This window comes from Lentisalinibacter sediminis (assembly GCF_040706615.1).
GTDB classification, from domain to species: domain Bacteria; phylum Pseudomonadota; class Gammaproteobacteria; order Steroidobacterales; family Woeseiaceae; genus Lentisalinibacter; species Lentisalinibacter sediminis.
In genome coordinates, this window is record NZ_JAPDRF010000003.1 from 113,898 (window position 1) to 226,716 (window position 112,819).

Consider the following 112,819-nt stretch of genomic DNA (forward strand, 5'->3'; position numbering starts at 1 on the left):
CCTGACCAACGTCCAGATCATGGTGCCGTTCGTGCGCACCGTCGATCAGGGCCGCGAGGTGGTGGAACTGCTGGCGAAGAACGGCCTCGCCCGCGGCGAGAACGGCCTGAAGGTCATCATGATGTCGGAGCTGCCCACCAACGCGCTGCTGGCCGACCGCTACCTGGAGCATTTCGACGGCATGTCCATCGGCTCCAACGACATGACCCAGCTTACGCTCGGCCTGGACCGGGACTCCGCCCTCGTCGCCGATGTCTTCGACGAGCGGGACGACGCAGTGAAGGCCCTGCTGGCCATGACCATCGAGGCCTGCCGCCGACAGGACAAGTACGTGGGCATCTGCGGACAGGGTCCGTCGGACCATCCGGATCTCGCCCACTGGCTGCTCGATCAGGGCATCGAGAGCATGTCCCTCAACCCTGACACGGTGATCGAGACCTGGCTCTTCCTGGCCGGCGAGAAGGTCTGACGCCGGCCGCACTCCTCAGAAGCTGTCGCTCCAGCGCGAGCGTTTGCGCCAGCGGATCCTGGGCACGATGATCCCGACGAGCACGCCGGCCAGCAACACGGCGGCACCGGCGATGAACCAGTCCCGGTTGCGCCGGCTGGCGAGTTCCCCGTTCTCCTGCTGCAGGGCGGCGATCTGCACCTCCGCCGTGGAGAGCTGCTCACGGAGCGCGTTGTTCTCCGCATTGATGCCGAGCACGTTGGAGGCCGTCCGCCGGATCTCCGCGAGCTCCGCCTCGAGCTGCTTGTTCTCCGCCTCGAGCGTCCGGATGCGGGCCTCGGCCTCCTGCTTGGCCCGGGTGAGGTCGTCCAGCTGCGCGCCCAGGTCGCCGCTCTGATTGCGGATCGTCTCCAGTCGCTGACGCATGGCGGCGAGCTGATCCCGCGCCGCCGGTTCCGGCATCAGGTAGCGGCTGATCACCCAGCCTTCGGTCCCGCCGAGCGTGCGCACGCGCGTGTAGCCGCTGTCCGGGTCCTGCTCCAGCATCTCGAGCTGGGTGCCGCTCTCCAGCATACGGATGATCTGGTTAGCCGTACTCGGCCCCGTCCTGAGCGTGATCTCGAACTCGTCGGAGACGTAGCGGGTCTGCGCCGCAACGCTCTGCGCCAGCAGCACAAGCAGTAGCGCCGCCAAGAAAGGCATCTTGTTAAGGAGTGTATTCAAGTTCCTGAAACCCAAGTCGAATTGCCCCCGATCGGGAGCGTCAGAGGTGACTATAAAGCAAGCCCGGACGCGGTGCCAGCCGTCACGCAGCCGTTCAGCCGGCCGCGGATCGGCGCCAGACCAGCAGCAGATTATTGGCCGGCATCGCATACTCGGCCTGCCGCTCCAGCCCGTGCCGGGCGGCCTCGGACTCCATGTCGTCGAGGTCGCGGATGCCCATGGCCGGGCTCCGGCTGCGCAACTCGCGGTCGAAGCGCCGGTTGCTATCGCTGGTGTGGCTCCCGCCTCGTGCGAAGGGGCCGTAGATCAGCAGCAGGCCGTCCGGCGCCAGGACGCGCGCGACGCCCGCAAGCATGGCGCAGACCGCCGCCCAGCTCATGATATGGGCCGTATTGGCGGCGTAGACGGCATCGAAGGGGCCGTCCGGCCAGTCGTCACTCAATACGTCCAGGGCCACGGGCGGCGGCAGCCGCGGTGCTTCCGGCGTCTGCAGACCGGCGGCCAGCGACGGCAGGTTGGACGCCATGTCGCTGGCCTGCCATCGGACCTCGGCCAGTTCCGAGGCGAAGTAGCGCGCGTGCTGGCCCGTGCCGGCGCCGATCTCCAGCACCCGCCAGCCGGGTTCGAGGTGGCGACGCAATACCGAGAGGATCGGCCGGCGGTTACGCTCGGCCGCCGGCGAGAATGGGGGTTCCAGAGTCATGCGCCGTCAGCCGGTCTGCATCGCCGCCACGGAGAACAGGTGCTCCCGGTAATGACGCAGCTCGGCGATGGAGTCACGGATATCGTCGAGCGCGCGGTGGCTGGATTCCTTCCGGAAGCCGGCGGCGACCGGTGGCGCCCACAGGCTGGCAAGGATCTTCAGCGTGCTCACGTCCAGGTTGCGGTAATGGAAGAAAGCCTCCAGCCCGGGCATGCAGCGGGCAAGGAAACGCCGGTCCTGGCAGATGCTGTTGCCGCACATCGGCGAGGTACCCGCCTCGACATGCTGACGCAGGAAGGCGAGCGTCGCCTGCTCGGCCTGGGCTTCGGTCACCCGGCTCTCCGCGACGCGCTGCGTGAGCCCGGAGCCGCCGTGCTGGGTGCGGTTCCATTCGTCCATGCGCGCCATCACCTCGTCGGGCTGGTGGATGGCCAGCACCGGACCCTCCGCGATCTCGTTCAGGTCCGCATCCGTGACTATGGTGGCGATCTCGATGATCCGGTCGTTCACCGTATCGAGGCCGGTCATCTCCAGATCGATCCAGATCAGATAACCCCGGCCATTCCCTGCCATTCTCTCGTCCGTCATACGCTCTGCCGTGCCGCAAGACTGCCGGCAGTGTAGCAGAGGGCCGCACGCGGCCGGACCGCACGGCCTATACTTCGGCCATGACGAAGAAGCGAGCGAGCGATACGTCCGGAGAACGCGTCCTCACCGTCACCGCAGCCCGCGGCCACCGGCTGGAACTGGAGTCGGCCGACGGCCGGCGGCTGCCCGCGCGCACCAAGGGCAAACGCTTGCGGGTGGTGTGCGGCGACGGGGTGGAGGCGGCACCGATCGCCGGCGAGGAGGACTGGCTGGTCACCGCCGTCGCGCCCCGGGACAACGTGCTGGCCCGCCTAGACAGCCGCGGGCGGCCGGAGACACTGGCGGCGAATCTCGACCAGCTCGTCGTGACCGCCGCCGTGCTGCCGCAACCCGACTTCTTCATCGTGGACCGCTATCTCTGCGCCGCCGAGCTGATGGGCATCCACGCCGCCGTCGTCTTCAACAAGACCGACCTGGCTCATGGCGAGCCCCCGGAACTGGCCGTCTACGAGGCGCTGGACTACCCCGTGCTGAGGGTCTCCGCCGAGTCCGGCGGCAGCATCGGCGCACTCACCGACTTGCTGGCCGGCCACGTCAGCATGCTGGTCGGCCAGTCCGGCGTCGGCAAGTCCTCCCTCATCAACGCCGTCGTCCCCGGTGCCGGACAGCGCATCGCCGCGGTCTCGGAGGCGCGGCGGGAAGGCCGTCATACGACGGTGGCCGCGGAGATGATCGCCCTGCCCCGCGGGGGACGGCTGATCGACTCCCCCGGCGTGCGGGACTTCGCTCCGCACATCGGGGCAGACGTTGACGTGGGCGCCGGTTTCCGGGAGATCCGGACCGCTTCCGCCGGGTGCCGGTTCAACGATTGCCTGCACCGGGCCGAGCCCGGCTGTGCCGTGCTCGCGGCGGTGGAATCCGGCTCGATCAGCGAGCGGCGCTACACGAGCTATCGGCGGCTGCTGAACCTCACCCGCCAGCTGCGCCGGGACGACTACTGAGCGGCGCTCAGCCCGGCGGCCAGCCGAGCTTCCGCCCCGCCAACAGGTGCAGGTGGATGTGGAAGACGCTTTGGCCGGCGCCCTCGTTGCAGTTCATGACCACCCGGTAGCCGTCGTCGGCATGACCCTCCCCGGCCGCCACGGACTTCGCGGCACCGAAGAGTTCGCCCACCAGCGCATGATGGGCCGGATCGATGTCGTTGATGGTCGGGATGTGCTCCCGGGGAATGAACAGCACGTGGGTCGGCGCCTGGGGATTGATGTCCCGGAAGCCGATGACGGTGTCGGACTCGTACACCGGCTCGGCAGCGATCTCGCCGGCCGCGATCTTGCAGAACAGGCAGTCCGGATCTCTCTTGTCGTTGCTCATCTCGACCTCCTCGTTCTATCGCAGGGTTCCGGCGGCCTCCCGACTCAGGCGCCGATGGCGCGCCGGCCTGCGAAGGCGTGGGAAAGGGTACCTCCGTCCACGTATTCCAGCTCGCCGCCGATGGGCACGCCGTGGGCGATGCGGCTGGCGCCGATGCCGCGGCGCGCCGCGAGCTCGGCCAGATAATGCGCCGTGGCATCGCCCTCCACCGTGGGATTGGTGGCGATGATGACCTCCTCCACGTCGCCCTCCTCGAGCAGGGACTCGAGACGGCCCAGACCCAGTTCCTCCGGGCCGATGCCGTCGAGCGGGGAGAGGTGTCCCAGCAGGACGAAATACCGCCCGCGGTAACCGGTGTGGTCTTCTATGGCCATGACGTCGGCGGGCATCTCGACGATGCAGAGCTGGCTCGTGTCGCGGGAGCCATCACGGCACACCGGACACACCGGTTCCTCCGAGAACATCCGGCAGCGCTCGCACTTGCCGATGCCGGCCACCGCCTCCGCCAGAGCCGTGGACAGCCGGCCGGCCCCGTCCGGGTCGCGCTCCAGCAGATGGAAAGCCATGCGCTGGGCCGACTTCTGCCCCACACCGGGCAGACAGCGGAGCGTCTCTATGAGCTGTACCAGCAGCGGCGAATACACCATGGGCGGATCAACCGAAAGGCAGTTTCATCCCCGGCGGCAGGCCCATGCCCGAGGTGAGGCCGGACATTTTCTCCCGGGTCGTTTCCTCCACCCGCCGGATGGCGTCGTTCATGGCTGCTGCGACGAGGTCCTCCAGCATCTCCCGGTCGTCGCCGATCAGCTCGTCGTCGATCGTCACCCGGCGCACCTCGTGCCGACAATTCATGGTGACTTTCACCATGCCGGCACCGGACTCGCCGGTGACCTCGATGCTCGCCAGCTCCTCCTGAGCCTGCTGCATCTTCTCCTGCATCTGCTGGGCCTGCTTCATCAGCTGGCCGAGTCCACCCTTCATTCGTCGTGCCTCCGCTTCTGTCCGTCGTGTGTCCGTCGTGTGTCCGTCAGTCCTGATCTTTCAGCCGCACCGTATCGGGCTGCAGCTCCGCGCCGAACATGTCCTGGAGTATGCGCACGTTCGGATCCTCCTCCAGCCCCTTCTTCGCAGCTTCCAGGCGCTCGGCCTCCTCGCGCCGCTGCCGCTGCACCGGGGTCTCCTCGGCGCCGCCCACCCGGATGCTCACCTTGAGCGGCTCGCCGAAGTAGTCGGCCATGGCCTTCTCCAGCGTACGTCGCCGGGGTTCGGTGAGCAGCGTCTCGCTGCGTTCGTCCAGCTGCAGCTGCACCCCGTTGCCCTGCCGGCCCACGTAGGCGCAGTTGGCGGCCAGCAGGCGCACGGAACCGGATATCTCGAGCTGGCCGGCCAGGCGGTGCCAGTCCGGTTGCGACCAGAATCCGGCATGGCGGGGACCCTTTTCGGTCTTCTCACCCGCCGGCCTGTCGGCCACCGCCGCGGACGGCTTCGCCGGCTCCCGCCCCGGCGCCGGTCCGGCTGCCGCCGGCTCGCCGGACAGGGTCTTCGCCGGCGAGAGCGAGCGGGCAGCGGGTCGACCGCCGCCTGCCGCCTGCCCGTCCGCACCGGCGGGCCGGAAGGCGAGCATCCGCAATAGTGTCATCTCGAATCCGGCGCGGGGATCCGGCGCCAGCGGCAGGTCCCGTCGGCCCGTGATGGCCACCTGGTAGTAGAGCTGCACGTCGTCCGGCGTGAAGCGTTCGGTATAGGCGGCGACCATCTCCTCGTCGGCCTCCTCGAGGTCCGTCGCGCCCACCAGCTGGTAGACGGCGATGCGTTGCAGGGCCGCCGCGATCTCGTCCAGCAGCCGCGCATAGTCCGGGAATTGCTCGTCGACGGCAGCCACGGTGGCGAGCAGCCCCGCGCCGTCGGCGGTGGCCAGTGAATCCAGCAGGCCCGTCACGTGCTGGCGGTCGACCGTGCCCAGCATCGCCCGGGTCTCGTCCTCGCGCACGGCACCGCCGCCGTAGGCGATGGCCTGGTCGAGCAGGCTCAGGGAGTCGCGCACGCTGCCCTCCGCCGCTCTGGCGATCAGCGCCAGCGCCTCCGGCTCCGCCTCCGCCTGCTCCGCCTCGCAGATCCGCGCCAGATGCTCGCCGATCATCGGCGGCGTCAGCCGCTTCAGGTTGAACTGCAGGCAACGCGACAGCACCGTCACCGGGAGCTTCTGGGGGTCCGTGGTCGCCAGCAGGAACTTCACGTGCGGCGGCGGCTCCTCCAGCGTCTTCAGCAAGGCGTTGAAGGAATGCATGGAGAGCATGTGCACCTCGTCGATGAGATACACCTTGTAGCGCCCCCGTGCCGGCGCGTACTGGACGTTGTCCAGCAGGTCCCGGGTATCGTCCACCTTGGTGCGGGAGGCCGCGTCCACCTCGATCAGATCGACGAAGCGGCCCTCGTCGATCTCGGTGCAGGCGCTGCATTCGCCGCAGGGATCCGGCCCTACGCCCTGCTCGCAGTTCAGCGCCTTGGCGAGGATGCGGGCGATGGTGGTCTTGCCCACTCCCCGGGTGCCGGCGAACAGGTAGGCATGGTGCAGGCGGCCGCTCGCCAGCGCGTTCGTCAGCGCCTGCAGCACGTGCTGCTGACCGACCATGTCCCCGAAGGCACGGGGACGCCATTTGCGCGCCAGGACGAGGTAGCTCATGTCGGGCCTGAAGGCCCTCCTACGGTTAGTGGTCGGGCCTGAAGGCCCTCCTACAGACAGAGAATGAAGAGGCCCGCGCCAGCTCGTCCCCGGCACCCGGTGTCACCGCTGCCGCTGCTCCCTTCCGGGCCTGACGGGGTTCACGGCTGACCGTCGCGGGGCAACCGACGCGGACCAAGCGTCATTATCTCAGTGATCCGGCGAGGATTCATCCCCCGTCGGCGGGCGCGCCCTGGCGGCGGCCGGGTCTCAGCCGGTGGCGGACGCCTTCTCTTTCCACGCCTTGAGCTGGCGCTCCATGGCATCGAAGGCGTCGCGCACGGCCACGTAGACATCCTCGTGGGCGTGCCGGTCGCCCGGCCGGTTGCTCACGGCCAGCTCCGTCCCCGGCACCCGTACCTCGAGGCGCACCTCGTAGACGTTGCCCTGCCGCTGATTGCGCTGCACGGCGTGCACGTACACATGACAACTGGTAATGCGATCGTAGAATTTCTCGAGCTTGGCCGCGCGTTCCCTGACGGCCTGTTCCACCGCTTCCGAGCGGTCCATGTCGTGGAAGTGGATCTCCGGTGGTGTCTGCACTACTGCACTCCTTTCGTCACAGGGCGTCTCTGGTGACAGCGTAACAGAGTCCGTCGCGTGCTATGCCGCCGGTTAATCGGCCCGGCCGACGTCGGCGGCCCAGCTCAGGGCGTCGACCTGCAGCCGCGCCAGCACCACCATATCCAGGCCGTCGCACTGCCCGACCAGGCGCTCCACAACGCCAGGCTCGTCGCGCTCCAGGGCCTCGGTCAACGAGAGCAGAAGCCCGAGGTCGCCACTGCGCCAGAGCAATGCCTCGCGCACGTCCTCCTGCAGCGGCAGCGGCGCCAGGATATCGGCCAGCGGCGCGCCGATCAGGGTATCCAGAAGAGACAGGATGCCCGTCATGAACGCCCGGTCGGCATGGGCAGGATCGGCGGATAGCCGCTCCGACATCAGCTCCATGAGCCGTCCCCGGGCGGCCGCGAGGGTGAGCAGCGGGCTCGGGAAGTCCGCATTGCCGTCCTGCGCGAACAGCATCACCTGGAGCCAGCGCTGCAGCCGGCGCCGGCCAAGGATCACCAGCGCATGGGACAGGCTGTCCACCCTGTGGCGCAAGCCCATGCCCGCGGAGTTCACCAGCCGGATCAGCTTGTAGCCCAGCTCGGGCAGATGCTTGACCGTCTCTTCGATATCGGCGATCTCGTTGTCACCGAGGATCTGCTGCAGGAGGCGGATGAGATTCTGGCGCGAGGGGTCCGCCGCGCGCCCCTCGAGCAGGACCGGCCGGGCAAAGAAAAAGCCCTGAAACAGGTCGAAGCCGAGCCGCTTGCATTGCGCCGCCCGATCGGGCGTGTCCACCTTCTCGGCCAGCAGCTGCATGCCGGGCCGCTGCACGGCCAGGACGATATCGCCCAGCTTCTCGGTCGGGACCTCGTGCACGTCCACCTTGATGACGTCGACCAGCGGCAGGATCTCCTCGTGGGAATCGTCCAGGCGGGTCACGTCGTCCAGCGCGAAGCGGAAACCCTGCCGCCTGAGCTCGGAGCAGCGCTGCACGAGCTCGGGCGTGATCTCCACGCTCTCCAGGATCTCCAGCATGATGCGCCCCGGCGGTAGCGCCTCGGGCAGCTCCGAGTAAAGGCTTTCCGCATCGAAGTTGATATAGCCGCGGCAGGTGCCGAGGACGGCCTCGAGACCGAGCTCGGAGAACGCCTGGGTGACCACGCGGGCCGTGGCCAGCTGGTCGCCGGGGAAAGGCTCGCCGCCCGGGGACCGGAACAGGAGCTCGTAGGCCACGGTGTTGCCGCTGCGGTCCAGGATGGGCTGGCGGCCGAGGACGAAGGGAGTCGCCTGAACGCCTGCGGCGGCGTCTGCTACGGGAATCGCTGACATGGCGTGCAGTCTAGCGGCGCGGCTCACCGCCCTGTCGGACCCGGTTCACAGATTGGTCGCCCTCACCCCCTTCGACTACCATCCTGACGGAAGGTCCACGGCAGATTCACTTAAACCCACGGGGGAGCCAGCGGATGTCACTGAAGACGGCGATCGTCTCGCGCCTGACCAGGTCCTTCCTCGGCGAGGCACGCCTCCGCAAGCTGCGAAGCAAGGCAGAGATGCGCCGGCGCAAGGAAGGGCGGCCCCACGTCGTAGAGTTCTTCCACCAGCCCGACGACCCCCATTCGCGGCTGCTCGCGCAGGCCTTGCCCGCTTTCGCCGAGCGCTACGATGTGGAACTGAAGATCTGGCTCGTCGGCCCGCCGCCCGACTGGGCGGCACCGGAGCGCGAGCGACTGGTCGCGTGGTGCCGCGTCGATGCTGCCCGCCTCGCGGCCCGCGCCGGGCTGGATCCGGAGGCGGAGGATCCGGCGGTGCGGCAACTGATCGCCGGCGCGCGAACCGGCGGCGATGCGCGGCGCGAGCAACTCGGCCACTACCTCGGCGCCACGCTGTATTACGAGGGCGAATGGTACTGGGGCCTGGATCGGCTGCACTATCTCGAGACGCGGCTCGCGGACCTCGGAGCCCGGCGCGCCGGCGCGCCGGGCGAACCCCTGTTCGTGCCGCCGTCCGTGCCCTCCTCCGCGTCAGCCTCGGCCGCCGCCGGACGGACGCCGGACATCCACTGGTTCCTGTCGTTCCGCAGCCCGTATACCTACATCGCCGCCGAACGGGTCAAGGCGCTCGCCGACGCCAGCGGCACCCGGCTGCAACTGCGTTACGTGCTGCCGATGCGCATGCGCGGACTGCCGGTGCCGAAGATGAAGAGCCGCTACATCGTCACCGACGTCGCCCGGGAGGCCCGCCGCCTTGGCGTGCCGTTCGGCCGCATCGCAGACCCCCTGGGCGAGCCGGTGGAGCGCGGTTATTCCCTGCTGGCCTGGGCCATCGGAGAGGGGCGCGGCTACGAGTACTGCCTTGCCTTCATGCGTGGCGTGTGGTCGCAGGGCATCGATGCGGGCAGCGACCGGGGCCTCGCGCGGATCGTCAGCGCTGCCGGCCTGGACTGGGAGGCCGGGCGTCAACACCTCGGCAGCGACGACTGGCGCGCGGTCGCCGAGGCCAACCGGGAAGAGCTGCTCGGGCTGGGGCTGTGGGGCGTGCCCAGCTTCCGCGTCGGCGACGCGGCAATCTGGGGCCAGGATCGCCTGTGGGCCGTCGAGGACGAAGTGCTCCGGCAGTCCGGCGCCGGCACCGCGGGCGACTGACGGTCTCCCTCGTTATGTCACCTCCGCGGAATTTGTCCGTCTCCGCGTCAACCCGCGAGGCGCCGCGGCGTTGAATTGCCTCGTACCACGAACTCGAGGGAGATCCAGGATGAAAGGACGCACGATAACCTCTGGCACCCGGGCCGCGACGCTGACGGCCGCCGCCCTGAGTACTGCGGCGCTGCTTGCGGCGGGGCCTGCGCTGGCCGATCCGGGCGACAAGGTGGACGACCGCCTCGATCGCAAGGGTGACCGCATCGAAGAACGGCTCGACCGCAAGGGCGAGCGCATCGACGAGCGACTCGACAACCGGGGTGACCGGGCGGATCGCAGGCTGGACCGGGCATCCGAACGCGCCGAGGCGAACGGGCGCGAGGAGGCAGCTCGCCACCTCGACCGCAAGGGCGACCGCATCGACCGACGGCTCGATCACAAGGGCGACCGGGTCGACCGGCGCCTGAAGCGTAAAGGGGACCGTATCGACCGGGGCCTGGACCGCAAGGGGGACCGATTGGAGCGACGGGTGGATCGGCGCAGCTAGATCCTGAGTTCCGCCCGGCACGCGGTAACCATCGAGAGGGCCGCTGCGGCCCTCTTTTTCCCTCTCTCCGACGGCTTGCATGCCGTATCCGGAAGGCTCGGCGTTGCTATCCGCGCGTGTCGACCCGTTGCTCGTACAGCTCGATGTAGTTCTGGTAATAGCGGATATAGAGCATGAAGTGCTCCTCGAGCGCGCTGAGCTCGCGCTCGGTCCCGCTGAAGTACTCGAGCAGGTCCTCCCGCTGGTACTCGAGCAGGCGGCCCAGGTTGGGCGCCACGTCCTCCACGTTGTAGAGATCCATGTCGGAGTACTCGAGGATCGGCCGGTTGTCGGTGTGCAACGGCGCGCCGGCAACCAGCCCGTCCACGTCGCTCTCGCCCAGCAGCAACATGCTGGCGAGTTCATAGACGTTGTCCACGTCGAGGCTGGCGAGGTCGCGCTCGACCGCCTGCATCCGCTCCCGCAGCTCCGGCAGGTTGACCAGTGTCGGCTCCGGCGTCCCGACCAGGATGATGAAGTGGGTCGGAAACTGGGTGAAATACCAGGCCGTGGTGTGCGGGAAGACGTCGTCGAAGGTAGCGATCAGGATGCGCAGGTCCTCGAACGACAGACCGCCGACCGGCAGCCAGGCGGCGGCGACGCCCTCGGGAGTCAGGGCGTCGCGCATGATCTCGAAATACTCGCGCGTGTAAAGGTAGGGGTTGCGCTTGTACTTGAGGTTGGTCACGTCGGTTGCGATGGCGGAGAACGCCTGGTCGGTGGCGGCAATGTAGTTGCGGGCGTCGTCCAGGACCAGCTTGAGGTCAGGGTCCGCATACGAATGGTGGTTGACGTTGCCGAAAAGCGGCGCCGCGTCGATGATCTTCTGCTCGATCTCGACGGCGTGGACCTCGACGCCGTGCAGCAGCATGCTGCCCGAGGTGGTCCCGGTGCCATAACCGACGGTCAGCGCCACCGCCGGATCCTCGGCCAGCAGCAGCGGCACGTGGGCCAGCATCTTCGAGTCGGCGAGCAGCACGGCGTCGGTCCCGGAAACGTTCTGGCCGTCCACGAACAGGCCGCGATAGCCGTCCCGCTCGACGGCGGTGACCGTGCCCGACAGGCCCTCCGCGTAGTAGATGACCTCGAAGCCCCCGGCCGCGGTCCGCAGGTCGCGGCCCCTGAGTTCGGCGTGGAACGACTTGCTGTCGGCGAAGACCAGCACGTTCGCGACGGCGGCAACCACCAGCAGGGAGGCCCATTGCATCGGGGCGGAGCGGCCGGTGCGCAGCAGGAAGGCCAGGGCGATCAGCAGGCTGAGATTGACGAGGATGAGCGTGGTGTTCCACATGCCCACGAAGGGGATGAGGACGAAGCCCGTCAGCAGGCTGCCGAGGACGCAACCGAGTGTATTGGAGAAGAGGGTGGCGCCTGCCTTCGCGCCGATCCGGTCCACATCCCGGGCGTAGATGCGAACTCCCAGCGGGAACAGGATGCCCATGAACACGGCCGGTATGAACGAAACCGTGAAGGCCAGGCCCATGCCCAGCGTTAGCTGGCCGACCGGCGTCGTGTCTGCCAGGAGGAGGGTCAGCTGCTCGAACTGCCGGAATACGAGCAGCACGACGGCACCGCTGAAGGCCGTCACGATCGACACGGCGCTGAACCAGGACTCGAGATCGCGCCGCCGATCCACGGTCCGCGCCACCATCCATGCGCCCACCGCGAAGCCGAGCAGGAAGCCGGCGAGGATGAGCGCGAAGGCCTGCGAGGTCGACAGCCCGTAGGTCGAGAGGATGCGCACCCACAGCATCTCGTATCCCAGCGCGATGAAGCCGGTGAGAAACAGGAATACCAGCATGTAGGAGTACGGCGCCTTGTCGCCGCCAGCCGGTTCCAGCTCCTGGGCGCCCCGCTTGCTCAGGGCGACGATCAGGGCGGTCAGCAGGTTGCCGGCGACGGCTATGATCAGCGTGCCCGTCACGCCGAACCATCGCACCAGCAAGAAGCCGGTCAGCAGGACGCCGGCGGCGGCGCCGAGCGTGTTGACGTAGTAGAGCCTGCTGAAGCTGGAGCCGAGCTGATCCGGGTTGCGAAGAAAATACTTTGCCAGCAGCGGCATGGTGCCGCCGATGAGAAACACCGGCGGCAGCAGCACCAGGGTCGAGAGCAGGAGCCGCGCGACCGAGAGGCCATAGAAGCCGAGATTGTTGTAGGCGTATTCGTAGAGATAGCGGTAGACGGGCAGCGTCTCGATCACCAGGAAAGCGATTAGCGAGGTCGCGGCGATCCCCACCTCCACGTAGACGTAGATCCGCAGCGGGTCGCGGGCCCGCTCCGACCACTTGCCGAAGAAATAACTGCCCAGGCCCAGCCCCAGCAGGAACACGGCAACCACGGTGGCAACCGCGAAACTGCTGACCCCGAAGACGAGCCCCAGCAGGCGGACCCAGATCAGCTGGTAGATCAGCGCCGAGGCGCCCGAGATGAAGATCGCTGTGAATAGCAGCCTGTTGCTCAGGGTCCAAACCATCCGTATGAGCCCTCTGGCCAGGTTGGATGTCCCGCGCCGCGCCCGTCGCGACGGGCGCAAAGCCCGCGGCCGTCGCAGCATCTTAGCCGCATGGCGAACATCGCAGGCACTCGGAAGAACCCCTAGTGCACCGCAACGCCCGGGACAGCAAGGCCCGGAGCAGGCCCGCGGTGCCCGTCCTGCCCGCTGGCCGATCAGGCCAACCACGAAGATCTAAGGATTACGAATCATTCTCAATTAGGTTCTGGTTTTCGTTGCGATTCAGTGAGCTAAGCTTCGTATAACCCCTGATTGGATACGCGGGTCATCGCAGTCACCATCTCGCCTGAGCATTCCGTTTTGGGATCTTCGGAGGGAGACATACGGGATGCGCGCTTGATTGGGGTCGCGCCCTGACTTCCTTTGGAGATATCGATGAAAGAAAAATGGAAACTGGTGGCAACCGTAGTGCTTGCTGCCTTTCTTGGATTAGCCGGCTGCGAAGGCGACGACGGTTCGCCGGGCGCCGCCGGCCCAACGGGTCCCGAAGGACCCACGGGACCCGCCGGACCTGAAGGCCCTCCGGGTGACGACGCAGCTATCACTCCCGTCGAATCCTGCGCCGTGTGTCACGATGCTGGTGCTTACGCCGACGCAGCGGAAAACCACATCGTCTTTGGCCTGGGCACGTTCGACAACCTGTTGATTAGCGACGACGGCACCGACGTGACGCTGGACTTCACTCTGGCTGTCGACGGTGCACCGGCGGTTGGTGCCGAGTATTATCGTTCCTATTGCGGGGACGGCACGGACCGAGTCACCTTCAAGGGTCGCAGCGATCCGATCCCGCCCGGCACGTTCAGCTCTGACGGCGCCGGTGGTTACTCGATCATCCTGCTCGATGCCGTTGCACAATGCCTGACGACGAGCCCGAATTCCCGCTTCCTGGCGATCCTCCAGTTCGGCGAGGAAGAGCTCGAGCTCGTGGCCTACGGCGACTATCCGGACGCCATCGGGCTCGCCGGACTGGCCAGCAACCAGTCCTGCGTCGCCTGTCATGGCGAAAGCGGTGAAGTCGGCCGCTTCGCACCCGACAATCGCGGCGGCCATTACTCGGCGCCGATGACCGTCGATGCCTGCGTGGTCTGCCACCGCCGGGATGACCCGGCGACACCGGAAGACGACCGGCCCTCGTACGGCCAGCTCGCCGAGATCATCCACGGCATTCACAACTCGCACAACTTCCCCGATGGCGAGTTCCTGTCGCGGCGCGACACCGTGTATGACGTCACCTACCCGACCTACATGACGAATTGCAGCGTCTGCCACAGCGACAGCGATGTCGTACCGGCAGCGGGCGTCTCCGCCCTCGAAGCTGCGAACGCCATGCCGGTCTCCGGCGCGGCCTGCTTCACCTGCCATGGCGGCATCGACGGCTTCGCCTTCGAAGGTGGCCTCGAGTTTCACTTGACGATCCCGAATCCGGAGACGGCCGACTGCGGTCAGTGCCATAACGGCGGCACTGCGGGCGCCGACGTAGCCTACTACCACAACGGCCTGATAACGGAACGTGACGGCATCATCTTCGATGGCGTCGACACCTCCGTGGCCGAAGGCGCGAAGTTCGACTGGCAGATCACCAGTGTCGTCGATGACGGCGTTGAACTGGCCATCTCCTGGACGGCCAGCTACGACGGCGTTGGCGTCGACCCCTGTAACGCCACGGCAGGCGCCGGCGCCCCGGTGTTCTTCGCCGACGGCAACGGCAACCTGAGCATCCTGCGCAACTACGCACAGGGCGGCGATTACATCCTGGGCGTCAGGCCGGATCGCGCCGGTCAGCCCGGCGGACAAGTCGGCGTCTCCGTCGACAACACGACCTGCTCCGGCGGCGTCGCGACGACCGTGGTTCCGGTGGAGGAGACCGATGCCATGTATGGCCGCGTAGCCATCCAGGGCAAGCCTCGCGTGCCGATCGTACAGCCGGCCAACGATGACCGCGCAGCTGATCTCACGGCTGAATTCGGTGATCTCATGCCGGTGCGCGCCTTCACGCCGACCTTCGACTGGACGGTGGGTGACGGTGCTCCGGCGCCTGCGCGTCGGGCCGTGGTCGACTCGGGCGAGTGCCTGCAGTGCCACGTCGGTTCGATGTACCAGCATGGTGGCAACCGTGTCGACAACGTCGACATGTGCTACCTCTGCCACAACACGGCGGCCAACGACCAGTACGTCCGTGTCGACGAGTTCGGCGTGGATGCCTCTGAGGCGTATGACGGCCGTGCCGGGCAGAACTTCGGCATGAAGGAGATGCTGCATGCGGTCCATTCGGCCGGCGAGACGACTGCACCGATCGTGATCTACCGCGGTCGTGGCATCTACGCCTGGGCGGGCGACGAGTCGCAGCTGTTCAACTGGCCGGGTGCTGGCAGTGATCTGCCGGTCTTCGGTTCGGATGACGGTGCGGGTAACCCGGTGCTCGAGAACCATACGTTCCACAGCCCGACCTATCCGCGCGCGCTGAACCAGTGTGGTGCCTGCCACGTGGACGGCTTTGCCGTCCTGCCGAGCGCACTCGACGCGATGGCTTCGACCGTCGAGACAGGTGAACCGCCGTTTGGTGACCAGGTCAACGACGTGCTCGAGGGTGCCCAGACATCCTCCTGCGTGACCTGCCATCGCAGCGGTGATCCCTCGATCGAGGCCGCTATCAAGGCGCATGCGTACCAGAACAGCTGGACCCCGCAGGAATTCCCTGAGGGTCGCGAAACGATAATCGACGCTGTTCGGTAACCCAGGGTGACCGGGGTGGGCCGCAAGGCCCGCCCCACACCATCAAAAAAGATAGAAGAAAGACATTCCGGCCGGGAGAGCGATCTCCCGGCCTTTTTCTTTGCGGCGGCCCGCAGCCCCCTACTCGTCTCTGGCGGCTTCCGTACCGTACCTGAACGGTTCGCCCTCCGCGTCCTGCAGCTGCTGATCGAATGCCGCCTGAAGGCCGGTTTCCTGCTCCTCGGCTTCCTCGTCCGGCTCGGGCTCGATGTGACCCGGGTAAAACGGCGACAGGATCGCGACGGCTATACCGATTGAAGACAGCAGGGCAAACGCATCGGCATAGCCGATATCGGCCACCAGCGCGCCAACCGCGGGCGAACCGGCCGCCTGTCCGAGCGCAACGGCGATGAACGGCAGCACCGGCCCCATCGCGAGCCGACCCGGCAACAGGCGGATGCCGGTCATCAGGTACAGGCCCGTCAGACTCATGTAGGCCAGACCGAAGACCAGCGCCGAGAACGTCGCGAGCACCACGCTACCGGGACTGGCGGCGAGTAGCGCGAGGCTCGCCGATAGCATCATCAGCATCAATGCATGGGTGATCGGCGGATTGTTGCGATCTGCCAGGTCGGCGACCACCGCGCCACCCAGGCCCGCTATGCCGACCGCGAGCCACAGCCATCCGGCTGCGCCGGGCGGCAGGGCGCCGAGGGTAACCACCAGGTCGGGCGCGAAGATCCAGTACGCCGACGCGATGAATCCCATGACGAATGCAAACAGGGAGAGCTCGAACAGGCGTGACCACTGCAGCTTGCTGATGGGCGGAGGCGGCGCGGCGTTGGACGGCACGATGGGCGATGCCGCGGGGATGAAGCGCCACGCGGCCACGACGCCTGCGGCGGCGAGGACGGCGAAGGAGGCGTAGGCAAAACGCCAGGCTCCGGCCATGAACAGCACCGCCGGCACGGCCACCGCCACGCCGACGCTGGTGCCGGCGTTCATGACCGCGCTGACGCGCCCGTGCTGCGTGCGTCTGACCACCGCCCGCATGGCAGCCGTGAGCGCCGGCATCATCATGCCGGTGCAGATACCGCACGCGAAAACACCGACCCCGAGCGAGACCGGGCCGGACGCAAAACTGATCAACGTCAGCCCACCGACGCCGAACAGGCCTGACAACACCGCAGTATGCCGGGCCCCGAGACGGTTGGCGATGAATGGCGCGACGAGCGTGGCCAGCAGGAAGCTGATCAGCGGCAGCGCGCCGATGATGCCGATCACGTAGGGCGTGAGCGCCAGTTCGGCGCGGATCGGAGGAACGAACAGCCCGAAGGCGAAACGCGCCAGGCCGTAGCTGATCGCCACCAGCGCCGCGCCCAGAAGCGCGAACCCTGTGCTCGAACGCATGCTCATGATGCCGCCGCGTGGTGGGCGCCGGGCACCCCCGTCGGTTCCCGTTTCCGGCGCGGCTCGCTCCGCGTGTACTTTTTCGCCGTTTCCATAGCGACCACGACTCTATCGGTGGGGATCGGCTGCAACAATAACAGGACCCGCGTTCCCGGATTGAAGACCGGGCTCCCGGCTCTATTGGCGTTCGATCAGCCGGATCAACGCATCGGCGGCGACGGCACCTGTGGGCGTAACGATCATCGGGTTGACGTCCAGCTCATGGATCCGGTCCGCGTTGGCGACGGCGTAGGCTGCCAGCTTGTCTGCGGCATCGATCAGCGCGTCGAGATCGCCGGCGATACCGCCACGATAGCCGGCGATGAGCGCAGACACCTTCAGGCGGCCGATCGCCGCGGCGATATCTTCGCGAGTCACCGGCAACAGCAGCGGGACGGTATCGTGCAGCAGTTCCACGTTGACCCCGCCGCTGCCGATCAGCATCGTCAGCCCGAAACCCGGGTCGCGGCTGAAGCCGACGATCAGTTCGGCAATGCCGGGGCCGATCATCTCCTCGACGAGCAGGCACTCGAACTTTTCCGCAAGCCTTTCCGCGGCGCCCAGCAACTCCGCGTCGGTCCGGATGCCGACAACGACGGCAGCGGCCTCGCTCTTGTGCGCCAGCCCCTCGGCAATACCCTTGAGGACCACGGGGTAGCCGATTCCGGCCGCAACTTCGGCGACTTCGAACGGGGCACAGACCCGGCCTATCGGCACGCGGATACCGGCCGCAGCCAGCTCCTGCTTGCTTTGCCACTCGTCCAGCAGGACGGACTCGCCGCTGCGCGGGTGCGTAGCGGCCACGGGTACCACCCGTGCCGGCGCACGTCGTGCCGCGCCAACGTCCGCCGCCGCCCGGATCGCGAACAGGCAGTCCTCGATACCCTGCATCGGCGTCAGGCCGGCATCCTTGAGGCGCTCGCGGACGGTGTCGGACATCGTTTCCGGCAAAGACGAGACGATGACCGCGCGCCCGCCGGTCGCTTCGACCGCCGCCTGCAACGCCCGTTCCGCGACCCGCCAGTTGGCATCGTCGTTATCCTCGCCAGGCGGGTAATCGAGGACCAGCAGTGAGCAGGCATGATCGTTGCCGAGAACATCCGTAAAGCAGCGGGTCAGCTTGTCGGTATCGCCCCAGATATAGAGGTGATAATCCAGCGGATTCGAAACGCTGACGTTCGGCCCGAGCAGCTCCTTCAGGCGTTTCGCGCTCTCACCGGAGAACTGCGGCGTGCTGACGCCGAGCCGTTCGGCGTTGTCGGCAACGACGGTTGCGTCGCCTCCCGAGCAGCTGAGTGATGCGATCGTCGCCCCGGGCAGGGGCCCGCACTGCGAGAGGAGCTTCATCGTCTCGAGAAACTGGGACACCGTGTGGCAGCGGGCGATGCCCAGCCGCGCGAATAACGCCGTGTAGAGCTCGTCGGAACCCGCCAGTGAGCCCGTATGGCTCATCGTTATCTCCGCCCCGCGGGCGGAACGGCCCGCCTTGAAGGCGATGATCGGCACACCCTTCCGGAGCGCGCGTATCGCGGCCCTGGAAAAGGCCGGGATGTCGTTCAGCCCCTCGATGTGCAGACCGATGGCCGTGACGCGCTCGTCCTCGAGCAGGGCATCGATGTAGTCGTGCATGCCGAGCGCGCTGTTGTTGCCTGCCGAGATCACGTAGGAGAAGTCGACTCCGCGGCGCTGCATCGTCAGGTTCAGGGCGATATTGCCGCTTTGCGCGATCAGGGCGACGCCTCGCTCGCAACGGCGGCCACCGTACTGGTCCGGCCACAACGCGACGCCGTCCAGGTAGTTGAGGTAGCCGTGGCAGTTCGGGCCAATGATCGCCATGTCGCCGGCCGCTTCCCTGAGCTCCCGTTGCAGTCCGGCTCCGAGTGCCCCGGCTTCGGCGAATCCCGCCGCGAAACAGACCGCGCCGGGCGCTCCGGCCGCGGCGAGGTCCCGGATGATGGCAAGCGTGGCCTCCGGCGGCGCCGCGACGAAGCTCGCCTCCGGCACACCCGGCAGCTCGGCCACGCAGGTTACGCAGTCGACACCAGCGAGTTCCTGCCGTTGCGGGTTCAGTGCCCACAGCTGCCCCGTGTAACCGATCTTGCGGCATTGTCGAATAACCTCCGCCGCGCTGTCGCCGCCGATGACGGCCACCGACCGGGGACTCAATAGACGCCGCAGCGCCTCAGCTTTACGCACGGGTGCCCGTCCCCTAGCGACCCTTCCAGACCGGGTCGCGCTTCTCGGCGAATGCGCGGGCTCCTTCGAGCTGATCCTCGCTGGAATAGAGGGTCTTCACGGTCGGGAACTGGCTGTTGATCGTCTTGCGCAACGCATCGTGGAACTTCATGTTCTCCGCCTCGCGGACGACTTCCTTGATCGCGGCGTAGACCAGCGGCGGTCCGGACTCGATCACCCGGGCCACCGCCCAGGCGCGTTCCATCAGCTTGTCGGCCGGCACGACCTCGTTGACGAAGCCCCAGCGATGCGCTTCCTCCGCATCCAGCCAGCGTCCGGTCAGCAGCATCTCCATTGCGATGTGATACGGGATTCGCTTCGGCAGCTTGATCGAGGCCGCGTCGGCCACGGTACCCGAGCGGATCTCCGGCAGCGCGAACGTCGCATGGTCGGCCGCAATGATGATATCCGCGCAGAGCATGATCTCCAGGCCACCGCCGCAGCAGATGCCGTTGATCGCCGCGATCACCGGCTTGTTGAAGTCTTCGAGTTCCTGCATACCACCGAATCCGCCGATACCGTACCCGCCGTCGACGGCTTCACCGGAAGCGGCCGCCTTCAGGTCCCAGCCGGCGGAGAAGAATTTCTCTCCGCCGCCCGAGATGATGGCGACCCGGAGGTCCGGGTCGTCGCGGAAATCCGCGAAGATCTCCCCCATCGCGACGCTGGTCGCGCGGTCGATGGCGTTTGCTTTCGGTCGGTCGACGATGACTTCGAGTACCCCGCCGTCGATCCGCGTCCTGACGTCCTCTTTGCTCATGATTCCCCGCCCTTTAGTTCCCGAGTGGCCGCAGCAGCGCGCGGCTGATGATGTGACGCTGTATCTCCGAGGTGCCTTCCCAGATGCGTTCCAGGCGCGCATCGCGCCAGATGCGCTCCAGTGGCAGTTCTTCCATCAGGCCCATGCCGCCGTGGATCTGTATCGCTTCGTCGGCGACGAACGCCAGCATCTCGGTGGCCTTCAGCTTCGCCATGGCCATATCGGCATCGCTCACCGTGCCCTGGTCGGTCTTCCAGCCCGCCTCGAGGATCATCAGCTCGGCCGCCTTCATCTCCGTCGCCATGTCGGCGAGCTTGAACGAGACGCCCTGGAATTTGCCGATCGGCTGTCCGAACTGCTCGCGCTGCGCGGCGTATGCAACCGAGTGAGCGAACGCCCTCGCCGCCCGCCCCAGGCAGGTCGCGCCCACCTGCAGCCGGGTGGCGCCGAGCCAGGTATTGGCGACCTGGAAGCCCTCGTGCACCTCGCCCAGCACGTTTTCGGCCGGGATACGGCAGTTGTCGAACTCCAGAATGGCATTGGTATAACCGCGGTGGGAGACATTCCGATAGCCGTCGCGCACCGTGAAACCGGGCGTACCCTTGTCGACGAAAAAGGCCGTGATCAGCGCGCGCTTGCCGCGCGGGCCGTCTTCCTCGCCCGTCTTCATGAAGACGATGGAGAACGCCGCGATGTCGGCGTGGGAAATAAAGTGCTTGGCCCCGTTCAGCACCCAGTCGTCGCCGTCGCGCTTCGCCGTTGCCTTCATGCCGCGCAGGTCGGAGCCCGCCCCGGGCTCCGTCATGGCAAGGCAATCCCACTGCTCTCCGGCCACGCAGGGCTTCAGGTACTTTTCCCGCTGCTCCGGGGTGCCGGCGCAGAGGATGTTCGACGGCCGCGCCACGGCCGTCCAGTGCAGCGCGTAATTCGCGCGGCCCAGCTCCTTCTCGTAGAGCAGCCAGGTCAGCGTGTCGAGGCCGGCACCGCCGAATTCCTCGGGGATGTTGGCGGCATAGAGCCCCGTCTCGATCGCTTTCTGCTGGACCTCCCGGACGAGATCCATGTCGAGATGACCGCTGCGCTCGATCTGCGCCTCGTGCGGATAGAGTTCTTTCTCGACGAACGCGCGAGTCGTTTCGACGATCAACTGCTGTTCTTCGGTCAGTTCGAAGTTCATCTCATGAAGACCTCTGTTTACGCTCGCCCACGCTGCGGCCTGCCGTTTCGGGGACGGGCAGCGATGCATGCGCTGTTGCAAGTTCCCGCAGCGCGGCCGATGCGGCGCCAGCGGCCCTCTCGACCCTGCCGGTCGTCGTGTTGACGTGCAGGTACATGGCCTCGAGTGTGGCGAGCAGGCGGTCGTCCTCGGCGGCATGGAGGCGGTAGAAGACGTGCAGCCGCTTGCCGTCGCTCGCCAGCACCTGGGCGGTCGTATACATCGGCGCACCTGCGCCCACCTCGTCGAAGTACTGGTTGTGCGTTTCGGCCGTGTACCAGCTGCAGCCTGCGGCGACGTAGTCGTCATGCATGCCGACGCGCCGCAACAGCGCCTCGCAGCTGTCACTGAAGACCTGCACGTAGCGGTACTCCGTCATGTGGCCGTTGTAATCGATCCAGGCCGGCAGCACGGCGAGTTCCAGCAACCTGAGCGGTTGCTCTTCGTCGACCGATCCATCGACCGATCCATCGACCGATCCGTCGGCCTGTCCGTCGGTCTGAGCATCGGCCGGCGGCGCCTGTTGCCTCAGGTGGCGATCGTGGGCATTCAGCGTCCGGCCGGCACCCCAATCGCGCTCCTTGAGAGTGCGCAGGATGCCGATCAGGTTGCGATCCCGGATGGCCTCGAGCTCGCGGATGCTCCAGGCCCCTGACTGCGCGTCGGACTGCGCGGCGATCTTCGAGACCAGCGCCTCGTCCAGCTCCGGCACGTCCATCAGTCTCGTCCAGGGCCACTTTAGCGCCGGGCCGAACTGGCGGATGAAATGCGCCATGCCCTCTTCGCCCCCGGCCAGCCGGTAGGTCTCGAAGAGTCCCATCTGTGCCCAGCGCAGCCCGAAACCCATCCGGATCGCATCGTCCACCTCGGCCGTCGTTGCGATGTCGTCCCGCACGAGCCAGAGTGCCTCGCGCCAGACGGCCTCGAGCAAGCGGTCCGCGATGTGCGCGTCTATCTCGCGCCGGAGCCTGAGCGGCTGCATGCCGATCGACGTGAGCAGCTCCATCGCGCCGGCGACGACGGTATCGTCGCTCTCCGGACTCGCGACCACCTCGACGAGCGGCAGCAGATAAACCGGATTGAACGGATGCGCGACCAGGATGCGCCCGGGATTCGCCGCCCCTTGCCGAAGTTCGCTCGGTTTGAAACCGGAGGTGGACGAACCGAGGACCGTAGCCGGCGGCGCGGCCGCCTGGGCCGCGGCAATGACCTCGTGCTTGAGTGCGAGGTCTTCCGGCACACTCTCCTGGACCCAGTCCGCATCGCGGACCGCGTCGGCTACCCGCGCGCAGAAAGTAAGTTCGCCCTCGGGCGGCAGGGGCGCATCGGTCAGTGCCGGCAGGGAGCGCCGCGCATTGGCGAGCACGTCGGCAAGCCGCTGCCCGGCTTCCGGATGCGGGTCGTAGACATGCACGTCCCAGCCGTGAAGCAGGAATCGGGCTGCCCAGCCGCCGCCGATGACGCCGCCGCCGAGCAGGCCCGCCTTGCGGCGCCGGCCTGTCGCGGTGCTCATCGGGGTGCCCGCTTCGTGAGCTCCAGTTTCCGGCGGACGGCCTCCGGGGTCATCACCTCGGCCCCCAGATCTTCGATGATCCTCACCGCTTTCTCGACGAGCTGCGTGTTGGTCGCCAGCTCGCCCTTGCGAAGATAGAGGTTGTCTTCGAGACCGACACGCACATTACCGCCAGCCAGCACTGCCGCCGCGACGTACGGCATCTCGTTCCTGCCCAGCGAGAAGGCCGAGAAGTGCCAGTCGGAAGGTACGTTGCCGACCATGGCCATGAAAGTGTGCAGGTCGTCCGGCGCACCCCAGGGAATACCCATGCACAACTGCACCAGGTGCGGGGCCTCGATGATGCCCTCGGCGGCGAGCTGCTTCGCGAGCCACAGGTGGCCCGTATCGAAGGCCTCGATCTCGACGCGCACGCCGAGTCCCGTCATCAGCTTGCCCATGCTCCGCAGCATGCCGGGCGTGTTCGTCATGACGTAGTCTGCCTCGGCAAAGTTCATCGTGCCGCAGTCCAGCGTGCAGATTTCGGGGCGGCATTCCGCGACATGCTCGACGCGCTCCTCTGCGGAGGCCATGTCGGTACCGGCCCCGGACAGCGGCAACGGGGCGTGCGGGGAGCCGAGAACCAGGTCGCCGCCCATGCCGGCAGTCAGGTTGATCACGACGTCGGTGTCCGCTTCCCGTATGCGCTCGGTGACCTCGCGGTACAGGTCAACGCGGCGTGAAGGTTTGCCGGATTCCGGCTCGCGCACATGACAGTGCACGATCGCAGCCCCGGCCCTTGCCGCCTCGATGGCACTGTCGGCAATCTCTTCCGGTGAGCGCGGCACGTGCGGTGACTTGTCCTGCGTGCCGCCGGAGCCGGTGACAGCACAGGTAATGAAGACTTCGCGATTGATTTCCATCGGCATTGGAGAACCCCCGGGATCAGTACGACTGTTCTGGACGGACGGCATGCCCCTTGGACATTCCGGGCATTGGGCCGTGACGTTATCGCTGGGCGCACCAGCGGGCCGCGGGCGGCGGCCACCAGTCGAGTACTTTCTTGTAGGGTCCCCGGATGAGCATGAGCTCGCATCTGGCCGATGTACGGACTCACCATAGATGATCCGATTTCGGGTCACAAGCCGGAATCAGACGCCTACCTGCGCTAGAATCGGGATGCAAAAGGAGCATAAATGGCGACCGAATCCGCGGATATCAGACCCCTGCGAAACCCCGAGAAAGTCGGCAAGCCGCTGGCGCCCTGGGCCTACCTGAACCCCGAAGTCCTCGATCTCGAGTACGAGGCGTTTTTCCTGCGCCGCTGGCAGCTGGCGGGCCATCGGAGCGAAGTAGCGGCGCCCGGCGACTACGTGACGGTCGATTTAGGCCGCGATAGCGTGGTCGTGCTGCGCGGCAAGGATGGTGTGCTGCGGGCTTTCCTCAATGTCTGCCGGCACCGGGCCTCGCGGATATTCGAGGGCAAGGGCCATTGCCGTGGCGTGGTCAAGTGTCCCTACCATGGCTGGACCTACGAACTCGACGGTTCCCTGCTCGGTATCCCCCGTGAAGAGAACTTCGCTCCGATCGACCGCGGGCAGTTCGGGCTGCACGAGATCCAGCTGGAAGATTTCCACGGGCTACTGTTCGTCCGCGTCCGGGGCAACGGCCCGAGCGTGGCGGAGCAATTCGCGCACACCGCAGAATACTTCGAGCAGTACGACACCGGTTCCTACGTTGCCTGTGCCGAACCGGTACACCAGATCTGGGAATGCAACTGGAAGGTAGCCTGGGACAATTATCTTGAGAACTACCATATCCCGGTCGGGCACCCTGGCCTCAACCGGCTGGTGGAAAGCACTGACGAGGGAGAAGAGCTGACCAGCGGCCTGAGTTACGGTGTGTTCGCCCTCCGCGACAAGCCGTCGAAGGTCGACGCCGAGCGACGTTACCAGGAGCTTTTCCCCGCCTCGTTCGAGCGAATCCCGGAGGACCTGCACAATCGCTGGGTGCAGTTCGGCCTCGCCGGCAACCTGGGCATCGACCTCTACCCCGAGCTGCTGGACATTTTCCAGATCATGCCGCTGGGGCATGACAGGACCCTCGTCCGCGCGCTATTCTACGGTCCCCCGGACCCGACGCGCGAGGAGCAGAAGCTCCGGCGCCTCAACCTCGAGATCAACGGTTCGATCAACGACGAGGATCGCGACCTGTGCGAACGGGTACAGAAAGGCCTGGCGACGACCGGCTACCGCCCCGGGCCGCTGTCCTCGGAGGAGAGTGGTATCTGGCGCTTCCACGAACTGATTCGCCGGCTCGTGCCGGTGACGACGCTCGACGCGGCGCCCGCCCTCGGGCAGGTTGCCGAGGAGAATCGCAAGCTCATGGAGTGACGCCGGGCCGGCGCCGCGCCTTTTTCGTTATCTATGGAGTAGCGGAAAGGGAGGGATTGATTCGCCTGCTTCGCAGGCTCACCCTGCGGGCGGCTCGAACCCGATTATCTGATATCGAGGGTTCGAACCCCGGTTCAGTGAAAATCAAAAAAAGGGCCGCGAGGGCCCTTTTCTTGTTTTTTGGCGGAGAGGGAGTCCGCCTCTGGGGGTTCCATACACTTCTATAGCAATCCGTTAACCCATTGTTACCAATAACTTTCTAGTCCTATCACGTCTCGTGACTTCCGACAGAGTCCGGATTAGAATGGGGGAGAAAGTGGGGGATAACGGAGGCACATATGGCCAACCTCACGGCTACCGGAGTCAGAAACGCGGGCCAAGGCAAACACTTCGACGGGAAGGGCCTCTACCTCGTCGCTAAGGGCGGATCGAAGCTCTGGGTATACCGCTATCAGATCCAGGGCAAAAGGCGCGATATGGGCTTAGGGGGCTATCCTGAGCTATCTCTCAAGGAAGCCCGAGAGTTACGGGACAAGTACCGGAAGCTCGCCAAGTCTGGCGCAGATCCGATAGCTGCACGGCGGGAAGAGCGAGAGCGAGCTATTCGGGAATCCCGACAGGGAATCACCTTCAAGGAATGCGCCGCTGCCTATATCGAGAGCCACCAATCAGGCTGGCGGAATCCCAAGCACGTCGCTCAGTGGAAGAACACCCTGGAAACGTATGCCTACCCAAAAATAGGGCAGTCTTTAGTGAAGGACATCGACACCGAAGCCATCTTGGCCATCCTTCAGCCGATCTGGACTAAGAAGACCGAGACAGCCTCCAGAGTACGGGGACGCATAGAGAACATCCTCGATTGGGCCAGAGTCCGAGGCTTTCGAGTGGGCGAGAATCCAGCCCGCTGGCGAGGCCACCTGGACAAACTGCTACCGAAACGCAGCAAGGTAGCCCCCGTCACGCACCACCCCGCTCTACCCTATTTCGAGCTACCCGCCTTCATGGCTGAACTACGTCAGAAAGACCCAATCTCAGCCCGAGCGCTCGAATTTCTCATTCTGACGGCAGCCCGCACCGGAGAGGTAATCCGCGCCACATGGGAGGAATTCGACCTAGAAGCCGGAATATGGACTATCCCAGGAGAGCGCATGAAAGGTAGCCGACCGCACCGCGTAGCGTTGAGCAAGCAAGCGAAAGCCATTGTGGAAAAGCTCAAGGAGCGGCGAGAGAGCGAGTTTGTCTTCCCTGGCGCCAGACCGAATCGGCCCATCTCCTCAATGACCATGCTCAAACTGCTGCGAACGCTAGGCCATGACGGGATCACCGTCCACGGCTTCCGCTCTACGTTCCGGGATTGGTGCGCCGAGCAAACTTCGTTTCCCCGGGAAATCGCGGAAGCTGCGTTAGCGCACGTACTCTCCGACAAGACGGAAGCAGCCTATCAGCGGGGAGATATGTTCGAGCGGCGCAAAAAGCTGATGCAATCGTGGGCGAACTTCGGCTACACCAAGGCAAAGAATGCTGATCGCGTTGTGCAACTACTTGGCAAAGGAGCCGCGTAGCTGAAATTCTTGAGTACAAGCCGGGCTAGGTTAGCTACCGAAAAGCCGGACACCTTCACCGGCCTGCCCCGGCTTCCTAAATTGGAGGGCGCTGGAAGGAGCGCAAAGTGGGCGGACGTAAGAAACCGACAACCCCCGACGAAAAGTCACCCGACGATTGGTTCAGGGCCTCCTCTCTCCCAGATCTACTCAGACATGACACCTGGACACCACATACCGCCTTGTCTCTGATCTGCGATATCGACCCAATCAGGTCCGTACTCGCCCCCCCGAATGCCACCCTTGTCGATTACGGCCATATCGTTGTTGATAATTCCGGATCAGGTCCACCCATGTACGAGTGGATATCCCTCTTATCGGATGATCCAGCAAATATCTTTCGCCCAGACAATGAGGGAGAAGATCTCGAAGAAGCACAAAATTCCCGTAAGCATGAGCTGGAGAAGCTCGGCCGCTGGGACGAGGATGATTACGAGCTTTTTACGTTACTAGACAAGCTCGAAGCGCGGTATCGCGCCCAAGAGAACCTCTGCCGCGCATGGGCGATTTACCTAAGCAAACCTGAGCATTCCGATCTCGCGCCTCGCGAGCCGAGTTACTACATAGATTGGGCTCACAAAAAAAGATACGGCATTCCGTGGGAGGCCTGGGCGAAGAAACGGGGACTACTCAACCTGTCTCCCGATTCCCAAGATAGTAACAACCCCAACGCTCCAGTTTCGCCGCGAGCGAAAGCTACCTACGAGAGAATTATTGGGGGACTGCTTGAAATGCTAACTGGAGAGATAAACGGCAAACCAAACAGCGTATTCAGGAACCAGGAGGCTATCGTTAGCCACCTTGTTGATAAGTATGGGGGGCGGGATGGAATTTCCGAGAGGAACCTCGATCAGAAGTTCGCTGACGCTAGAAAGAGGCTGAAGCACGACTGATTGGCTGCAGTTGCAGCGCGAATTGCTGCACTTGCGCTGACTCTCCGTCGTAGACACCCCAAATTAAAGCCATGTCCAACGGCATCTAGGAGGATGCAGACATGGCTGATAAGACAATCTGGCGACTACCGGAGGTAATGGCGCGGACTGGGCTTTCTCGCTCCACCATCTACGCAAAGATCTCGCGGAACGAGTTCCCTCCCCCGATCAACCTCAGTGTACGGGCCGTCGGATGGCTCGCTGACGAGGTTGACGCTTGGATAGCTGGGAAAATCCACACCTCGCGAGGTGATCAGCAATGATCGTCCATATCAGCGAGGAGCGGCGAATCAAAGGGGGCGAGCTAGCCTGGGAACTCCAGAAGCCCCGAAAGCGTAAAGGGAAGACCGGCTGGGAATCCTTCAAGTGGTTCAATTCCTTTGGCAGCGCACTGGAGAGCGCCGTACGGGAGGAGATCAGGCTTCACCCGGCTCAGACCCTCTCCGAGGCCATAGAGGCCGTCTCCGGGATTGTCCGGCGCTATAACGAGCTAATCCCGGCTGAATTTGAGCTTAGGCGTAAGCCCGTAGATCGATGACAGGGAAAGTCGTTGGCTACCACCCTCTGATTCCAGAGGGCGAGTACCTGGTGCGGTTTATGTACTACGAGACGGGCCAATCCTGGAATAGCAACAAGGTAATCCTGCACTTTGCCGTGGCGGAGGGGGAGTATGGCGGTACTCCCCTCATCCGCTACTACAACGCTCTAGACTTGGAGCCACCCTTAGGCCGGGACGGGAAGTTCACCGTGGGGGATCGAAGCCACCTCGTTAAGGAATTTCGCTCCCTCCTCTCGGAGTCCAGCGCGAAAGGCGACATCAACCTGAATCTATACCGAGGGCGGCTTATTCGGGCCCGCGTGGGCAGTACTCGCCAGACGGGCTTAGGGGAGGACTTAGACAAACCGAACCAGTACAGCGTTATCCGTAAACTCTTGGAAACTGCCAAGTGATGGCGCTATCTTTAGGCAAGACCACTTGGAACGCCGAGGTCTCGCGCACGGGCGATGTCTGACTTTTTCTCTTCATTGTCGGCCCGATGGGCGGAGCTTACTGGGCTCACCTCGCTCACCGCAATTCTTATCGCGATCACCGCCTTTATTGCCGCGAGTATTGGGAACTTCTTTCTCCATGATTTCTACCGAAGACTATGGGATGCTTTCACCGCAAAGCGACGCCGCGCCGCTCTGACAAAAGTTGCGTCGGAGCTCGCCAAACAGCAGAACGGAAAGGACTTCGCATTCGGCAGGATTTCCACGTCTGTCTATGTTCTCGATTTTTGTCCGTTGGGTTACGAGCCAGGCTTTTTGGTGTCAGAGCAGGAATCACGCATCGAGGAGATTCCCGAGGAGTTTCGATACGCGTACGAGCGCTCCCTCGCCCGCTTCACGGAAAAGCTGGAACGGAGAGAAATCTACGAAGGCAAAGCCAAAATAGCACCCAAAGCAATATCCGTGGATCGCGCAGACGGTACAGAAGCCAATCGCCTCCGCATCACCTACTGCCTATCGAAGGGTTACATACATCAAAGAGCTGCCACTGAGGTTTTCCAAAGCTTGCCTGAGGCGAAACGCCGCCAACTACTGCGCGAGCCGCCTATGACAATGCATCCCTTCTTTAGCAATAACCTTGGCATCTGCGTTGGAATAATTACAGGTAATGGTGAACTGCTATTCGTCGAACGCGGTGCCACCGCTGTAAATAGCGGCCGGATCGTCTGCGGAGCCGTGGAAGGAATGACTGTTGACGATTTGACGCAAGGAAGGATAGATCCTATCCGCGCAGCCCAACGCGCACTGCTCGAGGAATTCGGATTGAATCTCGATCCAAACGAAACCTCAGCTATTAGAGTTATCGCCTGCATCTTTAACAACGATTTCCATGAGTGGAACCTTGTCGCCTACGTCGATCTACGACGATTCGGGGATAAGTATCTTAGTGCGACGTTTTTCGACTACATCACCACTGGCAAACCGAAAGACAAATGGGAAGGTTGGGCGCTAACCGCGATACCCCTGAAACCAAAGAACATCGCTGGCTTCGTATTGGCATATGAGAAACGAATGACGAATTACGCCATTGTCACCACAATCTACACTCTGCTTGCTGCACACGGTAGTCGTGAGGAAGTTGCGCGTGCCTTCGACCCGCGAACGGATTTGGACTAGTCTGGAACCTCGGTTTCTCTCACAGCTGACCGTCAATAGCTTAAAACCCAGATAAACGGACTTGCGCGAACCGAGCGCGCAGCATAAGACACCTCAAAACGCGGTATCCCAAGGTTGAAAAATGCCTTCAATCGGGATAAACAATCAGGGTTCCATCACGGACCAGTTCGTTCCAGTTGGTCTGATCCATAGCGTCTTTCACGTCCTGCCCCCCTTCACTGAGACGCTCCAGATCAACTGACGTCACTTCCCCATTCTGCCGCCAACCTCGCACCTTAGTTTCATACACACCGGCACGGATTTGCTTTCGCTCTCCCGATGTACCGTGTGTGAACTCTAGATCTTTCTGGATTCCGATCATGGTTTTCGTGGGCACCATCGGCGGCACCGCGTCTACGACGCGCCTGATCTCCTCATCAAGAGTATCGAAGTCAATCCAATCCTGATTGGGAATCTCGCTTTTCAGTAGTTGCTTGAAACGCCCAAGAAGCGGGCCGAACTCCTCGACAGGTAGTGGCGACTCGAGATTGAGCCCATGCTCACCCTCCGCGCCCGTTTGCTGCCAGAAAACCGTCAGTGCTGCGGGCAAACGATAGAAGTCCACCATCACAAATAGACGGTTCCCGGAGTCGTTCTCCGCCTCCAAAGCGAACTCACGCGTAACAGAGACCGTATTCCCGTTTGGCTGCACAACTCTGGTCCGCCAAGCGTCCTGAAAAATTTCGGCCCCTGGATCAACGAACCTGACCCAGCCGTTCTGGAACCGAACTTGATTATCGGAGGTGCTTTGCTCTTCCGGAGGTTGCGCGGGCTTTTCCGTAGTCGTCGTTGACCCCTCATCTTCCGCGTCCTCTTCAACGCTTTCTGCCCCGGAGCCGTTGCCTTGACTCGCGATCTCTCCCTCCGCATTCTTCTCCCCTGACGGAACGCGCTTCCAGCCAATAATCGCGCCAAATAATCCAATGAGCGCGATGGAAAAGTAGAAGCGAACTTGCTCGGGCTCATTTGGCGAAGAAACGGCGAGAAAGAAGCCACCCGCGAAAAGTCCGAAATTTAGCCATTGAAAAAGCTGCGTATGACCCCTGAATACCAAAACTATTACCAGCCAGATCCCGCCAGCGATAACGATAGTCTCCAACAACATGATGCCCCCCCTCCTTGGACTTTGGTCGGAATATCAAATTGCTCGCGACTTTTCCAGAGCTTAGTGCGTGAGAGTTGGCCAAACTAGGGTGGGAGAGGATAGGCACTAGGGTAGGTGTAGGTGTGGGGTAGGATGGGACAGGATAGGAAGGGATAGGCAAGAGGTAGGAGCCTCCTGTATCTGCCCTTTTAATTCAGCAATTCGTCGCTGTCTCAGCTAGTTGGGTCGTCGAGGGGCTCTATTTACTGAACCGCCAACCATCTGACCAATAGATAGAAATAAGAGCCTACTCGTCAGAACGCTACAGTCGTCCGAGTTTCCGCTTTCGGCCAAACCCAGACAAGCTCGCTGCGATGAAAAATGAAACTCGAACGTATCGCTGCGACTTGTTGCAAATTAGGTCTTTCTCTTCATTCCGCCAGCCGCGGGAGCACCGTATTTATCTGCGAATTTCGAGAATACCTCCTCGACAGCATTGAGATCAGCGATCGACTCGAAATTCTCCAAAATGATCGTTAAAAGGTAGTTATTCCCGTAGTGGTACTCCTCATTAAGTGCTCGTAACTGCTCGTACGCTTTCTCGGATAACGCTGCGTTGAACCTTTTCGGCAATGGATACCTCTTTGGCGGCATAACTTTACTCCGATTGTTCATTCAAGCGAGGGAACAAAGGCGCTGTACTGCCCAGGAAATAGTCTACCAACGATAGTCCGCTTTGGGTCGGGAGCGGACCCTTTTGTTTTTCAGCGGCGTGACGCACTGGGTGCTTGCGGTCTGGCAGGGAACACGATTTGCCCCCGGCACTTTGTCACTGAGGCTCATTCGCAAACGAAAATTCTTGCCGTTTAGGGCTATGTGGGGATCCGGCTCGGTATTCACTTGCAGCTTGTAGCGTCTGATCCCCCCCCCGGTCCTTTTCGTGCTGAATTCCGCTGAACCTCGCCTGCATTTAGGTGCGAACCTCTCCGAACCTCGCCATCCCCTTTGGGCGCGAACTTCAGCGAAAACGACCTAGCGGCCTTTTAGGGGCGAACCTCGGCAAATGTCGCACCCCTTTTGCTGTCGAATCTCGACAGCGGGTCCTTCCCAAGATCGAGGGATGCGGGTATCGCTCAGCGCAGGCTCTCCGATCATTGCCAAAAAAATACGGACTTCTAATTAGCTGAAAGAAGCCTATTCGGATTCGAGTACTTTTTTCTTTTCGGCTTCGAATTCTTCGTCAGTGATTATTCCGCGTTCCCGCAGGTCGTTGAGAGTCTCTAATTGCTGATATCGATCAGTCTGGCCATTGGTAACGCCAGCCGCCGATTCAGCAGTTGTTCCCGACACACCCTCAGCGGCAGATTCTTCACGCTTCACGGGAATGACGAAGTTCGCAGGGTATTCTCGATGCTTATCCGTAATCGCATCAGTGATTCCAAAGTCAATAAAGACGGCGCTCGCGACAATCTTCCCTCCCATCCGGCTGGGGATCCCCCCAGTCACAGACCGCCCATTCTCCGTCTCGCAGTCATACTTCAGAACGTCATCCGACTTTCTGATTGAAACGGTGCCCGGAAGATCCGCTGACCAAATTCCCCGCTTGTTCTGAAGCTCGCAGATACCTTCGCTGCCATCGCTGAAAGACAACGCAACTGGTGTCATCGCGTCCTCCGTCAATGTTGCACATCCAGCCGCCAGTGTGGCGATACCAATTACCAGAATTCTCATGATGTTGCCCCATTCCCTAGCTCGCACCTGGGTTGATTCTAATCGCAAGCTTGCTGTATTTGGTATTTTCCAAACAATTTGGACGGATATTGCCCGTAAATACGGGCGGAGGATTACCTTAGGACAAGCCGGGAGAAGCCCTCGGCAACGCCACCTAGCCTTCAGCCTTCAATTACCAAACATCGACCCTCTACCAGCCTCTCCCGGGCTCGTACACGCTGATTTGCCGAATATCTGGCCGATCTGCCGAGATATTGGGAAAGCAATAAGGGACAGGCCGGTACAAGCTGGGTCCATGGACCTAGTGCCGATCATTGAATACTGGTGCTGTCCAGACGAGGATTGTCAGGACCTTCTGGAAGACGCCTTTCTGAGCGATCAAATCGAGGCACTCGCGTACGAGCCAGCTTGCCTCTGGATACAACACCAAAGGCGCCGAGATTGAAGTCACAAGCTCGGCTGCGGATTTACTACGTTGATGGAGCGCGTCATTGAGTAGCGCAACTACCAATTGGGAGGCTTCGCTATCACGCGCCCGGCGACGCCGGTAAAAGGATCGGCAAACTGATTTTCAGCATATCGCTCCTTTCTTATTAGGAACGACTTGCTCGTAATCGAATTCAATTCTTTGTTCTTACGCTTGTATGGGAATGCGAAACAAATAGTCTTGGCGGGAAAGACGTCCGCAGCCATCCGGACGGCCGGAGCAAGATCTGTGTCTCCGGTTACGAGCACTACCGTGTCGCATGCATCAAGATGGAATAGCTCCATTATCTTCAAAGAGAGTGCGACGTCGGTTTCTTTCTCTTCATAGTGAACATTATTTGTCTTGCATCCTCGGCACCACACCGTTTTGTACTTGAATCGGCCAAGCCGAATCTTGACGCCAGTGCTGCGCAAGCAATCAATGTAATCTTCGTGTTTTTTTGTGGTACCAGGCCGTGAAGAGTCGATATGTTTAGCTAGAGCGGAAAAGTAGTAGATTTCCCGAAGAACGGCGTCCCTCCCAAAGATAGAGAGATACGACGTTAAAAGACTTCTTAGGTCTAGCCAAAGGGTCGGAGCGCCCGCGAGGTCGGCGCGAGCGTCCTTGGCAGAGTGGTAGACGTTGAATCCGTCTACAAGAAAAGTGACTCTGTTCATAAGGCAAAAAAAACCCTCCAGGCCGTGACCTGAAGGGGGCCAGAGAACCCGTAGGTCCGTCTGGGGCTGACAAGTAAATTATGGCAATTATTCGCTTGTAGTCAAGGGTTGCGTAGAGCGAAAGTGCCTCAACAGTCGCGAAGAGGCTTCTTTTTTGTCTTATAGCGCCACGACTTGACTGGGTGCTTGGGTATCCACTCAGGAATGAAGTTTGCTCCCCGCACCTGCAAATTTGGGAGCCATCCCGGCTTCCCGGCGGCTAAACGTGTCTCTAGCCCTCATTTGGTCGGCTAAGTAGTGGCCGAAATTCGTGCTGGAAGGATACCGGGGCACACACCCTTGTGGTGCAGTGACAGAAATCAAGTGGGGGATAAATTGGGGGATAAATCGATCAGTTAGTAAGAAAAAACCATATATTTCAATGGCTTTACTATTGAACTTGGCGGAGAGGGAGGGATTCGAACCCTCGATAGGGGGTTACCCTATACATGAATTCCAATCATGCGCCTTCGACCACTCGGCCACCTCTCCGGAATTCTCGTCCCGCGCTGAAGCGGGCGCGCAGATTACTGCAGCGGCCCCGCCAGTTCAATCTTCCTCGTCGTCGTCGCGAGTATCGGCCATTCGCTGCGAGAACGGCGGAGGCTCTTGCAGGCAGCGGCCCTCCCCGGCTCCGGGAGGCGTCGAGGCTACCGGCACTTCCAGGTCGCGACGCTGGTCCAGGCCGCTCAGGCCTTCCGGCACCTTGAGCGGATCCGTGAGCCGGCTCTCCTGGTAGGGCTTGGTCTCGCTGCAGTCATCGCCGCCCAGGCCGAGCCCGAAACAGCCGCTCAGCAGCATTGCGGTCGCCGGCCAGAGGATCAGTCGTTTCATCCGTTCGTCTCCGCGCCCAGCATGATGCCGGCGTCGTTGAGTGCCTCGTCCACCGGTTGCCGAAAGCGCGCGTCCAGCGGCGTGAGCGGCAGCCGGATACCCATTCCCATAAAGCCCATGCGATGCAGGGCCCACTTCACCGGGATAGGGTTCGACTCCAGGAACATGGCCTTGTTCACCGGCTGCAGGCGCGCATCGATCTCGCGCACCGTCGCCTCGTCGCCGTCCGCGGCCGCACGGCACAGCTCCGCCATCAGGGCCGGCGCCACGTTCGCCGTCACCGACACCACGCCGTGACCACCGCCGAGCAGGAAATCCGCGCTGGTGAAGTCGTCGCCGCTGAAGTAGCGGAAATCCGCGGGGCAGACCGCCTGCATGGCCTGCAGGCGGCGAACGTCGCCGGTAGCGTCCTTGATGCCGAAGATGCGCTCATGCGCCGCCAGCCTGGCCACCGTTTCCGGCAGCAGGTCCGAGGACGTCCGGCCGGGTACGTTATAGAGCATCACCGGTTGGCTCACCGCATCCGCCACGGTCGAGAAATGCCGAAACATACCCTCCTGGGTCGGCTTGTTGTAGTACGGGACGACCATCAGGAAGCCGTCTATGCCGGACCCGTCGACTGCCTCCGACAGCGCCAGGGTCTGGCGGGTGGAGTTGGAGCCGGTGCCGGCCAGTATCCGGACGCGCCCGTCCGCGAGCTCCACGGAGCGGCGCACCAGCTTGGCGTGCTCCTCTTTCAGGAGCGTGGCAGACTCGCCCGTCGTGCCGGCGATCACCAGCCCGTCCGTTCCCGCATCGCAATGGAAATCGATCAGGCGTTCGAGCGCCGCATAGTCGACCTCGTCGGCATCGGTGAATGGCGTCGCGAGCGCGACCAGGCTGCCCCGGATCATGAACTACTCCGCGTGAACAAGCCGGCGATGGTACTGGCCGGGCCCGGTCCGCGGCAAGAGTGCGCGGCAAATCAATTGCTTGCACGCCGCTACAATCACAGTACACTGCGGCGACCAGCCAGCCGCACCAGACGCAAAATCTATTCGAGAAAAATGTCGCAACTTATTGTTATTTCAGCTATCGGAAACGACCGAACGGGTGTGGTTCAGGACCTGACGGAGACCATCCTGGAGTGCGGCGGCAACATCATCGAGAGCCGCATGAGCACCCTCGGCCAGGAATTCGCCATGCTGCTGCTGGTCTCCGGCAACTGGCATACCGTGAACCGGCTGGAGACCGAACTCGGCAAGCTCGAGAAGCAACACGGCATCAACGCCACCCTGCGCCAGACCCGGGAGCGGATGGAAAAGCGGGACAGCCTGCCCTACGCCGTCGATGTGGTCTGCCTCGACCAGCAGGGGGTGGTGTTCAATATCGCCCGCTTCTTCTCCAGCCGGGGCATCGACATCGCCGAACTCAGCACCCGCAGTTACGCGGCAGCCCACACCGGCGCGCCGATGTTCTCGGTGCAGATGAACATCAGCGTGCCCGAGCGCATCCACATCGCCCAGCTTCGCGAAGAATTCATGGAGATGTGCGACCAGTACAATCTGGACGCGATACTCGAACCGGTGAAAGCCTGACGCCGGCGCGGTCCGGCACGGATTCCATTGCAGGAGGAGAGACCCCGATGAGCGCACCCGAGATCGGCAAGGTAGTCAAGGACTTCAAGCTGCCCGCGACGGGGGACAAGACGGTCCGCCTGAAGGACCTGCGCGGCAAGAACGTCGTGTTGTACTTCTACCCGAAGGACTCCACACCCGGGTGCACCACCGAGGGCCAGGATTTCCGCGATCTGCACGGCAAATTCAAGCGGGCAAACACGATAATCCTGGGCGTCTCCCGTGACTCGATCGCCTCCCACGAGAAATTCCGGGCCAAGCACGAGTTTCCCTTCGATCTGCTGTCCGATGCCGACGAGAACGTCTGCCGACAGTTCGACGTGATCAAGGAGAAGAACATGTACGGGCGCAAGGTCATGGGCATCGAGCGCAGCACATTCCTGATCGACGACAAGGGCAAGCTGCGGCGGGAATGGCGCAAGGTCAGGGTGAAGGGCCACGCCGAGGAAGTACTCGAGGCGGCGAAAGAGCTGGCCTGACGCCGTGGCCCCGGCCGGACGTTTCGCTGACACTTCCTGACGGTCGGATGCGGACGGCCGGCGTATAATGGGAACGCAATATGCCGGTCATTGTCCTAACCCCCATGTTGGCTGACCTTCGAAGACGGGCCGTTCTGGCTGCCAGGACAGTGCTGCTGATCGCGCCGCTCGCTGCGATACTCGCGAGCGGCGGCCCGCTGCTGGCGGCCGACGATTTGCCCGACATCGGCAGTCCGGCCAATGCCATGCTGCCCAAGTCGGAGGAGGCCCGCATAGGCCGCGCGATCATGCGCGAGCTCAGGCGTCGGGGCACGGTGGTCGACGACCCCCAGATCACCGAATATATCGAGGCGATCGGCCACCGCCTGGTCGCACATGCGAACGATGGCGAGCAGGATTTCAAGTTCTTCGTCGTCGACGACTCGAGCATCAACGCGTTCGCTCTGCCCGGCGGCTTCATCGGCGTGCATACGGGACTGATAGAGGCGACGGAGGACGAGAGCGAGCTGGCCGGTGTGCTGGCCCACGAGATCGCTCACGTGACCCAGCGCCACATCGCGCGCTCCATCTACAACAACTCCCGCGCCAATATCATCACGCTGGCCACCATGCTGGGCGCCATCCTCGTGGGCATGGCCGCGGATGGCGGCGGTGACGCAACCCAGGGTGCCATCATGGGCGCCCAGGGGATGATGGCGCAGAACCGCATCGACTTCACCCGACGCAACGAATACGAGGCGGACCGGGTCGGCGTAGCCACGATGGCCGCCGCCGGCTTCGATCCCCAGGGCATGCCCGACTTCTTCGCCACCATCGGCCGTCGGGCGGGACCGTTCGCGAGCAGCGTCCCGGAGTTCCTCCGCACCCACCCGGTGTCCAGCGCCCGCATCGCCGAGACCCGCGCCCGGGCGGCCGCGCTGAGCGTGGTCGACGTCGAGGAGACGATGGGGTACGGCCTGAGCAAGGCACGGATCATCGCGAAGGGTCGTACCTCACCCGATAATGCCCTTACCTACTTCCGCGAATCCGCGCCGCCGGGCGACGCCGCACTCTACGGCGAGGCGCTGGTGCTGCTGCGTATGGATCGACCGGCTGAGGCCCAGCGCATCTTCGAGCAGCTGATCGACCGCAACGAGGACGTGATCGCCTATCACATCGGCCTGGCCGAGGCGCAGATGGCGAACGACAACGAGATGGCCTCGCTGTCCACGTATGCGAACGCCCGCGAGCTATTCCCGCGCAACGTGCCACTGGTGATCAGCTATGCCGAGACCCTGCTGCAGCTGGGCCGCGGCGGCATGGCCCACGACATGCTGCTGGACCTGCTGAACAACACGCCGCCCACGCCGGAACAGGTGCGGCTGATCGCACGCGCCGCCATTGCGGCCGGAGAGACGGCCGAGGCCCATTACTACCTGTCCGAGTACAACATCATGATCGGCGACCTCGTGCGGGCGGTGAGCTTCCTGTCACGGGCTCTGGAGCTGCCGGAGACGGAGCCGATCCAGCGCGCGCGCTTCGAGGCGCGTATCGATTTCATCAAGGAATACCTGAGCGAGGAGCAGCTCAGGGAGGTGGCACGGAACGATCCCGGCCGGAACCCGGGGATCGGCTGACGATTATTGGCCGGCGCCGGACCGCGGACGGAGATTCAGGGCGGCGCGGCGCCCTCTTCGCCCCCCCGGTCCTCGATGAATCCCACCCAGCGCTCGCCCGCGCTCAGCAGTTCTTCAACATCGCTGGTCTGGGCGATGTTGGTAACCTTCTCCGGTATCCGGCGGAAGTGAATCTCACGCACGCTGTGATTCGCCCAGGTAATCCACTCCAGCAGCAGGGCCAGGCCGGCGCTGTCGGTCTTCGTGACGCCGCCCAGGTCGACTTCCAGCATCGTGTGGTCGGCGAAGTGCTCGATGCTCTCCCGCAGTATCGCGGCCGCCGTCGCGAAGGTCATCTCGCCCTCCAGCGCGAATCGACCCTCGCCCAGGTCACGGAACTCCCAGCGCTGGCTCACGCCTCGCTCGCGCCTTCCGAATCAGCGGAATCGGACTCTCCGTCCGCGCCTCCCGGCAAATCCGCTTCACGCTCCAGGCGCTGAATGACGGCTTCCAGTCCCTTGCTGGCGATCTCCGCGTTGAGCTCGGTGCGGAAATTGCGCACGTAGGAAATGCCCTCGACGGTCACGTCATAGACCTTCCAGCCGTCGTCACGCTTCACCAGGCCGTAGTTCACCGGCACTTCGGTACCGTCGTCCAGCTTGACCTGGGTGCGAACCGTGGTGCGTCGCTCCTCAGCATCGCCGCGGAAGGGCAGCACCTCGATGCGCTCCTCGTCGAACTCCAGCACGCCGTCGGCGTAGCGCTCGAGCAGTGCCCGGTAGAAGGCCCGGATGAACCGCTGCTGCTGTTCCTCGCTGGCCGTGCGCCAGTAACGTCCCAGCACGAGCTGCGAGGCGTAACGGCGGTCGAAGCGCGGCAGCAGGATGCCGTCTATCACCTCGTACAGCTCCTGCCGGTCCTCCGACAGCTCCAGCTTGCGGCCCTCGAGCGCTGCGGAGAGTTCGTCCACCGCGGTCTCGATCACTGCGGTGGGATCTTCGGTCCGGGCGACGCCCGGCAGGCTCAGCAACACCCCCAGCAGCGCCAGGGTCGTCATCCGCATTCTCATTCGTCGCCTCCCGAACCCATATTCACCAGGAATTTCCCGATCAGATTCTCCAACACCACCGCGGACTGGGTGAACAGCACCTCGCTGCCGTCCTCCAGGTACATTTCCGAGCCGCCGGGCTGAAGCCCGATGTACTGACTGCCGAGCAATCCCGCGGTGAGGATGCTGGCGTCGGAATCCTCCGGTATCTGGTCGTAGCGGTTCTCTATCCGCATGGTCACGACGGCGTCCAGGCGCCGGGGGTCGAACTCGATCGAGCTTACACGCCCGATGGTGACGCCGGCCATACTCACCGGCGAACGCACCTTCAGACTGCCCACATTCTGGAACCGGGCCGTCACCTCGTAGCTGTCGTCCTGCACGTAACCGCCGATGGTGGTCGTCTGCGTGATCAGAAAGAACAGCGCGGCGAAGCCCAGGAACACGAACAACCCGGTGCTGATTTCTACGGCTCTCGTCTGTTGCATAAGTGCTGTACCTTCACATCAAGGCGGCGGTGATCATGAAATCGAGCACGAGCACGGCGATGGAGGAAATGACCACCGTGCGCGTCGTCGCCCTGCCGACCCCTTCCGCTGTCGGCAGGGCATTGTAACCCTCGAACACGGCCAGCAGACTGGCCGCCACACCGAAGACGACGCTCTTGACCACGCCCTCCATGATGTCGGCCAGCTCCACACTCTCCCTCATCTGCGCCCAGAAGGCGCCGATATCAACCCCCATCAGCACGACGCCCACCATGTAGGCGCCGAAGATGCCCACCGCACTGAAGATGCCGGCGAGCAGCGGCATGGCGATGACGCCGCCGAGGAAGCGGGGCATCACGACCCGCCGGATGGGGTCCACGGCCATCATCTCCATGGCCGAGAGCTGGTCCGTGGCCCGCATGAGGCCGATCTCCGACGCGAGCGCCGTACCGGCCCGGCCGGAGAACAGCAGCGCGGTCACCACGGGGCCGAGTTCCTTCATGAGCGAGAGCGCAACGAACACGCCGAGCGCGTCCTCGGAGCCGAACCGCGACAGGTTGTCGTAACCCTGCAGGCCCAGGACACCGCCCACGAAGAAGGCGGAGGTAATGATGATGGGCAGCGACAGCGCGCCAGTATTGTGGACCTGCTGCACGACGAGCGGGAAACGGCGCCAGATCGCCCGCGGGGTCGCTGCCACCAGGCGCAGGAAAAACAGCTGCAGCTGACCGAAGGTCCGCAGGAAGCCGGCCAGGGCGTAGAGGAGCTCCCGCAACACAGCGTCAGTCGCCCTCGCGGCCGAGGAGCTGCTCCGCATAGTCCGGTGCCGGGTAATGGAACGGCACCGGGCCGTCCGCCATGCCGTGCATGAACTGCTTGACCAGTTCCGAGGGCGCGCCGCTCAGCTCTTCCGGGCTGCCCGACGCCACCACCTTGCCGTCCGAGATCAGGTAGCTCACGTCGGCCACGGTGCTGATCTCCTGCACGTCGTGACTGACCACGATGCTGGAGATGCCGAGGATGTCGTTCATGCGCCGCACGAGGCGCACGATCACACCCATCGAGATCGGGTCCAGTCCCACGAAGGGCTCGTCGTAGATGAGGATCTCCGGGTCCATGACCATGGCCCGCGCCAGTGCCACCCGCCGCTCCATGCCTCCGGAGAGTTCGGACGGCATGAGGGTGGCTGCGCCGCGCAGCCCGACGGCATGCAGCTTGGTGAGCACGATGTGGCGGATCAGGCGGTCCGGCAGATCGGTGTGCTCGCGCAGCGGGAAGGCCACGTTCTCGAACACCGAGTAATCCGTGAGCAGCGCACCGTTCTGGAACAGCATGCCGATCTTCTTGCGCATCCGGTAGATGCCGCCCCGGTTGAGTTTCGAGACGTCCTCGCCATCGACGATGATCGTGCCCCGGTCGGGCACGAGCTGGCCCGTGATCAGACGCAGCAGCGTGGTCTTGCCGGTACCGCTGGGGCCCATGACGGCGGTGACCTTGCCTCGTTTGATGTCGATATCCAGATGGTCGAATATCTGGCGCTGGCCGCGCGAATAGCAGAGGCCGCGGATCTCGACCATATTTTGTGTCTTCTGGGCCATCTCCGTCCTTGTACCGCCGGTGCGCCGGGCCCGGGCGGGCCCTCGCGCAAGCGGCAGAGCATAGCAAAATACCCTGCCCCGGGCCGTCCGGAATCTGCCTCCGATCTGGCACCGGAAACCAATTAGTACTAAAATGGTCCCCTATAACGTGCAGGAGGGGCTTCGGCCCCGATCTTCTGATCGGTGTCAGCCCGCTCCGTCAATCGAGAGAACCGCGATGCTGAGAATCTCGAAACTCACCGATTACGGGACCGTGGTGCTCGCGCACCTGGCGGACGACGACCAGCGTCTGCAGAGTGCCAGCGAGATCGCCGCGGCGACCGGGCTGGGCGCCCCCACCGTCAGCAAACTGCTGAAACAGCTCGCCCGCGCGGGCCTGGTGGCCTCCGAGCGCGGCGCGAACGGCGGCTACCGCCTGGCGCAGGCGCCGGAAGACATCAGCGCGGCCCAGATCATAGACGCCCTGGAAGGCCCGCTGGCCATCACCGAGTGCAGCGGGCAGGAGTCGAGCTGCGAGCTGGAAGAGAACTGCAGCGTGGGCAGCTCCTGGCAGCAGATCAACCGGCAGATCCGCGCCGCCCTGGCGGGTATCAGCCTGACAGAGTTGCAGAAATCACGCCCCACGATCCCCACATTCACGCTCGTGCCGATGCCCGCGACCATCGCGCCCATCGGCCGGCAAGACAAAACGGACACACACTGAGCGCACTATGGCTACCAAGAGCACCGAAGTAGAGACACTGGTTAAGAGCAAGTACCGCCACGGCTTCTACACGGACATCGCCGCGGACACCGTGCCGCCGGGCCTGTCCGAGGACGTCATCGCCATGATCTCGGCGAAGAAAGACGAGCCCGAGTGGATGCTGGAGTGGCGCCTGCAGGCGTACCGGCACTGGCTGAAGATGCGCGAGCCGAGCTGGGCGCACGTGCAGCATCCGCCCATCGACTTCCAGGCCATCTCCTATTTCTCGGCGCCGAAGTCCGACGCGGACCGGCCGCAGAGCCTGGACGAGGTGGATCCGAAGCTGCTCGAGACCTACGACAAGCTCGGCATCCCGCTGCACGAGCGGGCGCGCCTCGCCGGCGTGGCCGTCGATGCCGTGTTTGACAGCGTCTCGGTCACGACCACGTTCAAGGAGAAGCTCTCGGAGGCCGGCGTCATCTTCTGCTCGTTCTCGGAAGCCATCCGCGAGCATCCGGAACTGGTCCGCAAGTATCTCGGCAGCGTGGTGCCGCGGCGGGACAATTTCTTCGCGGCACTGAACTCCGCGGTCTTCACGGACGGCAGCTTCGTCTACGTGCCGAAGGGCGTGCGCTGCCCCATGGAGCTGTCCACTTATTTCCGCATCAACGCGGCCAATACCGGTCAGTTCGAGCGCACGCTGATCGTCGCCGAAGAAGGCAGCCACGTGAGCTACCTCGAGGGCTGCACGGCCCCCATGCGGGACGAGAACCAGCTGCATGCGGCCGTGGTGGAGCTCGTCGCCATGAAGGACGCCGAGATCAAGTACTCCACAGTGCAGAACTGGTATCCCGGCGACGAGGAAGGCAGAGGCGGCATCTACAACTTCGTCACCAAGCGGGGCGATTGCCGCGGCGATGATTCCAAGATCTCCTGGACCCAGGTGGAGACCGGCTCGGCCATCACCTGGAAGTATCCGAGCTGCATCCTGCGGGGCGACCGTTCGGTGGGCGAGTTCTACTCGGTGGCGGTCACCAACAATCTGCAGCAGGCCGACACCGGCACGAAGATGATCCACATCGGCAAGGACACTTCGAGCACCATCGTCTCCAAGGGCATCTCCGCCGGCCGGGCCCAGCAGGCCTACCGCGGACTGGTGCGGGTGATGCCGGGCGCCCACAGGGCGCGTAACTACACTCAGTGCGACTCGCTGCTGATCGGGAAGGAATGCGGCGCGCACACCTTCCCCTACGTGGAGGTGAAAAACCCCTCGGCGCAGGTGGAACACGAGGCGACCACGTCGAAGATCGGCGAGGACCAGCTGTTCTATTGCCGCCAGCGCGGTATCTCCGAGGAAGATGCCGTCAATCTCATCGTCAACGGCTTCTGCAAGGAAGTCTTCAAGGAACTGCCCATGGAATTCGCCGTCGAGGCACAGGCTCTGCTGAACGTGAGCCTCGAAGGCGCCGTGGGCTGATAAGGACACTACATGGAACCCTTACTCGAAATCAGGAATCTGCACGCCACCGTCGAGGGCACCGAAATCCTCCGCGGTCTGGACCTGACGGTGAACGCCGGCGAGGTGCACGCCATCATGGGTCCGAACGGCTCGGGCAAGAGCACGCTGGCCCACGTGCTGGCTGGCCGGGACGACTACGAGGTCACGGCCGGCGAAGTGCGCTTCCGCGGCCGCGACCTGCTGGAGATGGAACCCGAGGAGCGCGCCCGCGAAGGCGTCTTCCTGGCCTTCCAGTATCCCGTGGAGATCCCTGGCGTGAATAACGCCTACCTGCTCAAGGCTGCACTGAATTCGGTGCGCAAGGCCCGTGGCGAGTCGGAAGTGGACGCCATCGACTTCCTGAAGCTGGTGCGCTCGAAGATGAGCCTCATGCAGATGGACCAGAGCTTTCTGAACCGGGGCGTGAACGAGGGCTTCTCCGGCGGCGAGAAGAAGCGCAACGAGATTCTGCAGATGGCCGTGCTGGAGCCGACGCTGTGTCTGCTCGACGAAACCGACTCGGGCCTCGACATCGACGCGCTGAAGGTCGTGGCGGGAGGCGTGAATTCCCTGCGTACGCCGGATCGGGCGATCGTGATGGTGACCCACTACCAGCGTCTGCTCGACTACATCGAGCCCGACGCGGTGCACGTTCTGTCCCGCGGCCGCATCGTGCGCTCCGGCGACAAGAACCTGGCGCTGGAACTCGAGGAGCGCGGCTACGACTGGCTGCGCGAGGCGGCGAACGCATGAAGGCACCGTCCCTCGACGAGACGCGGCTGCGGCAGGCGGTCGAGGCCCGGCCGGGGCCCGACTGGCTCGCCCGGTTCCGCGAGGCGAGCCTGCAGCGCTTTCTGGACGCGGGCTTCCCCCACGTTCGCCAAGAGGACTGGAAGTACACCAGCCTGGCACCGCTGGCGGATCTCAGCGACGACTGGCTGGCTGGCACCGCCGAGGCCCCGGGCGAGAGCGCGGAGCGCCGGGCGGCGGCGCTGGCGCGGGAGGTACTCGGCGAGTTCGACGCTCACTCCGTGGTGTTCGTCGACGGACGCCTGGACGCCGACTCCCTGCCGGACGCGCTGCCGGAAGGCGTCTCCGTGGAGCCGCTGCTGAAGACGGGGCTGCCGCCGCAGAGTGCCGCCGGCGCCTCCGCAGACGCGATGACCGCGCTGAACGGCGCGCTCCTCACCGACGGCCTGCGGCTGTCCCTGGACGACACTGCCGTGCTGGATCGGCCGCTCTATCTCGTGTTCGTGGTCACCGGTGAGGCGAGCGCCGTGGCCAGCCCGCGCATCGTGGTCGAGGCCGGCGCCCACGCCCGCGCGACGATCGTCGAACACTATGCAGGCGACGCGGACGCCCGGCGCTTCACCAACGTGGTCACCGACATCGTCCAGCACGAAGCCTCGCGCATCGAGCACTTCAGGCTCCAGCAGCAGCCATTGCAGAGCTTCCAGGTGAGCCGCCTGCATGCCAGTCTGGCGGCGCGGGCCAGACTGGACTGCCACAGTCTCGACCTGGGCGGCCGGCTGGTGCGTCACGATACGATGGTGCGCCTGACCGACAGGGAAGCCACCGTCAACCTGAACGGGATCTACGTGACGGGCGGCGATCAGCACGTGGACAACCACACCCGCATCGACCACGAAGCGCCGGACACGGTCAGCACCGAGGATTACCGTGGCGTGCTCAAAGACCGGAGTCGCGCCGTGTTCAACGGCAAGGTGATGGTGCACCCCGGTGCCGACGGCACGGACGCGGCGCAGTCCAACCGCAATCTGCTGCTCTCGGACAAGGCGGAAGTCGACACCAAGCCGGAGCTGGAAATCTACGCCGACGACGTGAAGTGCAGCCACGGCGCCACGGTCGGCCAGCTGGACGAGACCGCGCTGTTCTATCTGCGCTCCCGCGGCATCGACACGGAGAGCGCCCGGCACCTGCTCATCTTCGCCTTCCTGCGCGAGCTGCTCGGCCGCACCGATTCCCCTGCACTGGCGCGGCGGATGGAGCGCATGCTGGTTGGCGGACTGCCTGAATTCGACGAACTGGAGTCGTTACTGTGAGTGCTCAGGAAAATCAGATAGCGGGCGATCTCGCCACTGCAGCCGTCGAAGCCCGCCGGTCGGACTTCCCGATCCTGTTCCAGCAGGTGAACGGTCAGCCGTTGACCTACCTGGACAGTGCCGCCTCCTCCCAGCGCCCGCTGCCTGTGATAGAGGCGGTGGAATACTACGACAAGCACGACCACGCCAACGTGCACCGCGGAGTCCATACGCTGAGCCACCGGGCAACAGAGGCCTACGAGGGCGCGCGGGAGAAGGTGCGGCGCTTCATCAACGCCGCCGCCACCTCGGAGATCGTCTTCACCCGCGGCACCACCGAGGCCATCAACCTGGTGGCGAACAGCTGGGCCGCGGAGAATATCGGCGCCGGCGACGAGATCCTGATCACCTGGCTGGAGCATCACGCCAACATCGTCCCCTGGCAGATGCTCTGCGAGCGCTCCGGCGCGGTGCTGCGAGTCGCCCCCATCGACGACGCCGGCGCAGTGGACATCGAGGCGCTGAAGGCGCTGATCAGCGAGCGCACGAAGCTTATCGCCTTCTCCCATACGTCGAATGCCCTCGGCACTATCACACCGGCGCGGGAGATCATCGCGCTGGCCCGGGAGCGCGGCATCGTGACGCTGGTGGACGGCGCCCAGGCGGTGCCCCACGGGCCCGTGGACGTGCAGGATCTCGGCTGCGACTTCTTCGCCTTCTCCGGACACAAGATGTATGCGCCCACCGGGATCGGTGTGCTGTACGGTCGGGAGGCGCTGCTGGAGGAGATGCCTCCCTGGCAGGGTGGTGGAGACATGATCCTCACCGTCTCCTTCGAAGGCAGCACCTGGAACGAGCTGCCGTATAAATTCGAGGCCGGCACGCCGAACATCTCCGGTGCCATCGGCCTCGGTGCGGCGGTGGATTACCTGGCTGGCGTCGGGCCGGCGGAGATCGCCCGCTACGAGACCGAGCTGCTGGCCTATCTGAACCAGCAGCTGGCCACCGTGGAAGGGCTGCGCATCATCGGCACGGCGCCCCACAAGGTGGGCGTGGTCTCGTTCATGCTGGACGACATCCATCCCCACGACCTCGGCACCATCCTGGACCAGCTCGGCGTCGCCATCCGCACGGGCCATCACTGCGCCATGCCTGTGATGGAGCGCTACGACCTGCCGGGTACGGCACGAGCCTCGCTCGGCCTCTATAACAACCGGGAAGACGTGGACCGGCTGGTGGCGGCGCTGGGACGCGCGAAAGAGATCTTCGGAGGCTGACCGTGGCGGAACCCTCGGCCGGGCAACTGCGTGAGCTGTACCGGGAGCTGATCCTGGACCATGCCCGACGCCCGCGCCACTTCGGGCGACCGGAGCACTATACCCACGAGGCGGAAGGAGTGAATCCGCTGTGCGGGGACAAGTTGCATCTCTACTTCTGCGTCGAGGACGGCGAAGTCCGGGACGCCGCATTCGAGGGCAGTGGCTGCGCCATCTCGATAGCCTCCGCATCGCTACTGACCGAGACGGTATCGGGCCACTCCGAGGCCGAGGCACTGGACGCGGCGGACGGTATCCAGGCGATGCTCCGCGGCGAGGACGCCGGCGCGGGACTCGGCAAGCTGGAGGCGCTGGCCGGGGTGCGGGATTTTCCGTCCCGGGTAAAATGCGCGAGCCTGGCCTGGCATGCGCTGCGCGCGGCATTGACGAGACACGACGGAAAGGTGAGCACTGAATCATGATGTTCGGGCACAACAGCGAACCGGTCACCCTCACCCGCGACGTGCGGGCAGTGATCATTCCCATGGGCGAAGAGGTGACGCTGCGCGAGGGCGCCACGGCCCACATCACGCAGGCACTTGGCGGCAGTTTCACCATCTTCCTGGAAGGCAACCTGTTCCGCATCGCCGGCGCCGATGCGGATGCGTTGGGCAAGGAGCCGGTGCCGCCGCCGGAGGTGCCCGACGATGCCACCGACGAGGAACTGGAAGCCGTGATCTGGTCTCAGCTGAAGACCTGCTACGACCCGGAGATCCCGGTGAACATCGCCGATCTGGGGCTGATCTACCGCTGTGAGATCAGCAGTCTCGGCAAGGGCGAGCGACGGGTGGACATCGATATGACGCTGACTGCGCCCGGCTGCGGTATGGGCGACATCCTCGTCGAGGACGTGCGCGAGAAGGTGTCGGTCATCCCGACGGTGGCAGAAGTGCAGGTGGAGCTGGTGTTCGATCCGCCCTGGAACCAGTCGATGATGAGCGACGAGGCGCGGCTGCAGACGGGCATGATGTGACCGAGCAGCGCGGCCATCCCTCGCAGCCGCCGGGAGACCGGGAGAAGACGCTGACGCTGTTGCGTCACGCGAAGTCGAGCTGGAAGGACGACTCCGTCTCCGACTTCGACCGGCCGCTCAGCAGCCGGGGCCGCGGGGATGCTCCCGACATGGGACGCCGCCTCCAGGCGGCCGGCGTCCGGCCGTCGCTGATCGTCAGCAGTCCCGCCAAACGGGCGTGGGCCACTGCGAAGGCAGTCGCCCGGGTGATCGGCTATCCGCGCGAGTTCCTGCAGAGGGATGCCGACCTGTACCTCGCCAGTGCGGGGACGCTTGTGGAGGTAATCGGGCGCCAAGACGGGAGCTTCAACCACCTGCTGATCTGCGCACACAACCCCGGGCTCACCGACCTGGTGAACAGGCTGCTGCCGGGCCTCACCGACAACCTGGTCACGGCCGGCTTCGTCACCGTGGCCGCCGAAGCAAAGGACTGGCGGGAGTTCTTCACTGCCGGGTTCCGCCTGGTCGCCTACGACTACCCAAAGAGAATCCACGACCGCACCGATTAGCGATTAGGTGCCGGACCGAACTTTTCCAACTTTCTGAACTTATTCAGTTTCGGCCCCTTGCCGAGGCTTCGCCGCGATCCGAAAAGTGAAATAAGTTGGAAAAGTTCGGTCCGGCACCTCCTACTAATCGGTGGTGAGTGAGAGCAGGGTTGCGTTGCCGCCTACCGCTGCGGTGTTGTTGCTGAGGCTGCATTCGGTGGCGAAGCGCAGCAGATAATGCGGTCCGCCGGCCTTCGGGCCGGTCCCCGACAGACCCTGACCGCCGAACGGCTGTGCGCCCACCACGGCACCGATCATATTTCGATTGATGTACAGGTTCCCCACCTGGGCCCAGGCGGCGATGTCCCGCGCCCGCCGGTCGATGCGGCTGTGCACGCCCATGGTCAGTCCGTAACCCGTAGCGTTGATCGCCTCGACCGTCTTGCGCAGATCCCGCGCACGATAGCGATAGATATGCACGACGGGCCCGAAGACCTCGCGACCGAGCTGGTCGATACTCTCGATCTCGATGGCCGTCGGCGCCACGAATGTGCCGTCCGCCGTCCCCTCGCCAAGCTGCGTGCGGTGCACCAGAGACGACTTTGCGCCCAGGTCGGCCACATGGCGCTCCAGCATCTCCTGGGCTCCGGCATCGATGACCGGCCCCACGTCGGTACTCATCAGGCCGGGATCACCCACTCTGAGCTCGTCCATGTGGCCCGTCAGCAGCTCGATCACCCGCGGCGCGATATCCCGCTGCACGCACAGGATGCGCAGCGCAGAGCAGCGCTGACCTGCGCTGTTGTAGCCGGAATACACCGCATCCTTGACCACCTGTTCCGGCAGGGCCGAACTGTCGACCAGCATTGTGTTCTGGCCACCGGTCTCTGCGATGAACGCCGCGATCGGGCCGGGCCGCTCTGCCAGCGTGCGGTTGATCAGCCGCGCCGTCTCCGTGGAGCCGGTGAAGGCCACCCCGGCCACGCGCGGGTCGGCCACGGCCGCGGCACCCACCTCCCCGCCTTCGCCAGGCAGAAAGTTCAACACCTCGCCCGGCACGCCGGCCCGGTGCAGGATGTCGACGGCCCGCGCCGCAATCAAAGAGGTCTGCTCGGCCGGCTTCGCGAGTACCGTATTGCCGGCCGCGAGCGCCGCCGCCACCTGCCCCGTGAAGATCGCCAGCGGGAAGTTCCACGGGCTGATGCAGACGAAGATTCCCCTGCCCTGCAGCCGGAGTTCGTTGCGTTCGCCGGTCGGTCCCGCCATCGGCAGCGGTGCCCCGAACAGTGCCTCCGCACGGGCCGCGTAATAGCGCAGGAAGTCCACTGCCTCGCGGACCTCTCCCAGGGAGTCGCCGATGCTCTTGCCCGCCTCGGCCACGCACAGCGCCATCAGGGCCGGCGCCTCTTCCTCGTAGAGATCCGCAGCACGCCGCAGGATGTTCGCGCGCGTCGCGGCATCGGTCGCGTTCCAGTCGTACCAGGCCTCCGACGCGACTCCGAGGGCCCGGTCCACCACGTCGGCATCCGCATACTCGACGACACCCACCACCTCGCCGGAGCGCGCCGGATTGCGCGACTCCGCTGGCCGCCCGGAAAGCGCGCGGCCGGCAACCCGCGGGCGCGCGTGGTGACTGCCGTCCAGGGCCTTCTGCATCCGCTCCAGCCAGCCGCTCAGGAAGGCCCGGTCCGCGAGGTTCAGCCCGCGGGAATTCCGCCGCTCCTCACCGTAGATGGCGGCCGGCAGCGGGATGCGCGGATGGGGATACGACTCCAGACGCCGCACTGCCTCGACCGGATCCGCCACGATCTCCTCCACCGGCGCCTCCTCGTCGACGATGCGGTTGACGAAGGAGGTATTGGCGCCGTTCTCGAGCAGCCGGCGCACCAGGTACGGCAGCAGGTCCTCGTGGCTGCCCACCGGCGCGTACACGCGGCAGGGCCTGTCGTAGCGTTCCGGGTCGACCACCTGTTCGTAGAGCTCCTCGCCCATGCCGTGCAGCCGCTGGAACTCGTAGTCCCGCCGCTGTCCCGCCAGGTGCAGGATGCTCGCCAGTGTATGCGCGTTATGGGTGGCGAACTGCGGATAAAGCCGCTCGCCGGCATCCAGCAGCTCGCGGGCGCAGGCGAGGAACGAGACGTCGGTGTTGGCCTTGCGGGTGAACACGGGATAGCCCTCGAGCCCCTGTTCCTGGGCGCGCTTGATCTCCGTGTCCCAGTACGCCCCTTTCACCAGACGCACCGGGATGCGACGGCCGGTGCGACCGGCCAGCTCCGCCAGCCAGCGGATCACCGACAGCGCCCGTTTCTGGTACGCCTGCACGGCGAGGCCCAGGCCGTCGTAGCCGGCCGCCGAGGTGCTAGCGGCGACCGCCTCGAAAACCTCCAGCGAGATCTCCAGCCGGTCCGCCTCCTCCGCATCCACCGTAAGCGGTATCCCCGCGTCCCGCGCCATCTCGGTCAGTCGGGCCAGCCGTGGCACCAGTTCGTCCAGCAGCCGCGCCCGATGCGTGAACTCGTAGCGGGGATGCAGGGCCGAGAGTTTCACCGAGATGCCCGGCGCCGCGATGACATCGTCGCCGGCCGCACCGCCGATCGCCTTGATGGCGCCGGCATAGGCCCGGAAGTAGCGCTCGGCATCCTCCGCCGTGAGCGCTGCCTCGCCGAGCATGTCGTAGGAATAGCGGTAGCGCCGGTTGCCGCCCTCGCCGGCCCGCTCCAGGGCCTCGCCGATATCCCAGCCCATCACGAACTGATGACCCATGATCTTCATGGCCTGGCGCATCGCCTGACGCACCACGGGCTCGCCCGCCTTGCCGGTCAGCTTGCCGAGGAACTTTGCCGGGTTGCGGATGGTGGCCTCGTCGAGCCGCATGAGCCGACCGGTCAGCATCAGCCCCCAGGTCGAGGCGTTGACGAACAGTGACTCGCTGCTGCCGAGGTGCTCCTCCCACCGACCCGAGGTCAGCTTGTCGGCGATGAGCCGGTCTGCGGTATCGGCATCCGGGATGCGCAACAACGCCTCAGCGATACACATCAGCACCACGCCTTCCTGGGACGACAGATCGTACTTGTGCAGGAAGGCGTCCAGCCCGCCGAGGCGGCGCTCCGCCTCCCGCACCCGCGCCACGAGCTCGACTGCCGTCTCGCGCACCCGCTCACGCAACCCCTGCCCGGCGTCGGCACGCTCCAGCAGCTCCGCCATCGCCCTCGACTCGTCGACGAGGTAGCGCTCGTTGATGGCCCGATCCAGCGGAGACGGCGCGGCCGACTGGTCCGGAAGACGCCGGCCGGCGCCCGTTGCGGTTTCCCTGTTCATGTCCTGTTGGCGATAACGCCCTTCGCTCGTGCGCGGCCTTCGTCCCGGCGACCGGTTCAGGCTTTGCGATTCAGTCGGCGCAGCTCGCGCCGCGTGTGCTTGTCCGGCCGGCCGTCCGTGCGCGGCATGGCGCGACGATCCTGGCGCAGCGTCTCGATCAGCGCCTCGCGCTCCCGCCGGCTCCCCGCTTCCTCATGGTAGCAGCCTTCGGCTTCACGGGCGGGACCGCGGCGCGGGGGCAGCGTCAGCACGGTCAGCCGCCAGGTCAGCCGGTCCCGGGTGATCTCCAACCGATCGCCGACCCGGACCACGCGCGACGCCTTCACCCGTTCGCCGTTCACGTGCACGTGCCCGCCCGCGACAGCTTTCGCAGCGAGCCCGCGGGTCTTGAAGAATCGGGTGTGCCAGAGCCACTTGTCGATGCGCAACGCGTCTTCACTCATGCCCGCATTGTCGCGCCTCGCCGGCCCATACTCCAGAGGCTGCGATCGCCACGGCTGATATACTTCCGGCCAGCGCAAGCAAGGAGTATTCCCCGTGAAAGAAGCGTTTCTGGCATCGCTGTCCGAAGCGACCGAGGAGCTGAAGGAACAGGGCCTGTACAAGGAGGAACGGGTTATCACCGGGCCCCAGCAGGCCGAGATCGACGTGCGCGAGGACGGCGATACCCGCCACGTCATCAATTTCTGCGCCAATAACTACCTGGGCCTGGCCAATCATCCGCAGATCGTCGCCGCAGCCCGCCGGGCCATCGACGAGCACGGTTACGGCATGGCATCGGTGCGCTTCATCTGCGGGACCCAGACGGTGCACAAGGAGCTGGAAGGCCGCATCAGCGATTTCCTCGGCACCGAGGATACGATCCTCTACCCCTCCTGTTTCGACGCCAACGGCGGCCTGTTCGAGACCCTGCTGGGGCCGGAGGACGCCGTCGTCAGCGACGCGCTGAATCACGCCAGCATCATCGACGGCATCCGCCTGTGCAAGGCGCAGCGCTACCGTTACCGGCACGACGACATGGCGGACCTGGAGGCGCAGCTGCGGGCCGCGCGGGACGCGCGCGCGCGCCTGATCGCCACCGACGGCGTCTTCTCCATGGACGGCACCATCGCCGACCTGCAGCGCATCTGCGATCTGGCCGACGAATACCAGGCGCTGGTGATGATCGACGACTGCCACGCCACCGGCTTTCTCGGCCGGGAGGGCCGCGGCACCCACGAGTACCGCGACGTGATGGGCCGCGTGGACATCATCACGAGCACGCTGGGCAAGGCGCTGGGCGGCGCCTCCGGCGGCTTCACCGCCGGGCGCCGGGAGATCGTCGCCTGGCTGCGCCAGCGCTCCCGCCCCTACCTCTTCTCGAACACGCTGGCACCGGTGATCGCCGCCGCCTCCATCGAGGTCGTGAACCTGCTCGAGTCCGACAGCGGATTGCGCGAGAAGCTCGCCGCGAACGCGGAGTATTTCCGCAACCGCATGGAAGCGCTCGGCTTCGACCTGCTGCCGGGCGAGCACCCCATCATCCCCGTGATGCTGGGCGACGCACGGCTGGCAGGGCAGATGGCCGACCGGCTGCTGGACCACGGTATCTACGTCATCGGTTTCTCCTACCCGGTGGTGCCCCACGGCAAGGCGCGCATCCGCACGCAGATGTCCGCCGGACACGACCGGCAGCACCTCGACCGGGCCATCGACGCATTCGCGGCCGTGGGCCGGGAACTCGGTGTCATCAGCTAGCGCGGAGGCCTCATGAAAGCACTGGTGAAGAAACTGGCCGAACCCGGCATCTGGCTCGAAGACATCCCGGAGCCCGAGGTCGGCCACAACGACGTCCTGATCGAGGTCGCCAAGACGGCCATCTGCGGCACGGATATCCACATCTACCAGTGGGACGACTGGGCGAAGAAGACCATCCCGGTGCCCATGGCCGTTGGCCACGAATTCTGCGGCCGCATCGTCGAGGTTGGCAGCGAGGTACGCGGCCTCGAACCGGGCGACCGGGTCTCGGCCGAAGGCCACATCACCTGCGGCGTGTGCCGCAACTGCCGCGCCGGCCGGCGTCACCTGTGCATCAACACCGTGGGGGTGGGCGTGAACCGCCCGGGCGCCTTTGCCGAGTACATTTCGGTACCCGCCTTCAATGTCTTCAAGCTGCCCGAGGCCATCACGGACGACATGGCGGCCATCCTCGACCCGCTGGGCAACGCCACCCACACCGCCCTCTCCTTCGACCTCGTCGGCGAGGACGTCGTCATCACGGGCGCGGGCCCGATCGGCATCATGGCGGTAGCCATCTGCCGCTACGCGGGCGCCCGTCACGTGGTGATCACCGACGTGAACGACTACCGTCTCGACCTGGCGCGGCAGATGGGAGCCTCCATGACGCTGAACGTCACGCGGGATTCGATCGACGACGCCATGCAGGCGCTGGGCATGACAGAGGGCTTCGACGTCGGCATGGAGATGTCCGGACAGCCGTCCGCGCTGCGGGAGCTGCTCCGCGTCATGCATCACGGCGGCCGGGTGGCGCTGCTGGGCATTCCGCCCGAGGACACCGCCATCGACTGGAACCAGATCATCTTCAAGGGCCTGATGGTGAAGGGCATCTACGGCCGCGAGATGTTCGAGACCTGGTACAAGATGTCGAGCATGCTGCAGAGCGGACTCGACGTGGGCCCGATCATCACCCATCACTTCGCGCTCGCCGACTTCGGCGAGGCCTTCGAGACGATGTCGTCCGGTCAGTCCGGCAAGGTCGTGCTCGACTGGCACGCCTGACGACTGGCACCTGCCGGCTGGCAATGCCGGCGGGTGCCCTCCCGGCCTAGCGCAGCACGTCGCAGAAGCAGTCGGCGTACGTCCCGCGACGGTCGTTGAACCGGGCGATGCCGCGCCACGCGTCCTCCACCGCCGTCACCAGCGGCGCCAGCGGCGAGCCGCGGCCGGTGAAGCCACTCGCGGCCACCCCGGCCACCCCGGCCACCGTCGGGCCGATGCGCGAGTTCAGCAGCTGCAGCAGGAACTCCTGACCCGGCGTCAGCGGCCGCTCGACGTATTTCACGCCGAACTCGCCCTCCGCCAGGCCGGCGCGCTCCGCCGCCGTCTCTATGGCATCGTTCAGGTCGCCGAAACGGTCGATCAGCCCGAACTCCAGTGCGTCCTGGCCGGTCCAGACCCGGCCCTCGGCGATATCGCCGACCTTGTCGCGATCGAGGCCGCGCTGCTCGGCGACGCCGTCGACGAAGTCCCGGTAAGTCGTATCCACCGTTATTTCAATCGTGCGCCGGAGCGTCTCGCCCAGCGGGCGGTCCGGGCGCAGCGCGCCGGCCAGCGCCGTCGTACCCACCCCGTCCGTGTTGATGCCCACCTTCTCGAGCGTGCGCTGGAACGTGGGGAACATGCCCACGACGCCGATGGAGCCCGTGATGGTCGTGGGGTGCGCGAGAATCTCGTCGCCGCCGGTCGAGATCCAGTACCCCGCCGAGGCAGCCACGCTGCTCATGGAGACGATCACCGGCCGCTCCGTCGCCTTGAAGGCCTGGATCTCGTCGAGTATCAGTTCCGAGGCGAACGTGCTGCCGCCGCCACTGTCCACGCGCAGCACCAGAGCCTTCACCGAGTCGTCTTCGATCGCGCGCCGGATCAGGTTGCTGGTGGACTCGCCGCCGATATTGCCGGCGGGCGCATCGCCCTCCACCACCGGGCCGGACGCGACGACCACCGCCACGTTGCTCGCGCCTGCCTCGTCGCCGCGCAGGAGCCGCTGCCCTGCCAGGTAGGCCTCCAGGCCGATCGAGCGGTAGCTCTCTTCCTGCCCGTCGTTGGCGCCGGCGATGCCGATCATGTGTTCGCGGAACTCGGCGCGGGTGGTTACCCGATCGGCCAGGCCCAGCCTGACGGCCATATCCGCGAAACGACCGTTGCTCGCCTGCAATTCCTCGGGCAGGTTGTCGATACCGGCCTGCAACCGGGCGGCGTCGAGGCCCCGGGCCGCGGATACGCCACCGAGCCAGGCCTGCCAGAGCTGGTCGAGCAGGTCCCGGTTGGCCGTCTTCGCGGCCTCCGACATGTCGTCGCGGGTAAAGGGTTCGGCGGCGGATTTGTAGGTGCCCGCCGTGAACACGTTCCAGTCGATGCCGAGCTTGTCGATGGCATCGCGGAAATAGTTACGGTAGATGCCATAGCCCTGCAGGAACACCACGCCCTGGTCCTGCAGCCAGATCTCGTCGGCATGGGCGGCGATATAGTAGCCCGCCTGGGTATAGGCGTTGCCCATGGCAATCACGGGCTTGCCCGAGGCCTTGAAGGTCTCGATGGCATTCGCGACCGCCTGCAGCTTGGTCAGCCCGCCACCGAGGAACGCGTCCAGCTCGAGTACCACCGCCGGGATGCGGTCGTCCTCCGCGGCCCACTCCAGGGCATCCTCCACGTCACGCAGCCGGGTCTGGCCGACGCCGTCGCCCATAGCTTCGGCAACGGCGCGGTCCACCGGGTTGCCCTCGAATTCCTCCACCAGGTAGCCCTCCGGCGCGATCACCAGTGCCGCCTTGCGCGGCAGCTCCGCCACCGGCGGCGACAGCGCCGCGACCACCAGCGCGAACAGGAACAGCAGCACCAGCAGATGCAGGATCTTGCGGATGCCGTCCAGCCCGCGCCACAGGGCGCGCAGGACTCTCATCAGGGCTTTTCCCAGGGCCATGCTCTCACTCCTCGTCCGGCGCGTCCGCGCCAATGTATCTGATCCGGTAAATGACGCCGGCGTGATCATCGCTCAACAGAAAATCGCCGTCGGGAGTCTGCAGCAGATCCACCGGTCTGCCCCATGCCTCGCCGTCGTCCTGCAGCCAGCCTTTTGCGAAAGTCTCGTAGCTCGACGCCCGATCGCCGTCCAGCCGCACGAGCGTGACCCGGTAACCGATCGGCGTATCCCGATTCCAGGACCCGTGCTCGGCGATGAAAACCTGGCCCCGATACTCCGCGGGAAAGCGGTCGCCCGTGTAGAACTTCAGGCCGAGCGGCGCCACGTGGGGCCCGAGTTCCGCTGCCGGCGGCACGAAATCCCCGCAGTCCGCCTGGTCGCCGAACTCCGGATCGGCCACGTCGCTTCCGTGGCAATAGGGGTAGCCGAAGTGCAGTCCCGGCCGCGGTGCATGGTTCAGTTCGCAGGGCGGGACGTCGTTGCCGAGGTGGTCGCGCCCGTTGTCGGTGAACCAGAGTTCCCCCGTCTGCGGGTGCCAGGTGAACCCGACCGTATTGCGCACACCCTCGGCATAGACACGCCGGTCGCTGCCGTCGGGCTCGATACTGGTGATGACCGCATAGCCCGCCTCGTCGCAGATATTGCAGGGCGCGCCGATCGGCACGTACAGGCGGTCGTCAGGCCCGAAGGCGATGTATTTCCAGCCATGGTGCCGGTCTGAGGGGTAACGGGCGATCAGTTCCGGCTCGCCGGGATCGGTCAGCCGCGCCTCTATGCCGTCGTAGCGCAGTATGCGATCCACTTCCGCCACGTACAGGGCTCCGTCCCGGAACGCGACGCCGTTCGGCATATTCATCTCCGTGGCCAGCACATGCACACGGGCGTCGCCATCGTCCCAGCCCGTGACCGCATACAACGCGCCCTCGCCCCGGGTGCCGACGAACAGCGTGCCATCGTCTCCGAACACCATGGAACGCGCATTGGGGATGTCCGCCACCGCCACCTCGATGGAGAAACCGGGCGGCAGCTCGATGGTCTCGAGCGGCAGTTGCCGTGACTCGCCCGCGCCGCATGCCACTGCTGCCAGCAACGGGACCATCGCCAGACAGCGACGCACGAATCTCTTGCGACTCATGTTCTCCTCCGTGGGCGGGCTGCGCTCAAACGCCGGGCAGCAGCCACAGGGACAGCGCCGGCACGTAGGTGATGATGATGACCGAGATCAGCAGAATCAACAGGAAAGGCAGCGTCGCCAGATAGACGCGGACGATGGGCTCCTCGAAGCGGTAACTGGCGATGAACAGGTTCAGACCCACCGGCGGCGTGAGATAGCCCAACTGCATCGCGGCCAGGAAGATGATGCCGAGATGGATCGGGTGGATGTCGTACTGCGCGGCGACCGGCAGAATCAGGGGCACCACCAGCACCAGCGCCGAGAAGATATCCAGTATGGCGCCCAGGATCAGCAGGAACACCAGCAGAAGCAGCAGGAAGGTGAGCGGCCCGCTCACGAACTGCTCGACGACGGCGAGCAACTTCTGGGGCACGCCGGCATCGATCATGATATTGGTCGAGGCCAGAGAGACGCCGAGGATCACCAGGATGCCGCCCACCAGCAGCATGGACTCGCGCATGATCCGGGGCAGCTCGCGCAGCGGGATCTCCCGCAGCATGAAGACCTCGACGAATACCACGTAGAGCGCCGTCACCGCGGCCGCCTCGGAGACGCCGATCAGCCCGGAGTAGATACCGCCGAGCACGACGACCGGCAGCGGTATCTCCCAGGCGGATTCACGCACGGCGCCGGCCACCTCCCGCCACGAGAAGTCCGACAGGGGCTGGCGCTGGTGGCGGTTCACCCACAGGCTCCAGCCCGAGAGCATGATCAGCATCAGCAGGCCCGGCAGCACACCGGCCCGGAACAGCTCGTCGATCGACTGCTGGGCGACGACGCCGTACAGGATCAGCGGCAGCGACGGCGCGAACAGCAGGCCCAGGCTGCCGGCGCTGGTGACCAGGCCCAGGTTAAACCGCTCCGGATAACCGGCCTGAGTCAGCGCCGGATACAGGATGGCGCCGAGCGCGATGATGGTGACGCCCGAGGCGCCCGTGAATGCGGTGAAGAACGCGCAGGCCGCCAGCGAGACGATGGCGAGTCCGCCGGGCATCCAGCCCAGCAGGGCGCGGGTGATTCGCACCAGCCGGCGGGGCGCGCCGCTCTCACTCAGCACGAAACCAGCGAACGTGAACAGCGGTATCGCCAGCAGGAACGGCATCGTGCCGACGCTGAAGAACTCGATGGCCACGGCGGAGAGATCGATTTCTGCCTGGTAATAGCCCCACATCGCGCTCGCGGCGATGACGGCGAACAGGGGCGCGCCGAGCAGCGCCAGCAGGAGCAGCACGATACCGAACAGGATCATCACGGCTCCCGGTGACGCAGGCGATTGCCGATGCGGACGGCGCTCGAGCCCGTGAAGAGCAGATAGCGCCAGGCCATCAGTCCGAACGCGATCGGCATGACGATCTGAAACCACCAGGCGGGCAGCCCGCCGACCAGCTGGTCGCCGAATTCCCATGCCGTGTAGACGAAGCGCCCCGAATGCCAGGCCAGCAGGGCGCAGACCGCGGCGGTGAAGACATTGACCACCAGTTCGGAAATCAGACGCAGGCCGGGCGAGAGGAACCGTGAGACGACGTCGATGCTGATGTGCTTGTCGGCCCGGCTGGCCGCCACCGCGCCGAACAGCGCGACCCAGAGCACCATCAGCTTCAGCACTTCATCGGCCCAGATGAAGCTGAAGTCGAACGCGTTGCGGATGATGATCTGGGTGGTGGCCAGCAGGATCATGGCCGACAGCAGAACGATGAGGACGACATTCTCCAGCAGCCGGCCTGCACGCTCCAGGCGCTCGCTCAGGCGCCCGCCGAGACGCCCGGGCGCCTCCGTCACGGGCTGTCGCCGTCCGCCCGGGCCGTTGCGGCCGCCTGGGTACGGTACTCGGCCAGCAGCGCCTGCACCTCTTCCAGTAACTCCGGCGAGAGGTAACCCTCTTCCGCCAGGCTCCGGTTCGCGGCCATGACCGGCTCACGCCAGCGGTCGATGGCGCCGTCCACCGGCTCGATGAAATCCACGCCGGTATTGGCCAGGGCAGCCAGCGCCTGCTCGTTGTCCGCCTCGTTGATGCGATCGAAATTCTCGTAGACGCGGTTCATGACCTCGTCGACCACGGCCTGATCGGCCGCGGAGAGGCGTGAGAACGCCCGCTTGTCGATGGCGAGATAGCCGAGCGTGTAGAGCAGCGGCAGCTCGGTCAGGTAATCCACCTTCGTGTGCCACTGCAGCACCAGCACCGCCACCGGCGGCGAGGCGACGATGTCGATCAGGCCGGTCTGCAGGCCGGTCAGCACGTCGGTCACCGGCAGGGTCACCGGCGAGAGGTCGAGCGCCTCCATGGCCCGGTAGCTGATCTGGTCGCCCTCCGGCACCCAGACCTTCTTGCCCTTGAGGTCGTCCACGGAGCGCACGGGCGTATTGGAGAGGAAACGGGCGAAGCCGCCTCCCGCGAAACCGAAGCTCACGAAGCCGGCCTCCTCCAGTCCGGCCTCGAGCTTCGGGTCGACGCGCTCGCGCACGTACTGCACCTCGGCATCGTTCTCGAACAGCAGCGGCAGACCGTAGATATTCAGGTCCGGGTAGTACTGCTCCATGCTGTTGGCGGTGAAGACGCCGCCGTGCAGCTGGCCGATGCGGATCTTGCGCAGTACCTTCTTGTCGTCGCCCATGACGCCGCCGCCATAGAGCTTGATGTTCACCCGACCGTCGGTGCGCTCCGCGATCTCCGTGGACGCCCCCCGCATGTCCTTCATCCAGGTCGAGCCCTCGGGGGCGATGGTGGCGATCTTCAGATCGACGGCGGACGCCGGACCGGCGACCAGCAGCAACGCGATGAGGGTGATGATTCTGGCGTTCATGGCTTGCACTCCCTGTGAGTAGCTCGTCGCCCGGAGTCGGGGCTCAGAAGTACGCTTCGGCGCTGTCGAGCAGCACCTCGGCGTCCCGCTGGGCCAGCGTGTTCGTAAGGGTGTAACCCGGCGCCACAGGATCGGCTTCGAGCACCTCGTTCAGCAGGCGGTCGTGCAGATCCCGTTCGTACAGCAGACGCGCGTAGCCCCGGGCGTATTCCACCTTCACGGACAGATCCCTGCCCCCCGTGAGTTCGATGGCACGCTCGAAGTAGTTTCGCGCGAGCTCGGGTTCGCCGCCGAGAGATGGCGGACGCAGTGTCGCGAGGATACCGAGATAAGTATAGAGCTGCGCCTGGTACTGGCCGTCGTCCAGCGCGAGGAGGCGCTCCAGCACCGCCTCCATCCGCGGCAGCTCCGCCAGCGAGTTCCAGTCGTCGCTGTGCGCGCGGATGTAGGCCAGCGACGAAAGGGCATAGCTGTAGAGCGCATCGGCGTCGCCCGGCCTCAGACCGTCCAGGCTCTCCTCGAACGCGTCGTAGTCCTGCTCGTCCCAGGCGCAGGCGGGCCGGTATTCGATGCAAAGGGAGCGCTCGCCGTAGGTACGCGCGCGGTCGGTGAGCCGCCTGGCACGCTCCGGGTCGTCGGCGAACACCGCGCCGTAGGAGGCATAGAGCTCGGCGGCAGCCTGCAGCACCGCCGTGTCGTCGGGGTTGCCCTCCACCAGACTGTCGAGCAGCAACAGATAGGCCGGCGCGCCGTCGCGCACCGTCTCCGGATCCGTCTGGTTCAGGACGGCCGCACTCAGGTTGTCGGCGAATCCGGACGCAGCGGAGGAGACCAGCGAGGCACAGCCGGTCGAGCCCAGGGCCGCCGCCGCGAGAGCGACGAGGCCCGCGCGGGTCTTGTTGCGTGAGCGTTCCGTCATGTCAGCTGTGACCCCGGCCGGCAGGCTTCGTTCCTCCGCCAAACGGGCTCACGGCGTCGCGGTCAGATCTTCTCGCGAATCCTGGCCGCCTTGCCGGTGCGTCCACGCAGGTAGTACAGCTTGGCGCGGCGCACGTCGCCCTTGCGCTTGACGATGATGTCGCCGATCGAGGGGCTGTAGGTCTGGAAAACACGCTCGACGCCCTCGCCATGGGACATCTTGCGCACGGTGAACGACGAGTTCAGGCCACGGTTGCGCTTGGCGATCACCACACCCTCGTAGGACTGGAGACGCTCCCGGTCGCCTTCCTTGACGCGCACCTGCACGGTAACCGTGTCACCCGGGTCGAACTCGGGTATCTCGCGCCGCATCTGTTCCTGCTCCAAAGCGTCTATGACCTTGCTCATGGCTTGTTCCTGCTATCTCAGTCGAGTGTTGAATGTCTTACCGTATTCCGGCCGCGGCATCCCCTGCCTCGGCCTTGTATTCCTCGAGCAGCTCGCGCTCCTCGTCCGTCAGCCGCCTGTCGCGCAGCAGATCCGGCCGCCGCACCCAGGTTCTGCCCAGCGACTGCTTCAGCCGCCAGCGGGCGATGGCCCGGTGGTCGCCCGATGTGAGCACCGACGGTACCCGCCGACCGTCCACGACCTCCGGACGGGTGTAATGCGGGCAGTCGAGCAGTCCCGTCTCGAACGACTCCTGCGCCGCAGACTCTGCGTCACCCAGTGCCCCGGGCAGCAGCCGCACCGTGGCGTCGATGACCGCCATGGCCGCGATCTCGCCGCCGCTGAGGACGAAGTCTCCGACCGAGACCTCCTCGTCGACCGCGGCCTCGATGAGCCGTTCGTCGACGCCCTCGTAGCGTCCTGCCACCAGCACCAGCGCGGGCAGCGTCGCATACTCCCGCGCCAGCCCCTGATCGAAGCGCCTGCCCTGGGGACTGAGGTACACCCTCCGGGCCCCGTCTCCGGTCCGACCGCGCGCCGCGTCGATCGCGGCCGCGAGCGGACCGAACTTCATCACCATGCCCGGGCCGCCACCGTAGGGCCTGTCATCGACCGTGCGGTGTACGTCCTCGGTGAAATCCCGCGGATTCACCGCGCCCAGCGATACCAGCCCGCCGTCCACGGCCCGACCGACGACGCCGAAGCGGCCGACGGTCAGTACCTCGTCCGGGAACAGGCTGACCACTTCGATGTGCACGGGTCAGCTCCACTCCCAGTCGACGACGACGCAGCCCTCTTCCAGGCGCACCGCCTTCACGATCCGGTCGATCACGAAGGGGATCAGCAAATCCTCTCCCTCGTCGCGCTCGACCACCATCACGTCATGCGCGCCGGTCTCCAGCATCTGGCCGACCCGGCCGAGCCGCTCGCCGCCTTCGTCGCGCACTTCCAGGCCGATCAGATCGGCCCAGTAATATTCTCCTTCTCCGGGGTCCGGCAGGCTCGAGCGCTCGACGGCGATCTCGGCCCCGACCCATTGTTCTGCCGCGTCACGGTCCTCGATGGACTCCAGCGCGGCGGTGATCGTCCGGCCACCGGCGCGGCCGTCCCGCACCCTCACCAGACGCCGCTCCCCGCCTCGGATCAGCCACCACTCCGGGTAGGAGAGCACGTTCTCCCTGGGGTCGGTGTAGGAAAACACCTTCACCCATCCCCGTACGCCGTGGACGCCGCTGATCCGGCCCAGTGTGACCAGCTCGCCACTCTCTGCCGGAACGCGTCCTTCCACGGCCCCGGCGGGCGGGATGCCGCTCAGGCGCTGGCGGCGGTCTTGCGGGCCTGCTTCAGCAGTGAAGCCACCCGTTCCGACGGCCGGGCGCCCTGACCGATCCAGTGCTCGACCCGGGCCACGTCGAGGCGCAGGGACTCTTCGTCCTCCTTCGCCTGCGGGTTGAAGAAGCCGAGCCGCTCGATGTAGCGGCCGTCCCGCCGGTTGCGGCTGTCTGTCACGATGACGTGGTAGAAGGGCTTCTTCTTCGCCCCTCCCCTGGTTAACCGGATGCTGACCATGTACTAATGGACCTCGCCCATTCTGAAAATCGTTTTCTGGAAACCACAGACGCGGGCGCAGGCCATCGCCCGGCCCGGCGTCCGAGTAAACCCGCCATTCTACTGCAATACCAGAAAAAGTGAAGGACTAAAGTGAACGACTCCGGGGCGCTCCGGACGCTCCCGGCACTCCCCGTCAGCGGCCCATCGGCGGCATGCCACCGCCGGGCATGCCGCGCATCAGCTTCTTCATGCCGCCCTTGGAGAAGCGCTTCATCATCTTCTCCATCTGGGTGTACTGCTTCAGCAGCCGGTTCACATCCTGCACCTGCACCCCGCTGCCCGCGGCGATACGCCGCTTGCGCGAACCGTTGATGGTCTTCGGGAAACGCCGCTCGCCGGGAGTCATCGAGTTGATGATGGCGATCTGGCGGCGCAGCTGGCTGTCGTCGGCCTGGCCCTTCAGCGCCGCCGGGTTGATCTTGCCCATGCCCGGCAACTTGTCGAGCAGGGATTCGAGGCCGCCCATCTCCAGCATCTGCTGAAACTGTTCCCGCATGTCGGCGAGAGTGAAGCCCTTGCCCTTGGCGATCTTGCCGGCGAGTTTCTCCGCCTTTTTGCGGTCGACCTTCTGCTCGACCTCCTCCACCAGCGACAGCACATCGCCCATGCCGAGGATGCGGGTGGCCATGCGCCCGGGATGGAACACCTCCAGCGCGTCCGTCTTCTCGCCGACGCCCATGAAGCGGATGGGCTTGCCGGTGATCTCGCGCACCGACAGGGCGACGCCGCCGCGGGCATCGCCGTCCGCCTTGGTCAGGATGGCACCGGTAAGCGGCAGCGCCTCGGAGAAAGCCCGGGCCGCATTCACGGCGTCCTGGCCCGCCATCGCGTCGATCACGAACAGGGTCTCGTGGGGCGAGGCCAGCTCGTGCACGGCACGGACCTCGCTCATCATCCCGTCGTCGACGTGCAGGCGCCCGGCGGTATCGACGATGAGCACGTCCGCGAAGCTGCGCCGGGCCGCCTCGAGCGCCCGCTGCACGATGACCGTGGGAGCCTCCGAGGCCTCGGAAGGGATCCATTCGGCGCCCACCTCGCCGGCCAGGCGCTCCAGCTGGAGGATGGCGGCCGGCCGGTGCACGTCGACGCTGACCAGAGCGACCGACTTCTTCTCCTTCTCGATCAGGCGCCGGGCGAGCTTCGCCGCGGTGGTGGTCTTGCCCGCGCCCTGCAGGCCGGCCAGCAGGATGACGACCGGCGGCTGCGCGCGCAGATCCAGGGCCTCGGTTTCCCCGCCCAGAACCCGCTCCAGCTCTGCCTGGATGATCTTGACGAAGGCCTGGCCCGGCGTGAGGCTGCGGGAGACCTCCTCGCCAAGCGCACGCTCCCGCACCCGACCGATGAAGTCCTTCACCACGGGCAGGGCCACATCGGCCTCAAGCAGGGCCATGCGCACCTGCCGCAGGGTGTCCCTGATGTTGTCTTCGGTGATCCGGCCCTTGCCCGTGAGGGATTTCGCCGCACCACTCAGTCGATCGCTGAGATTGTCGAACATGCTGCCGTCGCCCGCGGGCGTGAATGACTGGAGGCCGTGAGAGCCCTTCGCAAGCGCCTTATTCTAGCGGTTCGGCAGCCGGCCGGAAAACCGGATGTCAGATGTCGAGTACGGCGCCCCGGGACAGCATCTCGACCCGGCGCAGCGGCAGCGCCTCCTTGACCTGGTGCAGAATCACCTCTTCCTCGCCCGGCTTCATCGCCGTGAGCCAGATGTCCGGCGTGTGGCGGAGCTGGGCGATGTCCGCGGCCATCGTGCTCGGCGTGTAATGGCCCGATTCCCGTGCCAGATTCTCCTGCGCGTTGGGGAAGGAGACCTCGATGACCAGCGCCCGCAGCTCCGGCAGGGAATTCAGTATGGGCCACAGGGTGCGGTTGGTACCGGTATCGCCGCTCACCGCGAAGCCCTTGCCGGCGTCGTTGATGGTGTAGCCCTGGGCCGGGACACTGTGGGCGACGTCCACGGCGGTGAACTCCCGGGCGCCGATGCGCACCGTGTCACCGGGATTGCAGACGTGATAGCGCAGCACGGGGTCCTCCGCCGTCGGCAGCACGGAGAAATCGGGCCAGATCACCCAGTTGAACAGATGCTTCTGCACCGCCTCCAGGGTCTCGTGCCGGCCGTAGACGGTGATCTGCTCGCCGTCACGGCTGTCGAACACGCTGTCGAGGAACAGCGGCAGCCCGGCGATATGATCCAGGTGGGAATGGGTGAGGAAGACGTGGCGGATGCGGGAGAGTTCGTCGAGCTGCAGATCGCCGACGCCGGTGCCGGCATCGAGGAGCACGTCGTCGTCGATCAGCATCGCGGACGTGCGCGTCCCCGTACCTATCCCTCCGCTGCATCCCATGATCCTGATCCGCATAGGCTTTCGACCCGCTCCGGTCTCTGCTCGAAGCTCACCCGTCCCTGGCCGGCTACGCGCCTGTGCGTCGGGATGACAGGGTTCTAAACAGGGACACCATGTGCGATGATTTCGGTGCTTCTAAACCTATTTGACGCCTCCCAGGGTTTCCGTGTTTCAAATCACAGTTCTCGCCTTGTACGCCGGTGCAGGCTGCCTGCTGGCGGCCGGCCAGATGCCGAAATACGAGCATCGCCACGAGCTCCTGTTCTGGCTCTCCCTGCCGCTGGCGCTGGCGGGGCTGCTGGCCCACGAACAGATGCTGGCTCGCGAGATCCTGGTCGGCGACGCGCTGCGGCTCAGCATCTTCAGCATGACGTCACTCGCCGGCTGGCAGGTCGCCATACTGGCCACGCTCGCCGCGCTCCGTGAGCGGGTGCGCGGGCTTTCGGCGATGCTCTTCCTCGTGGCCGGCGTAGCGGCACTCGGCACCGGTCTCAGCAACGAGGCCAATGTCACCGCCAGTCTCAACTGGCAGCTACGCACTCACGTCATGCTGTCCATGTTCGCCTACAGCCTCCTCGCGGTGGGCGCGGTGCTCGCCTTCGCCGCCCTGCACCAGGACCGGCTGCTGCGCAAGGCGAAGATGGGGCTCTACACGCGGCTCATGCCGCCGCTGGAGACCATGGAGTCGCTGCTCTACGGCGTGGCGACAGCCGGTTTCCTCTGCCTGCTCCTGGCGGTATTCAGCGGCCTGGTCCGTGTCGAGAATCTGTTCGCCCAGCACCTGCTGCACAAGAGCGTGCTCTCGTTCATCGCGCTCGGCCTGTTCGGCGTGCTCCTGATCGGGCGCCAGCTTGCCGGCTGGCGCGGCCGGCGCGCGATCTATCTCTACCTCGGCGGCTTTTTCACGCTGGTGCTGGCCTACTACGGCAGCAAGATCGTCCTCGAGTACATACTCCACCGGCCCTGGGGCTGAGCGTGGCGACGCGCCGCAGCGGCCCTGGGCGCCCTGCGCGGCCCGTGCGCTTGACAGCGACGCTGCCCTGTTGGTCAACTGCCTGATACCAAGTTGAAAGGAGACGGGGTGCCCCCTCTTTGACCGAAGACCAACCTATGGGCCTCCTGTTCGGCCTGCTCGGGCTGTTGCTGATACTGTCGGCGTTCTTCTCGGGCACCGAGACGGCTCTGATGAGCCTGAACCGATACCGCCTGCGACACCGCGCCCGCTCCGGCCACCGGGGTGCACGGCTCGCCGAGTCATTGCTGCGCCGGCCGGATCGCCTGATCGGTCTGATCCTGCTCGGCAATAACCTGGTCAACATCTCGGCCGCCTCGCTCGTGACGCTGATCTCTCTTCGCCTCGGCGGCGAGGCGGCCATCGCCATCGGCACCGGCTTGCTGACACTGGTGATCCTGATCTTCGCGGAGGTGGCGCCGAAGACCCTGGCCGCCCTGCACCCGGAGCGTGTGGCGCTGCCCGCAGCATTCATTTACTACCCGCTGCTGCGCGTGCTGTACCCGTTCGTCTGGCTCACGAACCTGCTGGCCAATGCCGTGTTGCGCCTGTTCGGCGTCCGCCACGACGACGTGCAATCCCACTCGCTCAGCAGCGAAGAGCTGCGCACCGTGGTCAACGAGGCCGGCGCGATGATCTCGCGGCGCTATCGGCGCATGCTCACCAGCATACTGGATCTGGAGAAGGTTACCGTCGACGACATCATGGTGCCTCACAACGAGATCATCGCCATCAACCTGGAGGAACCGATGGTGCTGATCCTCGATCAGATCCAGGCCAGCCAGCACACCCGGCTACCGGCCTATCGGGACAGCATCGACAACGTGGTGGGTATTCTGCACATCCGGCGGCTCGTCACTGCGCTGCGCAAGGCGGAACTCTCGCGAGACGACCTGGTGGCGGCGCTGCAGGAACCCTATTACGTGCCGGAAGGCACGCCGCTCAGCACACAACTGGTCCAGTTCCAGCAGCGCAAGCGCCGCCTCGCGCTGGTGGTCGACGAGTACGGCGACATACAGGGCATGGTGACGCTGGAGGACATCCTGCAGGAGATCGTCGGCGAGTTCCGCACAGTGCCATCTGACCAGCATCCGGATCTCCAGCCGGACGGCGCCGGCGGCTGGATCATCGACGGCAGCGCCAACGTGCGCGAACTGAATCGCCTGCTGGGCTGGCAGCTGCCGACGGACGGGCCGAAGACGCTGAACGGGCTGATCCTGGAGACGCTGGAGACCATCCCGGAGCCCGGCACGCTGCTCGAACTGAACGACCACCCGGTCGAGATCCTGGCGACCAGCGAGAACATGGTGCGCTCGGCGCGCATCCGGGAAAGGGAACCGCCGCGGCTGGCCGCCGGCGCGGACTGAACGGTCAGTCGAAGGCCGCCTCCAGGGCCTCGGAAAGCCGCGACACGGGTATCGCCTCCATGCCCTCCAGGGCCCGGCGCGGGGCGTTCGCTTTCGGCACGATGGCCCGCCTGAACCCCTGCTTCGCCGCCTCGGCGAGGCGTTCCTCGCCGTAGCGCACGGGCCGCACCTCGCCCGCCAGGCCGATCTCGCCGAAGCTGATGGTGCGCCGGTCGAGCACCCGGTCCCTCAGACTCGAGACGACGGCCAGCACGGTCGGCAGGTCGGCCGCGGTCTCGGCGATACGAATGCCGCCGACCACGTTGACGAATACGTCGTCGCCGGCCAGGGACAGCCCGCCGTGGCGCTGCAGCACGGCCAGCAGCAGATTCAGCCGGTTCTGATCCTGGCCCTGGGACAACCGTCGCGGATAGCCGCCCGCACTCTCCGTCACCAGCGCCTGCACCTCCACCAGCACGGGCCGGCTGCCCTCCCAGGCCACGGTCACCACGCCGCCGGCGGTCTCGGCCGTATCCCGGGAGAGGAAGATCGCGGACGGGTTCTTTACCTCGCGGAAGCCCTCGGCACCCATGGCGAACATGCCGATCTCGTTGACCGCCCCGAAGCGGTTCTTCACCGCCCTGACCATGCTGAAGCGGCTCGCGGGATCGCTCTCGAAGTAGAGCACGGTATCCACCATGTGCTCGACCACCCGGGGCCCGGCGATGGCACCCTCCTTCGTCACATGGCCGACGACGAAAACGGCGACGTCGCGCTCCTTGGCCAGGCGCACCAGACGTGCGACGCATTCGCGCAGCTGGCTGACGCTGCCCGCCGCCGAGTCCAGGCTGTCCGTCGTGATGGTCTGCATGGAATCGACGATCAGCACGGAGGCCCGCGAGCGCGTGACCGCATCCAGCATGACGTCGAGGCGGGTCTCGGCCAGCAGGTGCAGATCGCTGTCCGCCACGCCCAGCCGCCGGGCCCGCTGTGCGACCTGGCGCAGGCTCTCCTCCCCGCTCACATAGAGCACCGGCAGCGAACTGCGCAGCCGCGCCGCCACCTGCAGCAGCAGCGTGGACTTGCCGACGCCCGGATCGCCGCCGAGCAGAATGATCGCGCCCGGTACGAGTCCGCCACCCAGCACCCGATCGAACTCGCCGAAACCGGTGCTGGTGCGCTCCCGCTCTTCCGCGCCCGCCTCGGCCAGGGTGGCGAGCGCTGCCAGATCGGCGCCGGCGCCGGACGACGTCCCGCCGCCACCGGGCGCGAGGCGTACCTCGCTCAGGGTGTTCCAGTCGCCGCAGTCCGCACACTGGCCCTGCCACTTGACGCTGTGGGCGCCGCAGGAGGAACAGACGTAGGCGGTCCGTGTCTTCGCCATGACTCGCTGCCGGCCTGCCGCCGGTCCGGGAAAAGCGGGGATGATAGCACCGCGGCGCGCACCCGTTCGCAGGCCAAAGTGGTAACGGTATCTCAATAATCCCGCGGCGCTTCACCTATACTTCCCGCCGGGTGATTCCACGATGAAAACAACAACGACCGACACGATTGCGGCGCCGGCCTCCCCTGCCGTGCCGCCCTCCACGAATGCTGCCGGCCGGTCACGCCGGCCGGGGCCCGGCCATACGGCGGGGCGTTCCGACTTATGTTCAGTTGGTGTTACCCTTACCCGATCGGCACAGGGAGTGCTCCCGATCGAGGCACCCATCATGGCGGACCGGGCACATGCGAACCACCGACGATACGCAGCGCTCAGGCCGGCCGGCCGCACGGCGGGACGACTTCCTGCCCGGGAGAACAACGGACGAGAGGCACTTGCCAGGGAACAGGAACCGGCACGCAGGCACGCCAGCACGGCGCTGACGTCCCGCGGCGAGAACGACAGCACGCATCACCTGGACCGGTAGACAGGCAAGCAGAATGAGCCTCAAGGGGAAGATTCGATTCTCCGAGATCACGGACACCGGCAAGGTGCGCGATCACAACGAGGATGCCATCGCCACCCAGCCCGACATCGGGCTGATGGTGCTCGCCGACGGCATGGGGGGCTACAACGCCGGCGAAGTCGCCAGCGGCATCGCCGTAAAGACGGTCTTCGACCTGGTCAGTGAGGCCACGAACCGCGAGGACCGCGGCGAGGTCGAGCCCACCTCCGGCCTGATGCGCCAGACGATCTCCCTGCGCGATGCCATCGCCCGGGCCAACAAGATCATCTACCAGACCGCCCAGAGCCAGCCCCAGTGCGAAGGCATGGGCACCACGATCGTCGCCTGCCTGTTCTTCGACGACCGGATTTCGGTGGCGCACGTCGGCGACTCCCGTGCCTATCGCCTCAGAGCCGACCAGTTCCAGCAGCTGACGCTGGACCACTCTCTGCTGCAGGAGCTGGTGGACCGCGGTTTTTATTCGCCGGAAGAGGCGCAGAGGTCGACGAACCGGAATTATGTTACAAGGGCTCTCGGCGTGGAGCCGGCGGTCGAGGTGGAGGTCCAGGAGTACGAGGTGGCGAAGGATGACGTCTATCTACTCTGCTCGGACGGGCTGCCGGACATGGTCGAAGATGAAGATATTCATTTAACTATCAGCACGTTTAGTGCTAGCCTTGATGTAGTTGGTCAACAGTTGGTCCAGCTCACGAACGACCACGGCGGCCGGGACAACGTGTCCATCATGCTGGCGAGGGTCCTGGAGTCTTTCCCCGCAAAACGCGGACTGATCGACAGAATTTCCGGTCTTTTCCGGCAATGATCGCGAGGATTTCGCCCCCGGACGTCGGGCGTCTTGCACCATCGGCAGGAGCGAGTGACAGCAAATGGCACGGTTGATTCTGAGTCTGGACGGTCAGGTACTGGCCGAATACAACATGACCAAGGAGCGCTACACGATCGGGCGGCTGCCCGATAACGACGTGCGTATCGACAACCCGGCGGTGAGCGGCCACCACTCGCTGATCATCAATATCCTCAACGACTCGTTCCTCGAGGACCTGAACAGCACCAACGGCACTTACGTCAACGGCAAGCTGATCAAGAAGCACGCGCTCCAGCACGGCGACACCATTACCATCGGCCATCACCAGCTGCGATTCGTGGATCAGCAGGCCAACGAGGCGGATCAGGACGAATTCGAGAAGACGATGGTGATCCCGCCGAGCCAGCACAGGCCCGAGCGCATCGACGAGGCGCAGAAGGCGGTCGAGCAGGCGGCAGGCGTAGCACCGGCATCCGAAGCTGCCCATACGGCCACGGCCGCCTCGGAAGCAGCGCCTGCGCCGGCGGCACTGCCCACCGCGAAGCTGCAGGTGCTCTCGGGCGCGTTCGCCGGACGGGAGCTCGAGCTGACCAAGGCGCTGACCACGCTCGGCCGGCCCGGCGTACAGGTGGCGGCAATCACCCGGCGCGCCGAAGGCTACTACGTGGTGCACGTCGAGAGCGGCAAGGAAGGCGACTATCCGCGGGTCAACGGGGAGTCGATCGGGCCCCAGGCCCGCAAGCTGGCCGACAACGACGTGCTCCAGCTCGCCGGCGTCAAAATGGGCTTCTTCCTGACCTGAGCGCGGCGCGGGTCCCGCTGATCCGGCCCGGCCTATTCGGTGACCTTGATCACCCGCTCCGTGACCCGGCAGACGAGCTCGTAGGGGATCGTGCCGGCGTAGCGAGCCACCTCCTCGACGGGCAGCTCCCTGCCCCACAGCGTCACCTCGTCGCCCACCGCCGCCTCTGGCAGATGGCTGAGATCGACCGTGATCATGTCCATCGAGACGCGCCCGGCGATGGCTGCGCGCCGGCCGGCCACCAGCACCGGCGTGCCGTCGGGCATGCACCAGGGGTAGCCGTCGCCATAGCCGACGGCGGCGATGCCGAGGCGCATGTCGCGCGCCGCCCGATAGCGCCCGCCGTAACCGATCGGCTCCCCGGCGGCCACCGGTTTGACCGCGATCAGCGTGGAGAGGAACTCCATGGCCGGCTCGAGGCCGAGCTCCGCGCCCGTCTCGTCGGGGAACGGCGATATGCCATACAGGCAGATGCCTGGCCGGATCCAGGCGGGACCGAACCCCGGCCAGCCTGCCGCCATCACGTCCAGCTCCGTCTTCCAGCCGAGTATGGCGGCGGAATTGGCCAGGGTGACCGCGCCGTCGAAGCCGTCGGCGGCCGCCCGCAGGGAACCGATCTGCGCCGACGTCATGCCGTCTTGCAGCCGTTCGGCCTGGGCGAAGTGGGTCATGAGCCGGAGTTCAGCCACGGCAGGCGAGGACCGCAGGGCGCGCACCGCCTCCGGCACGTCCGCCGGGTCGATGCCGAGTCGGTGCATCCCGGTATCCACCTTCAGCCACACCGTCAGGGGCAGCTCCGGCGGCGACCCGGTCAGCAGTCGGACCTGTTCGCCACTGTGGACGACCAGCTCGAGCCGCTGCGCCCTCGCGAGCGCCAGATCGTGGCTGTCGAATACCCCCTCGAGCAACACCAGGGGCTTGTCAATGCCGGCCTCACGGAGCCGCAGCGCCTCCTCCATACGCGCCACCGCAAAGGCATCGGCGGCATCCAGCGCCGTCGCGGCCGCCACCAGCCCGTGGCCGTAGCCGTTCGACTTGATGACGGCCATCACCCGGTAGCCTGGCGCGCGTCTCCTCAACTCGGCCAGGTTGTGCCTGAGTGCGCCGGTATGCACCCGCGCGCAGGCCGTCGCCCTCACTGATAGGGCCCGTCGCCCCAGGCGTCAGGCGCCCAGTTCTCGAACTTGGTGAAGCGGCCGAGGAAGGTGAGCGGGAACTCGCCCGTGGGACCGTTGCGCTGTTTGGCGATGGTGATGTCGGCGATGCCCTTGCGCGGGGAGTCGGCATCGTAGACCTCGTCCCGGTAGATGAAGCAGATGATGTCCGCATCCTGCTCGATAGCGCCGGACTCGCGCAGATCCGACATCACCGGCTTCTTGTCCTGACGCTGCTCGACGCTCCGGTTGAGCTGCGAGAGCGCGATTACCGGCACGGAGAGCTCCTTGGCCAGCGCCTTCAGCGAGCGCGAGATCTCCGAGATCTCCGTGGCCCGATTCTCCTTGTTGCCCGGCACCTGCATCAGCTGCAGGTAGTCCACAACGACCAGGCCGAGGCCGTGCTCACGTTTCAGCCGGCGGGCGCGGGCGCGCATCTCGGTGGGCGACAGGGCCGGAGTATCGTCGATGAAAATCGGCGCGTCGGACATCAGCTGCACGGCCGTGTTGATGCGCGACCAGTCTTCGTCGGGGAAGCGGCCCGTGCGCAGGTGGCTTTGATCCACGCGGCCGAGCGAGGAAATCATGCGGAAGGCGAGCTGGTCGGCGCTCATCTCCATGGAGTAGATGGCGGTCGGCACCTTCGCGCCGATGGCGGCGTTCTCCGCGATGTTGATGGCGAGGGTCGTCTTGCCCATGGACGGGCGGCCCGCGATGATGATCAGGTCGCCGTTCTGCAGGCCCGCCGTCAACTTGTCGAACTCGGTGTAGCCGGAGGAGATACCGGTGATATCGCCGTCCGACTGATGCAGCATGTCGATCCGGTCGATGGTCTCCGGCAGGATGGACTTCAGGGTCTTGAAACCGCCCCGTCGGGAGCCTTGTTCGGCGATCTCGAAGACACGGCGCTCGGCGTCGTCCACCAACTCGCCCGCCGTGCGACCTTCCGTCGTGAACGCGCTGCCCGCGATCTCGTTGCCGGCCGAGATCAGCTGGCGCAGCACGGAGCGCTCGCGCAGGATCTCCGCGTACGCGCGCACGTTGGCCGAGCTCGGTGTCTCGTTGGCCAGCGTGGCCAGGTAGTCGAGGCCGCCGACCCTGGCCAGCTCGCCCCGGTTGTCCAGGTGTTCGTGCAGAGTGACCGCATCGGACGGCTGGCCGCTCTCGGACAGACGCCCGATGGCTTCGAAGATCAGCTGGTGGTCCTTACGGTAGAAATCCTGCGCCGTAATGATATCCGCCACCTTGTCCCAGGCGGCGTTGTCCAGCATCAGGCCGCCGAGCAGCGATTGCTCGGCCTCCATGCTGTGAGGCGGCGTGCGCAGGCGCGATTCCGCCGCCTCGCGCGCCTCCTGCTCTTCCAGTGCCCGGACCATTGTGATTGAGTCGCTGACCTCGCTGATGGCTGCTCCCTGGGGCTGTTAGGCGCCCGGGGCGCCGGTGTCCGGCTCCTCCGGGACCACCACCACGGTGATCTCCACGTCCACGTCGGCGTGCAGGTGAACACCGATGCTGTGCTCGCCGGCCTCGCGCAACGGGCCCTCCTCCGGCAGCCGCACCTCGGCGCGCTCGATCTCGACGCCCTTCTCGGTCACCGCGTCGGCGATCTCGATGGTGCCCACCGAGCCGAACAGCTTGCCTTCCGGACCGACCTTGGCCGGGATCTCGACCCGCATGTCGGCGAGCTTCTCCGCCCGCGCCTTCGCGGTACCCAGCTCATCGGCCGCCTGCTTCTCCAGTTCCGCGCGCATGGCCTCGAATTTCGCCACATTCGCCTTCGTGGCCAGCGTCGCCTTTCCCTGGGGCAGCAGGTAGTTGCGGCCGTAGCCGGACTTCACGGTCACCTTGTCGCCGATGGTGCCCAGGTTTTCGATCTTCTCGAGCAGTATCACTTCCATTCCGTTCACCCGTTGTCAGAGTGCTGCGCCAGGCAGCCTACGTTACCAGATTCATTCCTGCCCGGAGACGACCGGCACTCGCCGGCGAATGTCGATCCAGGCGTCCAGGTAGCCGCCCAGGGACAGCATCCCGATGACGGCACCGGAGACCGGCGACGGCAGTATCGCCAGTACGTATATCACGATCAGCAGCGCCGGCGGCCACTGCCGCGCCACGAACAGCCCGTGCACCAGCGCAAGGCCCTGCAGCACGAACGCCACCAGCAGCGCCAGCGCCGAATTCACCAGCCAGGGCGAGCTGCTCAGCGTCGCCGCCACACTGATGACGGCGGTGGCCAGCGCCAGCGTGCGTCCCAGGTTCAGCTCCCGGAAGCGCCCGAATACGGGCTCTCTCTCCGGCAGCAGCGCGTACAGCGCGTAGCCAAGCAGAATCACGAGCATCGTGCCGACCCAGGTCATGCCGAACGCGAGGCCCGTTATCAGTACCTGCGCCGTCGCCACGAATGCCGAGGCGTCCATGGCCATGCCCCCGGCCTCGGCGATATTGCCGGCGAACTGCTCCAGGAACGGCCGCCAGAAGCCACCCACGTCGTCCACCTGCGCGTAGAACACGCCGACGCCCAGCAGCATCAGGACCGCGAGAGCCTGCGCCGTCAGCGTGAGCGAGCGGGTGGAGACCAGCAGCCAGACCGCTGCCAGGCTCCCGCCCTGCACCAGCGCCAGATACCACACGAGGGACATCTGGAAGTCCTGCATCAGCGCGACGGCAGCGACCAGCAGCACGGACGCCAGCAAGGCTGCCGCGACTCCCTCGCGCAGGCCCCGGGCCAACACCGTCAGCACGGTGGTCGCGCCGCTCAGTACCGGCAGCACCGGGAACAGCGCCGCGATCACCAGCACCGCACGATGAAAGCGGGCCGTAATCCAGACAGCGATCTGTCGCATGGGACCCGCCGCCGGCCTTGTGCTCGGAGAGGCCGGCGGCCCGACCGTCAGTGACGGTCGGTGTAGGGCAGCAGCGCCAGGTAGCGGGCGCGCTTCACGGCCGTGGACAGCTGCCGCTGATAGTGCGACTTCGTGCCGGTGATGCGGCTGGGGACGATCTTGCCGGTCTCCGAGATGAAGCTCTTCAGCAGGCCGATGTCCTTGTAGTCGATCTCTTCGATGCCTTCGGCGGTAAAGCGGCAGTACTTGCGCCGGCGGGAATAGCGACTCATGGCAATACTCCTGTTCAGGCGGAGCCGGCTTTCGCCGTCTCGCTGTCTTCTGCGGACGTCTCGGCGGCAGCTTCCTCGCCGCTCTCATCGGCAGAGGCCGCTTCCACGGTCTCTTCCTTCGTCTCGTCCTCTTTCTCGTCCTCTTTATCGTCCTCGTCCTCGGCCTTTTCCTCCTCCTCGGCGGCCCGGGCACGGGCCTCGGCCTCGGCGCGGGCGTCGCGACGACGCTGGGCTTCACGCTCCTTGGCCTTCTCGTCCTCGACAGCCTTGGCCATCGGCGAGGCCTCGGTGACGGCATCGTCGCGCTTGATCACGAGGTGGCGCAGCACCGCGTCGTTGAACTTGAACGCGCCGGTGAGTTCATCGAGCGTCTCTCTGGCGCACTCGATGTTCATCAGGACGTAATGGGCCTTGTGGGCCTTGGCGATGGGATGGGCGAGCTGGCGACGGCCCCAGTCTTCGAGGCGGTGAACGTTGCCGCCGCCGTCGCTGATCATGCTCTCGTACCGTTCCACCATGGCCGGTACCTGTTCGCTCTGGTCAGGGTGGACCAGAAACACGATCTCGTAGTGTCTCATCGTATCCCCTTTCGGATTACAGCCGCCCGCCTTCCGGTGCGGCAAGAGGTTATGTGGAGTCCCGCGCTCGGGCGGGCCGCGAATATTAACCGAGCCCCGGCGAAGACGCAATCAAGCGGCGCTGTCGGCAGGCCTCGTACAGGCATACCCCGGCCGCCACGGACACGTTCAGACTCTCCACACTGCCGGCCATCGGGATGGCGATCACGGCATCGCAGCGCTCCGCGACCGCCGCCGCCATGCCCCGCTCCTCGCCGCCGAGCACGAGTGCGACCGGACCGGTGAGATCCGTCCCGTAGAGTCCGACCTCGGCGCCGTCCGCGGTGCCGATGACGCGCACCCCGTAGTCGTGCAGCCAGTCGATCACCCGCGCCAGGCGTTCCACCCTGGCCAGCGGCACGGACTCGGCCGCGCCCGTCGCGACCTTGCGGACCGCGGGCGTGATGCCGGCGGCGTGGCGGCGCGGGATGACTACCGCGTCGACTCCGGCGGCGTCCGCCGTGCGCAGGCAGGCGCCCAGGTTGTGCGGGTCCTGCACGCCGTCGAGAACCAGCAGCAGCAGGGCCTCCCCGGCGGTCAGTCGCTCCTCCACCAGCGTGCGCAGCAACGCCTCGTCGAGCGCCGAGGCGCCGCGGAGTTCGGCCACCACCCCCTGATGCCGGGTGCCCGCGGCGAGCGCGTCCAGCCGATTCCGCGCCACCCGCTCGACGGCCACGCCGGCGGCCGAAGCACCCTCCAGCAACCCGCGGATGCGTTCGTTGTCCGTCCGGCGATCCACGAGCAGCCGGCGGACCCGGCCCGGATCCTCGTCCAGCAGACGCGCCACGGCATGGATGCCGGCGCTGAAGCGCGCGCTAGTCACCGGCGTCGGCGAGCCGGAAATCGATGCGCCGGGTATCCAGGTCCACCCGGTTGACGGTCACCGGCAGCTCGTCACCGAGTGCATACGCCTTGCCGCTGCGGCTGCCGACCAGGCGCTGGGAGCCCGCGTCGTATTCGTAGTAGTCGTTGCCGAGTGTGGAGACGTGCACCAGACCGTCGATCTGGTACTCGGGGATCTGCACGAACAGGCCGAAGTGGGTCACGCCGGTCACGACGCCCTCGTACCGGTTGCCGATCTTGTCTTCCATGAACTGGCACTTCAGCCAGGCCTCCACCTCCCGGGTGGCGTCCTCGGCGCGACGCTCGTGGGCGGAGGTGAGCTGACCCAGTCGTTCCATGTCGCCCCGGTCGTAGCCGAACGCCTTCGGCTTGCCGCCGTTCACCAGGTGTTTGATGGCGCGGTGCACGAGCAGGTCCGGGTAACGGCGGATCGGCGAGGTGAAATGGGCGTAGGCGTTCAGAGCCAAGCCGAAGTGGCCGATGTTCTCCGGCGTGTACTCGGCGTGGGCCATCGAGCGCAGCAGCGCCATGGAGATGGCCTGGGAGTCCGGTCGGTCCTGCACCTCCTGCATGAGCTTGCCGAAGTCTTTCGCCTCCACGTGCTCGGGATGCGGCACCTTCAGCCCGAGCCCGAGCAGATACTCGCGGAAATCCTGGAACTTCTCCGGATCCGGCTTCGCGTGGACGCGGAACAGCGTCGGCACCTTGTGCTGGCGCAGATACTTCGCGGCCTCGACGTTTGCCGCGATCATGCACTCCTCGATCAGCCGGTGCGCGTCATTGCGCTCGAAGGCCCGGATGGCCTCGATCTCGCCGCCCTCGTCCAGTTCGATCCTGACGGCCGGGATGTCGAGTTCAAGCGCGCCGCGCCGGGCCCTCGCCTTCGCGAAGGCCCGATAGACGTCGTGCAGGTTGCGGATGTGCGGCGCGATCTCCTCGCGCACCCCGGCGTCGCGGGGCTTCGCGCCCTCGATCAGGTTGCCGACCTGCTCGTACGTGAGCCGGGCAGCGGAGCGCATCAGCCCCTCGTAGAACGTCGAACGGCGCACCTTGCCGCCGGGCCCCACGATCATCTCGCAGACCAGGCAGAGCCGGTCCACCTTCGGGTTCAGCGAGCACAGTCCGTTGGATAGCACGGTCGGCAGCATGGGCACCACCCGGTCCGGGAAATAGACCGACGTGCCGCGCTTGGTCGCCTCCCGGTCGATATCCGAGCCGCGCGCGACGTAGTGGCCCACGTCCGCGATGGCCACCAGCAGACGCCAGCCGCTCTCCACGGGCTCGCAGAAGACGGCGTCGTCGAAGTCCCTGGCGTCGGCACCGTCGATGGTGACCAGCGGCAGATCGCGCAGATCGCGCCGTCCCTCCTTGGCCGAAGCGGGCACGTACTTGCCGAAGGCCTTCTCTTCCTGCCGCACGCCATCGGGCCATCGATGGGGAATGCCGTGAGCGTGGATGGCGAGGTCGGTGGCCATGCCCCGCTGCCCGGGCGCGCCGAGCACGCGGGTGACGCGGCCGGTTGGCTGCTCCTGGCGGGACGGGAAATCGACCAGTTCGGCGACCACCATATCGCCGTGCTTCGCGCCGGCTGCTTCTTCCCGGGGAATCAGTACTCTGTGCTGGATACGGGGGTTGTCGGGCAGTACGAGCCCGATGCCGCGTTCGCGAATATACTGCCCGGCCACCTCACGGGTGCGGTGCTCCAGCACCTCGATCACCTTGCCTTCAGGGCGACCCCGATGATCCCGCCGGATCACCTTCACGGCAATGCGGTCCTCGTGCATGACCTCCTGCATCTCCCGCGGCGAGAGGTACACGTCCTCGCCACCCTCGTCCGGGATCAGGAAGCCGAAGCCGTCCGGATGCGCCTGGACCACGCCCGGCACGAGCTGCAGCCGCTCCGTCAGGCAGTACTCCTGACTGCGGTTCAGGATCAGCTGCCCGCCGGTGATCATGCGCTTCAGCCGCTCGCCGAGGGCGCGGCGGTGCTTGCTCTCGGTGAGCCCGAAGGCCCCGGATATCTCGTCGAAGTGCAGCGGCCGGCCCTTCGACTCGAGCGTGTCCAGAATCTGCCGCCGGTCCGGCAACGGATGCTGGTAGGTCTTCTTCTCCTGGCCGTCCTGGCCACTCTTGCGGCGGCGTCCGCCGCCCTGTCTGTTCCTGTTCCGTTTAGCCAAAATGGTTCCTTGTTCTGAGATCGGGCGCAATTGACAAGGGTATCGCCCTTGAGTAGAGTCTCGCGCCTCCGTCGGGGCGCATTCTACGCGCTCCGCACCTGCCCAGGTGGCGGAATTGGTAGACGCGCTAGCTTCAGGTGCTAGTGGGGGCAACCCCGTGGAGGTTCAAGTCCTCTCCTGGGCACCACTCCAGGCGGTCGTACGCGCGGCAGCCGCCCCGAACTCAGCGCGCCGGCCATTCCTTCGGCACCATCACCGGCCGCTCGAGCCAGCGCTCGAACCGGGTCTGTAACTCCGGCAGATGCTCCGCCCACCAGGCCGCATCCGTCTGGAACATCTGTTCCAGATTGTCGGGACCGGTCGGCAGATTCACCTTCACCTCCGGCTCGAGCACGCCCAGCGACGAACGGCGCAGCGGTCCGTAGGGGATATAACGGGCCTGAGCCGCGAGGCTCTGCGTGGAGGTGGCGAACCGCAGGAAACCGAGCGCCGCCTCCAGCTTCTCGGTGTGCTTCGGGATGGCCCAAACGTCGATGTAACGGGCGTGGTGGTCCCAGAGGATGGAGAATGGCTCGCCTCGCTCGGCGGCGCTGTAGATGCGGCCGTTGTAGGCACTGGTCATCACCACCCGGCCGGTCTCGAGCAGCCGCACAGCCTCCTCGCCGAGACGCCACCACTCGATGTGGGGCTTCAGCTTCGTGAGCATCGCGAAGGCCCGGTCGACGCCCTCCTCGGTCTCCAGCACCTGGTACACCCGATCCGGCGGCACACCGTCCGCGATGAGCGCCCATTCCAGATTCGTCTGCGGTGTGCGCCGCAGGCCGCGTCGGCCGGGGAAGGCACCCAGATCGAAGAAGTCCTCGAGGTGCTGCGGCGCTCGCTCCACCCGGCTGTGGTCCCAGGCCACGACGGTCGAACCGGCCAGGTTGCCAACCCCGCAACGCATCAGCGCCCCCGGCAGGAAGTCGTCGACGGCGGGCGTGCCGTCCGGTGCCGGCGGCAGCGTCGCGGGATCGATCTCGACCAGCAGGTCGTCGTCGCAGGCGCGTATGGCGTCGTAGAGTTGCAGGTCCACGATGTCCCATTTCACGTTCCAGGACCGCACCTGGGAGCGTATCTCCTCGATGCCGCCGGCGTAGTCGACCATCTCCACGTCGGTGCCGGTCTCCTGCTCGAAGTCCCGTACGAAACCCAGGATCTGACTGCGGGTATAGGCGCCGCCCCAGGAGACCACCGTGAGTTCGTCGTTCCCGGCTGCTGCTGGCGGCGACGTGGTGAGCATCACTGCCGCGAGTGCTGCCACGACCGGCCGACGAAAGGCCCGGAGCGTGATGCTCCGGTTACCAGTAATAGCCCACATTGATATTGAACCTCGTGTCCCAGCCGGTCTCACCGCCGCCGGCGAGTGATCCGTCACCGAAAAAGATCATGTTCTCGGCCCGGATCAGGTCGAGATACACATACAGGGGCCCCACGCCCACCAGGCAGCCCGTGGTGTTGAGTTGGGAGTCCTCGAACCCGTCCTCGTCCTTCACCACGATGCTGTAGTCGTTGTAACAGGTCACCTGGTCTACGGCGGCCCAGGGCACCGGCAGGTTGTAGGCGACGTTGGCGACCAGCACCGAGGCGCGGGCGGCCACGTCGTAGGAAGAGCCGAAACCGCCAAGACGGATGGCGTCGTCCGGCACGCCCGGCGGATTCTTCGGCGAATAGCCGTAGCGCGTCGCCTGGAATTGCAGGTTCCAGCGTCCGCAGCGGGTATCCACGTGTCCCGCGCCAGCCCAGTGGCTGCCGCTCCTGTCCGTCTCGGCGTTGTAGATCTCTCCGAACTGACCGGATAGGCCCACCTCGTGGCTGCAGGAGGTACCGGCACCGAAGGTATAGGCGGCGCGGAGATTGCCCTGGTTGGCTTCCTCGTTGGCGCTGTCGCCCGCGGATACCACGTCGAGGGAGTAACGGTCGAGCTCGGCCGGATTGCTCAGCTCGCCGTTCTTGAAGAAGGCGGCCTGCCATTCCCAGGCGCCGTCCGTCCGACGGTATTTCACACCCAGGTCGTAGTCGTCGGACAGGCCCAGGTAGTAGGGCGCGCCGAACCAGAAGTTGTGGGCGGCGTAGGGCAGCAGCCCGAACGGTACCCGGGTGATGCCGACCTGCAGGCGACTCTCGTCCTCGAACTCGTAACCGACCCAGCCGTGGTGGATCACCTGCATGAACGGATAGAACCGATACTCGGCGGAGAGCAGAAGATTCCGGAGGCTGCCGTCGGCACTGACCCGGAACAGGTCCAGGCCCGCCGCGCCACGCTTGCTCTCGACGGTCTCGTCGAAGTCGTTCCAGAACAGGTTGAAGCGCAGGGCGCCCCCGAGGCCGATGCCGTCCTCCGGGGCCGCCGCGGCTGCCGCGTCGGCCTCCGTGAGCGCCGCGATGTCCCGCTTCTGATCGGCGCCGACCAGCCTCCCCTGCTGCCCCGCCCGGGCTTCCTCGAGTTGCTGCTCCAGCACCCGCACGCGTTCGCGCAGACCCTCGAGCTCCGCGAGGCGCTGCTTCAGCGTCTCCAGTTCGGCCGCCAGGGCCTCGATCTCCGTCCCCTCGGCCGGCTGGGCCGTCGCCTGCAGCGCCAGGAGCAGGCAGAGGACACCCGGGAACCACATCCCGCGCCTCCGCCCCGCTCCGGTTGCGGAACGCCGGCATGCCCTGGCTCCACGCGTTTCCACGGCCTGCCTCTACCGCACCTGCTGGAGGAAATGGCTGTGCTTGCGGTACTGGGAGATCACGTCGCCGATGATCTGCTCCTTGGTGTAGCCCATCACGTCGTAGTGCTGACTGCCCTCGAGCAGATGGACCTCGGCGCCGAAATATTGCCGGGGTCCGTCACCCTTGCGCTCCCGGGTCTCGGCCAGCGTGTAGGAAGGGGCACTATAGGCCTGCGGCCGGACCGCATAGAGGAACTCCCTCTCCTCGCCGTGCCGGACGGCCAGCGCTGCCTCGTCGTCGTCGATGGTCACCTCGACGTCGTACCCCGCCTCACGGAGCTCGTCGGCCACCTCGGTAAGCGCCGGATGGATGGTCGAGCGCAGGAAGCGCGCCACCTGCTCCCGTTTCGGCATGCGGATGATCGAGCGCAGATGCTGACGCCAGGGGATCGCCGCCTCGCGGATCTGGATACCGACGGACATGTCCTGACTGATCTGCCGCATCCGCTCGAGTCTGAGACTCTGCAGCAGACCGTAACAGACCACCAGCATGATGAACGTAAACGGCAGGGCCGCCGTGATGGAAGCCGTCTGCAGGGCGGTGAGCCCGCCGGCCAGCAGCAGGGCGGCCGCCACCACGCCTTCGAGCAGCGCCCAGAACGTCCGCTGCCAGACCGGATTGTCGTCGGAGCCTCCCGAAGTGATGATGTCGATCACCAGCGAGCCGGAGTCCGACGAGGTCACGAAGAACGTGACCACGAGCACCGTAGCGATCAACGACACAATCAGAGAAAGCGGGAAGTACTCGAAGAACCTGAACAGCGCCGTGGGCAGATTTTCCTGCACGGCGGCGCTCAGGGCACCCGAGGCCGCCCCGAGATCGAGTTCCATCGCCGAGTTGCCGAAGAAACTCAGCCAGATGAAGGTGAACCCGACCGGCACGAACAGCACGCCGACCACGAACTCCCGGATGGTGCGCCCCCGTGAGACCCGCGCGATAAACATACCGACAAACGGCGACCAGGCAATCCACCAGGACCAGTAGAACAGCGTCCAGCCGCCGATCCACTCGTTGGGTTCGTACGCGTAGAGCGTGAACGTCTTGTTCACCACTTCACTGAGATAGGCGCCGGTGTTCTGCACCGCCACCGTCAGCAGGAATGCGGTGGGTCCGGCGACGAGCACGAAGACGAGCAGGATCAGCGCGAGCATGAGGTTCCATTCACTAAGGCGCTTGATGCCGGCGTCGAGGCCGGCGACGACGGAAACCGTGGCCATCAGCGTAATCACGGTGATCAGGAGCATCTGCACCGGTACGCTCTCCGGCACGCCGAACAGGTACGCCAGACCCGCGTTGACCTGCAGCACGCCGAGCCCCAGCGACGTGGCCACACCGAACATGGTGCCCAGCACGGCAAAGATATCGGCGGCATGCCCGATCGGGCCGTAGATCCGCTCGCCGATGAGCGGGTACAGGGCGGAGCGCACGGTCAGCGGCAGACCGTGGCGGAACGAGTAGTAGGCCAGAGCCAGTCCGATCACCGCATAAATGGCCCAGGCATGGATGCCCCAGTGGAAGAAGGTGATCTTCATCGCCTCGCGGGCGGCTTCCACCGTGCCGCCGGCGCCGGTCGGCGGATTGGCGAAATGCGTGACCGGTTCGGCCACGCCGAAGAACATCAGACCGATACCCATCCCCGCACTGAACAGCATGGAGAACCACGAGCCGTAACTGTAGTCCGGCTGCGAGTCGTCCGGGCCCAGTTTGATGTTGCCGTAACCGCTGAAGGCGATGCCGAGACAAAAGACCACGAACGTGGCGACCGCCAGCATGTAGAACCAGCCGAAGGTATCGGTGATCCAGCGCTGGATGGCCGAGAAAACCGTGTTCGCCGTCTCCGGCCAGATCGTGCTGAACAGCACGAATACGAGTATCAGGCCGGCCGCCCCGATGAAGACTGGCGGATTCAGACGGACGCGGACCTTGTTCTGGCCGGAAGATGTTTCGGAAGACATTAGTCAGATAATGGTAACCGATAATGGCGCCGCGACCGCAATGACCAAACGCAGTGCGCCGCGCCCCGAGAGGATTACAGTATAGGTGTGGCACCCGGTGCCACGAAGCCGTGAGCGCGGCAGAAACTCAGATCAGGGCGGGATCAGCCATGAACGAGCGACGCAGGAATATCTTCGTATTCGGCCTCGATGACTTCCATCGCGCCGATCTCGAATCGCTGCCGCGGGCGAGCGAGTTCTGCTTCCATCAATTGCTCACATTCGAAGAGGCAACACGGGCAGATCTGCACCCCACCGACGAGATGCTGCCGAAGGCGGAACGGATTCTGGAGGAATTCGACGGTTCGGTCGACGCCGTCATCACCCACTGGGATTTTCCCAGCACCGTCATGACGCCGATACTGCGCAAGCGGCTGGATCAGCCCGGTCCGAGTGTGGAAGCCGCGCTGATGTGTGAACACAAGTACTGGTCGCGGGTGGAGCAGAAGCGCGTGGCGCCTGATGTCGTGCCGCCCTTCGCGGCGGTGAATCCTTTCGCCGACGAGCCGCTGTCAGGACTCGACGTCGACTTCCCGTTCTGGCTGAAACCGGTCACCGCTCATTCATCCAACCTGGGCTTTCTGATCGAGGACCGCAAAGACTTCGACAAGGCGCTGCCGAAAATCCGGGAAAATATCCACCTGTTCGGCGAACCGGTGAACCATCTCATGGGATTCGCGGACATACCGGAGGAGATAAACGGCATCGACGGTTATCACTGCATCGCAGAAGGAATCATCTCGAAGGGCCGCCAGTGCACGCTGGAGGGCTACCGATATCAGGGGGAGTTCGAGATCTACGGCGTGGTCGACACCATCCGCGACCGCCACGTGCAGAGCGTGCTGTCACGTTACCAGTATCCTTCCTCCGTCCCCCGCGACACGCAGGAGCGGATGAAGGAGATAGCCACCACGATACTGGACGGCTTCGGTTATGACGACGCGCCGTTCAACGTGGAGTTCTACTGGGACCGGGACAGTGACGACTTGGCGCTGCTCGAGATCAACGGCCGCATCTCCCAGTCGCACTGTCCGCTGTTCGCTCTGGTGGACGGTGCCTCGCATCAGCAGGTCGTGATCGACCTGGCCCTCGGCGAACGGCCGCAGCCGCCCCACCGGGAGGGGGATCACAAGGTCGCCGCCAAGTTCATGATGCGCGTCTTCGAGGACGGCGTCGTCGCCCATGCCCCTGGACCGGGCGACGAGAAGATGCTGAAGGAGCGCTTCCCCGAGGCGCGCTTCTCGTGCCACGTCAGCGACGGCCAGTCCCTGGAGGAACTCCCCTTCCAGGACAGTTACAGCTACAACATCGCGGACGTCTACCTGGGCGGCAAGGACCAGCACGAGTTGCTGGAGAAATACGACGAGACCAAGCAGCTCATACCGCTGGAGATCCTGCGCCGCCCGGAGATCGTCTGACGGGCCGCCCTACTGGACCGTCTTTGCGGCGGGCGCGGAGTAGTCGCTCTCCACGCCCGACGTGTTGTAGGACGTCGCCACGAACTCGTAGGTGCCCGGCACCAGGTTTTCGACCACGTAGGTGGTCACGCCGGGATTGTCGATGGTCACCGAGTTCGGATAGCTGCCGGACGTCGTGCCCCAGTAGATGCGGTAACCCGCCAGATCGACCAGCGGCGTGCCGTCCGTGTTTTCCGTGGGCGGCGACCAGCTCAGCGTGACCGAGCCCATGGCGATGGCCTCCACCGTGACCGAGAATGCACCCAGGGAGGCGGAGGCCTCACCGTCGCTGACGCTGATGACGATATTGCCGTAGGTCCCCACGTCGCCGGCCTGCGGCGTGCCGGACAGGCGGCCGGTACCGGTATCGAACGCCGCCCAGGCCGGCTTGTTCGTAACGGAGAAGCTGAGGCTGTCACCGTCCGGGTCGCTGGCGCCGGGTGTGAAAGCGTACTGGGTGCCTTCCGTCACCGCCGTCGCCGGGTTGCCGGAGATCGTGGGCGCCGAGTTGGTGACCACGGCCTGCACCGTGATCGTGAAGGCCGGCAGCGAGGCAGAATCCTGGCCGTCACTCACGCTGATCACGATATTGCCGTAGGTGTCGGCGTCGCCGCTGACGGGTGTACCCGAGAGTCGGCCTGTGGTTGTGTCGAAAGACGCCCAGGCAGGCTTGTTCGCGATATCGAAAACGAGTGCGTCCCCGTCGTCGTCGCTGGCGCTCGGCGTGAACTGGTAGGCCACCCCCTCGTTCACCGTCGTGGCGGGGCTGCCGGAGATCACGGGCGCACTATTGGTCACAATCGCGCGCACCTCGATCGCGAACGGTCCCAATGCGGCCTGCGCCTCGCCGTCCGTCACGGTAATGGTGATGTCGGCATAGACATCGGCGTCGCCCGCTGCGGGCGTGCCGAAGAGGCGGCCGGTAGCCGTATCGAAACTGGCCCAGACCGGCATGTTCACTATATCGAAGGTCAGCGTATCGCCGTCCGCATCGCTGGCGCTCGGCGTGAAATTGTAGGACGCGCCTTCGCTGACCGAGGCCGGGGGGCTGCCGCTGATCGTCGGCGCGGTGTTCGTCACCAGCTGCCGCACCTCCACCGCGAACGGGCCCAGCGAGGCCGTCGCTACCCCGTCGCTCACCGTGATGGTGATGTCGGCATACGTACCTGCATCACCGGCGCCCGGCGTTCCGAACAGCTCGCCGGTGCCGGCGTCGAAACTCGCCCATGCAGGACGGTTGGCGATCTCGAAAATGAGGGCATCACCGTCCTGATCCGACACGGTCGGCGCGAAGCTGTAGCGCTCGCCTTCGGTAACGACGACCGGCGGATCGCCGCTGATGGTCGGCGGACCATTCGTCGACGGCATGTCGCCGTCGTTCCGTGCGGTGCCGTTGACGGTATCCAGCTCGTCCTGGCTGCCGTCGGCCACGGCGATGATGGCAGCATCGAGTAGCCCGACCGAGTCCCGGGGCACGATACCCTCGACCTCCTTCGGCGAGGTGCCAGGGTTGAGGCCGGCGAGCACCGTCTCGAGATCGTCCAGTTCCGGTGCCGGCATCACGGCCTTGGCCGCGGCCAGGCCCACCCGGACCTGCTCCAGCGCCGCCGCGCTGACAGGCACTTCCGTCGTGGTGGCACCCGCGGCATCCGGCATCACCTGGCGGATGGAATCGTCCATCGCGCCCATGGCGTCGACGCCGTTGACATGCAGCCGGTTCGCAATCGCCTCCAGCAATGTCTGCGTCGCGGCGACCGTCGCCACGGCGGCGATACGCGCATCCGCCCTCGCGCCGCCGGCGCCGTCGAGCTTGCCGTCCGTGAGATCGGAGGCGATCGCGGCCACGACCGCATCGCCGTCCACCTGGCGGCCCACGGCGATGAGCGAATCCCGGGTCCGACGGATCGTCTCGCCCAGTGTCTCGGAGGCCTTCACCATCTCCGCGATGGTGGCGGCGTCTATCGCCTGCGTCATGATCGGTTCGCCCGACAGAGTAACGAGGCCGCTGTTCAGCTTCGTCGTCACCCGGTTCAGTGCGATGGCCATATTCTCTTTCGTCAGGCCGCCCGGCAGTTCGGCGGCGAGTTCCGCCGCGAGCGTGCTGAACGGGTTCAGGTTCGACACGGTCTTCCTGCCCGGCTCGAGCGCCACGCTCTTCAGCACGAAATCCGGCGCCAGGCCGGTTACCAGGTCAGTGCCGCCCTGCGCGTCGATGGACAGTGGATAGTGCTTGCCTTTAGCGCGCACGGTGATGTTGTAGCCGGCGCTGGCATCGCTGTTCATGCTGCCGAGTTCGGTGCCGTCGGCGGCGGCGATGCGCACCGTCGCGCCGACGATGGGCCCGTCACCCACGCTGCCCGACACTTCGTGATCGCGCAGGATCTCGCCGGTGGCGCCGCCGGGATCGTTGGCAATGGGCTGCTCCGCCACTTCCTCTTCCATGAGACAGCCGCTCAGCGCGAGCGACATCACGGGAAGAATCAGCAGCCTGTTCAGTATTGCTGGCGCGAAATATAGGCGCATAACGGCACTCCTGCCTGTGTCTGGCGGGCTATCCGATCAAAAGACGCAGCTTCAGGCTGCGGGGTAATGTCGAATCGAAACGCTGCCGGGGGTCGGCGAACGAGCGCTCTTGTTATTGGGACGCCGGCATGAAACCGGTGAGCGCCCTGCTCCTGTTGGCAACCCCGCTGTCGTAGGCTCTCGCCCGTAGACCGGTGGCTTTGCGTCCCGATCTTTCGATCGGTTTGCCCTTTTCAACTAACTCGATTCTCTGTCGTCAGCAGACCTCGGTGTTCGAGACCGTCTGTTGAGGACGCACTCTAGCACCGATTATGTGGAGCACAACATGTCTCAAAACGCCGACACGTAGATGCCGAAAAGCACTGCGGCGAGTCGCGATGAGTTATGTCGTCTGCGGCTGTGCGCGTGGTTACGGAACGCAGCGCGACGGCGATATTTTCCATAACGAAAAAAGAAGGCCCCGCACGCAGGCGGGGCCTTTGCTCTGCGGAATCGCGCAGCGATGCTATTTCATGGTGATCTCGCGCATGAGGTAGGCGCCGGTGATCTCGCGCATCGCCGGATAATTCTGTACGAGTTGCTCGGAGCGCTCTTCCTGCTCCTCGCTCCACTTCGCCATGAACGCGTCATAGCGTTCCTTCGACGGGGCCAGATCCGCTGTCTCCGAGAACTTGATGACCAGCAGCAGATTGAAATCGCCGCTCGCTGCGAGCTGACTCGAGTAGATCGCGTAATCCTCGATATGGCCGAGTTCTTTGGCGAGCTCGTTGGCGGCCACCCAGGTGTCGCGGATCCCTTCCAGATAGGTATCCATCATGTTCGGCTTCACCTTGATCGCCGAGATCTGATAGACGGAGTCGCTGATGTCGTAGTCTTTCCAGGGCTCCAGTTCGGCCATCGCCGAGGACGAAAACGCCAGCAGAACGGCGATTGCCGACAGTCGAATGATACGCATGATTCTCTCCCTTGATCCTTCGTTGTTGTGATTGTCATCCGGTCAGCGATGCGGACCGGATGCGCGGAGAATAGCACGGATGGGAAAATCGACGACGGCGGGAAGGGACGCTAGATCGTCCGCAGGCTGTCGCGTGTGCGCAGCCGAGCGTCGCGTCGCACCTGCGCCGAACGGTACCGCCGTTTCTCGTCGTCGGTCTCCGGCACGACGTCCGGCACGACAGTGGGGCGACCTGTCTCGTCGAGACCGACGAACGTGAGGTATGCGGAAACTACGTGGCGGACCTCGCCGGTGCGGCTGTTCTCGGCCACGACCCGCACACCGATCTCCATCGAGGTATTCCAGGAACGATTGACGGAGGCTTTCACCACCAGTGTCTCGCCGGTGCGCGCGGGAGAGAGGAAGTTGAGGCTGTCCACCGCGGCGGTGACGCAGGTGGTGCCGCTGTGGCGCTCCGCTACGATCAGGGCCGTACGGTCGCACAGGGCCATCACCAGGCCGCCGAACACCGTCTGCTCCGCATTCAGGTCGTTGGGAAATATCTTGTAGACGTTCTGCTCGACGGCGGAATGCGAAGGCGCTCGACCGGGCATGCTCATGGCCTCTCCCTCTTCGATCTGGCCAGTGCCAGGATGACCAGACGCCGCATTATCCGTTGCCTGAGACCGGCGGGCGACCCCAGTTCCAGCCGTTCCAGGTGCTCCGCATAGCGGCGATGCCCGTCGGCACGGCCGTCGCGCATCGCCGCGAGCCCCACTCGCAGCCGATCCGGCAGCCGGGCCGTGGCGCCCTTGAGCCAGGTGAGCGCTCCGGCGAGTTCCTGCTCGACGGTCGTGAGATCGGTGCCATGGGGATAAGGCGGGAAATGCGGCGCCACGTCCGGGGCGCCGAAGATCGATTCGAGCACCTCGGGCGTATTCCGTCGCGCATCGGCGGAAACGGCGTGATCGTCCGGCACCTTGCCGGCCGCCCTGGCAGATTCCAGCAGCTCGTCCTGGAACGCGGAATCCGCGATGTCCAGCATCCCGGCGATCACCTCCCGGTCGGGTCGACCGCGGGTCGCGGCGATCCCGTATTCGCTGACGAAGACGTCCCGGTAGTGACGCGGTACCGTTGCATGCGGATAGGACCATCGTATGTTGGACTGCGGCCTGCCGTCGTGCAGGCGGCGCGAGCGCAGCATGAGGACCGAGAGCCCGTCCGGCAGTGCCTGGGCCATGCTGACGAAGTCGAACTGCCCGCCTACGCCGCTCACTACCCGGCCGCCCTCGAGACCGTCGGATACGGCGGCTCCCAGCAGCGTGGCCATCATGGTCTCGTTGATGAAGCGGGCGTCGCGGCGCTGGCGCCGCTTGCGTTCCTCGTCACCGTACAGCGTGTTCACCCGCGAGATGCTCGTCATGTTGACGAGCCGACGGCGATCCTCCGGCAGCCGCCGCAGCGCCTCGTAGAATGCCGACGAACCGATGAAGAAACCGCCATGCAATACGGTATCGTCCCCGGCGTCGGCGGACCGACGCAGGATGTCCCGCTCGAACAGCGAGAACAGGGCGTCGCTCATCAGTTCGCTGGAACCGTACAGCCCCTCGCGGAACGGTGCCGTCTCGAGCGGCAGCGCGGCGCGCCGTGGCGATGCGCTGCCGCCGGGCAGCCTCTCGAGCACATCACGGAACAGATCCGGCTGCTCGTTGCGCAGCGCCAGGCAATGGGCGACCGCATCGCTCAGCGAGCCGATGCCGAGCTGCAGGGTGCCCCCGTCGGCCACGAGGCTCGCCACATGCATCCCGGTGGCGTAATCCGCCGCCTCGACCGCCCGATTCGGCAGTCCGAACAGCGGATATTCCCATTCCGGCGCATCCAGGACGAAGTCGAATGTGTCCGTCGGCACCTCAGCGTCCCCGGTCATGTAAGGCAGCCGACGGTTGACCTGTGCGACCATCGCGACCTCCCGGCCGGCCGCCTTCGCCTCGCGGAAGGCCGGCACGAGATCCAGCGTGATCTCCGGGTTGCAGCTCAGACTATAGCGGCCCGGGCTCTCCGGGCGCGCGGAGACCAACTGCCCCACCACGTTCACCCCCAGCCGCATCAGCTCCGTGACCACCTGGCTGTAATTGATACTGGTGTAGGACTGCTGTGCGGACGGCGTACCCAGATACGCCCCCGGCCGGAAGTAGAACTCCCGCACCTCGATATTCGGCGGCAGCGTACCGGCGCGGATCGCCTGGGCGTAGTGCAACGCGGGCCAGTCCGCGTACAGCCGCTCGACCAGCGGCGCCAGGAAGCGCTGCTCCAGATCCCCTTGGGCACGCGGGACCTGCAGCGTCAACGCGGTAAAAATCGTGAGCCGGAGCGACGAATCCGTCGCTGCCCGCTCGTACAGGGCGTTGGCGACGTGGACCGCCTTGCCCAGCCCGACCGGCAGCCCCAGCACGAGGTGGCGGCCGACCCGCGCGATGATCGCATCCGCGAGCGCTCCCGGATCCTGCCAGGCGGCGCTCACGGACGGCACCGCGGGTGGCGGCCCGGCCCGTAGCGCGGGCGAGCACGGTGACGAGACTGCTGATATCGCATAATGGTCCGCATCGGTCCGGGATCCTGTCGCGAACAATACCGTTAAGAGTCATTCAAACACATGCGGGTCACCCGAAACCCGTCGGAGGAGCAGATGCAATCACGCCCGAGCAGCGTCTCCCGCGCCGCCACCACCGTTTCCGGCAGGCTCGGTAAGGTCGTCCTGTCCGTTCTCGCCGTTGCCGCCGCCGTCCCGGCCGCAGCCGAAGCGCCCCCGGTCGCGCGCGAGGCTTTCGCCAACATGCCCCGTGTCACCGGCGAATGGGCGTTCACGCGCAGCCGCGAGGACAACGACGGCAGCCGGGTAGAGCGGTTCGATCCGTCCGCCGAGGCAAAATGGCAGCTGCTGTCCGTGGATGGCCGTGAGCCCACGGAGGACGAGCTCCGCGACTACGCCGAGGAAATCGAGCGGCGCCTGGCCCGCGAAGGGGGCCGACCGGGCGACAACGATTTCGACGGCCTCGCCGCAGAGGACGGATGGGAGCTGCTGGAAGAAGACGAGGAGCGGATAACGTGGCGCTTCCGACCGGCGGCGGGCGCGACGGATCGGGAAGACATGGCGAAGCACCTGCAGGGCGAGATGACCATCCTGAAGTCGGTGCCGTACGTCGAGTCTTTCCGCCTCTACAGCGACGAACCCTTCCGCGCCAAAGTCATCGCGAAAATCGAGCGATTCGACACGCGGATCGAGATGATACGACTGGACCGCCAGGCCTACATGCCGGCCCGGGTCACCACCGAGGTGCGGGGCAGCGCCGCATTCGGCCTGAAGAGCATCGCGCGTGACATCCTGCTGACCTACTCGGATTTCCGCTACGCCGGATCCCGCAGTGCAGACAAGAACGGCAGCTCCGCGGCTGCTGCAGCCAGCAACGCCGGCCGCTGACGCCGGCGTCAGCGGCCGTTGTTCTCGACGATGCCGTCCAGCAGCTTCTTCGCCCGCAGGAACTGGTCCCGGGCCTTGCCGAGGTAGAGCATCACCTCGTCGACGTAGTTGTCCGCCGAAGCCGACCACACCCGGTTCAGGTAGCGCTCGCCCGCGGCGAACTCGCTCATGACGTCCGCATAGACCTGCAGTCCATAGAGATGGGACAGACTGTGGCGGGCGTCTACGAAGCGGATGAGATCATCCCGGAACAGCCGGTCGATCTCGAAGCGCATATTGTGCGGCGGTATGGAATCCCGGTCGCCGTACAGCTGCTCCAGGTTCGCGCAGATCCCGGTCAGGCTCTCGGTCAGATCGCGGCGGTTGCCCTCCAGCACGTGGCCCGCCGTCGCCCCGGCCCGGGTGGCCCGCTTGACCATGACCACGCCGGCAGCCCCGGCCAGCGCGGCCGGCAGGAACCAGGCCCATTCGGTGGTCTCGGCATCCGTGGACGCGAAATAGGCGCCCAACAGGAATCCGGCCGCGAGCAACAGATAACCCAGCCGCGTCATGCCGCCGCCACCACGAAGTAGATGGCGAAGCCGACGCCCACCAGCGCCTCGCCGACGATGAGTCCGGCGGCGATCGGGATGCCGGTGTCCTCGCTCCAGCGCTGTCCGAACTTGCGGTCCGACGCCAGGCGCAGCAGCGTACCCAGCGCATAGGTCAGCACGATATTGAACGGCAGGTAGAAGCCGAGGCCCACCGTGATGCCGAGACCGCCCTGCAGCGCGGAGAGTATGGCGCCCAGCGCCGCGCCGGCCACGTATTTCTGCACCGGCACGTCGCCGCCGAGGATGCCCTCCACCGTGCTGGCCAGCGCCTGCGCCTGGGGCGCAGGCAGTTTCTCGCTGCCGAGGCCGTAGGCGTTGTCCAGGACGAAGATCAGCACGATCACGACCAGCGGACCCAGCCACGCGCCGATGAACTGGCCCATCTGCTGCATCCGCGGCGTCGCCCCGACCAGGTAGCCCGTCTTCAGATCCAGCATCAGGTCGGTCGCCTGGGACATGGCCACACACGTGGCGGCGCCGACCATGATGGCGGCGACGATCGCGTCCGCCCGGTCCAGGCCGCTCGTCGCGACGATCAGGAGCGTGATACCGATCAGCGTCATGCCGGACAGCGGCGACCAGTTGGTCCGCCCGATGGCCTCCGACAGGATGACTCCCGCCATCCAGATCCACACGGTGCCGAGCAGCGCCATCAGGGCGCCCCGACCGATGCCGACAGCCTCCGTGGAGGACACGGCGATGACCCCCAGCAGCAGCGCAGCACCGACGATGGCGCCGTAGAGCAGCTTGATCGGCATCTCGTCACCGGATACCGCGGATTCGACCTTGGCGGCACTCTGCATCGAACGCACCGCCGAGCGGATCAACGGGAAAGCCAGCACAACACCCATGACGGCGCCACCGATCAGCATGCCGATACCGATGGGCCGGAACAGCGCGGAACGCAGGAAGCCCGGGTCCGTGATGGTCTGGCCGGTGGCGGGGTCCACCGGCAACTGACCGTTAGCCGCCAGCATCGGCGCGATGAACCACCAGGTCACGAAGCCACCGATGATGAAGGCGACGCCGCCCTTGCCCGCGATGAAAGCGACGCCGACGGTCAGCAGCGACAGGTACCAGACCCCGTTCATGTACTCGGGCATGCCCAGGCGGGAGCCGAGGTCCCAGTTGGAGACGCCGGTCCACTGGGTGGCGAAATGCACGGCCGCGCTCACGGCAGCGGCGCCCAGCAGGATCGCGGCCTTGCGCACGCCGGCGCCCGGGGACTTCAGGATGGTGGCCACCGCCACGCCGCCGGGATAAGTCAGACGCTCGAAATCGATCATCTGCTTCCTGAGCGGGATGATGAAGGCGATGCCGAGGAAGGCGCCGGCGATACAGCCGAAGGTGAGGATGTAGGGATTGAAGTCGCCGCCGTGACCGAGGATGAAGATCGCCGGCACGGAAAACATCATGCCCGAGGAGGCGCCGTTCACCGCGCTGGCCACCGTCTGGGCGATGTTATTTTCGATGATGCTGCGCCGGCGCAGCAGGCCGCGCAGGATGCCGAAGCCGAGGATGGCGGCGAGCTCCGAACCCTCGATGGAGAAGCCGAGAATGAGCGCCGCGTAGCCGATGGAGATGGCGATGATGACGCCGAGGAACCAGCCGACGATCACCGCCGGCCAGGAGAGCTCCGGATAAGCGCCATGCATGGGCACCGGTCCCGCAGCATTATTCATGGACATCGCTCCTCTCCGGGGTCCGCTGTGAGACCTCTGCCGGACCCCGCTCCGGGCGGAGTCTATCATGGCTCATCCGTGGCTCATCCATGGCTCATCCATGGCTCATGCGCGGGTCATGCGCGAGTCACGTCTCACGGCAGCAGGGGCTCGATGCGCTCCGCGCTCAGGCCCTTTTGCATCACCTCGGCGAATTCGTCTCCCAGCCTCTCGCTCTCGGCCACCGCCTGCTTCCAGCGGCGCTCTCTGGTGGCCGGATCGTAGCGGCGGAAATCGTGGCGGTCAGGGATACGCCCCCCCGGCAGGCCGGCGACGAAGTCGTCGGAGGGCGCCATCAGGAGGACGCGGTCCAGATGCGCCGGCACGGGGCGACGCCAGGAGAGGCGCTTGTCGAACCAGCCCGGGATGAGGTGGGGATAGAAATGGGGATAGAATGTGATGCCGTCGACCGCCGACAGCGGCAGGTCGAGGTGATAGTCGATGATGCCGCCGTCCCGATACACGCCGGGCGCGCCGCCCGGGATGTCCCGCATGCCCTCGATCACCAGCGGGATGGCGCCGCTCGCCAGGATGGCCGGCGCCAGGTTCTCCGCGGTAAGCCCGTGCACCCGCAACGGGAAATCGTCGGCGTGCAGGAAAGGCGCCTCGTCCCGGGGGTCGCTGAACAGGGCGCGGCTGAAGAACGCCCGCAGGCTGCGGCGGCTCAGCAGGTTGCCGGCGGCAGCGAGCACCAGGCCCGCCGTCAGCATCGCGCCGCGCTCCGAGGCCGCCGGTCCATGGGCGCGGGCGGTCATCACGTGGGTGCGCAGCACCGGATGAGCGAGGATCTCCCGCGGCCCGCCGGGCCCCAGCGTGTGACCGAGTATCTCCCGGCTCTTGGCCGTGATCTCCGCTCGGTCCGGCCGTTCGCTGTAGTGTTGGTAGACGTAGCCATCGCGCAGCCGGTCTAGCGCCGCCAGCGGATCCGACTGGGCGTAGCAGGCGAAACGCCAGGTGCCTATGGAAGACCCGATGAGATGCACGGGACCGCGCAGTCGCGGCAGCAGCTCGCGCATGATGATCCGGTCCAGACCGTACAGGACCAGCCATTTCGCGCCGCCGGACGCGCCGGCGAGGAGGCGGATGCGCTCCGGGTCGAGGCCGCGCTCGCGGATCTCCGCCAGCGCACCCGGGCCAGCCAGAAATCGCAGAGCACGCCCCGCCAAGAGACCGTTCCTGACCCGGCGTGCGGCGCGTCAGCCCGCGGCCCGCAGGTCCTCGTACTCGGGATGCCGCTCCAGCCACGCCGCCACGTAGGAGCAGGCCGGTACCACGCCGTGGCCGTATTGCCGGGCGTAGTCCATCCCCGTGCGTACCAGCTGTCCCGCGATGCCCCGGCCGCCGATCGCCTCCGGCACCTGCGTGCTGGTGAAATGCATCACGTCGCCGTCCATCTCGTAATCGGCGCAGGCGAGGTAACCGTCCACCTTGGTCTCGAAGCGGCGTTCGGCCGTGTTGTGGCTGACCTCGATCTCCGGTCTGCTGTCGGCGTTGCTGTCTGCCATCGGCTCCTCGCTCAGTCGAAGGGGTGTCTCAGTACGATGGTCTGCTCCCGGTCGGCGCCGGTGGAGATGATGTCGATGGGCGTACCCACGATCGCCTCGATACGCGCGAGATAGCTCCGGGCGTTCGCGGGCAGCGCATCGTAGTCGGTGATACCGACCGTGGATTCCGTCCAGCCGGGCATGTCCTCGTAGACCGGCTCGATGTCGGCATAGCGGTCCACCGCGACCGGCGGCGTGTCGATGGTGTCGTCGCCGATGCGGTAACCGGTGCAGACCCGGATGGTCTCCATGCCGTCCAGCACGTCCAGCTTGGTCACGCACAGGCCCGCGACGCTGTTGTTGACGATGGAGCGTTTCAGGGCCACCGCATCGAACCAGCCCACCCGGCGTGGCCGCCCGGTCGTGGCACCGAACTCCGCGCCCACCTTGGCCATGCGCTCGCCCTGGTCGTCGAACAACTCGGTGGGGAACGGGCCCGCCCCCACCCGGGTCGTGTAGGCCTTGACGATGCCCAGCACGAAGTCGAGGGACCGCGGACCGATGCCGGTGCCAGTGCTGGCGCTGGCCGCCACCGTGTTCGAGGAAGTCACGAACGGGTAGGTTCCGTGGTCGATGTCGAGCATGGCGCCCTGGGCGCCCTCGAACAGTACGCTCTCGCCCGCCTCGGTCAGCTCCTGCAGGACGCGGGTCACGTCGGCGGTGAGCGGCGCGATGGTCTCGGCGAGTTCGAGCGCCCGGTCCAGCGTCTCGGTAAAATCCACCGTCGCTGCGTTGAAATAGTGCTTCAGGACGAAATTGTGGTAGTCCAGCACCTCGCCGAGGCGGGAGGCGAACTGCTCGCGCATGTAGAGGTCGGAGACGCGCAGCGCCCGACGCGCCACCTTGTCCTCGTAGGCAGGCCCGATGCCCCGGCCGGTGGTGCCAATGGCAGCCGCGCCCCGCGCCTTTTCCCGCGCCCGGTCCAGCGCCACGTGGGACGGCAGTATCAGGGGGCAGGAAGGACTGACTCGAAGACGCTCGTAGACCGGCACGCCGCGCTCGATCAGGGCCGAAGCCTCCTCGACCAGCGCGTCCATGGACAGAACCACGCCGTTGCCGATCAGGCACCGGACCCCTTCCCTGAGGATACCGGAAGGGATCAGGTGCAGTACGGTCTTCTCGGCGCCGATTACGAGCGTGTGGCCGGCATTGTGGCCGCCCTGGAAACGCGCGACGGCCGCGACCCGGTCGGTCAGCAGGTCGACGATCTTGCCTTTGCCCTCGTCGCCCCACTGGGTACCGATGACGACTACATTTCTGCCCATGGTGGTCGTTGTCCCCGGTTGTGAGGTCTATTCAGTAGCGTACGAAGTACAGCAGCGCAAGCCCGGCCACCATGCTGACCAGCCCTATCCGGCGGATGCTGCCGTCGTCGAGTTCCGCGATGGCGACCAACGCCTCGCGCCAGCGGCGCGGGCTGGCGAAAGGCAGCAGTCCCTCGAGTACGAGATACAGGGCGAAAGCCGCCCAGAGATCACTCCATTGCATGCGGCTTCTCCGTTCGGGCGCTCACCGGCGCTGCCCGGATACCGGGGCACCGGCGGGCGGTCAGCGCGAGGCGCCGCCGGCGTCGTTCAGGTAACGGAAGAAGTCGCCGTCGGGCTCCAGCACCAACAGGTCACCGGTCAGGCCTATCGAGTTCCGATAGGCCTGGATGCTGCGGTAGAAAGCATAGAACTCCCTGTCCCGATCGAAGGCGCGGGCATAGATTTCCGCGGAAACCGCATCGCCCTCACCCCGGATCTGCTGCGCCTCCCGGTTCGCCTCGGCGATAAGAATGGTGCGTTGGCGATCGGCATCGGCGCGCATGCGCTCAGCCTCCTCGGCGCCTTCGGCCCGCAGCTCTGTCGCCACGGTCGCGCGCTCCTGGCGCATGCGTCGGTACACCGACTCCGCCACGTCTTCGGAGAACTCGATCCGTTTCACCCGCACGTCGACCAGTTCGATGCCGAACTCGGTCGCGGTTTCCGCCGCGGCGACCACTATGTCGTCCATGAGCACGGTACGCTCCAGAGACACCACCTGGCGCACCGTTCGCTTGGCGAACTCGTTTCGCAGATCGGCCTTGAGGATCTCCAGCAGCCGACCCGTGGCGATCACCTCGTTGCCGCCCGTGGATATGTAGTACTGCCTCGCGTCCCGGATGCGCCACTTCAGAAAGAAATCCACGAACACGGATTTCTTCTCCGCGGTAATCACTTCCTCGGGTGGATTGTTCAGCGTCAGGATCTGCCGCGGGAATTTCCGGACGTTGTTGACGATCGGCATCTTGAAATGCAGGCCCGGCTCGTAATCGGACGCGATGACCTCGCCGAATCGGAACTTGAGTGCATACTCGCGCTCGTCGACGGTGAAGACCGAAAGGCCGAGGATCACCAGTGCCAGACCGAGAACAATGACGACGATGAATCGGGCGTTACTCATCAGCGGGTCCTCCTGGCACGCGCGTCGTCGCGGTTTCTGGGATCACTCTGCTCTCGCATCTGCGGCCGCGCACTCGTCGACGACTCGGCCCCGGAACCGGCGTCTCCCTCGGTGCCGCGGGCCTGGCGTTGCATGAGTTTGTCGATCGGCAGATACAGCAGATTGCCGCTGCCCTCCGCGTCCAGCAGAATCTTGCTGGAACGCTGCAGGACGTCCTCGATGGATTCGATGTAAAGGCGCTCCCGGGTAACCTCGGGCGCCGCCTGGTATTCCGCCAACAGCAGCTCGAAGCGGGCCGCCTCACCTTCCGCGTTGGCGATCAGCCGGTCCCTGTAGGCGAGAGCATCCTCGCGCATGCGCGCGGCCTGGCCGCGCGCCCGCGGGATGATGTCGTTACGGTAGGCTTCCGCCTCCAGACGCAGGCGCTCCTTGTCCTCACGCGCCTTGACCGCATCCTGGACGGCATCCCGCACCCGGTTGGGAAACTGTACCTTCTGCAGGTTGACGGAGATCACGCTGATTCCGGCTTCATACATATCGAGTGTGCGCTGGATCAACTCCTGGGTCCGGTCGGCAATCTCCGCCTGGTTCTCGAGCAGAATCTCATCCAGCGTGCTCTTGCCGACGACCTCGCGGATGGCGCTCTCACTCACCTCGTCCAGCGTCTCGTCCGCATTGCGCACATTGAACCGGAAGGCGATCGGGTCGGTCCTGCGGTACTGGACCGCCAGATCCACCAGCACGAAGTTCTCGTCGCCGGTGAGCATCTGGGAGGTCTGCTCGAAGCGGCTGACCGCGCCGACATTCACCTTCTCCACGGTCTCGACGGGATACGGGATATGCCAGTGCAGCCCCGGCATGGTCGTCGCCTGATAGTCGCCGAAGCGCAGTACCAGACCGCGTTCGGCCTCGTCGATGCGGTACAGGCCCGTGAGCCCCCAGGCTACCAGCGCCAGCACGATGATGATGGCGATGCCGGTATTGCCGCCGCCCGGCCCGCCACCGCCGCCGCCGCCCTTGCCGCCGAATGCAGACCGCAGCCGGCGCTGCCAGTCGCGGATGATCTTGTCCAGGTCGGCCGGGCCCTGATCCCTCCCGCCCCACGGGTCTTTGGGATCGTCGCCCTTACCAGATTCGTTCCAGGCCATGTGCTTCGTTTTATCCTCTGCCGGCGTCACGATGCCGCGCGTTGTTCGACGCCCGCCCCGCCGTCCTCACGGTAAGGCTCGAGGCGGTCCCCGGCGATATTCTCATGGGCGCAGAACCGGGCGAAATCTGTCGCATCCATGTCCAGCTCCAGCCACCACCCGCCGTCCTCGGCGGGCTCCTCTTCCACCACGGCTCCCGCGCCGAAGAGCACGGAGCGCTGGCGCCCTTCCGAGGGCGCGAGCCGCAGCCTGCCGCATACGCGGCGGGAACGGAACTTCACCCGGAGAGCTTCCAGCAGCAAATCCAGACCCTCCCCCGTGCGGGCGGAGAGCCAGACACCGCGTGGATCGCCATCATCGTCGGACTCCAGCCTTGGCCGGCGCCCGAGAATATCGATCTTATTGTACACCCTGATCTGGGGCACTTCCCGCGCTCCGATCTGCTCCAGCACCTCGTTGACCTGGCGGACCCGCGGCAGGCGCTGCGGATCGCTGGCGTCGATCACGTGGAGGATCAGGCTCGCATCCCGGGTCTCCTTCAGCGTCGAACGGAATGCCGCAACGAGCTCGTGGGGCAGATCGCGCACGAAACCGACCGTATCCGCCAGCACGACCTCGCTGGTGTCGGGCAGCTCGAGGCGCCTCAGGGTCGGGTCCAGCGTAGCGAACAGCTGATCCGCCGCGTAGACCCGGGCCTCCGTGAGCCGGTTGAACAGCGTCGACTTGCCGGCGTTGGTGTAACCCACCAGCGCCACCGTCGGCACCTCGCCACGCAGACGGTTGCGCCGGCCGAGCTCGCGCTGGCTGTCGACCTTCTCCAGCCGGGCCTGGATGCGCCGGATACGGTCCTGGATCAGCCGGCGGTCGGTCTCGAGCTGTGTCTCGCCCGGCCCGCGCAGCCCGATGCCGCCCTTCTGGCGCTCCAGGTGAGTCCAGCCACGGACCAGCCGGGTGGCGATGTGCCGAAGCTGGGCGAGTTCGACCTGCAGCTTGCCCTCGTGGGAGCGTGCACGCTGGGCGAATATGTCCAGGATCAGGCCGGTGCGATCGAGCACGCGGCAACGCAGGCGGCTCTCCAGGTTGCGTTCCTGACTGGGCGAGAGATCGTGACCGAAGATCACGAGTTCGGCACAGTCCGCCGCGACGCGCTCGGCCAGCTCGTCGACCTTGCCGCTGCCGATCAGGTAGCGGGGTTCGGGCGAGCGGCGGGAGACGTCGATGGTGTCCAGCACCTCGGCACCGGCGGACAGCGCGAGCTCCCTGAGCTCCTGGCACTCCTCCGGGTCCGGCCGGGCGCCGAACTCGACATTGATCAAAATCGCACGCTCGCCGCTCTTCGGGCGTTCAAACAAGTGGAACCTCCGGGGAGAACGTGCTGCTCCGCTCAGTCGGCGTCATCCCCACCTTCGTCGGCAGCAGGGAGGCGGACGTTGCGCGACGGCACGACCGTCGAGATGGCGTGCTTGTACACCATCTGATTGACACTGTTCTTCAGCAATACGACAAACTGATCGAACGAATCGATCTGCCCCTGCAGCTTGATGCCGTTCACCAGGTAGATGGATACCGGCACCTTTTCCCTGCGCAGGATATTCAGAAACGGATCTTGCAAAGACTGGCCCTTGGCCATCCTCGTACTCCTTGTTGTTATCGTTGTCCCGCCGGCTCCCGTCCGCCGCCGCCTGCAAGGCGCGGGCGAACCGGTGCGGGTGCCTCAACCCAAGCAGGCACCGGGCCAGCATACCACAGCCCGCCGCGGGTCAGGGCCCGTCGGGACAACCGATGTGTGCTTCTACCGCTGCGGATATGCGGCCTGGTGTGGCCGGATCAAGGGGGTCCAGGCATTGCGCATCTTCGTCCCCGCGGATCCAGGTATGCTGACGCTTGGCGAGTCTTGCCGTCGCGACTTCCGTCTCCCGACGGGCTTCTGCGAGTGTCGTCTCGCCACGCAGGTGGCGCGCCAACTGCCGATAGCCGACCGCACGCAGCGCGGGCGCATCGGCGCTGAGCCCGGGGCGGGCCAGCAATGCCTCGACCTCGGCGACGAAGCCGGCCTCGAGCATCGCTTCGAGCCTCAGGCGGATTCGCTCCCGGAGCCGGTCCCGATCCCCGAACACCAGCGCCAGGCGGATGAAACGCCCGACAGACGGCGACGATGCCGGCTCCCGGTGCCAGTCGGACAGCGTCCGCCCGCTCAGTTGCCAGACCTCTAGAGCCCGCTGGATGCGCTGCGCATCGCCGGGATCGACGCGCGCCGCCGTCTCGGCGTCAATGCGGGCGAGCTCGCCGTGCAGCGCGGACCAACCCAGCGCATGCGCGCGGGCGTCGATGGCCGCGCGTACGGCCGCGTCGCGGCCGGGCAGCTCGGACAGGCCCCGGATCAGCGCCCGGAAGTAGAGCATGGTGCCGCCGACCAGCAGGGGGATGCGGCCCGCCTCGCGGATCTCGCGGATCGAGCGCAGCGCATCGCGCCGGAACTCACCGGCGGAATAGGCCTGCTCCGGTTCGCGGATGTCGATCAGCCGGTGGGGCGCCTCGGCCAGCACGCCGGGCGAAGGCTTGGCGGTGCCGATGTCCATGCCCCGGTAGACCATCGCCGAATCGACGCTCACGATCTCCACCGGCAGGCGGCGCGCGAGTTCCACGGCGATGTCCGTCTTCCCGGCCGCGGTCTGCCCCAGCAGGCAGATCACGGGAGCGCCCGGGGAGGCCCCTGCGTTGCGGCGAGTCACTGCCCGCGCAGAAACAAACGGTCGAGTTCGCGCAGACCCAGCGCCGTCCAGGTCGGCCGCCCGTGGTTGCACTGATCGGCGCGGTCGGTGGTCTCCATGGCGCGCAGCAGAGCATTCATCTCCGGCACGCTCATCGCGCGGTTGGCCCGTACCGAATGGTGACAGGCCATGGTGGCGAGCAGCTCGTCCACATGGCCGGCGATGCGGCTGCTGGTGCCGTGCTCGGCCAGGTCCGCCAGCACGTCGCGGACCAGCTCCTCGGCTGCGGAGGCGGCGAGCAGCGTCGGGATCTCCCGGATCACGACCGACTCCGGGCCGTGGCGATCCAGCACCAGGCCGACCTCACGGAACTCCTCCGCGTGCTGCTCGGCAAGGTCGGCTTCGGCCCGGGAGACTTCCACCGCCCGGGGCACCAGCAACGGCTGCCGCACCACGTTGCGGTCGGCGAAGGACCGCTTCAGCCTCTCATAGGTGATGCGCTCGTGAGCGGCGTGCATGTCGACCAGGATAAGCCCGTCGGCGTTCTCTGCCAGGATGTAGATGCCGTGCAGCTGTGCCAGCGCATAGCCGAGCGGCGGCACGGCACCGGCCGCCGGAGGCGGCGTCTGCGCGTGCGTCCCTGTCGTGCCGGCTTCGCCGCTGCCGGACAGCGCCGCGTAGGCGGCCAGCGGCTCCGCGGCTCCGGATTCCGCGGCAGGCCAGTCGGCGGCCGCCAGCGGCATGGCCGACTGGCGGAATTCCGGCAGTGTCGTCGGGGCGGCGACCGCAGCGGCAGCAGGGCGCGCGCCCGGGCGGGTGCCGGCCAGCGCCTCCTCGATGCTGCGGAAGACGAATTCGTGCACGCTGCGCGAATCGCGGAAGCGGACCTCGTGCTTGGCAGGATGAGCGTTCGCATCCACCCGCGCCGGGTCCAGGCTGACGCTCAATACGTATGCCGGGTGGCGCCCGTGGAAGAGCACGTCACGGTAACCGTGGCGCACGGCATGCATGAGTACCTTGTCGCGCACCGCACGTCCGTTCACGTAGCTGTACTGCAGATCGGCCTGGCTGCGGGAATAGGTGGGCAGGGCCAGCCAGCCGGCCAGCGCGATACCCTGTGCCTCGCGCTCCACCTCGATGCACTCCGCCGCGAAACGTTCGCCCAGCACCTGGGACAGGCGCCGCAACCGGCCGGCGCCGTCCGTGGTCGCGGGCAGGTGCATCACGCTGCGCCCGTTATGCGTGAGGGTGAACTGGACATCGAAGCGGGACAGCGCCAGCCTGCGCAGCGCCCGATCGATATGCTGGAACTCCGTCTTCTCGGTGCGCAGGAACCGTCGCCGGGCCGGCGTGTTGAAGAACAGGTCCCGCACCTCGACCGTAGTCCCTTCCGGATGCGCCGCCGGCACCGGCTCCGACACGGCGCCGTTGTCGGCTCCTACCCGCCACGCAGTCCCGGCGCCGGCCGCACGGGAGGTCAGCGAGAGGCGGGACACCGAGGCGATGCTCGGCAGCGCCTCGCCGCGGAAACCAAGCGAGGCGACCGCCTCGAGATCGTCCAGGCTGTCGATCTTGCTGGTGGCGTGCCGGGCGAGAGCGAGCCCCACCTCCGCCTCCGGGATGCCGGCGCCGTCGTCCCGCACCCGGATCAGCCGCGCTCCGCCCGCCTCGATGTCCACCTCGATGCTCCGTGCGCCGGCGTCGAGACTGTTCTCCACCAGTTCCTTGACCACGGAAGCCGGCCGCTCGACGACCTCGCCGGCGGCGATCTGATTCACCAGGTGTTCGGGCAGTACTCGGATGGCCATAATGCGGGTGCCGGGCGCAACCGTTGGCCCGTCCGGGGATTCTGTCACAAAGCTCCGATCGGCCGCCAGGCGGGCGGCCGGTCCCATGACGACGGGCAGGTCAGCCGTCGGAGGGGATGCGCAGCACCTGGCCGATGCGGATCCGGTCGCCGGCGAGATTGTTCACGGCGCGGATGGAGGAGACGCTCACGTTGTAGCGAGTCGCGATCTCGCTCAGCGTGTCGCCGCGGGATATCACGTGCTTGACCTCGGGCTGGCGGCCGTCGCGCACGGCCTGTGCCACCCAGGAGTCCGGCGGCGGGTTGGCGTAGAAGTAATTGCGGATGCCGCTGAGGATGGCGTCGGCCAGGCGGTCCTGATGATTCCGGTCCTTCAGCTTGCGCTCCTCGCTGGGATTCGAAATGAACGCCGTCTCGACCAGGATGGAAGGCACGTCCGGCGATTTCAGCACGGCGAAGCCGGCCTGTTGCACGGTGCGTTTGTGCACGGTGCCCACCTGGGCCAGCTCGTCGATCACCTTCTTGCCCACCTCCATGCTGGCACCCAGCGAGGCGTTCTGGGACAGATCCAGCAGCACGGAGGCCAGGTCCTCGTCCTTGTCGGAGAGCGCGACGCCACCGATCAGGTGCGTGTTGTTCTGCTCGGCGAGCAGATGAGCAGCCTCGTCGCTCGCGCCCTTCAATGACAGCACCCACACGGATGAGCCCCGCGCGCGCTTGTCCCGCACGGCATCGGCGTGGATGGACACGAACAGGTCGGCGCGATTGCGGCGGGCGTACTCCATGCGCTCTCGCAGCGGAATCAGGCTGTCGTCCTTGCGCACCAGCACGGCGCGCATGCCGGGCTCGGCGTCGATCCGGGCGGCGAGCTTGCGCCCGATGGCGAGCACGACGTCCTTCTCACGGGTCCGGCCCTGGCCGATGGCGCCCGGATCCCGCCCGCCATGGCCGGGATCGACGGCGATCACCAGGTCCCGGGGCTTGGCGTCGGGGCGCGGTCGCACCGTCTTCACGGGCTCCGGAACGCCGGGCTCGGCGAGATCGATGACCAGGCGGTCGCCGTAGCGCCCGTAGGGCCCCGCGCTGAAGCTGCGCGGGCGCACCGAACGCTCCAGGTCGAGCACGATGCGCAGGTCGTCGCCGTCGCGGCGCGCGGCCCGGATGCCGCGGACGTAGCCGGTGCCTCGCGGCAGCGTGGCGAGCCGTTCGGCGAGCCGGCTGTTGCTCACGTCGACCACGACCCGGTCGGGCCGCGCCAGCGTGAACAGCGTGTGATCGGCCGGCGCGCTGAGGTCGAGGACAACGCGCGTCTTGCCGTCCTCCGACCACAGGCGGATGTCTTCAACGGTGGCGGAGGACGCGGGTACGGCCAGCAGGCACAGGGCTGCGCATATCACTGAAAAGAAAAATGGAATCCCCGCTCGCTGCATAGACCCGGCCGCCGTGCGCACTCGACATAAGGCCGTCCCAGTATACTCATCCGGAACGGAATTCCAAGGGGTTTTTCACTGGATAACCAGCCAGATACGGCGGTTACTTGAAGTGGGAAATCGACTCCCCCACGGCCCCGGCGAGGAGCGCACCGGTGGGAGTGCGTGCCTCTATCCGGGCACGCCGGCCGCTGTCGGCATGGGCGAGCCGGATCACGAGGTCGGCTCCGGCCGCCAGATCCGGTGCCCGCTCCGGCCATTCCACCAGCGTGATCGCGTCCTCCATGTCACGCCAGCCGAGGTACTCGAGCTCTTCCGCATCGGCGATGCGGTAAAGGTCCAGGTGGAAGAGGCGCCTGCCGTCGAGCTCGTAGGGTTCGACCAGCGTGTAAGTGGGGCTGGGCACCGGCCCCGTATACCCGGCCGCCCGCAGCAGGCCGCGCACCAGGGTGGTCTTGCCGGCACCGAGTTCGCCCTGCAACAGAATCAGGCAACCGGTCTCACCCAGCCCGCGGAGCGCGCGGGCCAGCGCGCCGCCCAGTGCCTCGGTGGCCGCCCTATCCGCCAGTTCCGCCAGCTCCGCGCTCAGGGATTCGCCCACGCCCGTATCCCGGCGATGAGATCTCCGGCGACCAGACCGCGCTCGCCGTCGCGCGCCGCGGCGTCGCCGGCCAGCGCATGCAAGAGCACACCGGCCTCCGCCGCGCTGCGGGCATCGAGGCCCTGGGCCAGGAGAGCGCCCACGATCCCGGTGAGCACGTCGCCCATTCCCGGCGATGCCATGCCCGGATTGCCGTCGGTACAGATCGAAGGTGGTCCGCCGTCGCCGGCCGCCACGAGCGTGCCGGCGCCCTTCAGCACCGTGACGCCGCCATAGCGCTCGCTGATGGCCGCCACAGCCGCCATGCGTCCGGCCTGCACGTCGGCAGTGCCCGTCTCCAGCAAACGTCCTGCCTCCCCGGGATGGGGTGTCAGGATCCAGTCATCGTTGCGATGCGGTGCCTCGGCCAGGAGATTGAGTGCATCGGCATCGAGGACCGCCGGCAGGCCCGCGGCCAGCGCTGCCGCGAACATTTCGCGGCCCCACTCCCCGCTTCCCAGTCCCGGCCCGAGGGCCACGTGGGTGGCACGGGAGATCAGTGGTTCCAGGTCATCGCCTCGCTCCACGCCGCGGCACATGAGTTCTGGCCGCCCGCCGGTGACGGCGGCGGCATGGCCGGGGTGAGTGGCGATCGTCACGAGGCCGGCACCGGTGCGCAACGCGGCCTCGCCCGCCAGCCGTACCGCACCGCCCATGCCCGGCGAACCGCCCACGATAAGCAGGTGCCCGAACAGCCCCTTGTGCGCAGTACGCGGGCGCCGGGGCAGGAGGCGAGCCAGCGTGTCCCTGCTCAGCCGCCGCAGCACGGGCTCGGCCGCCTCCGCGCACTCGGCAGGCACGTCGAGGTCGGAGTAGCGCAGCCGGCCGCAGAGGTCCGGGCCGACACCGGTGACGAGCCCGGCCTTGAGGCCCACGAAGGTCACCGTGGCATCGGCCCCGACGGCGGTGCCGCGGATGCGTCCGTCATCCGCGTCGAGGCCGGAGGGGATGTCGACGGCGAGGACCGGCGGATCGGCTTCGTTGATGGCGTCCACGGCAGCCGCAAAACGGCCGTCGACGTCCCGCGTCAGGCCGGTGCCGAGGATGGCGTCGACGACGAGATCCGCCTCTGCCAGCAGCGCCGGGTCCCACTCCACGGCCTCGCGGCCGCTCGCCGCGAAGTCCTGCCAGGCGCGGGCAGCATCGCCGCCGAGCGACGCAGGCGGCACCAGGGCCGCGACCACCACATGGTAGCCCTCCTCCCGGGCCAGCCTGGCCAGCACGTAGCCGTCGCCCGCATTGTTGCCCGCCCCGCAGACGACGAGCAGGCGGTTCGCGGCCGGGAACTCCGCCTCCAGGGCCGTGAGCAGCGCGGTGCCGGCGCGACTCATGAGCGTGTAACCGGGAATGCCCTGGCGCTCGATCGCACAGCGGTCCAGCGCGCGCACGCCCTCGGCGTCGTAGACTGTCGTCGGCATTGTCTTCAATAAAGGATCCATGGCCGCCATTATACTGGGGCCAGGCAGTGAACCGCCCTACCCGTATGCTTCCCCGCCCCCGATGAGCACAGACCGGCCAGACAATACCCTGCCGATATCGGACCTCGCCGCACGCATCCGCGCGTGGGCGCAGGAGCTCGGCTTCCAGCAGTGCGGCATTGCACGGCCCGAACTGGCCGCCGACGAGGCGAAGCTCGCCCGCTGGCTGGCCGAGGGGCGCCACGGCACGATGCACTACATGGCAAAGCACGGCACCCGGCGCAGCCGCCCCGCGGAACTGGTACCCGGCACCGTGAGCGTGATCTGCGTGCGCATGGACTATCTGCCCGAGCATGCCGAGGATGCGCGCCGGCTGCTGGATCACCCTGCCCGGGCCTATGTCTCCCGTTACGCCCTCGGACGCGATTACCACAAGCTGCTGCGCCGACGGCTGCAGAGACTGTCCGAGCGCATCCGCGGCGAGGTCGGCGAGTTCGGCTACCGGGTATTCGTGGACAGCGCGCCGGTGCTCGAGAAGCCGCTGGCAAGAAACGCCGGCCTCGGCTGGATCGGCAAGCATACGAACCTGCTCAACCGGCATGCGGGATCCTGGTTCTTCCTGGGCGAAATCTACACGGACCTGCCGCTGCCTGCCGACGAGCCCGTCACCGATCACTGCGGCACCTGCCGGGCGTGTATCGACGTCTGCCCCACCGGCGCCATCACCGCCCCCTATGAGCTGGACGCCCGCCGCTGCATCTCCTATCTCACCATCGAGCTGCGTGATTCCATCCCGGAGGAATTCCGCGCTGCCATCGGCAATCGCATCTACGGCTGCGACGACTGCCAGCTCTTCTGCCCCTGGAACAAGTTCGCGCAGCTTACCCGGGAGGACGATTTCGCTCCCCGCCACGGGCTGGACGGCATCGCGCTCGCGGATGCGTTCCTGTGGGACGAGCAGGAATGGCTCTCCCGTATGGAAGGCAGCGCGATCCGCCGCATCGGCCACGAGTGCTGGCTGCGCAACGTCGCGGTGGCGCTCGGCAACGCGGACAGCACGACCGAGGTGCTGGATGCGCTGCGGGCCAGGGCGAACCACCCCTCTGCCATGGTGCGCGAACACGTGGGATGGGCACTCGCCCGCCACGGGGCTACCCTGTCCTGATACGACCACCGGAGACATCGATGTTCGAAGCAAGCCCCTCCCCTTATCTGGTGCCTTTCGACGGGAGCTTCCGGGTCGACGAGACGCCTACCCGCATAGCGGACGGCGAGGGCTCGGCGAAGAAGCGCCTGAAGAAACGGGTGAAGAAGCTGGCAGCACTGCAGCGCGTTCTCTACGCCCATGACCGCTACGCCGTGCTGCTGGTCTTCCAGGCCATGGACGCCGCGGGCAAGGACAGCACGATCCGCGCGGTGCTGAGCGGTGTCAATCCCGCCGGCTGTCAGGTCTTCAGTTTCGGCAAGCCGAGCTCCACCGAACTGGACCACGACTTCCTCTGGCGCACGACGCGGGTATTGCCGGAGCGCGGCCGGATCGGCGTGTTCAACCGGAGTCAGTACGAGGAAGTGCTGGTCGTGCGGGTCCACCCCGACATCCTGGACAACCAGCGGTTGCCTGGTGCGATCGATCAGCACGGCCTCTGGGACCAGAGGCTGGAGTCCATCGCCGACCAGGAGAAGCATCTCGCCCGCAACGGCACCGTGATCATGAAATTCTGGCTGAACGTCTCGCGCGGAGAGCAGCGTCAACGCTTCCTCGACCGTCTCAACGAGGAGGACAAGAACTGGAAGTTCGAACCTCATGACGTGCGCGAGCGCCAGCACTGGGACGATTACATGGCGGCCTACGAGGCGGCGCTGAACGCGACCTCTCGACCGTGGGCGCCCTGGTACGCCATACCCGCCGACGACAAGAAGGAGATGCGCGCAGCGGTCGCCGGGATCATCGTCGACAATCTTCGCTCCCTGAACCTGCACTATCCCGTGGCAGGGGCGGCGGAAGCCTCCACCTTCGAGCAGATGAAATCCATGCTCGAGAGCGAGTGAGTTCACACTTTTGCCCTCCGGCGGGGACGCGGCACGTCTTTTTCCCGCCTGGTCGTTGTTTTTGCCGGTGGGCTGGCGTATATCTGACGCCTTGAACACAGGGGGGGCTCATGGCCCGGGCGGCTATGACTGACAGCCTGATGCAGAAGACGACGGGACACTGGCGCAGGGACGGCCAGGACCGAGAAGACCCCACGATCAACTCGGACTACAAGCGTTCCCTGCTGGCGGGGCTGCGGCTCTTCCACGGCGTCAATGCCGACGCCGTGCAGGAACTGCTGCAGGCCTGCGACCGCCGCGACGCGTCTCGCGGCGAAGTGGTGCTGGCACCCGATTGCACCAACGAATCGGTCTACATTGTCCTGTCCGGCAGCATGAGCGTGCATGTCGGCCATCTGGACTCGCCGCCGTTGCGCAGCCTGGACGTGGGCGATTGCGCCGGCGAGATGTCGATCATCGAGAATCGGGATCCCTCTGCCTGGGTGGTGGCGGACGAGGACTCCCACCTCATGGTGATCCACAAGGACGTCCTCTGGAATCTGGTGGATGCCTCCCATGCCTTCGCCAAGAACCTGCTGTCCGTGCTGTCCGAGCGGGTGCGCCAGCACAACAACTTCCTCGCCGACAGCATCGGCGCGCTGCGCAAGTTCGAGCACCACGCCACCACGGACGCGCTGACCGGCCTCAACAACCGTCACTGGATGGAGGACATGTTCCCGCGGGAATTGTCCCGTTGCCGTTCGGACGACGAGCCCGCCTCGCTGATCATGATCGACGTCGACCGCTTCAAGTCGTTCAACGACCGTTACGGCCACGTGGCCGGCGACCGGGTGCTGTCCGAGGTGGCCGACGCCCTGCGGGCGTATTTCCGCCCGTCGGACCTGCTGGCGCGCTTCGGCGGCGACGAGTTCGCGGTCCTGCTGCCCGGGCTGTCCGCCAGCGCGGCGAAAGCCGTCGGCGAGCGGGTACGCGAGGCGGTCTGCGGCCTTGCGCCTGGCGCGGAGGAAGGTCCCGGTTCGGCCGTGACCGTTTCCATGGGCGTCTGCGAGACCGGCCGGGACTACGACTTCTCGTCGCTGCTCCGGCGCGCCGACGACGCCCTGTACCGGGCCAAGCACCACGGGCGCAATTACGTCTCCGACTGATCCGTCGGCGCGTCCCTCAGACCTGCACCAGCACGTTGTCGAGCAGCCGTGCGCGGCCCAGCCGGGCGGCGGCCAGCACCACCAGTTCGTGACTGCCGGCCGAGGGTAGCGCCAGGTCCTTCGCCCGGCGAATGCCCACGTAGTCCGGCGCGAAACCGTTTGTCTCCAGGCGGGCCAGCGCGTGGCCTTCCAGCGAGGCGAAATCGCGCTCGCCGCTCAGCAGCGCCTCGCGCACCTCTTCCAGCACCTCATGCAGCAGTGGCGCGATAGTGCGCTCCGACTCGGTCAGGTAGCGGTTCCGCGAACTGCACGCGAGGCCGTCCGGCTCGCGCACCGTCGGCCCGAGCACGATGCCGATGGGCATGGACAGATCCCGGGTCATGCGACGGATGATGAGGAACTGCTGGTAGTCCTTCTGACCGAACACGGCCACTTCCGGCCCGACCATGCAGAAGAGACGGCAGACCACGGTGGCGACGCCGTCGAAGTGACCCGGCCGGAAGCGGCCGCACAGGTCCTCCGACAGGCCCGGCACGTGCAGGCGCGTGGCGGCATCCTCGCCGAAGGGATAGACCGTCTCCGCCGAGGGCGTGAACAGGAGGTCGGTACCGGCGCTCGCGAGCAGCCGCCGGTCCTCCTCGGGCGTGCGCGGATAGTCTCCGTAGTCCTCGCCGGCACCGAACTGGGTGGGGTTGACGAAGATGCTCGCCACCACGCGTTCGGCGTACTCCCGCGCCAGACGGACCAGACTCAGATGACCCTCGTGCAGGTTGCCCATTGTGGGGACGAAGGCGATGCGCTCGCCCGCCTGCCGCCGCTGCTCGGTCCAGGCTCGGACTTCGGCCGGCGTGCTGACTTCGTGCAGCGTGCCGCCCCGTTTCTTCCGGTCCGCCTCGCTCACGAGAAACAATGCTCCGCCGCCGGATAGCTGCGGTCCTTCACCGCGGCCACGTAGGCCTTCAGCGCCTCCAGCGGCGACGGCTGGCCGGTCATGAAGTTCTTCACGAAGCGGGGTGTGCGGCCCTGGGTGATGTCGAGGATGTCATAGAGCACCAGAATCTGGCCGTCGACCTCCGGCCCCGCGCCGATGCCGATCACGGGCACCTCGAGCCGTTCACGCACGGCGGCGCCCACTTCGTTGGGCACGCACTCCAGCAACACCAGGTCGGCGCCCACGTCCTGTAGCTGTTTCGCGGCGTCCACCATCTTCTCGGCCTCGCCCGGCTCCCTGCCCTGCACCCGGAACCCGCCGATCTTGTGCACGGACTGGGGCTTCAGCCCGAGATGGGCACAGACGGGGATGTCGTGGCGCGCCAGGTGCTGCACGATCTCGATCTGGCCGGCTCCGCCTTCCAGCTTGATCATCATCGCGCCGCCCTCCTGCATGAGG

106 protein-coding genes, 2 tRNA genes, 1 other RNA gene, 1 pseudogene and 1 riboswitch (2 of these 111 only partly in view) are annotated in these 112,819 nt (G+C 65.9%); of the genes and pseudogenes, 35 read left to right on the forward strand and 75 right to left on the reverse strand.

The window, feature by feature from the left end; translation table 11 throughout:
- Window positions 1-469: the 3' portion of a phosphoenolpyruvate synthase gene (ppsA, locus tag ACJMKX_RS05380; RefSeq protein ID WP_405222140.1), read on the forward strand. It extends 1,895 nt beyond the left edge of the window; only the last 469 of its 2,364 coding nucleotides appear in the window; its start codon lies beyond the left edge, outside the window; its stop codon occupies window positions 467-469.
- A gap of 15 nt (window positions 470-484) precedes the next feature.
- Here ppsA and ACJMKX_RS05385 read toward each other — a convergent pair whose 3' ends face one another.
- The 3 genes from ACJMKX_RS05385 to orn form a co-directional block, all read right to left on the reverse strand.
- Window positions 485-1,141, reverse strand: coding sequence for a TIGR04211 family SH3 domain-containing protein (locus ACJMKX_RS05385; protein WP_405222143.1), 657 nt, complete (start codon window positions 1,139-1,141; stop codon window positions 485-487).
- Between the two features lie 124 nt (window positions 1,142-1,265).
- The gene (locus ACJMKX_RS05390) at window positions 1,266-1,874 is read right to left on the reverse strand and encodes a DUF938 domain-containing protein (protein ID WP_405222145.1); all 609 of its coding nucleotides are present in this window, start codon (window positions 1,872-1,874) and stop codon (window positions 1,266-1,268) included.
- A gap of 6 nt (window positions 1,875-1,880) precedes the next feature.
- Window positions 1,881-2,462 (reverse strand): oligoribonuclease, encoded by a 582-nt coding sequence (orn, locus tag ACJMKX_RS05395; RefSeq protein WP_405222148.1) that lies wholly within the window; start codon window positions 2,460-2,462, stop codon window positions 1,881-1,883.
- 80 nt (window positions 2,463-2,542) lie between these two features.
- Between orn and rsgA the strand changes: the two genes are divergently transcribed.
- Window positions 2,543-3,463 (forward strand): ribosome small subunit-dependent GTPase A, encoded by a 921-nt coding sequence (rsgA, locus tag ACJMKX_RS05400; RefSeq protein WP_405222151.1) that lies wholly within the window; start codon window positions 2,543-2,545, stop codon window positions 3,461-3,463.
- Between the two features lie 7 nt (window positions 3,464-3,470).
- Here rsgA and ACJMKX_RS05405 read toward each other — a convergent pair whose 3' ends face one another.
- The 7 genes from ACJMKX_RS05405 to ACJMKX_RS05435 all read right to left on the reverse strand — a co-directional run bounded on the left by ACJMKX_RS05405 (window position 3,471) and on the right by ACJMKX_RS05435 (window position 8,433).
- Window positions 3,471-3,833, reverse strand: coding sequence for a histidine triad nucleotide-binding protein (locus ACJMKX_RS05405; protein ID WP_405222154.1), 363 nt, complete (start codon window positions 3,831-3,833; stop codon window positions 3,471-3,473).
- A 44-nt stretch (window positions 3,834-3,877) separates the two neighbouring features.
- A complete protein-coding gene (recR, locus tag ACJMKX_RS05410; protein WP_405222157.1) occupies window positions 3,878-4,480 on the reverse strand; it encodes a recombination mediator RecR in 603 nt (200 codons plus the stop codon).
- 7 nt (window positions 4,481-4,487) lie between these two features.
- A complete protein-coding gene (locus ACJMKX_RS05415; protein ID WP_405222160.1) occupies window positions 4,488-4,814 on the reverse strand; it encodes a YbaB/EbfC family nucleoid-associated protein in 327 nt (108 codons plus the stop codon).
- Window positions 4,815-4,860: 46 nt separating this feature from the next.
- Window positions 4,861-6,516: a DNA polymerase III subunit gamma/tau gene (gene dnaX, locus ACJMKX_RS05420; RefSeq protein WP_405222163.1), complete on the reverse strand. Its 1,656-nt coding sequence runs from the start codon at window positions 6,514-6,516 to the stop codon at window positions 4,861-4,863.
- A gap of 73 nt (window positions 6,517-6,589) precedes the next feature.
- An RNA gene (ffs, locus tag ACJMKX_RS05425) (signal recognition particle sRNA small type) lies at window positions 6,590-6,686 on the reverse strand.
- Between the two features lie 79 nt (window positions 6,687-6,765).
- Window positions 6,766-7,098, reverse strand: a complete 333-nt coding sequence (gene hpf / locus ACJMKX_RS05430; RefSeq protein ID WP_405222166.1) for a ribosome hibernation-promoting factor, HPF/YfiA family — start codon at window positions 7,096-7,098, stop codon at window positions 6,766-6,768.
- Between the two features lie 72 nt (window positions 7,099-7,170).
- Window positions 7,171-8,433 carry an EAL and HDOD domain-containing protein gene (locus ACJMKX_RS05435; protein WP_405222169.1) on the reverse strand — a complete coding sequence of 421 codons (1,263 nt, stop codon included), beginning with the start codon at window positions 8,431-8,433 and terminating at the stop codon, window positions 7,171-7,173.
- Between the two features lie 134 nt (window positions 8,434-8,567).
- On the opposite strand from ACJMKX_RS05435, the gene ACJMKX_RS05440 reads away from it, so the two are divergent.
- A complete protein-coding gene (locus ACJMKX_RS05440; RefSeq protein ID WP_405222172.1) occupies window positions 8,568-9,746 on the forward strand; it encodes a DsbA family protein in 1,179 nt (392 codons plus the stop codon).
- A gap of 109 nt (window positions 9,747-9,855) precedes the next feature.
- Window positions 9,856-10,287: a hypothetical protein gene (locus ACJMKX_RS05445; protein ID WP_405222175.1), complete on the forward strand. Its 432-nt coding sequence runs from the start codon at window positions 9,856-9,858 to the stop codon at window positions 10,285-10,287.
- A 106-nt stretch (window positions 10,288-10,393) separates the two neighbouring features.
- Here ACJMKX_RS05445 and ACJMKX_RS05450 read toward each other — a convergent pair whose 3' ends face one another.
- The gene (locus tag ACJMKX_RS05450; protein WP_405222178.1) at window positions 10,394-12,799 is read right to left on the reverse strand and encodes a fused MFS/spermidine synthase; all 2,406 of its coding nucleotides are present in this window, start codon (window positions 12,797-12,799) and stop codon (window positions 10,394-10,396) included.
- 414 nt (window positions 12,800-13,213) lie between these two features.
- Here ACJMKX_RS05450 and ACJMKX_RS05455 point away from each other — a divergent pair, with 414 nt between their 5' ends.
- Window positions 13,214-15,571 (forward strand): multiheme c-type cytochrome, encoded by a 2,358-nt coding sequence (locus tag ACJMKX_RS05455; protein ID WP_405222181.1) that lies wholly within the window; start codon window positions 13,214-13,216, stop codon window positions 15,569-15,571.
- Between the two features lie 120 nt (window positions 15,572-15,691).
- On the opposite strand, the gene ACJMKX_RS05460 is transcribed toward ACJMKX_RS05455, so the two are convergent.
- The 6 genes from ACJMKX_RS05460 to ACJMKX_RS05485 all read right to left on the reverse strand — a co-directional run bounded on the left by ACJMKX_RS05460 (window position 15,692) and on the right by ACJMKX_RS05485 (window position 23,631).
- Complete coding sequence (locus tag ACJMKX_RS05460; protein ID WP_405222184.1) at window positions 15,692-16,966, reverse strand: MFS transporter; 1,275 nt, start codon at window positions 16,964-16,966, stop codon at window positions 15,692-15,694.
- A gap of 171 nt (window positions 16,967-17,137) precedes the next feature.
- Complete coding sequence (locus ACJMKX_RS05465; RefSeq protein ID WP_405222187.1) at window positions 17,138-19,195, reverse strand: acetate--CoA ligase family protein; 2,058 nt, start codon at window positions 19,193-19,195, stop codon at window positions 17,138-17,140.
- Window positions 19,196-19,208: 13 nt separating this feature from the next.
- Entirely contained in the window at window positions 19,209-19,994 is a 786-nt protein-coding gene (locus tag ACJMKX_RS05470; protein ID WP_405222190.1) for a carnitinyl-CoA dehydratase, read from the reverse strand.
- Between the two features lie 13 nt (window positions 19,995-20,007).
- The gene (locus ACJMKX_RS05475) at window positions 20,008-21,171 is read right to left on the reverse strand and encodes an acyl-CoA dehydrogenase family protein (RefSeq protein ID WP_405222193.1); all 1,164 of its coding nucleotides are present in this window, start codon (window positions 21,169-21,171) and stop codon (window positions 20,008-20,010) included.
- 1 nt (window position 21,172) lies between these two features.
- A complete protein-coding gene (locus ACJMKX_RS05480) occupies window positions 21,173-22,723 on the reverse strand; it encodes a carnitine 3-dehydrogenase (RefSeq protein ID WP_405222196.1) in 1,551 nt (516 codons plus the stop codon).
- Window positions 22,720-23,631 carry a BKACE family enzyme gene (locus ACJMKX_RS05485; protein ID WP_405222198.1) on the reverse strand — a complete coding sequence of 304 codons (912 nt, stop codon included), beginning with the start codon at window positions 23,629-23,631 and terminating at the stop codon, window positions 22,720-22,722. The genes ACJMKX_RS05480 and ACJMKX_RS05485 overlap by 4 nt, the downstream gene beginning before the upstream one ends.
- A gap of 267 nt (window positions 23,632-23,898) precedes the next feature.
- On the opposite strand from ACJMKX_RS05485, the gene ACJMKX_RS05490 reads away from it, so the two are divergent.
- The 7 genes from ACJMKX_RS05490 (at window position 23,899) to ACJMKX_RS05520 (ending at window position 29,794) form a co-directional block, all read left to right on the forward strand.
- Entirely contained in the window at window positions 23,899-25,095 is a 1,197-nt protein-coding gene (locus tag ACJMKX_RS05490) for an aromatic ring-hydroxylating oxygenase subunit alpha (RefSeq protein ID WP_405222201.1), read from the forward strand.
- Window positions 25,096-25,433: 338 nt separating this feature from the next.
- Window positions 25,434-26,657 carry a tyrosine-type recombinase/integrase gene (locus ACJMKX_RS05495; RefSeq protein ID WP_405222203.1) on the forward strand — a complete coding sequence of 408 codons (1,224 nt, stop codon included), beginning with the start codon at window positions 25,434-25,436 and terminating at the stop codon, window positions 26,655-26,657.
- Window positions 26,658-26,764: 107 nt separating this feature from the next.
- Window positions 26,765-27,589 (forward strand): hypothetical protein, encoded by an 825-nt coding sequence (locus tag ACJMKX_RS05500; RefSeq protein WP_405222206.1) that lies wholly within the window; start codon window positions 26,765-26,767, stop codon window positions 27,587-27,589.
- A gap of 101 nt (window positions 27,590-27,690) precedes the next feature.
- Window positions 27,691-27,891, forward strand: a complete 201-nt coding sequence (locus ACJMKX_RS05505; protein WP_405222209.1) for a helix-turn-helix transcriptional regulator — start codon at window positions 27,691-27,693, stop codon at window positions 27,889-27,891.
- Window positions 27,888-28,166 (forward strand): hypothetical protein, encoded by a 279-nt coding sequence (locus ACJMKX_RS05510; RefSeq protein ID WP_405222212.1) that lies wholly within the window; start codon window positions 27,888-27,890, stop codon window positions 28,164-28,166. Before ACJMKX_RS05505 ends, ACJMKX_RS05510 begins: the two co-directional genes overlap by 4 nt.
- Window positions 28,163-28,579, forward strand: coding sequence for a hypothetical protein (locus tag ACJMKX_RS05515; RefSeq protein ID WP_405222215.1), 417 nt, complete (start codon window positions 28,163-28,165; stop codon window positions 28,577-28,579). Before ACJMKX_RS05510 ends, ACJMKX_RS05515 begins: the two co-directional genes overlap by 4 nt.
- A gap of 54 nt (window positions 28,580-28,633) precedes the next feature.
- Window positions 28,634-29,794: a hypothetical protein gene (locus ACJMKX_RS05520; RefSeq protein WP_405222218.1), complete on the forward strand. Its 1,161-nt coding sequence runs from the start codon at window positions 28,634-28,636 to the stop codon at window positions 29,792-29,794.
- A gap of 127 nt (window positions 29,795-29,921) precedes the next feature.
- On the opposite strand, the gene ACJMKX_RS05525 is transcribed toward ACJMKX_RS05520, so the two are convergent.
- The 6 genes from ACJMKX_RS05525 to dapA all read right to left on the reverse strand — a co-directional run bounded on the left by ACJMKX_RS05525 (window position 29,922) and on the right by dapA (window position 35,557).
- Window positions 29,922-30,938: a hypothetical protein gene (locus tag ACJMKX_RS05525; RefSeq protein WP_405222221.1), complete on the reverse strand. Its 1,017-nt coding sequence runs from the start codon at window positions 30,936-30,938 to the stop codon at window positions 29,922-29,924.
- Between the two features lie 1,173 nt (window positions 30,939-32,111).
- Window positions 32,112-32,648, reverse strand: a complete 537-nt coding sequence (locus tag ACJMKX_RS05530; protein ID WP_405222224.1) for an SHOCT domain-containing protein — start codon at window positions 32,646-32,648, stop codon at window positions 32,112-32,114.
- 504 nt (window positions 32,649-33,152) lie between these two features.
- The gene (locus ACJMKX_RS05535; RefSeq protein ID WP_405222226.1) at window positions 33,153-33,791 is read right to left on the reverse strand and encodes an NYN domain-containing protein; all 639 of its coding nucleotides are present in this window, start codon (window positions 33,789-33,791) and stop codon (window positions 33,153-33,155) included.
- A gap of 440 nt (window positions 33,792-34,231) precedes the next feature.
- Window positions 34,232-34,322: transfer RNA gene (locus ACJMKX_RS05540), tRNA-Ser, on the reverse strand.
- A gap of 57 nt (window positions 34,323-34,379) precedes the next feature.
- The gene (locus ACJMKX_RS05545; protein WP_405222229.1) at window positions 34,380-34,664 is read right to left on the reverse strand and encodes a hypothetical protein; all 285 of its coding nucleotides are present in this window, start codon (window positions 34,662-34,664) and stop codon (window positions 34,380-34,382) included.
- Window positions 34,661-35,557 carry a 4-hydroxy-tetrahydrodipicolinate synthase gene (gene dapA / locus ACJMKX_RS05550; protein ID WP_405222232.1) on the reverse strand — a complete coding sequence of 299 codons (897 nt, stop codon included), beginning with the start codon at window positions 35,555-35,557 and terminating at the stop codon, window positions 34,661-34,663. The genes ACJMKX_RS05545 and dapA overlap by 4 nt, the downstream gene beginning before the upstream one ends.
- 153 nt (window positions 35,558-35,710) lie before the next feature.
- On the opposite strand from dapA, the gene ACJMKX_RS05555 reads away from it, so the two are divergent.
- The 3 genes from ACJMKX_RS05555 to ACJMKX_RS05565 all read left to right on the forward strand — a co-directional run bounded on the left by ACJMKX_RS05555 (window position 35,711) and on the right by ACJMKX_RS05565 (window position 38,375).
- Complete coding sequence (locus tag ACJMKX_RS05555) at window positions 35,711-36,241, forward strand: glycine cleavage system protein R (protein WP_405222235.1); 531 nt, start codon at window positions 35,711-35,713, stop codon at window positions 36,239-36,241.
- A 47-nt stretch (window positions 36,242-36,288) separates the two neighbouring features.
- Window positions 36,289-36,759: a peroxiredoxin gene (locus ACJMKX_RS05560; protein WP_405222238.1), complete on the forward strand. Its 471-nt coding sequence runs from the start codon at window positions 36,289-36,291 to the stop codon at window positions 36,757-36,759.
- A 149-nt stretch (window positions 36,760-36,908) separates the two neighbouring features.
- Window positions 36,909-38,375: a M48 family metalloprotease gene (locus tag ACJMKX_RS05565; protein WP_405222241.1), complete on the forward strand. Its 1,467-nt coding sequence runs from the start codon at window positions 36,909-36,911 to the stop codon at window positions 38,373-38,375.
- Between the two features lie 35 nt (window positions 38,376-38,410).
- Here ACJMKX_RS05565 and ACJMKX_RS05570 read toward each other — a convergent pair whose 3' ends face one another.
- The 5 genes from ACJMKX_RS05570 to ACJMKX_RS05590 are packed head-to-tail and all read right to left on the reverse strand — an operon-like array spanning window position 38,411 to window position 41,488.
- Window positions 38,411-38,770 carry an STAS domain-containing protein gene (locus ACJMKX_RS05570; protein WP_405222244.1) on the reverse strand — a complete coding sequence of 120 codons (360 nt, stop codon included), beginning with the start codon at window positions 38,768-38,770 and terminating at the stop codon, window positions 38,411-38,413.
- Window positions 38,767-39,423 (reverse strand): MlaC/ttg2D family ABC transporter substrate-binding protein, encoded by a 657-nt coding sequence (locus ACJMKX_RS05575; protein ID WP_405222246.1) that lies wholly within the window; start codon window positions 39,421-39,423, stop codon window positions 38,767-38,769. The genes ACJMKX_RS05570 and ACJMKX_RS05575 overlap by 4 nt, the downstream gene beginning before the upstream one ends.
- Window positions 39,420-39,890, reverse strand: coding sequence for an outer membrane lipid asymmetry maintenance protein MlaD (gene mlaD / locus ACJMKX_RS05580; protein WP_405222249.1), 471 nt, complete (start codon window positions 39,888-39,890; stop codon window positions 39,420-39,422). Before mlaD ends, ACJMKX_RS05575 begins: the two co-directional genes overlap by 4 nt.
- A 13-nt stretch (window positions 39,891-39,903) precedes the next feature.
- Window positions 39,904-40,707, reverse strand: a complete 804-nt coding sequence (gene mlaE, locus ACJMKX_RS05585) for a lipid asymmetry maintenance ABC transporter permease subunit MlaE (RefSeq protein WP_405222252.1) — start codon at window positions 40,705-40,707, stop codon at window positions 39,904-39,906.
- Window positions 40,673-41,488: an ABC transporter ATP-binding protein gene (locus tag ACJMKX_RS05590; RefSeq protein WP_405222255.1), complete on the reverse strand. Its 816-nt coding sequence runs from the start codon at window positions 41,486-41,488 to the stop codon at window positions 40,673-40,675. The genes mlaE and ACJMKX_RS05590 overlap by 35 nt, the downstream gene beginning before the upstream one ends.
- Before the next feature lie 217 nt (window positions 41,489-41,705).
- Between ACJMKX_RS05590 and ACJMKX_RS05595 the strand changes: the two genes are divergently transcribed.
- The 8 genes from ACJMKX_RS05595 to ACJMKX_RS05630 are packed head-to-tail and all read left to right on the forward strand — an operon-like array spanning window position 41,706 to window position 48,547.
- Window positions 41,706-42,191: an SUF system Fe-S cluster assembly regulator gene (locus ACJMKX_RS05595; protein ID WP_405222257.1), complete on the forward strand. Its 486-nt coding sequence runs from the start codon at window positions 41,706-41,708 to the stop codon at window positions 42,189-42,191.
- 7 nt (window positions 42,192-42,198) lie between these two features.
- Entirely contained in the window at window positions 42,199-43,647 is a 1,449-nt protein-coding gene (gene sufB, locus ACJMKX_RS05600) for a Fe-S cluster assembly protein SufB (RefSeq protein WP_405222260.1), read from the forward strand.
- A 12-nt stretch (window positions 43,648-43,659) separates the two neighbouring features.
- The gene (gene sufC, locus ACJMKX_RS05605; protein WP_405222262.1) at window positions 43,660-44,421 is read left to right on the forward strand and encodes a Fe-S cluster assembly ATPase SufC; all 762 of its coding nucleotides are present in this window, start codon (window positions 43,660-43,662) and stop codon (window positions 44,419-44,421) included.
- Window positions 44,418-45,731, forward strand: a complete 1,314-nt coding sequence (sufD, locus tag ACJMKX_RS05610) for a Fe-S cluster assembly protein SufD (RefSeq protein WP_405222265.1) — start codon at window positions 44,418-44,420, stop codon at window positions 45,729-45,731. The genes sufC and sufD overlap by 4 nt, the downstream gene beginning before the upstream one ends.
- Entirely contained in the window at window positions 45,728-46,987 is a 1,260-nt protein-coding gene (locus ACJMKX_RS05615; protein WP_405222268.1) for a cysteine desulfurase, read from the forward strand. The genes sufD and ACJMKX_RS05615 overlap by 4 nt, the downstream gene beginning before the upstream one ends.
- A gap of 2 nt (window positions 46,988-46,989) precedes the next feature.
- Window positions 46,990-47,448, forward strand: a complete 459-nt coding sequence (sufU, locus tag ACJMKX_RS05620; protein ID WP_405222271.1) for a Fe-S cluster assembly sulfur transfer protein SufU — start codon at window positions 46,990-46,992, stop codon at window positions 47,446-47,448.
- Window positions 47,448-47,999 carry a putative Fe-S cluster assembly protein SufT gene (gene sufT / locus ACJMKX_RS05625; protein ID WP_405223772.1) on the forward strand — a complete coding sequence of 184 codons (552 nt, stop codon included), beginning with the start codon at window positions 47,448-47,450 and terminating at the stop codon, window positions 47,997-47,999. The genes sufU and sufT overlap by 1 nt, the downstream gene beginning before the upstream one ends.
- Window positions 47,996-48,547, forward strand: coding sequence for a SixA phosphatase family protein (locus tag ACJMKX_RS05630; protein WP_405222274.1), 552 nt, complete (start codon window positions 47,996-47,998; stop codon window positions 48,545-48,547). The genes sufT and ACJMKX_RS05630 overlap by 4 nt, the downstream gene beginning before the upstream one ends.
- A 123-nt stretch (window positions 48,548-48,670) precedes the next feature.
- On the opposite strand, the gene putA is transcribed toward ACJMKX_RS05630, so the two are convergent.
- Window positions 48,671-51,844: a bifunctional proline dehydrogenase/L-glutamate gamma-semialdehyde dehydrogenase PutA gene (gene putA, locus ACJMKX_RS05635; protein WP_405222276.1), complete on the reverse strand. Its 3,174-nt coding sequence runs from the start codon at window positions 51,842-51,844 to the stop codon at window positions 48,671-48,673.
- A gap of 56 nt (window positions 51,845-51,900) precedes the next feature.
- Window positions 51,901-52,287: an RNA-binding S4 domain-containing protein gene (locus ACJMKX_RS05640; protein WP_405222278.1), complete on the reverse strand. Its 387-nt coding sequence runs from the start codon at window positions 52,285-52,287 to the stop codon at window positions 51,901-51,903.
- Window positions 52,288-52,381: 94 nt separating this feature from the next.
- Between ACJMKX_RS05640 and kbl the strand changes: the two genes are divergently transcribed.
- Together kbl and tdh are read left to right on the forward strand one after the other, a co-directional pair.
- Entirely contained in the window at window positions 52,382-53,581 is a 1,200-nt protein-coding gene (gene kbl / locus ACJMKX_RS05645; protein ID WP_405222281.1) for a glycine C-acetyltransferase, read from the forward strand.
- Between the two features lie 12 nt (window positions 53,582-53,593).
- Window positions 53,594-54,622 carry an L-threonine 3-dehydrogenase gene (gene tdh, locus ACJMKX_RS05650; RefSeq protein ID WP_405222284.1) on the forward strand — a complete coding sequence of 343 codons (1,029 nt, stop codon included), beginning with the start codon at window positions 53,594-53,596 and terminating at the stop codon, window positions 54,620-54,622.
- 46 nt (window positions 54,623-54,668) lie between these two features.
- Here the strand turns inward: tdh and sppA are convergent, their stop codons facing one another.
- The 12 genes from sppA to ACJMKX_RS05710 form a co-directional block, all read right to left on the reverse strand.
- Entirely contained in the window at window positions 54,669-56,543 is a 1,875-nt protein-coding gene (gene sppA / locus ACJMKX_RS05655; protein ID WP_405222286.1) for a signal peptide peptidase SppA, read from the reverse strand.
- Between the two features lie 4 nt (window positions 56,544-56,547).
- A complete protein-coding gene (locus tag ACJMKX_RS05660; RefSeq protein WP_405222288.1) occupies window positions 56,548-57,678 on the reverse strand; it encodes a PQQ-dependent sugar dehydrogenase in 1,131 nt (376 codons plus the stop codon).
- 25 nt (window positions 57,679-57,703) lie between these two features.
- Complete coding sequence (locus tag ACJMKX_RS05665) at window positions 57,704-58,966, reverse strand: TRAP transporter large permease (RefSeq protein WP_405222290.1); 1,263 nt, start codon at window positions 58,964-58,966, stop codon at window positions 57,704-57,706.
- A complete protein-coding gene (locus tag ACJMKX_RS05670; protein WP_405222293.1) occupies window positions 58,966-59,496 on the reverse strand; it encodes a TRAP transporter small permease in 531 nt (176 codons plus the stop codon). The genes ACJMKX_RS05665 and ACJMKX_RS05670 overlap by 1 nt, the downstream gene beginning before the upstream one ends.
- Entirely contained in the window at window positions 59,493-60,518 is a 1,026-nt protein-coding gene (locus ACJMKX_RS05675) for a TRAP transporter substrate-binding protein (protein WP_405222296.1), read from the reverse strand. Before ACJMKX_RS05675 ends, ACJMKX_RS05670 begins: the two co-directional genes overlap by 4 nt.
- Window positions 60,519-60,561: 43 nt before the next feature.
- Window positions 60,562-61,437, reverse strand: coding sequence for a TRAP transporter TatT component family protein (locus tag ACJMKX_RS05680; RefSeq protein WP_405222297.1), 876 nt, complete (start codon window positions 61,435-61,437; stop codon window positions 60,562-60,564).
- 62 nt (window positions 61,438-61,499) lie between these two features.
- A complete protein-coding gene (rplS, locus tag ACJMKX_RS05685) occupies window positions 61,500-61,844 on the reverse strand; it encodes a 50S ribosomal protein L19 (protein ID WP_405222300.1) in 345 nt (114 codons plus the stop codon).
- A 37-nt stretch (window positions 61,845-61,881) separates the two neighbouring features.
- Window positions 61,882-62,640 (reverse strand): tRNA (guanosine(37)-N1)-methyltransferase TrmD, encoded by a 759-nt coding sequence (gene trmD / locus ACJMKX_RS05690; protein ID WP_405222302.1) that lies wholly within the window; start codon window positions 62,638-62,640, stop codon window positions 61,882-61,884.
- Between the two features lie 3 nt (window positions 62,641-62,643).
- Window positions 62,644-63,171, reverse strand: a complete 528-nt coding sequence (rimM, locus tag ACJMKX_RS05695) for a ribosome maturation factor RimM (RefSeq protein WP_405222304.1) — start codon at window positions 63,169-63,171, stop codon at window positions 62,644-62,646.
- A gap of 23 nt (window positions 63,172-63,194) precedes the next feature.
- Complete coding sequence (gene rpsP, locus ACJMKX_RS05700; protein WP_405222306.1) at window positions 63,195-63,452, reverse strand: 30S ribosomal protein S16; 258 nt, start codon at window positions 63,450-63,452, stop codon at window positions 63,195-63,197.
- 175 nt (window positions 63,453-63,627) lie between these two features.
- The gene (gene ffh, locus ACJMKX_RS05705; RefSeq protein ID WP_405222308.1) at window positions 63,628-64,989 is read right to left on the reverse strand and encodes a signal recognition particle protein; all 1,362 of its coding nucleotides are present in this window, start codon (window positions 64,987-64,989) and stop codon (window positions 63,628-63,630) included.
- A 97-nt stretch (window positions 64,990-65,086) separates the two neighbouring features.
- The gene (locus ACJMKX_RS05710; RefSeq protein WP_405222310.1) at window positions 65,087-65,839 is read right to left on the reverse strand and encodes an MBL fold metallo-hydrolase; all 753 of its coding nucleotides are present in this window, start codon (window positions 65,837-65,839) and stop codon (window positions 65,087-65,089) included.
- Between the two features lie 190 nt (window positions 65,840-66,029).
- Here ACJMKX_RS05710 and ACJMKX_RS05715 point away from each other — a divergent pair, with 190 nt between their 5' ends.
- The gene (locus tag ACJMKX_RS05715; RefSeq protein ID WP_405222312.1) at window positions 66,030-66,812 is read left to right on the forward strand and encodes a cytochrome C assembly family protein; all 783 of its coding nucleotides are present in this window, start codon (window positions 66,030-66,032) and stop codon (window positions 66,810-66,812) included.
- Window positions 66,813-66,949: 137 nt separating this feature from the next.
- The gene (locus ACJMKX_RS05720; protein ID WP_405222314.1) at window positions 66,950-68,218 is read left to right on the forward strand and encodes an HlyC/CorC family transporter; all 1,269 of its coding nucleotides are present in this window, start codon (window positions 66,950-66,952) and stop codon (window positions 68,216-68,218) included.
- Window positions 68,219-68,222: 4 nt separating this feature from the next.
- Here ACJMKX_RS05720 and radA read toward each other — a convergent pair whose 3' ends face one another.
- Window positions 68,223-69,581, reverse strand: coding sequence for a DNA repair protein RadA (radA, locus tag ACJMKX_RS05725; protein WP_405222316.1), 1,359 nt, complete (start codon window positions 69,579-69,581; stop codon window positions 68,223-68,225).
- 539 nt (window positions 69,582-70,120) lie between these two features.
- Here radA and ACJMKX_RS05730 point away from each other — a divergent pair.
- Window positions 70,121-70,948, forward strand: a complete 828-nt coding sequence (locus tag ACJMKX_RS05730; RefSeq protein WP_405222318.1) for a Stp1/IreP family PP2C-type Ser/Thr phosphatase — start codon at window positions 70,121-70,123, stop codon at window positions 70,946-70,948.
- A gap of 64 nt (window positions 70,949-71,012) precedes the next feature.
- Window positions 71,013-71,753, forward strand: coding sequence for an FHA domain-containing protein (locus tag ACJMKX_RS05735; RefSeq protein WP_405222319.1), 741 nt, complete (start codon window positions 71,013-71,015; stop codon window positions 71,751-71,753).
- A gap of 32 nt (window positions 71,754-71,785) precedes the next feature.
- On the opposite strand, the gene alr is transcribed toward ACJMKX_RS05735, so the two are convergent.
- The 8 genes and pseudogenes from alr to rnr form a co-directional block, all read right to left on the reverse strand.
- The gene (alr, locus tag ACJMKX_RS05740) at window positions 71,786-72,892 is read right to left on the reverse strand and encodes an alanine racemase (protein ID WP_405222322.1); all 1,107 of its coding nucleotides are present in this window, start codon (window positions 72,890-72,892) and stop codon (window positions 71,786-71,788) included.
- The gene (gene dnaB, locus ACJMKX_RS05745) at window positions 72,889-74,283 is read right to left on the reverse strand and encodes a replicative DNA helicase (protein WP_405222325.1); all 1,395 of its coding nucleotides are present in this window, start codon (window positions 74,281-74,283) and stop codon (window positions 72,889-72,891) included. The genes alr and dnaB overlap by 4 nt, the downstream gene beginning before the upstream one ends.
- A gap of 45 nt (window positions 74,284-74,328) precedes the next feature.
- On the reverse strand, window positions 74,329-74,805 hold the full coding sequence (rplI, locus tag ACJMKX_RS05750) for a 50S ribosomal protein L9 (RefSeq protein ID WP_405222328.1): 477 nt from the start codon (window positions 74,803-74,805) through the stop codon (window positions 74,329-74,331).
- A gap of 51 nt (window positions 74,806-74,856) precedes the next feature.
- Window positions 74,857-75,750: a YybS family protein gene (locus tag ACJMKX_RS05755; RefSeq protein WP_405222332.1), complete on the reverse strand. Its 894-nt coding sequence runs from the start codon at window positions 75,748-75,750 to the stop codon at window positions 74,857-74,859.
- 47 nt (window positions 75,751-75,797) lie between these two features.
- Window positions 75,798-76,022 carry a 30S ribosomal protein S18 gene (rpsR, locus tag ACJMKX_RS05760; protein ID WP_405222335.1) on the reverse strand — a complete coding sequence of 75 codons (225 nt, stop codon included), beginning with the start codon at window positions 76,020-76,022 and terminating at the stop codon, window positions 75,798-75,800.
- 110 nt (window positions 76,023-76,132) lie between these two features.
- Window positions 76,133-76,600 (reverse strand): annotated as a pseudogene (rpsF, locus tag ACJMKX_RS05765) (30S ribosomal protein S6); the annotation flags it as partial.
- A gap of 85 nt (window positions 76,601-76,685) precedes the next feature.
- The gene (gene rlmB, locus ACJMKX_RS05770) at window positions 76,686-77,462 is read right to left on the reverse strand and encodes a 23S rRNA (guanosine(2251)-2'-O)-methyltransferase RlmB (protein WP_405222338.1); all 777 of its coding nucleotides are present in this window, start codon (window positions 77,460-77,462) and stop codon (window positions 76,686-76,688) included.
- Window positions 77,455-79,659 carry a ribonuclease R gene (rnr, locus tag ACJMKX_RS05775; protein WP_405222341.1) on the reverse strand — a complete coding sequence of 735 codons (2,205 nt, stop codon included), beginning with the start codon at window positions 79,657-79,659 and terminating at the stop codon, window positions 77,455-77,457. The genes rlmB and rnr overlap by 8 nt, the downstream gene beginning before the upstream one ends.
- Window positions 79,660-79,759: 100 nt before the next feature.
- On the opposite strand from rnr, the gene ACJMKX_RS05780 reads away from it, so the two are divergent.
- Window positions 79,760-79,846: transfer RNA gene (locus tag ACJMKX_RS05780), tRNA-Leu, on the forward strand.
- A gap of 36 nt (window positions 79,847-79,882) precedes the next feature.
- Here the strand turns inward: ACJMKX_RS05780 and ACJMKX_RS05785 are convergent.
- The 3 genes from ACJMKX_RS05785 to ACJMKX_RS05795 all read right to left on the reverse strand — a co-directional run bounded on the left by ACJMKX_RS05785 (window position 79,883) and on the right by ACJMKX_RS05795 (window position 84,368).
- Window positions 79,883-80,962 carry an ABC transporter substrate-binding protein gene (locus tag ACJMKX_RS05785; RefSeq protein ID WP_405222344.1) on the reverse strand — a complete coding sequence of 360 codons (1,080 nt, stop codon included), beginning with the start codon at window positions 80,960-80,962 and terminating at the stop codon, window positions 79,883-79,885.
- Between the two features lie 37 nt (window positions 80,963-80,999).
- Window positions 81,000-82,310 (reverse strand): hypothetical protein, encoded by a 1,311-nt coding sequence (locus ACJMKX_RS05790; RefSeq protein ID WP_405222347.1) that lies wholly within the window; start codon window positions 82,308-82,310, stop codon window positions 81,000-81,002.
- A gap of 72 nt (window positions 82,311-82,382) precedes the next feature.
- A complete protein-coding gene (locus ACJMKX_RS05795) occupies window positions 82,383-84,368 on the reverse strand; it encodes a BCCT family transporter (protein ID WP_405222350.1) in 1,986 nt (661 codons plus the stop codon).
- 149 nt (window positions 84,369-84,517) lie between these two features.
- On the opposite strand from ACJMKX_RS05795, the gene ACJMKX_RS05800 reads away from it, so the two are divergent.
- Window positions 84,518-85,825, forward strand: coding sequence for an ATP-grasp domain-containing protein (locus tag ACJMKX_RS05800; RefSeq protein ID WP_405222353.1), 1,308 nt, complete (start codon window positions 84,518-84,520; stop codon window positions 85,823-85,825).
- 9 nt (window positions 85,826-85,834) lie between these two features.
- On the opposite strand, the gene ACJMKX_RS05805 is transcribed toward ACJMKX_RS05800, so the two are convergent.
- From ACJMKX_RS05805 to ACJMKX_RS05820, 4 genes are all read right to left on the reverse strand, one after another.
- Window positions 85,835-88,387: a putative Ig domain-containing protein gene (locus ACJMKX_RS05805; protein ID WP_405222356.1), complete on the reverse strand. Its 2,553-nt coding sequence runs from the start codon at window positions 88,385-88,387 to the stop codon at window positions 85,835-85,837.
- Between the two features lie 154 nt (window positions 88,388-88,541).
- A riboswitch (cyclic di-GMP riboswitch) is annotated at window positions 88,542-88,626 on the reverse strand.
- A gap of 266 nt (window positions 88,627-88,892) precedes the next feature.
- Window positions 88,893-89,342 carry a hypothetical protein gene (locus tag ACJMKX_RS05810; protein WP_405222359.1) on the reverse strand — a complete coding sequence of 150 codons (450 nt, stop codon included), beginning with the start codon at window positions 89,340-89,342 and terminating at the stop codon, window positions 88,893-88,895.
- 110 nt (window positions 89,343-89,452) lie between these two features.
- Window positions 89,453-89,941, reverse strand: coding sequence for an acyl-CoA thioesterase (locus tag ACJMKX_RS05815; RefSeq protein WP_405222362.1), 489 nt, complete (start codon window positions 89,939-89,941; stop codon window positions 89,453-89,455).
- Window positions 89,938-91,842: an acetyl-CoA hydrolase/transferase C-terminal domain-containing protein gene (locus ACJMKX_RS05820; RefSeq protein WP_405222365.1), complete on the reverse strand. Its 1,905-nt coding sequence runs from the start codon at window positions 91,840-91,842 to the stop codon at window positions 89,938-89,940. Before ACJMKX_RS05820 ends, ACJMKX_RS05815 begins: the two co-directional genes overlap by 4 nt.
- A 165-nt stretch (window positions 91,843-92,007) precedes the next feature.
- Here ACJMKX_RS05820 and ACJMKX_RS05825 point away from each other — a divergent pair, with 165 nt between their 5' ends.
- Entirely contained in the window at window positions 92,008-92,799 is a 792-nt protein-coding gene (locus ACJMKX_RS05825; protein WP_405222368.1) for a hypothetical protein, read from the forward strand.
- A gap of 8 nt (window positions 92,800-92,807) precedes the next feature.
- On the opposite strand, the gene ACJMKX_RS05830 is transcribed toward ACJMKX_RS05825, so the two are convergent.
- From ACJMKX_RS05830 to ACJMKX_RS05900, 15 genes are all read right to left on the reverse strand, one after another.
- Window positions 92,808-93,350 (reverse strand): hypothetical protein, encoded by a 543-nt coding sequence (locus ACJMKX_RS05830; RefSeq protein WP_405222370.1) that lies wholly within the window; start codon window positions 93,348-93,350, stop codon window positions 92,808-92,810.
- Window positions 93,347-95,074: an OPT family oligopeptide transporter gene (locus tag ACJMKX_RS05835; RefSeq protein WP_405222373.1), complete on the reverse strand. Its 1,728-nt coding sequence runs from the start codon at window positions 95,072-95,074 to the stop codon at window positions 93,347-93,349. The genes ACJMKX_RS05830 and ACJMKX_RS05835 overlap by 4 nt, the downstream gene beginning before the upstream one ends.
- Window positions 95,075-95,208: 134 nt before the next feature.
- Window positions 95,209-96,279: a patatin-like phospholipase family protein gene (locus tag ACJMKX_RS05840; RefSeq protein ID WP_405222376.1), complete on the reverse strand. Its 1,071-nt coding sequence runs from the start codon at window positions 96,277-96,279 to the stop codon at window positions 95,209-95,211.
- A gap of 30 nt (window positions 96,280-96,309) precedes the next feature.
- A complete protein-coding gene (locus ACJMKX_RS05845) occupies window positions 96,310-96,618 on the reverse strand; it encodes a GNAT family N-acetyltransferase (protein WP_405222379.1) in 309 nt (102 codons plus the stop codon).
- 11 nt (window positions 96,619-96,629) lie between these two features.
- Window positions 96,630-97,922 carry an adenylosuccinate synthase gene (locus ACJMKX_RS05850; RefSeq protein ID WP_405222381.1) on the reverse strand — a complete coding sequence of 431 codons (1,293 nt, stop codon included), beginning with the start codon at window positions 97,920-97,922 and terminating at the stop codon, window positions 96,630-96,632.
- A gap of 31 nt (window positions 97,923-97,953) precedes the next feature.
- Window positions 97,954-98,145, reverse strand: a complete 192-nt coding sequence (locus tag ACJMKX_RS05855; protein ID WP_405222384.1) for a DUF2065 domain-containing protein — start codon at window positions 98,143-98,145, stop codon at window positions 97,954-97,956.
- A gap of 60 nt (window positions 98,146-98,205) precedes the next feature.
- Complete coding sequence (hflC, locus tag ACJMKX_RS05860; protein WP_405222387.1) at window positions 98,206-99,081, reverse strand: protease modulator HflC; 876 nt, start codon at window positions 99,079-99,081, stop codon at window positions 98,206-98,208.
- Entirely contained in the window at window positions 99,081-100,229 is a 1,149-nt protein-coding gene (gene hflK, locus ACJMKX_RS05865) for an FtsH protease activity modulator HflK (RefSeq protein ID WP_405222390.1), read from the reverse strand. Before hflK ends, hflC begins: the two co-directional genes overlap by 1 nt.
- A 26-nt stretch (window positions 100,230-100,255) precedes the next feature.
- Complete coding sequence (hflX, locus tag ACJMKX_RS05870) at window positions 100,256-101,581, reverse strand: ribosome rescue GTPase HflX (RefSeq protein ID WP_405222393.1); 1,326 nt, start codon at window positions 101,579-101,581, stop codon at window positions 100,256-100,258.
- A gap of 32 nt (window positions 101,582-101,613) precedes the next feature.
- Window positions 101,614-101,859, reverse strand: coding sequence for an RNA chaperone Hfq (gene hfq, locus ACJMKX_RS05875; RefSeq protein WP_405222396.1), 246 nt, complete (start codon window positions 101,857-101,859; stop codon window positions 101,614-101,616).
- Between the two features lie 130 nt (window positions 101,860-101,989).
- The gene (miaA, locus tag ACJMKX_RS05880) at window positions 101,990-102,922 is read right to left on the reverse strand and encodes a tRNA (adenosine(37)-N6)-dimethylallyltransferase MiaA (RefSeq protein ID WP_405222399.1); all 933 of its coding nucleotides are present in this window, start codon (window positions 102,920-102,922) and stop codon (window positions 101,990-101,992) included.
- A gap of 35 nt (window positions 102,923-102,957) precedes the next feature.
- On the reverse strand, window positions 102,958-104,748 hold the full coding sequence (mutL, locus tag ACJMKX_RS05885) for a DNA mismatch repair endonuclease MutL (protein ID WP_405222402.1): 1,791 nt from the start codon (window positions 104,746-104,748) through the stop codon (window positions 102,958-102,960).
- Between the two features lie 100 nt (window positions 104,749-104,848).
- Window positions 104,849-106,144 carry an N-acetylmuramoyl-L-alanine amidase gene (locus ACJMKX_RS05890; RefSeq protein WP_405222404.1) on the reverse strand — a complete coding sequence of 432 codons (1,296 nt, stop codon included), beginning with the start codon at window positions 106,142-106,144 and terminating at the stop codon, window positions 104,849-104,851.
- Between the two features lie 136 nt (window positions 106,145-106,280).
- The gene (gene tsaE, locus ACJMKX_RS05895) at window positions 106,281-106,778 is read right to left on the reverse strand and encodes a tRNA (adenosine(37)-N6)-threonylcarbamoyltransferase complex ATPase subunit type 1 TsaE (RefSeq protein ID WP_405222407.1); all 498 of its coding nucleotides are present in this window, start codon (window positions 106,776-106,778) and stop codon (window positions 106,281-106,283) included.
- Window positions 106,763-108,235: an NAD(P)H-hydrate dehydratase gene (locus tag ACJMKX_RS05900; protein ID WP_405223774.1), complete on the reverse strand. Its 1,473-nt coding sequence runs from the start codon at window positions 108,233-108,235 to the stop codon at window positions 106,763-106,765. The genes tsaE and ACJMKX_RS05900 overlap by 16 nt, the downstream gene beginning before the upstream one ends.
- A gap of 82 nt (window positions 108,236-108,317) precedes the next feature.
- On the opposite strand from ACJMKX_RS05900, the gene queG reads away from it, so the two are divergent.
- The 3 genes from queG to ACJMKX_RS05915 all read left to right on the forward strand — a co-directional run bounded on the left by queG (window position 108,318) and on the right by ACJMKX_RS05915 (window position 111,429).
- Window positions 108,318-109,400, forward strand: coding sequence for a tRNA epoxyqueuosine(34) reductase QueG (gene queG, locus ACJMKX_RS05905; protein WP_405222409.1), 1,083 nt, complete (start codon window positions 108,318-108,320; stop codon window positions 109,398-109,400).
- A gap of 20 nt (window positions 109,401-109,420) precedes the next feature.
- Window positions 109,421-110,284 carry a PPK2 family polyphosphate kinase gene (locus ACJMKX_RS05910; RefSeq protein ID WP_405222412.1) on the forward strand — a complete coding sequence of 288 codons (864 nt, stop codon included), beginning with the start codon at window positions 109,421-109,423 and terminating at the stop codon, window positions 110,282-110,284.
- Window positions 110,285-110,409: 125 nt separating this feature from the next.
- On the forward strand, window positions 110,410-111,429 hold the full coding sequence (locus ACJMKX_RS05915) for a GGDEF domain-containing protein (RefSeq protein ID WP_405222414.1): 1,020 nt from the start codon (window positions 110,410-110,412) through the stop codon (window positions 111,427-111,429).
- Between the two features lie 16 nt (window positions 111,430-111,445).
- Here ACJMKX_RS05915 and panC read toward each other — a convergent pair whose 3' ends face one another.
- Window positions 111,446-112,294, reverse strand: a complete 849-nt coding sequence (gene panC, locus ACJMKX_RS05920; protein ID WP_405223776.1) for a pantoate--beta-alanine ligase — start codon at window positions 112,292-112,294, stop codon at window positions 111,446-111,448.
- Window positions 112,295-112,326: 32 nt separating this feature from the next.
- Window positions 112,327-112,819, reverse strand: partial view of a 3-methyl-2-oxobutanoate hydroxymethyltransferase gene (gene panB / locus ACJMKX_RS05925; protein WP_405222417.1) — the 3' portion only. It continues 338 nt past the right edge of the window; the window shows 493 of its 831 coding nt (coding positions 339-831); its start codon lies off the right edge, out of view — the gene reads right to left on this strand; the stop codon is at window positions 112,327-112,329.

Excerpts from the sequence above, each read along its gene's own strand:
- ACJMKX_RS05390 (WP_405222145.1), bottom strand. The coding sequence starts at position 1,874 with ATGACTCTGGAACCCCCATTCTCGCCGGCGGCCGAGCGTAACCGCCGG.
- orn (WP_405222148.1), bottom strand. The coding sequence starts at position 2,462 with ATGACGGACGAGAGAATGGCAGGGAATGGCCGGGGTTATCTGATCTGG.
- rsgA (WP_405222151.1), top strand. The coding sequence starts at position 2,543 with ATGACGAAGAAGCGAGCGAGCGATACGTCCGGAGAACGCGTCCTCACC.
- ACJMKX_RS05405 (WP_405222154.1), bottom strand. The coding sequence starts at position 3,833 with ATGAGCAACGACAAGAGAGATCCGGACTGCCTGTTCTGCAAGATCGCG.
- recR (WP_405222157.1), bottom strand. The coding sequence starts at position 4,480 with ATGGTGTATTCGCCGCTGCTGGTACAGCTCATAGAGACGCTCCGCTGT.
- ACJMKX_RS05415 (WP_405222160.1), bottom strand. The coding sequence starts at position 4,814 with ATGAAGGGTGGACTCGGCCAGCTGATGAAGCAGGCCCAGCAGATGCAG.
- dnaX (WP_405222163.1), bottom strand. The coding sequence starts at position 6,516 with ATGAGCTACCTCGTCCTGGCGCGCAAATGGCGTCCCCGTGCCTTCGGG.
- ACJMKX_RS05435 (WP_405222169.1), bottom strand. The coding sequence starts at position 8,433 with ATGTCAGCGATTCCCGTAGCAGACGCCGCCGCAGGCGTTCAGGCGACT.
- ACJMKX_RS05440 (WP_405222172.1), top strand. The coding sequence starts at position 8,568 with ATGTCACTGAAGACGGCGATCGTCTCGCGCCTGACCAGGTCCTTCCTC.
- ACJMKX_RS05445 (WP_405222175.1), top strand. The coding sequence starts at position 9,856 with ATGAAAGGACGCACGATAACCTCTGGCACCCGGGCCGCGACGCTGACG.
- ACJMKX_RS05450 (WP_405222178.1), bottom strand. The coding sequence starts at position 12,799 with ATGGTTTGGACCCTGAGCAACAGGCTGCTATTCACAGCGATCTTCATC.
- ACJMKX_RS05455 (WP_405222181.1), top strand. The coding sequence starts at position 13,214 with ATGAAAGAAAAATGGAAACTGGTGGCAACCGTAGTGCTTGCTGCCTTT.
- ACJMKX_RS05460 (WP_405222184.1), bottom strand. The coding sequence starts at position 16,966 with ATGAGCATGCGTTCGAGCACAGGGTTCGCGCTTCTGGGCGCGGCGCTG.
- ACJMKX_RS05470 (WP_405222190.1), bottom strand. The coding sequence starts at position 19,994 with ATGAGCAAAGAGGACGTCAGGACGCGGATCGACGGCGGGGTACTCGAA.
- ACJMKX_RS05475 (WP_405222193.1), bottom strand. The coding sequence starts at position 21,171 with ATGAACTTCGAACTGACCGAAGAACAGCAGTTGATCGTCGAAACGACT.
- ACJMKX_RS05480 (WP_405222196.1), bottom strand. The coding sequence starts at position 22,723 with ATGAGCACCGCGACAGGCCGGCGCCGCAAGGCGGGCCTGCTCGGCGGC.
- ACJMKX_RS05485 (WP_405222198.1), bottom strand. The coding sequence starts at position 23,631 with ATGCCGATGGAAATCAATCGCGAAGTCTTCATTACCTGTGCTGTCACC.
- ACJMKX_RS05490 (WP_405222201.1), top strand. The coding sequence starts at position 23,899 with ATGGCGACCGAATCCGCGGATATCAGACCCCTGCGAAACCCCGAGAAA.
- ACJMKX_RS05495 (WP_405222203.1), top strand. The coding sequence starts at position 25,434 with ATGGCCAACCTCACGGCTACCGGAGTCAGAAACGCGGGCCAAGGCAAA.
- ACJMKX_RS05505 (WP_405222209.1), top strand. The coding sequence starts at position 27,691 with ATGGCTGATAAGACAATCTGGCGACTACCGGAGGTAATGGCGCGGACT.
- ACJMKX_RS05510 (WP_405222212.1), top strand. The coding sequence starts at position 27,888 with ATGATCGTCCATATCAGCGAGGAGCGGCGAATCAAAGGGGGCGAGCTA.
- ACJMKX_RS05515 (WP_405222215.1), top strand. The coding sequence starts at position 28,163 with ATGACAGGGAAAGTCGTTGGCTACCACCCTCTGATTCCAGAGGGCGAG.
- ACJMKX_RS05520 (WP_405222218.1), top strand. The coding sequence starts at position 28,634 with ATGTCTGACTTTTTCTCTTCATTGTCGGCCCGATGGGCGGAGCTTACT.
- ACJMKX_RS05525 (WP_405222221.1), bottom strand. The coding sequence starts at position 30,938 with ATGTTGTTGGAGACTATCGTTATCGCTGGCGGGATCTGGCTGGTAATA.
- ACJMKX_RS05530 (WP_405222224.1), bottom strand. The coding sequence starts at position 32,648 with ATGAGAATTCTGGTAATTGGTATCGCCACACTGGCGGCTGGATGTGCA.
- ACJMKX_RS05535 (WP_405222226.1), bottom strand. The coding sequence starts at position 33,791 with ATGAACAGAGTCACTTTTCTTGTAGACGGATTCAACGTCTACCACTCT.
- ACJMKX_RS05545 (WP_405222229.1), bottom strand. The coding sequence starts at position 34,664 with ATGAAACGACTGATCCTCTGGCCGGCGACCGCAATGCTGCTGAGCGGC.
- dapA (WP_405222232.1), bottom strand. The coding sequence starts at position 35,557 with ATGATCCGGGGCAGCCTGGTCGCGCTCGCGACGCCATTCACCGATGCC.
- ACJMKX_RS05555 (WP_405222235.1), top strand. The coding sequence starts at position 35,711 with ATGTCGCAACTTATTGTTATTTCAGCTATCGGAAACGACCGAACGGGT.
- ACJMKX_RS05560 (WP_405222238.1), top strand. The coding sequence starts at position 36,289 with ATGAGCGCACCCGAGATCGGCAAGGTAGTCAAGGACTTCAAGCTGCCC.
- ACJMKX_RS05575 (WP_405222246.1), bottom strand. The coding sequence starts at position 39,423 with ATGAGAATGCGGATGACGACCCTGGCGCTGCTGGGGGTGTTGCTGAGC.
- mlaD (WP_405222249.1), bottom strand. The coding sequence starts at position 39,890 with ATGCAACAGACGAGAGCCGTAGAAATCAGCACCGGGTTGTTCGTGTTC.
- mlaE (WP_405222252.1), bottom strand. The coding sequence starts at position 40,707 with ATGCGGAGCAGCTCCTCGGCCGCGAGGGCGACTGACGCTGTGTTGCGG.
- ACJMKX_RS05590 (WP_405222255.1), bottom strand. The coding sequence starts at position 41,488 with ATGGCCCAGAAGACACAAAATATGGTCGAGATCCGCGGCCTCTGCTAT.
- ACJMKX_RS05595 (WP_405222257.1), top strand. The coding sequence starts at position 41,706 with ATGCTGAGAATCTCGAAACTCACCGATTACGGGACCGTGGTGCTCGCG.
- sufB (WP_405222260.1), top strand. The coding sequence starts at position 42,199 with ATGGCTACCAAGAGCACCGAAGTAGAGACACTGGTTAAGAGCAAGTAC.
- sufC (WP_405222262.1), top strand. The coding sequence starts at position 43,660 with ATGGAACCCTTACTCGAAATCAGGAATCTGCACGCCACCGTCGAGGGC.
- sufD (WP_405222265.1), top strand. The coding sequence starts at position 44,418 with ATGAAGGCACCGTCCCTCGACGAGACGCGGCTGCGGCAGGCGGTCGAG.
- sufT (WP_405223772.1), top strand. The coding sequence starts at position 47,448 with ATGTTCGGGCACAACAGCGAACCGGTCACCCTCACCCGCGACGTGCGG.
- putA (WP_405222276.1), bottom strand. The coding sequence starts at position 51,844 with ATGAACAGGGAAACCGCAACGGGCGCCGGCCGGCGTCTTCCGGACCAG.
- ACJMKX_RS05640 (WP_405222278.1), bottom strand. The coding sequence starts at position 52,287 with ATGAGTGAAGACGCGTTGCGCATCGACAAGTGGCTCTGGCACACCCGA.
- tdh (WP_405222284.1), top strand. The coding sequence starts at position 53,594 with ATGAAAGCACTGGTGAAGAAACTGGCCGAACCCGGCATCTGGCTCGAA.
- sppA (WP_405222286.1), bottom strand. The coding sequence starts at position 56,543 with ATGGCCCTGGGAAAAGCCCTGATGAGAGTCCTGCGCGCCCTGTGGCGC.
- ACJMKX_RS05660 (WP_405222288.1), bottom strand. The coding sequence starts at position 57,678 with ATGAGTCGCAAGAGATTCGTGCGTCGCTGTCTGGCGATGGTCCCGTTG.
- ACJMKX_RS05665 (WP_405222290.1), bottom strand. The coding sequence starts at position 58,966 with ATGATCCTGTTCGGTATCGTGCTGCTCCTGCTGGCGCTGCTCGGCGCG.
- ACJMKX_RS05675 (WP_405222296.1), bottom strand. The coding sequence starts at position 60,518 with ATGAACGCCAGAATCATCACCCTCATCGCGTTGCTGCTGGTCGCCGGT.
- ACJMKX_RS05680 (WP_405222297.1), bottom strand. The coding sequence starts at position 61,437 with ATGACGGAACGCTCACGCAACAAGACCCGCGCGGGCCTCGTCGCTCTC.
- rplS (WP_405222300.1), bottom strand. The coding sequence starts at position 61,844 with ATGAGCAAGGTCATAGACGCTTTGGAGCAGGAACAGATGCGGCGCGAG.
- rpsP (WP_405222306.1), bottom strand. The coding sequence starts at position 63,452 with ATGGTCAGCATCCGGTTAACCAGGGGAGGGGCGAAGAAGAAGCCCTTC.
- ffh (WP_405222308.1), bottom strand. The coding sequence starts at position 64,989 with ATGTTCGACAATCTCAGCGATCGACTGAGTGGTGCGGCGAAATCCCTC.
- ACJMKX_RS05710 (WP_405222310.1), bottom strand. The coding sequence starts at position 65,839 with ATGGGATGCAGCGGAGGGATAGGTACGGGGACGCGCACGTCCGCGATG.
- ACJMKX_RS05720 (WP_405222314.1), top strand. The coding sequence starts at position 66,950 with ATGGGCCTCCTGTTCGGCCTGCTCGGGCTGTTGCTGATACTGTCGGCG.
- radA (WP_405222316.1), bottom strand. The coding sequence starts at position 69,581 with ATGGCGAAGACACGGACCGCCTACGTCTGTTCCTCCTGCGGCGCCCAC.
- ACJMKX_RS05730 (WP_405222318.1), top strand. The coding sequence starts at position 70,121 with ATGAGCCTCAAGGGGAAGATTCGATTCTCCGAGATCACGGACACCGGC.
- ACJMKX_RS05735 (WP_405222319.1), top strand. The coding sequence starts at position 71,013 with ATGGCACGGTTGATTCTGAGTCTGGACGGTCAGGTACTGGCCGAATAC.
- dnaB (WP_405222325.1), bottom strand. The coding sequence starts at position 74,283 with ATGGTCCGGGCACTGGAAGAGCAGGAGGCGCGCGAGGCGGCGGAATCG.
- rplI (WP_405222328.1), bottom strand. The coding sequence starts at position 74,805 with ATGGAAGTGATACTGCTCGAGAAGATCGAAAACCTGGGCACCATCGGC.
- ACJMKX_RS05755 (WP_405222332.1), bottom strand. The coding sequence starts at position 75,750 with ATGCGACAGATCGCTGTCTGGATTACGGCCCGCTTTCATCGTGCGGTG.
- rpsR (WP_405222335.1), bottom strand. The coding sequence starts at position 76,022 with ATGAGTCGCTATTCCCGCCGGCGCAAGTACTGCCGCTTTACCGCCGAA.
- ACJMKX_RS05790 (WP_405222347.1), bottom strand. The coding sequence starts at position 82,310 with ATGTGGTTCCCGGGTGTCCTCTGCCTGCTCCTGGCGCTGCAGGCGACG.
- ACJMKX_RS05795 (WP_405222350.1), bottom strand. The coding sequence starts at position 84,368 with ATGTCTTCCGAAACATCTTCCGGCCAGAACAAGGTCCGCGTCCGTCTG.
- ACJMKX_RS05800 (WP_405222353.1), top strand. The coding sequence starts at position 84,518 with ATGAACGAGCGACGCAGGAATATCTTCGTATTCGGCCTCGATGACTTC.
- ACJMKX_RS05805 (WP_405222356.1), bottom strand. The coding sequence starts at position 88,387 with ATGCGCCTATATTTCGCGCCAGCAATACTGAACAGGCTGCTGATTCTT.
- ACJMKX_RS05810 (WP_405222359.1), bottom strand. The coding sequence starts at position 89,342 with ATGCGTATCATTCGACTGTCGGCAATCGCCGTTCTGCTGGCGTTTTCG.
- ACJMKX_RS05815 (WP_405222362.1), bottom strand. The coding sequence starts at position 89,941 with ATGAGCATGCCCGGTCGAGCGCCTTCGCATTCCGCCGTCGAGCAGAAC.
- ACJMKX_RS05825 (WP_405222368.1), top strand. The coding sequence starts at position 92,008 with ATGCAATCACGCCCGAGCAGCGTCTCCCGCGCCGCCACCACCGTTTCC.
- ACJMKX_RS05830 (WP_405222370.1), bottom strand. The coding sequence starts at position 93,350 with ATGACGCGGCTGGGTTATCTGTTGCTCGCGGCCGGATTCCTGTTGGGC.
- ACJMKX_RS05835 (WP_405222373.1), bottom strand. The coding sequence starts at position 95,074 with ATGAATAATGCTGCGGGACCGGTGCCCATGCATGGCGCTTATCCGGAG.
- ACJMKX_RS05845 (WP_405222379.1), bottom strand. The coding sequence starts at position 96,618 with ATGGCAGACAGCAACGCCGACAGCAGACCGGAGATCGAGGTCAGCCAC.
- ACJMKX_RS05850 (WP_405222381.1), bottom strand. The coding sequence starts at position 97,922 with ATGGGCAGAAATGTAGTCGTCATCGGTACCCAGTGGGGCGACGAGGGC.
- ACJMKX_RS05855 (WP_405222384.1), bottom strand. The coding sequence starts at position 98,145 with ATGCAATGGAGTGATCTCTGGGCGGCTTTCGCCCTGTATCTCGTACTC.
- hflC (WP_405222387.1), bottom strand. The coding sequence starts at position 99,081 with ATGAGTAACGCCCGATTCATCGTCGTCATTGTTCTCGGTCTGGCACTG.
- hflK (WP_405222390.1), bottom strand. The coding sequence starts at position 100,229 with ATGGCCTGGAACGAATCTGGTAAGGGCGACGATCCCAAAGACCCGTGG.
- hfq (WP_405222396.1), bottom strand. The coding sequence starts at position 101,859 with ATGGCCAAGGGCCAGTCTTTGCAAGATCCGTTTCTGAATATCCTGCGC.
- mutL (WP_405222402.1), bottom strand. The coding sequence starts at position 104,748 with ATGGCCATCCGAGTACTGCCCGAACACCTGGTGAATCAGATCGCCGCC.
- ACJMKX_RS05900 (WP_405223774.1), bottom strand. The coding sequence starts at position 108,235 with ATGCCGACGACAGTCTACGACGCCGAGGGCGTGCGCGCGCTGGACCGC.
- queG (WP_405222409.1), top strand. The coding sequence starts at position 108,318 with ATGAGCACAGACCGGCCAGACAATACCCTGCCGATATCGGACCTCGCC.
- ACJMKX_RS05910 (WP_405222412.1), top strand. The coding sequence starts at position 109,421 with ATGTTCGAAGCAAGCCCCTCCCCTTATCTGGTGCCTTTCGACGGGAGC.
- ACJMKX_RS05915 (WP_405222414.1), top strand. The coding sequence starts at position 110,410 with ATGACTGACAGCCTGATGCAGAAGACGACGGGACACTGGCGCAGGGAC.